This is a genomic window from Mesorhizobium sp. BR1-1-2, assembly GCF_020165435.1.
Classification (GTDB): Bacteria; Pseudomonadota; Alphaproteobacteria; order Rhizobiales; family Rhizobiaceae; genus Mesorhizobium.
Map to the genome: position 1 here is coordinate 1 of NZ_JAIUID010000006.1, position 115,343 is coordinate 115,343.

A 115,343-nucleotide genomic window follows, 5' to 3' on the forward strand; every position below is an offset into this window, starting at 1 on the left:
ATCGCCCAGAAATCGGTCCAGCCGAGCGCCGCCGAGCGCCAGATCAGCCCCGACAGCGGAATGAGGATGATGAGGGTCAGGTAGGCAAGCGAGAAGCCGAGCGTCAATCCGAAACCCGGAATGACGCTCGGCTGTCGAAACCGCCAACCCGCCCGAGCGGGTGCTGTGATCATATCGTCCTGAATATCGACTGCTTACTGGGGCTTGTAGATCTGGTCGAATATACCACCATCACCGAAATGGTAAGGCTGTGCTTTCTTCCAGCCGCCGAATTGTGGGTCGTCGATGGTGACCAGCTTGATCGGCGGTAGCTTGGCCAGGTCCTCTGCCGGCACCAGATCGGGCTTGGCCGGACGATAGTGGTTCTTGGCGATGATCGTCTGCGCTTCCTTGGAATAGAGCCAGCCCAGATAGGCTTCGGCGACCTTGCGCGTGCCCTTGGCATCGACATTGGCGTCGACCACCGCAACCGGCGGTTCGGCCAGGATCGAGGTCGGGGGATAGACGATATCGAAATTTTCGGCACCGAACTCGTCGAGCGCCAGATAGGCCTCGTTTTCCCAGGCAATCAGCACGTCGCCCAGGCCCTTTTGCGCGAAGGTCACCGTCGAGCCGCGCGCACCGGTATCGAGCACCGGGGCGTTGGCATAGAGCTTGCCGACGAACTCCTTCGTCTTGGCCTCGTCGCCGCCGTCATTGGCGTTGGCATAAGCCCAGGCGGCAAGATAATTCCAGCGCGCGCCGCCTGATGTCTTCGGGTTGGGCGTAATCACCTGGACGCCGTCCTTGACGAGGTCGTTCCAGTCGCGGATGCCCTTGGGGTTTCCCTTGCGGACGAGGAAGATGATGGTCGAGGTGTAGGGCGCCGAATTGTTCTCGAATTTCGTGCGCCAGTCCGGATTGATCTTCTTCGACTTGGAAACGATGGCATTGATGTCGCCTTCGAGCGCCAACGTCACCACGTCGGCGTCGAGGCCGTCGATCACGGCGCGGGCCTGGGCGCCCGATCCACCGTGCGACTGCTGTATGGTGACCGTTTCCCCTGTCTCGGCTTTCCAGTGAGCGGCGAAGGCCTCGTCATAGGCCTTGTAGAGCTCGCGTGTCGGATCGTACGACACGTTGAGAATGGTGGTATCGGCGAACGCGAAACCGAGTGTGCCGAACTGGACGGACGTGGCGACCAGTGCGCCGAGCAGTCTCCTGAAACGAGGTTTGGTCATTTCTGCCTCCGTTGAACCCACGTCAAATCTACCGAATTGGTAGAATTTAGATGCATTAAATGTTGCCTTTTTTGTCGTTTTGGAGAAAATATTGGCCATGATTTTGTGATGCGGAGAAACTTTTTCCTCAAACGTCCCCTTGGCGAATCCCATCGATCTATCTAGGAACAAGCGGTGCCGAAGCAAGGCTGTGTCATTCGGTCGGCACGCTATCCGGCAGGGACCGGGAAATCGAAGCGCTGCTTGGCGAAGGGCTCGTGATTCAGCGTGAGGTGCCGCCATTCGCGTGCATAGTTCTTGACTCCGGCCGAGTGCATCGCGCCGAGCAGCAGCCTGCGGTACAGGAAAATTGTCCGTTCCGGCGTAACGGATATCCTGGCGGATCGAGGGGGCCGGCAAGGCGGACGAAGTCGGCGGGCAGGGCGTCGGCGCGGGCTGGGAGGAGATTGCGGGTAAAGGAACCTAGCGTCGCGAGTATTGTCGCCGCTACCGGTGAAGGTCGGCGCGAGGCGCTGTACCTCAGGCGAAGAAGCGCAATCCCCTGAATCGCTTGCGCAATCTTATTCAACAAACACCTTCACACTTGCCGCGCGTCCCGCCGCATCGATCACGGTCAAGGTCGAGTAGCCGGTGCCGTCCGGTTGCCAGGTCGCGGTACGCCGGCGGTCGATGCCGGTCAGCGGCTTGCCGTTGGCCAGCCAGCGGAACGGCGCGCGCCCACCTTGCAGCTTCAGTACCAGCGGCGAGGCGTCGGCCGAGTCGGTGGCGAGATCGACGCGGGCGCCGTCGGGCGGAAAGATGATGGTCGGCGCGGGCTCTGTGGGGGTCGAGGCCTGAACCAGGCCGTCGGACCCGGCGCCGAAGCGGGCAAGCGTCACCGGCAGGTCGTTGCGTCGAGGAGTGAAGGCGCCGGGGGGCTTGCCCGGCAGCGGCACGGTGGCGAGACCCGAGCGGACAAAGCCCTCGAACAGAATTGGGGCTGCCGACACATAGCCGGACAGGCCAGGCACCGCGCCGGCATCGGGACGGCCGACCCAGACGCCCAGCACGTAGCGGCCGTCGAAGCCGACCGACCAGGCGTCTCGGTAGCCGTAGGAGGTGCCGGTCTTGTACGCGATGCCGCGCTGCAACGCACCCTCGGGCGGCTTGACGCCCGACAGGATGTCGATGATCTGCCAGTTCGCCTGGTCATCGAGGATGGTCGTGGTGGTGCGCTCGGCATCGGCCGGCTCGGTGCCATCATGCAGCGTGTGCGTCTTGCCGCCATTGGCGAGCCCTGTATAGAGCTGGACGAGATCGCGCAGCGTAATTCCAACGCCGCCAAGGCCGATGGCCAGGCCCGGCGCCTCGTTAACCGGCAGGATCGGTTTTACCCCAGCCTGGCGGAAGCGGGCCGTCAGCCGCGCGGGCCCGACCGCGTCGAGAACACGGATCGCCGGCACGTTGAGCGATAGTTGCAGCGCCTGCCGGATGCTGACGTCGCCCTGGTAGCCCATGTCGAAATTCTTCGGCCGGTAGCCGCCGAAATCGGCCGGGCTGTCCTCGATCAGTGTTTCCTGCGCCACCAGTCCCTGTTCGAAGGCAAGGCCGTAGATGAACGGCTTCAGCGTCGAGCCGGGCGAACGCACGACCTTTGTCATGTCGATCCAGCCGGAGCGGCTGGCGTCGAAGAAATTGGCCGAGCCGACTTCGCCCAGAATGTCGCCGGTGCGGGAATCGGCCAGCACCATGGCGACGGAGAGACGCGGCCCAAGCTTGGTGGCGGCGTCGCGCGCTACCTGTTCCAGTCCTTCCTGGACGCTCTTGCGGATCGTCAGCTTGAGCGGCTGGCCGGGAACGGCCTTGGGCAGCATCGCATAGGCGGCGTGCGCGGCGAGCGCCGGCAATTTATGGCGCAGGCCAGACACATCGTCGAGCGCGGCGCGCGCGGCCTCGCGTTCGCCGAGCAGGCCAGCCGAGGCCATGCGGGTCAGCACGCGGTCGCGGGCGGCGTGCGCGATCGCGAGATTGCGGTCGGGCCGGCGCTTCTCCGGCAGTTGCGGCAGGGCGACCAGAAGCGCGGCTTCCGAGACGGTGAGCCGGTTCGGCTCCTTGCCGAAATAGGCGAGCGAAGCGGCGCGTACGCCTTCGAGATTGCCGCCATAGGGCGCCAGCGTCAGATAGCGTTCGAGGATCTCGCGCTTGGACAGCCGCCGCTCGATCTGGATGGCGCGCAGCATCTGCTTGAGCTTGGAGCCGAGGCTGCGGCTCTCGCGCGGCTCGATCAGGCGGGCAAGCTGCATCGATAGCGTCGAGCCGCCGGAAACGATGTGGCCACTGGCGGCGAATTGGCCGGCGGCGCGGGCAAGCGCCAGCACATCGACGCCCTCATGGTCCCAGAAGCGCTTGTCTTCATAGGTGACCAACATGTCGACGAACTGCTTGTCGACCTGATCGAGGCGGGTCCCGAGCCGCCAATAACCGTCAGGCGTGGCGAAGGCGCGCAAAAGCTGGCCGTCACGATCCTGGACTTCGGTGGAGACGGTAAGCTTTTCCGGAAGCGGAGGCGGAAAGGCGCGGTCGAGCTGCCACAGGGTGGCGGCTGAAAGAGCGATAACGGCCACCAAGGAGGTTCCAGCGATGGCTGCCCGGCGCAGCAGTGTTGTTGAGAGCATGGCGCTGCCCTCATCCGCCTGCCGGCACCTTCTCCCCGTATAGTGACGGGGAGAAGAGGGCGGTCGCGATCGTCGGCACCTTTTCCGCAACGTTGGACATTGGCGAAAGCGTCGATGCAATCCTCTTTCTCCCCGTCACTATACGGGGAGAAATGCCCGGCAGGGTAATAAGGGGCAGCGCAAACCTCACGTTCATGTCCGTCAAGGCGCCTACGGCGCCTTGACCTCCATCACGCCGATGGCGGTGCGGGCCGAATATTGCGGCCGGTACATGTCCTCCACCGTTGCGGCCGGATGGGCGTAGGTGCCCGGCGTCACGGCTCGTACGACATAGGCGAGCGTCAGATTGTGGTCGTGGTCGCCGTCGCTGGGGTTGAAGGCGGCGACGAAACGGTCGTCGCGGAATTCCAGATGCGCGGCGTCGGTCTGCGCCAGCCAGGAGAAGTTCGACAATTGGGCGCTGGAGACCAGGCCGGGATTGTCGATCTCGAAGCCGGCCGGCAAAAGGTCGGTGATCAAAAGGCGCGAAGGCCAGTTGTTCTGTTCGTTGACCTTGAGCACGACGACATAGCGTTCGTTCTGGGTTGCCTCCGTCACATTGGCTTCGGTGCCGTCGAGCTTGTAATAGGTGCGCTCGATGATGAAGCCGTCACCCCCGGCCGGCAAGGGCTGCACCGGCGACGCAACGGTGGTGACGACGGCCTGCAGCGGGGTCTTGCCGGTGTTGGCGATGGTGAGCGGGCTGTCGGTCAGATCGCTGCCGTCGATCCTGTCGGAATAGCCGCCGGAATGCGGCGCGCCATTGATGGTGAGCGTGATCGAGTCATTGCCCTCCTTCAGCGCCCGGGCCGCCAGCAGCATCCAGGATTCATCCTGGGTGCTGGTCCAGCGGACCTCGGCGCGTTCCCTGGTCACCAGCTTGACCAGCTCCGGTATGATCGAAGGCACCGGCTTCGAGTCCGCCGCAAGCGCCAGCATTGCCGCCCCGTCGCGCAGCGCCGAGCCGTAGTCGGACCGATAATAGTCATAGGCGGTGCTCGACTTGGCGAGCTGCAGCGCAGTCTTGAACGTCGCTTCCGAACGTTGCGTGTCGCCATACAGTGCCAGGCTCGCCGCCAGCTGGGCAACGGCCATCGGGCTGGTGAAGGCCTCGATCTGGGTGTCCGCGTAATAGCGCAGATCGCCGATCGAGGCCTTCTTGTTGCGGGCGAGCACGTAGAGCGCGTAGGCGATCTCGCTGCCGCGGTCCTGTACGCTCTGGTCGTAACCGAGCGAGTTCTGCAGATTGCCCAGCGCCTGGTTCATGGCGAGCGCCGGCACATCGTATTTCTGCTCGCGCGCCCTGGTCAGGAAGTCGGTGACATAGGCGTCGAGCCATAGATCGCCGGAGCCCGGGCCCCACAGGCCGAAGCTGCCGGCCGAAGCCTGGTAGCTCAGCACCTTGTAGATCGCGTCCTGGATGCGGCCATGCAGCTCGGGATCGCTCTCCATACCGATGCCCGAGGCCATTTCGTTGACATAGAGCAGAGGCATCGCCCGGCTGGTGGTTTGCTCGGCGCAGCCATAGGGGTAGCGGTCGAGCGTCATCAGAAGCGAAGGCACATCGAAGGCCGCCGCCTGCGAAACGCCGACACTGACCGAAGCGCCGTCGAGCAGGCTTGCCGCCAAAAGCTCCTTGTCGACGCGCAGCGCGCCGCCATCGCCCTTGAGGTCGACCACCATGCGGGTGGTGACCGGCAGTTGTGCCGGACGGACCGGCACGTAGAGCGTCTGCTCGACCTTGGTGCCATCGGCGTGCGCCAGCTTGATGGTGAGCGAGGCATTGCCTGCCGTCTGGGCGATCAGCGGCACGGTCAGGGTCTGGCGCTTGCCCTGCGCCAGCGTCAGTTTCTGGGGCAGGGGCTTGTCGCCCGTCGAGAGACCACCCGTCGTGTCGATCGACAGCGCATAGTCGCCGGCCGGGCCGTCGGTGTCTGCGATGTCGAGCCGCATGACGGCGGCGTCGCCGGGCGCCAGGAAGCGCGGCAGGCCGGCGGTGATCACCACGGGATCGCGCACGATCACGTCCGACTGGGCGTGACCGACCGCTTCCTTGGTCCAGGCGACGGCCATGACGCGAACCGTGCCGTTGAACTGCGGAATATCGAAGTCGACGCGTGCCTTGCCGTCGGCATCGAGCTGCACCAGGCCGGAGAAGAAGGCGACCAGCTTTTCGGTCGGCGGGCTGCCCTGCGCCTGCATGTTGGCGCCGTCGCCGCCGGTCCTGAGCTTGCCCATGGTGCCGAGCGAACCGTCGATCAGGCGGCCATAGAGATCACGGATTTCCATGCCCAGCATGCGCTGGCCGAAGAACCAGTTGTCCGGGTCCGGCGCCTTGTAGTTGGTCAGGTTGAGGATGCCGACATCGACGGCGGCGACAGTGACATAGGCATTGCTGCCCGGCTCCACGCCGGCGACAGCGACCGGGATCGACAGCTGCTGGCGCGGCATGGTCTTGTCCGGCGGGGTGAGTGTGACGGCGAGCTTCTTCGATCCCGGGTCGACCTTCAGCCATTTCACGCCGATGGCGCGGGCCGGCATGCGGCTTTCCTGCGCGTCGCCAGGCCGGAACAGGGTTGCCGTGACATAGGCGCCGGCGCCCCAGTCGTCGCCGACCGGGATGTCGACCGTGCTGCCGCCAGCCGGCACCGACGCGGTGACGGTCTTCAACAGCTTGTCGGAACCGATGTTGACCAGAAGTTCGCCGGCAAAGTGCGGCGAGACTTTGAGCCTGGCCACTTCGCCGGCGGCATAATTGTCCTTGTCGAGGGCGATCTCCAGACCATCAGGCGTTTCGGTGGTGGTGGAGGAGACATACCAGCCGCCATCGAACTCATAGCTGGTCGCGGGTCCTTCCGGATCCGCCGTCTCGACCTCGAGCCGGTAGCGGCCCCAGTCGACCGGGATCGACACTGTCGCCTCGCCGTCGGCGCTAAGGTCGACCTGGCCATTGGCGATCGATTTGGTGAAGGTGACCGGTTCGTAATTCCATGAGTTGTTGGAGCGGTACCACTGGTAATTGCGCTCAATCTTGACCAGCGACCATTGCGCGCCTTTCAGCGCCTCGCGCTTGCCATCGGGGTCGACGGCGATCAGGCTGAACTTCGCCGTGCCGCCTTGCGGCACTTCATCATCGGCGAAGTCCGGCCGGATGCCGATCATGTGGCCTTGCGGGCGGATGCCGATATTGAGCGAGCGCTCGATGGCGCGGCCGCCGGTCTCACGCATGCGAACCGTAACCTTGGCGTCGATGAGTTTCGTGGTCGACGGCAGTTGCTCGACGGAGACCGGGAAGGTCGCCTTGCCATCCTCGCCGACCACCGGAAGATCGGTGAACGGGGTGACGGTCGGTTCCGACGACTGCTCGTCGGCAAGGCCGAAGGAATAGCCGTTGAAGCGGTCCCAGTTACGTGCGGTCGACAGGGTCAGTTCGCCTTCGAGCGCGAGGCCGGCAGCCGGTGCGCCATAGAGAAAGCGGCCGTCCACGGTGATGTTGGCGGTTTGGCCCAGCGCGATCTCCTGCTTGTCGGCTTTCATGTCGAATTCGATGCGGTCCGGCACGAAATCCTCGACCAGGAACATCTGGCTGGCGACCGCCGGCTGTTTGGGATCGGTGTAGATCGATACCGACCAGGTGCCGCGCATGGCGTTCGGCTGGAGCGGCAGATCGACGGCGTGCCCGCCGGCCGACGCACCGTCGCTGACGATGCGGCGATCCTCGACGCCGTCGGGGCGCGAGAAGATGAAGGTCAGCGGCAGGTTCTCAACCGCCTTGGCGGCGCTGTCACGGGCAAGAGCCGCGACATGCACTTCCTCGCCGGCGCGGTAGATGCCGCGCTCGGTCCAGGCATAGACATCGAGCGCGCCCGGCGCTGCGCGTCCGGTGACGCCGCGGTCGGACAGGTCGAAGCCGGCGCGGGCCATGTCGAGGAAGACGAAATCATCGTCGCCCTGCCTGGCCATCAGCACGGCGGGCACCATGCCGCCGTCGCCGCGCGTCAGGCCGGGATTGAACACGGCGTGGCCCTCGGCATCCGAGGTCGCGGTGCCGAGAATCTCGTTGTTGCGGGCAACCAGCGTCAGTTCGGCGCCCGCTATCGGCTTGGCGCTGCCCAGCGAACGGGCAAAGACATTGAGCCCGTCCTGGCCGGTATAGGTCGATAGGCCGATGTCGGAAACGACGAACCATTGCGTGGCCATCGCGTTGTAGTCGTCGCTCTTGTCGCTGACGGCCTGGGCAGTCAGCACATAGACGCCGGGCTTGCGCCGCGGCAGCGCCTCGTCGACCGGGAAGGAGGTGGTGATCTCTTTGTTCAGGTCGTTGGCGATGTCGAGCTGGCCTTCCCAGACCGGCTCGCCCATCTGCTCGGAAATGTTTGAGATGTCGTAGCTGTCGAGCTGATGTAGGAACTGATAGCCGGACAGAAGCTGGGCCAGGGAGCGGTCGCCGATGCGGTAGAGCTTCATCTCGGCGGCGTTCATGTTGACGGTAACGACGGGGATGCCGCGGCGCGCGCCGGCCGGCAGCACGAAGCTGTCGCCGGTGAAGCGGGCCGAAGGCGCACGGTCCTGCACATAGATCGACAGCACGACGGGCGCGGCGGTCACTTCGCCGATGGCGGCCGGCAGGCCGGCACGGAAGGTCACGTCATAATGCTGGCCGTGTTCCAACCCTTCGACGCAAATCTGCTTGTCCTTGGCTTCAACGCCTTTGGGCGGCTGGTTGTCGACGGTGACGAATTGTGCGTAATCGACGCCGGTCTTGACCAGTTCCTCGGAGAATTGGGCGCAGATGCGCGGCGCGCTGGTGTCGGCATCGACGGTGTGGTCGATGACGCGGAAACCCTTGCGAGCCTTGAGATCGGAATAGTCGGCCTGGACCGCCGGCGAGGGCACCAGGGCAAGACTGGCCTCAAAAGCCTGAAGCGCGGGGCGATAGAGGTCGCGCTTGTCGAGGCCGGAGCCGATGAGCGCCAGCGCCTCCGCGCGCGTCCTGGCTGTACGCAACAGCTTGTAGGCATTGAAGGCGGCCGACGTGCCGTTTGCCGGCAAGGTGGAGGCCTCGGACGTGTTGGCCGCCGGCTGCACGGCAAGCGTTTCGCGCGCCAGGTTGAGCCAGAGCTGGCCATCGTCGGGCATGACCGAGACCGCGGCCTCGTATTTCTGCATGGCGGTGCGATGATCGCCGGTGAGCACCGCCTGCTCGGCCGCCGTGGTCAGCGCCGCCATGCCCTCGGTCGGCCTGTCATAGGCCGGGCCAAGCAGCCTGTTGCGGTATTGCTGGGCCTGGTCGGCCATCCAGTTGGGGAAGAAGGCGAGTTCCGGCGGCGCGCCGATGTCGGGGGCGCCGTCGATATTGACGACCTTGCCCGCGACCGCGCCATTGAAGGGCTTCAACTGGTTATAATCGGATTTGAGGAAGCACCATTTGGCCTTGGTGTTGTAGGTGAAGGCGCGGCAGGCAGGATCGCCCAGGCAAGTGGTCTTGCATTGATCGAGCGTAACATTCTGGTCCGACCGGAGATCGAAACCGAAATAGTCGGAATTGTCGGTCGTTGCGACTCGCCGTGCTTCAGCCGCTTGCGCGACGACACCCGAGGCTAAGACATTGGCCCAGGCGAAGAAGAGAAGGATCAGGAAAGACAGACCACGAGCCGCGCGCATTGCCATAACACCCTCCAGACAGTGCAGACGTCCGGGCATGTTCAAGCTTCAGTCAGGCTTGTCAACATGAGGACGCGGCAGGGTTCCGCCTGCCAACGGTTTCCTTTCCGGCAAACAGCCGGTAGTACCTCCATAGGACAGGGGATCACGCATTCTTGCGGCAACGCAAAAGGTGTGAATTCCAAGCCCGTCCTATTTCAGACAATTGGATTGTGGCCCCTTTACGAGCGCTTCAGAACTTCATTCCAATTTTAGTTTTGTAAAGTAGGTTGTTGTAATGCCGGCGTATGAAAGGCAGATGTCAGGGGGTACCGCGCAAGGGCGCGTGCTTTCGCGCGCGCTGCTTCTGGCCGTGATCTGCTGCTCGCTGATCGCCGGGGTGGGACCGGCGGCCGCCTTCGAAATCTTCGGCATCAAGCTGTGGGGCTCATCGAGCGATGAGGATGCCGACATCGTCGATCCGATGCGCTATGCCGTGACCATCTCCGCGCCCGACGCCGACAAGGACCTGTTAAAAAAGCTCGAAAACGCCTCGGCGCTGAAGAGCGACGAAGACCATCCCGTCTCCGGTTCGCTCGGTCTGATGGCCAAGGCGCGCAGCGATCGAGAACAGCTTGTGGCGGCGCTCTACGCCGATGCCCGCTACGAAGGCGTCGTCACCATCACCATCGAAGGCAAGCCGCTGGACGAATTGCCGCCGGACGCCGAATTCAAGGGTCCGCAGCCCATTCCCGTGGTCGTCAACATCGCCGCGGGTCCCAAATTCACTCTCGGCGATATCCGGCTGGAGGGTGACGCCGCTGGACTGATGAGCGCCGACTTCGGCCTGATATCAGGCGGCGACGCCGGGTCTGGCGCGGTGCTCAAGGCCGAGGCGCTGATCGTGCGCACGCTGAAGGAGCAGGGCAGGCCGCTGGCCGAGGTGACCAGCAGGCAGATCGTCGCCGACCATGCCACCTCGACCCTCGACGTGACGCTGACGGTCGCTGCCGGGCCAGTCGCCGGCTATGGCGCGACCACGGTGGAAGGCACCGAGAAGGTCGACCGCGACTTCACCGAATACATGACCGGGCTGAAACGGGGCCGGCAGTACTCGCCGCAGGAGATCGACGATGCGCGCGACAGGCTGCTGGCGCTCGAGGTCTTCAACAGCGTGACTTTCAAGGAGGCCGACAAGCTCGATGCCGAGGGCAACATTCCGAACGGCGTCCAGGTCAGCGAGCGCAAGCCGCGTTTTTTCGGGCTGGGCGGCACCTTCTCGAATACGGAAGGGCTGGGGCTGGAGGGATATTGGGGCCATCGCAACCTGTTCGGCCGGGCCGAGAAGCTGCGCATCGACGGCGCCATCAGCGGTATCGGCAGCAATGACCTGTCCGAATTGAACTACAATGCCGGCATCATGTTCGAGAAACCCGGCGTGATCGGCCCGGCATCTAAATTCTTTGCCGGCGTCAAGACCGTGCTCGAACATCCCGACGCCTATGACCATTTCTCGGTCAAGGGCAACACCGGCCTGTCCTATGAACTGACCAAGAAGCAGACCGTATCGGCCGAGGTGGCGCTCGACTATTCACGCATCCACGATTCCTTTGGCAAACATAAATACCTGATCGCCAGCATCCCGCTGCAATATGTCTACGACGACAGGGATGTCAGGCTGAACCCGACCAAGGGCTTCAGGTTGTTGGCCTATGCCGAGCCGAGCTACGACATATTGAGCGGTGCCGCCTTCCTCAAGCTGAAGGGCGAGGGATCGGCCTATCAGTCGCTGGATACCGCTTCGAAATACGTACTGGCCGAACGTGTCGCCCTCGGCTCGATCGTCGGTACCAGCCTGCAGAACGTGCCTGCCGACCGGCGTTTCTATTCCGGCGGCGGCGGCTCGGTGCGCGGCTATGCTTATCAGGGCATCGGCCCGAAGGATTTCACCGGCCAGCCGATCGGCGGTCTTTCCTTCTTCGAGACCTCGGTCGAGATGCGCATCGCCATCACCGACACGATCGGTATCGTGCCGTTCGTCGACGCCGGCACGGTATCGACCAGGTCGTTCCCCGATTTTTCCGACGTCAAGGTGGGCGCCGGCGTCGGCTTGCGCTATGTGACGCCATTCGGGCCGCTGCGTATCGACGCCGCCGTGCCGCTCAACCGCGACCCAGGCGACCCTCATTTCGGCATCTATGCCGGCATTGGCCAAGCGTTTTGAACATGAAGACGGTCTGGCGCATCCTTCGTATTTTTCTCTACACGCTGCTGATCGTGGTAGCAGGCGCCATCGGCGCGCTTTTCGTGCTGACCAAGACCGAGCGTGGACGCGACAATCTCGCCGGCATCATTTCGCGCTTGGCCTCGAGCGACGAGCGTAAGGTCACCGTCAGTGGCATCGACGGTATCTGGTCGGGCGCGCTCAGTGTCGACCATGTCGTGCTGGAGGACCGCGAGGGCGCCTGGCTGGTGGCACGCAAGGTGGCCATCGACTGGTCGCCGCTGGCACTGTTGTCCAAAAACTTCAGCGCCGACCGCATCGCAGCGGAGCGCATCGAACTTGCGCGTCTGCCGGTGGCCGGCACGCAGCAGCCGGCGCAAGGCGGCGCGACGACGCTGCCGGTTTCCATTGATATCAAGCAGATCGACTTGCCGGAGGTCGCGCTCGGCCAGCAACTGGCCGGCAGCGGCATCGCCGAACTCGCCGCCAAGGCCTCGGTGAAGGCCGACGCCGCACCGCTGTCGATCGAGACGGTGCTCAACATTACCCGCCATGACGGAAAACAGGGCAACGTCGACGCGCAGATCCATTTCGCGCCAGCGGACAACAAGCTCGACCTCAACCTCAAGGCGTCGGAACCGGCCGGCGGCATCATCGCCAATCTGCTCAACCTGCCGGACACGCCGCCGGTCGACATCGTCGTCTCGGGCACCGGGCCGCTGGCCAACTGGAGTGGCGTCGGCACCTTTCTTGTCGATCACCGGATCGTCACACAGCTCACCGGCCGCCATCAGCTCACCGACAAAGGTAACTATCTCGAAGCCAAGGGCGACGGCGATTTCGCCCGCTTCCTGCCGGAGAACCTGAAACCATTGTTTGCCGGAAAGACCAGCTTCGATATGGCGGGCACCGCCACGCCAGCGGGCGGGATCAGCGTCGACCGGGCCAACATCGATAGCGATGCCATGCACGGCACCGCGACCGGTATCGTCGATCCCGCCGGAGCCAGCGACCTTTCGGTCGAACTCGCCGCTAAGGGACCACCCGTGGTGGTTAGCGTCGGCAGCAAGGCGCAGCCGATCACGCTGGCGATCAAGAATGCCACCGCCCGGGCGTTCGGCGACGGCAAGGCGCCGATCGTCGACATCGGCGCCTCCTTCGTTTCGATCGTCGCCGGCGGCACGCGGCTGGACGACCTGGCGGCGCAGATACACTCCGACGGTTTCGACATCCAGAACCGCACTGGTCCGGTTACCGTCAAGCTTGGGGCCGGCGGCCTGAAAACCGACGTCGCGACGCTGGCGCCGCTGGTCACCGGCAAGGTCGATGTCGGTCTGGCCGGTTCCCTCAGCAAGGACGCCATTGTCATCGATCAGGGCACGCTCCGGTCCGATGCGCTCAATGCCTCGCTGACGGCGACCGTGGCGCTCGCCGACCTGTCGATGCAGCTCAAGATGAATGCCGATGCCGTGGCGACCGCCTTCCCGCAGCAGATCGCCTCGGTGCTCGGCGGGCGGGTGAAGTTCTCGGCCACAGCATCGCGCGATCCGCAGGGCTCGTTCGCCGCCAACTCGATCGAACTCACGTCCGGTTCGCTTAGCGCCAGCGGTACCGCCAGCATGCAAGGCACCGACATACTGGCCGATATCAAAGGCAGGCTGGGTGACGTTTCGGTGCTGTCGCCGACGGTCGGCGTCCCGGTCGAGGGCGGTGTCGATTTCGCCCTGTCGGCAAGCGGCGCCATGACCGCGCCGGATTTCACCGTCTCCGCCGACAGCGATAGCCTTACGGCCTCGGGCCGCACGGTGAAGGCGATCAAGCTGACCGCGAGCGGCAAGGCCGACATTACTAACCCTTCCGCCAATGTCTCGCTGACCGGCGCCGTCAACGACCAGCCGCTCGACATCAAGGCGGCGCTGGTGACGAGCGAAGGCAAGCGCTCGATCAACGGCTTTTCGGTCTCTCTGGGCGACAACAAGGTGTCGGGCGATCTGGCGCTGGATGACAAGTTCATGCCGCTGGGCACGCTCATTCTTGCTGCGCCTGCCATCGATCAGCTTGCGGCGCTGGCCGGCCAGGCGGTGACCGGCGACATCAACGGCACCATTCGCTTTGCCAAGAGTGGCGACGCGCCCTCGGTCGCCATCGACGCCACGAGCACGTCGATCGCCCGCGGCGAGGTGACGGCGAGCACGATCGCCGTCAATGCGTTGATTGCCAACTATCTCAAGGCGCCGGCGATTTCAGGCTCGATCAAGGCCGATGCTGTGACGTCGGGGACCACCCAAGTCGGCGGCATCGTCGTCGATCTGAAGCGCGACGGAGACTGGACGAATTTTGCCGGTGCCGCCACCGTATCGGGTATTCCAGCGAAGGCGTCGGGGCGGGTGAAGATCGCCGATGGCGTCACCAGCGTCGAGATCGCCTCGGGCGAGGCGACGGTTCGCGGCATCAAGGCGGCGATTGCCGAGCCGTCGACGCTCAGCATCGCCGACGGCACCACCAGCATCGAAAAATTGGCGCTCGATGTCGGCGGCGGCTTGGTGGCGCTGTCCGGCACCGCCGGCCAGACGCTCGATCTCGCGGCAAAGGTCTCCGCCTTGCCGGCTGCCCTTGCCGACGCCTTTTCGCCCGGCCTCGATGCCGCTGGAACGCTTGATGGCAGTGCCGAGATAACAGGCTCGCCGTCCGCTCCGGACGTCCGGTTCAACGTGCAACTGGCTGGCGCCGAAACCAGCCAGACGCGCCAGGCCGGGCTCGGGCAGCTCGCAGTCGACGCGGCCGGCAGCTACACCATGGCCGGCGGCGTCGTCCTCGACCACGCGACGCTCTCCGGTGACAAGGTTTCCGGTCAAGCCGCCGGCACGATCAATCCGAACGGCGCCAGCGATTTCGCCCTCGACCTCGTCTCGTCCGGTCCAAGTCTGCCGCTCACGGTCGGAAGCGCCGAGAGTCCTGTCAAGATCGAGGTCCGGTCGCTGTCGGCAAAGGTGGCGGGCGAGAGCACGCGGGCCCGATTGGATATGTCCGCGATCCTGCCCTCGATCGCCACGAGACCGGCGAAGGTGGACGGGCTGAGCCTGGCATTGCACTCGGATGCGTTCGATCTGAAGAACCGCACCGGGCCGGTTTCGGGCACGGTTTCGGTGGATAGGGTAGGGCTCGACAATCCCACCATCGCGCCGCTGATCGCCGGCAAGGTCACGGCCGCGCTCAGCGGGCGCCTGTCAGCCGACGCTGTCGCCATCGACAGCGGCTCGCTCCGAAGCGATGCGCTGAACAGCCAGGTTGCCGGCCTGGTGTCGCTGCGAGACGGCGCCATCGACCTCAAGCTGAGGGCGGATGCACCATCGTCGGCCCTGCCCGCCGCTGTGCGCGGCATGCTCGGCGAACGGGCGCAACTGAGCGCCACGCTGAAGCGCGAGCCTAACGGCAATATCGCCATAGGCGGATTGACACTGGCCTCCGGCGCGCTGACCGCACAGGGGCAGGCGAGCCTTGCGGACAACAAGGTGGCCGCCGACATCAAGGGAGCGCTGGGCGACGTTTCGCTGCTATCGAAGGATGCCAAAGGCGCTATCGCCTTTGCGCTGAATGCGCAGGGGCCGGCGACCGCGCCGGATCTGTCGCTGACCGTCGACAGCGACAAGCTTTCTGTGGCGTCGCGCGAAATCACCGGGCTCAGACTTACCGCCAGCGGCAAGGCCGACGCGGCCAAGCCGGCGGCCAATGTGCAGCTGACAGGCAATGTCGCGGGCCAACCCCTGCAAGGCAGTGCGGTGCTGGCGACTGCGGACGGCAAGAGCGCCATCAATGGCCTGCTTTTGTCGCTGGGCCAAAACAGGATTTCCGGCGATCTGGCGCTGGACGACAAGTTCGTGCCCGAAGGCACCGTCTCGCTCGACCTGCCCGATATCGGGCCGCTTGCCGCACTGGCGCTGGAAAAAGCGGAAGGCGACGTGCGCGGCACGATTGCGTTCTCGAAGAACGGCGCCGCGCCGCAAGTCGCCATCAAGGCGAGGACCGCCTCGGTTACGCGCGGCGACCTTCAGGCGAAGGCCGTGTCCATCGACGCATTGATCGCCAATTACCTCGCCGCGCCAGTCATCTCCGGGAAAATCCATGCCGACACCGTCACATCGGGCGGCACGGTGATCCGCGGCATCGACGTCGACCTGAAGCGTGACGGCGACTGGACCGGCTTTTCCGGCGGCGCGACGGTGAAAGGAATTCCGGCAAAGGCCGCGGGCCGCGTGAAAGCCGCCAACGGCACGACGACCATAGAGCTTGCTTCCGGCGAGGCGACCGTCCAGGGCATAAAGGCCGCCATCGCGCAGGCTTCGACCGTCACCATTGCCAATGGCACGACGACGCTGGACAAGCTGGTGCTCAACCTGGGTGGCGGCACGGCGACGGTGACCGGCAAGATCGGGCAGGCGCTAGACATCAACGCGGCGCTGGCGCGGGTGCCGATCTCGCTTGCCAACAGTTTCTCGCCGGGCCTCGATGCCGCCGGTTCGCTTTCGGGCACGGTGAAGGTCACCGGGGCGCCAGCCAGCCCCAGTGCGGCGTTCAACCTCGACGCGACCGGTGTGCAGACTTCGCAGACCCGCGGCGCGGGTGTCGGCGCAGTGAGTGTTTCTTCCTCGGGCACCTTTGCCGGCAACAAGCTGACCTTCAACGCCAATGTCAGCGATGGAGCCGGTCTTGGTCTCAAGGGGGGCGGCACGGTGACGACATCGGGCACGCCGGCGCTCGCGCTCGACTTCAATGGCGCCGTGCCGTTCGGCATCCTCAGTCAGAAGCTCGCTGCGCAAGGCCTGTCGCTGACTGGGACCGCCAATGTCAATGTGCAGGTGCGCGGCCCCGCGACATCGCCCGTCATCGGCGGCAGCATCAGCACGTCGGGCGCCCGCCTGCTCGACGCGCGTTCCGGGCTTGCCGTCAACGACATCGCAGCCGAAATCTCGATCGGCAATGGTGTCGCCAGGATCAACCGGCTGACCGGGACGCTGTCGACGCGCGGCAGCCTGTCGGCCAGCGGCACGGTCGGCATCGATCCGGCGCGGGGGTTCCCGGCCGACCTGTCGATCAAACTCACCGACGGCCGCTACACCGATGGGCGGGTGGTCACCGCCAATCTTGGCGGCGACCTGACGATCAAAGGACCGCTGACGTCGGCGCCGGTGATTGCCGGCACCATCAACCTCGCCAAGACCGTCATCACCGTTCCGGACAAATTGCCGGGGTCGCTCTCGGCTCTCGACGTCAAGCACAAGAACGCGCCCGGCGCGGTGAGGGCGCAGGACAAGGCATTGCGCCCGGCCACGACCAGCGGCAAGAGCGGCGGCAGTGGGCTGGCGCTCGACGTCACCATCAACGCGCCGAACCAGATCTTCATCCAGGGCAGGGGCGTGGACGCCGAACTCGGCGGCTCGCTCAGGCTGACCGGTCCGGCCTCCTCGCCGCAAGCGGTCGGCACTTTCACGCTGCAGCGCGGGCGGCTGTCGATCCTCGGCAAGCGGCTGACCTTTACCGAGGGCACGGTCGGCTTTTCCGGCTCGCTGGTGCCTTATCTCAACCTGACGGCGACAACGACGACGAGCAGCGCCACCGTCACCATCGTGGTGTCGGGCGAAGCGACCAATCCGAAATTCACCTTCACCTCGGTGCCGGCGCTGCCCGAGGACGAAGTGCTGGCGCAGCTGATCTTCGGGCGCTCCATGTCGAACCTGTCGCCGCTGCAGATCGCGCAACTGGCCGAAGCCGCCGGACAGTTGGCCGGCGTCGGCGGCTCGACGTCGCTGCTCGAAAACCTGCGCAGCGCGATCGGCGTCGACGATCTCGATGTCACCACCGACGAGAAGGGCGGCACGGCGGTTTCTGCCGGCAAGTACCTCAACGACCGCACCTATGTAACCATCCAGAAGGGCGACAAGCCGGGCTCGGGCAAGGCCATGATCGACCTCAATGTCGGGCGCGGCGTCAAACTGCGCGGCGAGGCAACGGACGCCGGCGAAGCCAAGGGCGGCATCTTCTACGAGAAGGAATATTGAAGCAGGGACATGGGCTGGCCCTCATCCCGGCGAGGGCTGGCACTGTCGCAAACCGCGCCAATGTCTCAGTTTAATTCCCCTGAAGAGATTTAGGGGAAATCCGTCGCGCACTAGCAATTTTGCGCCAAGACTGTCGCTATCACGCGAACCGCTCCCCCTCCAAAGTTGCACATTCGTCGATATGTTCCCAATCCATGCCGTCTTTGACATCATGGCCTGGATGCGGAATGTTAATCGGCGGAAAGCCAACAATGGGAGTTAGTCATGACAATCTACAAGAGTAATGGCGACAGCGTTCCGGAGCACATCCTGGCCATGGCCGAAGAAGCCAAGTCGGGTAAGGTCGATCGCCGCGAATTCCTCGCGCTTGCCAGCGTCTTCGGCGCTTCGACGGCCATGGCCTATGGCCTGCTGGGGCTCGCCGCCCCGACGCCGGCCAAGGCCGAGGAGGTGCAGGGAAAGAAAGGCGGCGTGCTCAAGGTGGCAATGTCGGTCAAGGATCCCAAGGATCCGCGCACGGCCGACTGGTCGGAAATCTCCAACGCCGAGCGGCAGGCGCTCGAGCCGCTGGTGAAATACACCCACCAGTACACATTCGCGCCCTATCTCCTGGAAAGCTGGGACATCAATGACGATGCCACCGAGTACACGCTGCATGTGCGGCCGGGCGTCGAGTGGAACAATGGCGACAAGTTCACCGCCGACGACGTGATCTACAATTTCACCCGCTGGGCCGACAAGGCCGCGGAAGGCAATTCCATGCCGGGCCGCCTCGGCAGCCTCGTCGACGACAGCACAAAGAAATTGCGCGAGGGGTCGGTCATCAAGGTCGACGACATGACCGTCAAGCTGAAGCTCACCAAACCCGATATCGCCATCATCCCCAACCTGACCGACTATCCGGCATTGGTGGTGCACAAGAGCTTCGACGAGAAGGGCGCCAACTTCAAGAACTGCCCGATCGGTACGGGTCCGTTCGAGCTCGTCTCCTATGACGTCGGCCAGAAGGTCGTCTACAAGCGCCGCGAGACCGGCAAGTGGTGGCAGGGCGAAGCCTTCCTCGATGGCGTCGAGTTCATCGATTACGGCACCGATCCGGCCGCAACGGTCTCGGCTTTCGAATCGGGCGAAGTCCAGACCAACCATGAGACGACCGCCGACTACGTCAAGATCATCGCAGACGTCGGCGCGCCACCTTCCGAGGTCGTGACCGCCGCCACCGTGGTGTCGCGCTTCAACGTCAACGCCAAGCCTTATGGCGACCAGAAAGTGCGTCAGGCGATGTGCCTGGCCGTGGACAATTCGGTGGTGCTGCAGCTCGGCTACGGCAATGCCGGCACGCCAGCCGAGAACCACCATGTCGCGCCGATCCATCCCGAATATGTCGAGCTGCCCAAGATCAAGCGCGACATCGCCAAGGCCAAGCAGATGCTGACGGAAGCCGGCGTGATCGATTTCGAACACGAGCTGATCAGCAACGACGAGGACTACCACAAGAACACCACGGACGCGATCGCGGCCCAGCTGCGCGAGGCCGGCATCAAGGTGAAGCGCACCGTGCTGCCGAGCTCGACCTTCTGGAACGACTGGACGAAATATCCGTTCTCGGAAACCAACTGGAACATGCGTCCGCTTGGCATCCAGGTCATCGCCATCGCCTACCGCTCGGGTGAAGCCTGGAACGAGACGGCCTACGCCAATCCGGACTTCGACAAGAAGGTCAACGAGGCGCTCGGGATCGCCGACGCGGAGAAGCGCAAGGTGGTGATGAAGGATATCGAGCAGATGCTGCAGGATTCCGGCATCATCATCCAGCCTTACTGGCGCAAGCTCTACATCAACATCAAGCCGGAGGTGAAGAACCACTCGATGCACCCCACCTACGAGCACGACTTCGGCAAGGTCTGGCTCGATCAGGCGTGACCCACAGCCTGCCGGGAGCGGAGGCGCCAGCGTCTTTCGCTCCCGCGGCATCGCCGCCGTTGCATTGGATGCAGCGGCGGCATGACGTCACAAGGTTTTTGATACAGGGTTGAACCTATCTGACCCCAACCCGGCCGGCAGGGGGGTACAATGTTCTCATTCATCGCCAGACGCATCGGCACGATACTGCTCACGATGCTGTGCCTGACGCTGGTCGTCTTCTTCCTCGTCAATCTGGAACCCAACCTGAAGAAGCTGGCGATCAGCCAGACCGAGATGCACACCTCGGCCGAACAGCTGGAAAGCTGGCTGGTCAATCATGGCTACCGGCAGAACTTCTTCGTGCGCTACGGCCAGTGGCTGGGCGTGCTGCCCAAGCAGCCGGTAACCGATCCGGCAACCGGCAAACCGGCGCAGCGCTTCTCCTTCTGCAACGATCCGGCCGAGCCGAAGTTCTCCGGCGTGCTCCAGGGTGATTTCGGCTGCTCGACCAAATTCAAGACCACGGTTGGCGCCAAGCTGTTCCCTGCGCTCGGCGCCACGGGCATCCTGATGTTCTGCGTGCTGGCGGTGATGGTGCCGGTCTCTCTGCTGATCGGCATCCTGGCCGGCATGCGCGAGGGGTCGCGCACCGACCGGGTGCTGTCTGTCGCCTCGATCGCCTCGACGGCGACGCCCGAATATGTGTCGGGCGTCATCTTCACCGTCATCTTCGCTTCCTGGCTTGGCTGGCTGAACGGATCCGCCGCATCGGCAAGCCAGGGCATTACCTTCTACAACTTCACGCTGCCGGTGATCACGCTCGCCATCTACGGCATCGGCTACATCGCGCGCATGACGCGTGCCTCGATGGTCGAGGTGATGACGCAGCAATATATCCGCACCGCCCGGCTGAAGGGGCTCTCCTTCAAAAGCGTGGTGGTCAAGCACGCGCTGCGCAACGCTCTGATCGCGCCCTTTACCGTGATCATGCTGCAGTTTCCCTGGCTGCTCACCGGCGTCGTCATCGTCGAGGTGATGTTCCGCTATCAGGGCTTCGGCTACACGCTGGTCGAGGCCGCCGGCAACAACGACATCGATCTTTTGCTCGGCTGCTCGCTTGTCTCGGTGTTCATCGTCCTGATCACGCAGCTCATTTCCGATGTCGGCTACGCGTTCCTCAATCCGCGCATTCGGGTCCAGTAGGGGAGACGGCGCATGCAAGCCCAATATATCGGCGCCTCCACCGTCGTCCTCGAAGTGCTCTGGCGCTTCTGGCCGGTCTGGCTCGCGCTTTTCATCGTCATGGGCGCGAGCTTCCTCTACAAGAAGAAGCTGGCTCTCTACGGCCAACTGTTCGACAGCGGCGTCGGCATAGCCGGCGTCGCCATCTGCCTGTTCTGGCTGTTCACGGCGATCTTCGCCTCGACCATCTCGCCTTTCGATCCGCTCGGCCAGATTCCCATCATGAAGGATACGCTGCCCGGAGCCATCGAACCGCAATCGGGCCTCGCCTATCTGTTCGGTGGCGACAAGCTCGCCCGCGACGTCTTTTCACGCATGGTCTATGGCAGCCAGATCGTACTGATCATCGCGCCGGCGGCGACCGGCTTCGCGCTCATGGTCGGCATCACGCTCGGCCTGCCGGCCGGCTATTATGGCGGCAAGATCGATACCGTGCTGTCGTTCCTGGCCAATCTCGTGCTGGCCTTCCCGGTCATCCTGCTGTTCTATCTCCTGGTGACGCCGGGCATCATGGACACGCCGATCCCCTACGCGCTGGCCGGCGTGTTCTTCCTGTTCCCGATCATCTTCTTCTGCGTGCTGTTCTGGACGCGGTACAAGAACCGACCCGACCGGATCTACATCCTGCTCGGCCTGACGCTGGTTGTCGGCGGCTGGATCTATGCCGGCCTGGTGTTCGATGCCGATCCGCTGAAGATCGTGCACATCGACCCCAACCAGCTCAACATCTTCGTGGCGGTGGTGTTCGCCTCGAGCCCGGGCGTGTTCCGCATCGTGCGTGGCCTGACCATGGACATCAAGACGCGCGACTATGTGGCGGCGGCGCAGACGCGCGGTGAATCGCCCTGGTACATCATGCTGTGGGAGATCCTGCCCAATGCGCGCGGACCGCTGATCGTCGATGCCTGCCTGCGCATCGGCTACACCACCATCCTGCTCGGCACGCTGGGCTATTTCGGCTTGGGGCTGGCGCCGGAAAGTCCCGACTGGGGCACCGCGATCAAGGATGCCAGCCGGCTGCTGCGCTCCTTCATCCATCCCGCACTGCCGCCGACGATCGCGCTGATGTCGTTCGTGCTGGGGCTGAACCTGCTCGCCGATTCCCTGCGCGAGCAATCGATGAAGGATTGATGTCGGGGTCCTCGACCCTACTTGCCCGGAAGAACCAAGGATTGGAGCGACCCATGAACGAGGCAGTTCGAAATCCGGCCAGGCCGAACAATGGGCCGATCATCGAGATCGAGAACCTGTCGATCTCCTTCTTCACCCGCAAGGGCGAGATACCGGCCGTGATGGATTTTTCCTGCACGGTCATGCCCGGCGAAGCGATGGGCATTGTCGGCGAATCCGGTTGCGGCAAGTCGACCGTGTCGCTCGGCATCATGCGCGACCTCTCCAACATCGGCAAGATCGTCGGCGGCAAGATCAAGTTCCAGGGCAAGGACATGGGCGAGCTCTCCGAGGAGGAGCTGCGCAGCATCCGCGGCAACAAGATCGCCATGATCTACCAAGAGCCGATGGCGAGCCTGAACCCGGCGATGAAGATCGGCCAGCAGTTGATGGAAGTGCCGCTGATCCACGACAAGGTGTCGAAGGAAGAGGCCTATAAACGTGCGCTCGAAATGGTGCGCTCGGTGAAGCTTCCCGATCCGGAACGCATGATGCGCTCCTATCCGCATCAGCTTTCTGGCGGCCAGCAGCAGCGTATCGTCATCGCCATGGCGCTGCTGTCGAAGCCGGCGCTGCTTCTCCTCGACGAGCCGACGACCGCGCTCGACGTGACGGTGGAGGCGGGCATCGTCGAACTGGTGAAGGGGCTGGGCGAGAAGTTCGGCACCTCGATGATCTTCGTGTCGCACAACCTTGGCCTGATCCTGGAGACCTGCGACCGCATCACGGTGATGTATTCGGGCGAGGCCGTCGAGACCGGCAAGATCAAGGACGTGTTCGACCGGATGCGTCATCCCTATACGCAGGGCCTTTTCCGCTCGATTCCGCTGCCGGGCGCCGACAAGAACTCGCGGCCGCTGATCTCGATCCCCGGTCAGCTGCCCCTGCCGCATGAGCGACCGAAGGGCTGTAATTTCGGCCCGCGCTGCCACCATTTCGTCGAGGGCGTCTGCAACGCCGCCGAAATCCCGATGATCGAAGTCGCGGGACATGAAGGTCATTTCTCGCGCTGCGTGCGCTTCAACGAAATCGATTGGGACGCCCTGCCGCCCGGCGCAAAGAAGGTCAATGAGAAGGTCGTGCCTGGCGCACCGGTGCTCAAAATCGAGGATCTGAGGAAATACTACAAGGTTGGCGGCAGCGAAGTGTTCGGCTCGAGCGAGGGTCGCGTCGTCAAGGCCAACGAGACGATTTCGTTCACTGCGCGCGAATCCGAAACCGTCGCCATTGTTGGCGAATCCGGCTGCGGAAAATCGACGCTGGCGAAAGTGCTGCTCGGGCTCGAGACGGCGAGCTCCGGCAGGGTCACGCTCGCCAACAAGGAGATCCAGTCGACCGGCATCGAGAGCCGCAGCGTCGACACGGTGTCGTCGATCCAGATGGTTTTCCAGAACCCGTTCGATACGCTCAACCCCAGCCATTCGGTCGGCTCGCAGATCATCCGCACGCTGGAGAAATTCAACGTCGGCAAGACCGTCGCCGACCGGCGCAAGCGCATGCTGGAACTGCTCGACCTGGTGAAGCTGCCGCGCGCCTTCGAAAGCCGCAAGCCGCGCCAGCTTTCGGGCGGCCAGAAGCAGCGCATCGGCGTGGCGCGCGCCTTTGCCGGCGATGCCAAGGTGGTGGTGGCCGACGAACCGGTCTCGGCGCTCGACGTGTCGGTCCAGGCGGCGGTGACTGAGCTGCTGATGGACATCCAGCGCAAGAACAAGACGACGATGCTGTTCATCAGCCACGATCTGTCGGTCGTGCGTTATATCGCCGACCGGGTGGTCGTCATGTATCTGGGCTATATCGTCGAGCAAGGCACGACCGACCAGATCTTCGCGCCGCCCTATCATCCCTATACTGAGGCACTGCTGTCAGCGATCCCGATCGCCGACACCAGCGTGGTCAAGAAGCATATCGTTCTGGAGGGCGACATACCCTCGGCGATGAACCCGCCGACAGGCTGTCCATTCCAGACGCGCTGCGGCTACAAGAGATTGGTGCCGGATAATCTCTGCGAAACCAAGGTGCCGCCGGTCAAGAACCTGGGCGACGGGCACATGAGCCTTTGCTGGCTCTCGGACGACGTGCTGGCGACGATGGAGCCGGTGATCAAGTTCGACAAGCAGCATGCCGACCGTGAGGGCGTGCCGGACGACGCGCCGCATGGTGTCGGTCCGGGCTTTGCCGGTGCGCCTCCGAAGCGGCCGCATGGTAAGACGACCAGCACGGAAGCCGATGCGGTGGGGCAGGCCGCAGAGGAAACCGAAGCCGTCTCAAAGGCCCGTCGTCATGAGGTCCGCGACGAGGTTTCGGAGACTGGTCGTCCGGCGACGGATGCCAACGCAACCTCCGCGCCGTTCACGCCAAGAACGCTTGGTGACGGCCGGCAGGCCGAGAGTGCATACGTTGCACCGCTTGCCCCGCCGGCTCGGCTGGCCGACGCAAGTGCCACCGACAAGAACCGTCCGACCGGCATCGCCAGGCCGATCAAACCCGACAATCTCAAGCTGATTTCGGGCGTCGGCCCGAAAACAGAAGGCATCCTCAACGACCTCGGCATCTTCACCTACGCCCAGGTCGCCGCGTGGAAAAAAGCCGAGCGCCAATGGGTCGACGACTATCTTAGATTCAAAGGCCGCATCGAGCGCGAGGACTGGGTCAAGCAGGCGAAGGCGCTCGCCAAGGGCGGCGAGGCGGAATACATCAGGGTGTTCGGCAGGAAGCCGCGCTGACCCACCGGCGCGCCTCTCAGCTGCCGCACTGCCTCAGCTGTTGGGCATAGTCGCGGGCCATCTTGTCGGTCGCCCGGGCATAGCCCTGGACGCCGGCGTCGCCACGGTTGCCACGGCCATAGGCGGTCCAGCCGAGATAGTAGGCGAGGTAGAGATTGTAGGTGTCGTTGCGGGCGACGCCGTAAGTATCCGCTGTCTTGGAATGGTACCAGCCGACGAAATCGACGGCGTCGGCGAATTTGGTCCGGCGCGCCGCCCAGTTGCCGGTTTCGCTCTGATATTGCGACCATGTACCGTCCAGCGCCTGCGAGAAGCCGGTGGCCGACGAAACGTGCTTCCACGGGATGAACCCGAGCAGTTTGGTGCGCGGCGGCCGGGCGTTGCTCTTGAAACCGGATTCCTTGCGCACCGTCGCCATCAGAACGGGAACGGGCACGCCGTATTTCTGCTCGGCGCGTTCGGCGGCCGACTGCCAATTGTCGAACCAGCCGTCATTCTGGTCGAAGACGGCGCAGACATTGTTGATGTGGCTGGGGGCGGTCGCGCAGGCCGAAAGTGCCAGCAGCATACCAACCGCTACAATTTTACTAAAACTCGACCTACGCATCGGCAGAGCAATAGGCTCAAATCATAAAGGGAATCTTGCCGCGCCCGTTAACGCGTCGCCGACGCGGGCGGTTCGGAAAGTGCCATATTGATTGTCCGACATATCTTGTCGCTTTTTATAAATCAATGTTTCGAAAACGCCGCCTCGGTTAAAATCACGTCCGCAAACGACGTATTTCTGACAGCTGGCGCGGTTTGCCGAGGCTTTGATGCCCGATATGAACGAACCAAGACGCAAGCGCGGCGCCGAGCGCACCAGCAACCGGGGGCCAGGGCCCATCCCGCAGTTGCCGGCGAGGCGGGTGACCAATCCCTATCCTCCGATGGCCTTGCTGTCGTCCGAGCAGATCGAGGCCATCCATCAGGCGTCGATGCATATATTGGAGAATTTCGGCATCGAGGTGATGAGCCTACGGGCGCTGTCGCTGTTCGAGCAGGCCGGTGCCAGCGTGGACCACGCGTCGGCGAACGTCCGCATCGACCGCGGCATGGTCGACGAGGCGCTGAAGACGACGCGGTCCAACTATGCCCTTACACCGCGCAATCCGGCCAACGTCGTTCATCTCGGCGGCAACACCATCAATTTCACGCTCGTTGCCGGTCCGCCCAATGTGCACGACATGGAGCGCGGCCGCCGCGCCGGCAATTTGCGCGATTATGCGGATCTGACCCGGCTGGCACAGCATTTCAACTGCGTGCACATGCTCGGCAACCAGGTCTGCGCTCCAGTCGAATTGCCGGCCAATTCGCGCCATCTCGACACCTATTTCACCAATCTCACGCTGACCGACAAAAGCTTCCATGTCTCAGCGATCGGCCGGGGCAGGGCGCTGGACGGCATCGAGATGATGGCGATCGCGCGCGGGCTGACGCTGGATCAGTTGCGCGAGGATCCCGCCATCGCCACCATCATCTCGGTGAACTCGCCGCGGCGTTTCGACGAGATGATGGCCGAGGGGCTGATGACGATGGCCGAATTCGGCCAGTCGGTGGCGGTGACGCCGTTCACGCTGATGGGCGCGATGAGCCCGGTGACGCTGGCGGGTGCTTTGGCGCAGCAGAATGCGGAGGCACTGTTCGGCGTCGTGCTGACGCAGCTTGTGCGTCCGGGCGCGCCGGTCATGTATGGCGCCTTCACCTCCAATGTCGACATGAAGTCGGGCGCGCCGGCCTTCGGCACGCCTGAAAATACCAAGGCCAACATCGCGTCGGGGCAACTGGCCCGGCGTTATGGGCTGCCCTATCGGACAACGCCGGGCTCAGCGTCGAACGCCGCCGATGCGCAAGGCGCTTATGAGACGCTGATGGCGCTGTGGGGCGCGGTGCTCGGCCATGGCAACCTCGTCTATCACGCAGCCGGCTGGCAGGAGGGCGGGCTGACTGCGTCGTTCGAGAAATTCATCATCGACGTCGAAATGATCCAGCACATGATGGAGTTTTTGCGCCCGATCGTGGTCGATGAGGCCGAGCTTGCCGTCGAGGCGCTGGGCGCGGTGCCGACCGGCGGCCATTTCTTCGGCGAGCCGCACACGCTGGAACGTTATGCGACGGCCTTCTATCAGCCGATGCTTTCGAACTGGCAGAATTTTGAAGCCTGGCAGGAAGCCGGCGGCCTCGACGCAACCGCGCGCGCCACGCGGTTGTGGAAGAAGGCGCTCGAAGACTATGTCGAGCCTCCGATGGACATCGCCGTGCGCGAAGCGCTGGAGGCCTATGTGGCCAGGCGCAAGGAAGCGATTGGGGCGGGCGAGCCGTGATGCGCCACGAACGTCCGCTTTGAATCATCTAACCCATCCAACTCACTGATATCAGAGAAGAAATCATGAAATCGCATGCAAAGGTCGTGGTCATTGGCGGCGGGGTCGTCGGGTGTTCCGTGTTGTTCCATCTCGCCCGCCATGGCTGGACCGACGTCGTGCTTCTGGAGCGCGACGAGCTGACTTCAGGCTCGACGTGGCACGCGGCCGGTGGCATGCACACGATCAATGGCGATCCCAACGTCGCCAAGCTGCAGAAATACACGATCAACCTCTATAAGGAGATCGAGGAGCTTTCCGGCCAGGCGACCGGCGTGCATCTGACCGGCGGCGTGCTGCTGGCGGCGACCGAGGCGCGGCTCGACTGGCTGCGTGGCGTCGTCGCCAAGGGTCGCTATCTCGGCATCGATCTCGAAGAAATCTCACCGAAAGAAGCGGCCGAACTCATGCCGCTGCTCGACCCCAAGCAGTTCGTCGGCGCTGTCCGCAACAAGGAGGACGGCCATCTCGATCCCTCCGGCGTCACCCATGCCTATGCCAAGGCTGCGCGTAAGCTGGGTGCCGAGGTCGAGCGCTTCACCAAGGTCGAGGACGTCGTGCGGCGTCCCGACGGGCTGTGGCGCGTCATCACCAATAAGGGCGAGGTCGTGGCCGAGCATGTCGTCAACGCCGGTGGCCTTTGGGCGCGAGAGGTCGGCCGCATGGTCGGGCTCGAACTGCCGGTGCTGGCCATGGAGCACATGTACCTGATCACCGAGGATATGCCGGAAGTCGCCGCCTGGAACGCCAAGACCGGCACCGAGATCATCCACGCCGTCGATTTCGACGGCGAGCTCTATCTGCGCCAGGAGCGCGGCGGCATGCTGATGGGTACCTATGAGAAGGCCAACAAGGCATGGTCCGAGCACCAGACGCCGTGGAATTTCGGCCACGAACTGCTGGAGCCGGACATCGACCGCATCGCACCGTCACTGGAAGTCGGCTTCCGGCATTTCCCGGCCTTTCAGAACACCGGCATCAAGCAGATCATCAACGGACCCTTCACCTTCGCGCCTGACGGCAACCCGCTGGTCGGGCCGGTGCGCGGTTTGCCGGGCTTCTGGGTGGCCTGTGGCGTCATGGCCGGTTTCAGCCAGGGCGGCGGCGTTGGGCTCGCGCTGTCCAACTGGATGATCGAGGGCGATCCCGGCGCCGACATCTGGGCCATGGACGTTGCGCGCTATGGCGACTGGGCGACGATGGCCTACACCAACGCCAAGGTGCGCGAGAACTATTCCAGACGCTTTTCGATCCGCTTCCCCAATGAGGAATTGCCCGCCGGGCGGCCGCTGAAGACGACGCCGGTCTACGACCTGCTGTCGGCCAAGGGCGCGCAATGGGGCGTGTCCTATGGGCTGGAAGTGCCGCTCTGGTATGCGCCCGAAGGCGTCAGGGACGAGTTCTCGTGGCGCCGCTCGAGCGATTTCGCCCATGTCGGCAGGGAGGTTGCAAACGTTCGCGGGGGCGTCGGCCTCGCCGAGATTTCGAACTTCGCCAAATATGGCGTGACAGGCGAGGGTGCTGCCGCATGGCTCGACCGGCTGCTTGCCTGCAAGCTACCGAGGCCAGGCCGCATGACGCTGGCGCCTATGCTGAAGGAGGACGGCAAGCTCATCGGCGATTTCACGCTGGCCAATCTCGGCCCTCTTGATCGAGATGGGGAAGAGTGGTTCATCGCCGGTTCCGGCATTGCCGAGCAGTACCATATGCGCTGGTTCGAAAAGCATCTGCCCGCGGATGGTTCTGTCCGCATCGAGGCATCGGGCGCGAAGCTCACCGGCCTTGCCCTCGCCGGGCCGAAGGCGCGGGACGTGCTGGCCAAGGTCACGCGGACGGACGTCTCGAACGCCGCCTTTCCCTTCATGGCCATTGGCAAGATGGATATCGGCATGGCGCCCTGCCTGGTTGGCCGCGTCAGCTACACAGGTGATCTCGGCTATGAAATCTGGGTTGCGCCGGAATATCAGCGCGCGGCGTTCCAGGCGCTGATGGCGGCGGGCGAGGAGTTCGGCATTGGCCTGTTCGGCTCCCGTGCGTTGAACGCACTGCGGCTGGAAAAGAACTATGGTTCGTGGGGGCGCGAATACCGGCCGATCTACGGACCGCTGGAGGCAGGGCTCGATCGCTTTGTCGCCTATGGCAAGGAAGCCGATTTCATTGGCAAGACCCGGGCGTTGGCAGAGCGCAAGCAGGGCGGCAGGCTCAGGCTGCGGGCCTTCATCGTCGAGGCTGCCGACGCCGATGTCATCGGCGATGAGCCGATCTGGTTCGGCGGCACGGTGCGTGGCTGGGTGACGTCAGGCGGCTATGCGCATCATTCCAGGGAATCGGTCGCCATGGGCTACGTGCCGAAGGAGATCGCCGAGGAGAGCGAAGGCTTCGAGATCGAAATCCTCGGCAAGCGCCATGCCGCACGCATGCAGCCGGTACCGCTGTTCGACGCCAATTTGGAGCGGATGCGGGCGTGAACAATCCGCATCCGGCCCGCATCAGGCAGCGCGGCGATTGTCGAGCGCAAAGGCGCCAGGGCCGGCGAAGAACAGATAGAGGAAGATAAAGCAGAACGAGATCGCCAAATCGCCGCCATTGTTGACGGGGAAGAAGCCGCGCGGCATGTGCGCCATGAAATAGGCGATCGCCATCTCGCCCGCCAGAAGGAAGGCGACTGGGCGGGTGAACAGCCCCAGCGCCAGCAGGATGCCGCCGGCGAACTCGAGAATGCCGGCTGTCAGCGTCAACCCGCTGAGGGCGTGGGGTTCGGCGCTTGCCGGGAAATTGAATAGCTTTTGGCTGCCATGCTCGATGAACTGCAGCGCGGTCATGATGCGCAGAACGCCGAGCGCCTGTGGCTGGTATCGGGCCAAGCCTTCGAAAAGCGCCATCTGAAACTCCGTTTTCACCCCCAGGGTCCGGCCTAAATTATCGTCCTGAGATGGACCATTCACTTCCCGCTACCCAACATCAACAATCGGTGATGCGAGATGTTCCGCAACGCGTCGATATTTTCCTCCTAGGGTTGCATTATTATCTCTATGGTTGTATCGATTTGTAGATAGTCGAAATCGTTTGGGGTCTCTCGCCATGAAAAAAGTCGTCGTCAGCTTTTTCGCAATCCTTGCCGGCACCAGCTTCGCAATGGCCGAGGACGCCGGCTGCGAGGCGTTCAAATGGCCGGTAACGCGCGAGCAGGCGCTGTTCGCCGCGCCTCCTTCTGCTGCGTCAGGGGCGACGCTGGCGATCGGCGCTGCCGCCGATCTGGTCTTGGTGCCGGCCGAGACAGCGGAATTCGCCCTCCCGCCCGAACGTGCCCCGGCGCCTGGCACGTTCGGCGCTGTCGCCAGCATGGTTGTGCCGCCGGAAGGGGGCATCCAGATAAGCCTGTCGGGCGAAGCCTGGATCGATGTCATTCAGGACGGCCATACCGTGAAATTGGCCGGCTACAGCGGGGTCAAGACCTGTCCGGACATTCGCAAGAGCGTTCGGTTCAAGCTTGCGCCCGGCCCGGCCACCGTCCAGTTCAGCGGTGCAAAAAAGGCAGGCCTGAAAGTCGCGGTGCTGACGCCGGAATAGCTCGGCGCCAAGCGGGGACACGGCCTTCAATCTTACGATCAAAGGCCGTCCTCCTGTGCGACGTTGAGCCCCTTACCGTCCGGGCGCCATCAAAGCGAAATGGGCGCCTTGCGGATCCTGGCATTGCACGATCCAGCTGCCGCCGGGGACCTCCATCGGGCCCATCAGGATCTTGCCGCCATTGTCGGTCACTCGTTTTGCCGCCGCGTCGATGGCGGTTACGTTGAAATAGAACTGCCAGACCGGCACCGGGATCTGTTCGGGTTTGTTCATGATGCCGCCACCGGATTCGGGGCCGGCCGCGAAGGTTTGATAGGTTCCCATCGGCCCCATGTCGAAGTCGCCGGCATTGGTCCATCCGAACTGGCTGGAATAGAAGTCGAACGCGGCCTTCCAGTCGGTTGTGTAAAGCTCGTGCCAGCCGATATGGCCCGGCGTGCTGGCCGGCACGACCGGCTGGTCGGGCCCGTTCGGCTGCAGGAACATGAAGGTCGCGCCTTGCGGATCGGCGACGACGGCGAAGCGGCCGACGCCTGGAATGTCGTCGGGCTGGCGATGAACGGCGCCGCCGGCTTTCTGCAGCGACGCCGTGGCAGCATCGACATCCCTGGTGTGGATATAGCCAAGCCAGGCGGGAGGCATGCCCATCTTGGCGGCATCCTCAGGCATCGTCATCAGCCCGCCGACGCCACGCTCGCCGACATTCATGACGATGTAGCGCGGCATGCCGGGAGCCTTGTCGAAGGGTTGCGCCGTCCAGCCGACCACCTTGGTATAGAACGCCTCGGCGGCGTCGAGGTCGGATGTCATCAATTCGTACCAGAAAAAGGGCATTGGGGATTTCGGCATCGTCGGTCTCCTCACCTTTTGCGTCGATCGTCCTTCGATCCATCATAGGACGATCTTCGAGACGGAAATCCGACAGCGGAGGAAAAATTTGCGTGTCCCAGGCGCGCCGTGGCCGCGCCGGCCGCCTTGCGGAAAGCCTTTCCTCGAAGGTTCGATATTCGCGCATCACGGGCTTAAAACATGAACTGAAATATCATGTTTTATTCGAGCCTTTTCAGCGACTTATGTCGAAAATTGACCAATTGATAAAAAAATAAAACGTGCTAGCCTTTCCTAAAAGGAAAACAAGGGGAACTGACGATGGCAGAAGGCCAGTTCAGGGAAGGCATTGCAGGCGGCCGGCTGCCTGCCGATCAGTATGCGGACAATTTTTCCGACCTGCATCCGCCGCTCGATCACCACGAGGCGCTGGTCGAATCCGATCGCTGCTATTTCTGCTACGACGCGCCGTGCATGAACGCATGCCCGACCTCGATCGACATTCCGCTGTTCATCCGCCAGATCTCCACGGGCAATCCGATCGGCTCGGCCAAGACCATTTTCGACCAGAACATTCTGGGCGGCATGTGCGCCCGCGTCTGCCCGACAGAGACGCTGTGCGAGGAGGTCTGCGTGCGCGAGGTGGCGGAAGGCAAGCCGGTGCAGATCGGCCGGCTGCAGCGCTATGCCACCGATATCGCGATGAGCGAGAACAGGCAATTTTATCCACGTGCCGTGCCGACTGGCAAGGCGATCGCCGTGGTGGGCGCCGGGCCGGCCGGCCTTGCCGCCGCCCATCGGCTCGCCCGCCATGGCCACGACGTCACAATCCTGGAAGCGCGCGCGAAGGCGGGCGGGCTCAATGAATATGGCATCGCCGCTTATAAGAGCGTCGACAATTTCGCCCAGGCCGAGGTCGACTATGTCACCTCGATTGGCGGCATCGATATCCAGAACGGCAAGGTGCTCGGCCGCGACTATCAGCTTTCCGACCTGATCCGCAATTATGACGCGGTGTTCCTGGGCACGGGGCTTGGCGGCGTCAATGCGCTGCGCTCCGATGGCGAGGATGCGGACGGTGTTGTCAATGCGGTGGAGTTCATCTCCGAGCTGCGACAGGCCAGCGATCTGGCCAGCCTGCCGGTCGGCCGCCGCGTCGTCGTCATCGGCGGCGGCATGACGGCGATCGATGCCGCGGTGCAGTCGAAGCTGCTTGGCGCCGAAGAGGTGACGATCTGCTACCGGCGCGGCCAGGAACATATGAATGCTTCCGAATTCGAGCAGGATCTGGCGGCCGCCAACGGCGTCGTCATCCGGCACTGGCTACAGCCGAAGCGGGTGATTGCCGAAGGCGGCAAGGTCAATGCCATCGAGCTCGAATATACCGCCATGAACGGCGACAGGCTTGCCGGCACCGGCGAGACGCTGACCCTCGTTGCCGACCAGGTATTCAAGGCAATCGGCCAGAGTTTCGTCCCCGCTGCGCTCAACGGCAGCGGTGCTGCGATCGAGCTCGAGGCCGGGCGCATCAAGGTCGATGCGGAAGGGCGCACTTCGCTGGCCAAGGTCTGGGCCGGCGGCGACTGCATATTCGGTGGCGATGACCTGACCGTCTCGGCCGTGGCGCAAGGGCGTGACGCGGCGGAATCCATCCACCGGGCACTGACCTCGAACGGGAGGGCATGAGCATGGCAGATATCAGGAACAATTTCGTCGGCATCAAATCGCCCAATCCGTTCTGGCTGGCCTCGGCGCCGCCGACCGACAAGGCCTACAATGTCGTGCGCGCCTTCAAGGCCGGTTGGGGCGGTGTCGTCTGGAAGACGCTGGGCGAAGAGGGCCCGCCGGTGGTCAACGTCAACGGCCCGCGCTACGGTGCGATCTGGGGCGCAGACCGCCGTCTGCTCGGCCTCAACAACATCGAGCTGATCACCGATCGCGACTTGCAGACCAATCTGCGCGAGATGAAGCAGGTCAAGATGGAGTGGCCCGACCGGGCGCTGATCGCCTCGATCATGGTGCCTTGCGTCGAGGAAAGCTGGAAGGCGATTCTGCCGCTTGTCGAGGAGACCGGCGCCGACGGCATCGAGCTCAATTTCGGCTGCCCGCACGGCATGTCGGAGCGCGGCATGGGCGCCGCCGTCGGCCAGGTGCCGGAATATATCGAAATGGTTGTGCGCTGGTGCAAGCAGTACACGCGCATGCCCGTCATCACCAAGCTGACGCCCAACATCACCGATATCCGCAAGCCGGCGCGGGCGGCGCATGCCGGCGGCACCGACGCAGTGTCGCTGATCAACACCATCAACTCGATCACCGGTGTCGATCTCGACAATTTCGCGCCGATGCCGACCATCGACGGCAAGGGCTCGCATGGCGGCTATTGCGGCCCCGCGGTGAAGCCGATCGCCATGAACATGGTGGCCGAGATCGCGCGCGACCCCGAAACGCAAGGGCTGCCGATCTCCGGCATTGGCGGCATCACCACCTGGCGCGACGCCGCCGAGTTCATGGCCCTCGGCGCGGGGAACGTGCAGGTGTGCACGGCGGCGATGACCTACGGTTTCAAGATCGTCCAGGAGATGATCGCCGGTCTCGAAAACTGGATGGACGAGAAGGGCCATCGCTCGCTCGACGAGATCATCGGCCGTGCCACGCCCAATGTTACGGACTGGCAGTATCTCAACCTCAACTATGTCGCCAAGGCGCATATCGACCAGGATGCCTGTATCAAATGCGGCCGCTGCCACATCGCCTGCGAGGACACCTCGCACCAGGCGATCACCAGCGTGGTCGCCGGGGTCAGGCATTTCGAGGTGATCGAGGCCGAATGCGTCGGCTGCAATCTGTGCGTCAATGTCTGCCCGGTCGACAACTGCATCACCATGGAGCCGCTGGCCGCCGGGGTGATGGACCAGCGCACCGGCATGCCTGTGTCGCCGGTCTATGCCAACTGGACCACGCACCCGAACAACCCGATGGCCAAGGTGGCGGCGGAGTAGAGCGGAACAATCGAGGAAAAAGCGGCGTCTTCGAGCGCCGTTTTTGTTTTCCTATTGCAGACAATAAATATCCAGGATATAAATTATCCATGTATAGGAGATTGGCACCATGAAATTGGGCGAGGGCGTCGAAGCGGCCATCCACTGCGCGGCGACGCTGGCGGGCGTCGATGGCGACAGCACCATGCCAGGTGCGGCCCTCGCGGAGGCGTTCGGCCTGTCGCCGAGCTATCTCCTGAAGCATCTGAACATGCTGACGGCGGCGCGCATCCTGGAGTCGGTTCCCGGGCCGGCGGGCGGCTACCGGTTGGCGAAGTCGGCCGAACGCATCACGCTGCTGGACATCGTGCTGGCGGTCGAAGGGCGCGAGCCGGCTTTCCGCTGCGGCGAAATCCGCCAGCGCGGCCCGACGAAACTCGATGCGTCGGCCTATGTCAGGCCGTGCGGCATCAATGCTGCGATGCTGAAGGCGGAGCGCGCCTATCGCGCGGCGCTAGCCGAGGTCAGGCTGTCCGACATCGTGGCGGACTTCATGAAAGGCGCCGATCCGCGATCGGTCGCGGCAAGCTGCGCTTTCACCGAGCGCCACCAGCGGCAGCAGAAATCCCGTTCAACCTAGCAAGCATGAAAGGAAAGATGATGAGACAGAGGCTCCAGTTCTTCGCCAAGGCGCCCGAGATCATGAAAGCGGTGTCGGCGCTCAACAAGGCGGTCGACGAATGCGAGCTTGAGGAAAGCCTGCTGCACCTGATCAAGCTCAGGGCCTCACAGATCAATGGCTGCTCCTTCTGCGTCGAGATGCACAGCCGCGAGGCGAGGCGCGACGGCGAGACCGAACAGCGGCTTTATCTGGTTTCGGCCTGGAAGGAATCGCCGCTGTTTTCGGAGCGCGAGCGCGCCGCTTTGGCCTGGACCGAGGCCGTGACGCTGATCGCCAACAATGGTGTTTCGGACGAGCTCTATGCCCGCACGCTGGAGCATTTCTCGGAAGAGGAGTTGGTCAAGCTCTCCGTGGCGCTGGGCATGATCAACACCTGGAACCGGCTTTGCATTCCGTTCCACGCCATTCATCCGATGCCTGCCGCCAAGGCCGCCTGATTGCTCGATCACGATCGGAGCGCCGCCGAGGGAGGCGGCGCTCCCATTATTTCAAAGGGAGAGCGTTTGATGCTTGCCGATTTGACCGCCGCCTTGTTGGTTCTCGGCCGGCTGTTGCTTGGCGGCGGGTTTGTCTTCGCCGGCCTGCGCAACATTCAGAACGCGGGCTTCTTGACCGGGCTGATGGCGGCGCGAGGCGTGCCGCAGGCGCGGCTGGCGCTTTGGGCCGGCATCGTCCTGCAGATCGTCGCCGGCATGCTGGTGATGGTAGGCTTCTGGACCGCGATTGCCTGTATGGCGCTGGTGCTGTTCCTGATCGTCGCCACGCCGATGTTCCACAATTTCTGGGACCATCAAGGACAGGAGCGTGCATCGCGTATCAATGGTTTTGTTGGCAATATCGCGCTGAGCGGCGGCTTCCTGACACTGATCGCCCAGTCGCTTTGACGGTTGCAGCTAGGCCGCGAACCGCAAACCACCATCGCAGGTCAGCACCTGGCCGGTCATGAAGCCGTTGGAGACGAGGAAGGCTATGGCCGAGGCGACGTCCTCGGCGCGGCCGATGCGGCCGACCGGTGTCTTGCCGGCATATTCCGCGAAGACCGCTTGTCGCTGCTCGTCCGGCAAAAAGTCCCACCAAGGCGTGTCGATGACGCCGGGCGCCACGACGTTGACGCGCAGCGGCTTCAGCTCGACAGCCAGGATCGGCGCCACCGTCAGGAGCATGCCATTGACGGCGCCGATGCCGGCGACGCCCGGCGTGGCGAGTTGGGCGGACACCGCCGAGATGAAGGTGACCGATCCTGATTTGTCCAGCGTCGGCAAGGCCGCCTGCAAGCAGGATAATTGCGGCCGCACCTTTTCGTCGACGCCACCACCGATGTCGGCGAGGTCGAGTGTCTGGAACGGGCCGAGGCCCTTGCCGCCGCTGGCCGCCAGAACGAGGTGATCGAACGGGCCGAGACGCTCGAAGAACTGGTGCACTTCATTCGGCTTTGACGCATCGAACGTCGCCTTGTCGGCGGCGCCGCCAAGGCTTTTCCAGGCGTCGATGAGTTTGTCCTGATTGCGCCCTGTGATCGTCACCTTCATGCCCGGGCCGAGCAGTTTTCGCGCCGTCGCCAAGCCGATGCCGGACGAGCCGCCGATGATGACTGTGTGTTCGATCTTCTCGGTCATGAGTGCTGGTCCTTCGATGTCGCCTGCCCGACAAGGTCGAGGCTCAGGCTTCGCAGTTGCTGTCTTGCCGTGGTGTCGTAAGCCTGGGCGTCGGCGCGGGATTCGCGAAGGCCGTCGAAATAGAGGCCGCTGCGCCCTTCGAGGTCAGGCGAGGTGGCGAGATTGACGATTGCCTCGGCGCCGGTCTCGACCGAGCTCCACGGTGTCACGCCGGCCTGGCGGACCATGGTGGTGTTCATGTAGCTCGCCGGGTGCAGGGCGTTGACGGTAATCCCGCTGCCCTTGAGCTGCTCGGCGAGATCGACGGTGAAGAGGATCTGCGCCAGCTTGCTCTGGCAGTAGGCGCGCACGCCGCTGTAGCCGCGGGTCAGCATGACGTCGCTAAAGTCGATGGCCTGCTGGCCCGCCGAGGCGACGTTGACGATACGCGCCGGCGCGCTGGCCTTCAGCAGCGGCAGAAGTTCCGATGTCAGCAGGAAACCGGCAAGATAGTTGACGGCGAAGCGCAGTTCGTAGCCGTCGGCGCTGACCTGCCTTTTGGCGTTTTGGCCCGCCGTGCCGACACCGGCATTGTTGATGAGGATGTCGAGCCGAGCGATTTTTTCATGCACGGCCTCGGCGAGCCGGCGCACCTCGGCCAGCGAGGCGAGGTCGGCTGCGAAGAACTCGGCCTTGCCGCCGGCCGCCTCGATGTCCGCGACCGCCGCCTTGCCGCGCGCTGCGTCGCGTCCGTGCACCAGCACCCGGGCGCCACCTGCGCCCAGCCGTTGCGCGACGACCCGGCCGACACCGTCGGTCGAACCGGTGATCAGGATTGTCTTGTCTTTCAGGTCCATGTTTGAGCCTCCATTCGTCGCTCTCGACAGAAGATGGGGCAGCGGGTGCGCGCCAAACAGTTCAAACTTTATCCTGGTATCGGTACTGCTATAATAAGATCATGGATGCTCCTTCTCATTCCGCTGAAGACAGCCGCCGGCGCGAGCTCGGCGCCTTCCTGCGCTCGCGCCGCGAGAGGCTTTCGCCACAGGCCGCCGGCATTGCCTGCGGCGCGCGGCGGCGCACGCCGGGCCTGCGGCGCGAGGAGGTGGCGCTGATTGCCGGCGTCGGCACCACCTGGTACACCTGGCTGGAACAGGGCAGGGAAGTCAGACCCTCCGTAGAGGTGCTGGCGGCGCTCTGCGAGGCACTGCGCCTCGACGCTGTCGAGAAGCGGCATTTGTTCATCCTCGCTGGCCGCCAGCAGCCGGAGCATCGTATGGCGACGCCCGAAAAGGTCGACGGGCCGTTGCTGCACATGTTGGAGAGCCTCGTCCTGCAGCCTGCCTATGTCGTCGGCCGGCGTTGGGACGTGCTCGCCTGGAACCCGGCAGCCGCCGCGGTGTTCGGCGATTATGGCTTGCTGGAAGGGGACGCCCGCAACATCGTCCACATGGTGTTTACCAGCCCGCACCATCGCCGCCTGCTCGTCGACTGGGAAGAGCTTGCTCGCGTGGTGCTCGCGTCGTTTCGCGCCGAAAGCGCCAAATATGTCGGCGATCCCGATTTCGACCGGTTGATCGCGCTGATGATGCGCTCGAGTCCCGAGTTCCGCGATTGGTGGCCCCGCCGCGACGTGGCGCGAAAGCTGACCGGTCTGAAGCACGTCCGCCACCCGACGGCCGGCGCGATGGCCTTCGAGCATATGAGCCTGTCGATCGACGATGGATCCGACATGCGGCTGGTCGTCTACACGCCGCTGGCCGAGCAGAACTCGATCGCCAAGCTCCAGAGCTTGCTTGATAGGCTGCCGGCCGAGCGGCGCAGCGCCTGAGCCTTCAGGGCAGGGTCAGGCCTTCGGCTTCAACCCGTCGAGGAACAATTGCTCCAGGAACCTCGCTGCGTCCTCGAAGCGGCCGTCGCCGCCACGGTTCGGGCCGAGCACGGCGCGGACCTGGACGTCGAAATCGGCATAGTGCTGGGTCGTCGCCCAGATCGAGAAGATCAGGTGCCAAGGATCCGTCCTGGCGATCTTGCCGGCGCGCATCCAGCCCTTGATGACGGTCGCCTTCTCGTCGACCAGCGTCTTCAGTTCGCCGGTCAGCAACGGCATGATGCGCGGTGCGCCCTGCAGGATCTCGTTGGCGAACAGCCGGCTCTCTCGCGGAAAATCGCGCGCCATTTCAAGCTTGCGCCTGATGTAGCTCCTGAGCTCGGTCAGGGGATCGCCGATGTCGTCGAGTTCCCTGAGCGGCGCCAGCCATGTGTCGAGCAGGCGCTGCATCAGCGTCTCGTGTATCTCTTCCTTGCGGCGAAAGTAATAGAGCAGGTTGGGCTTCGACATCCCCGCAGCTTCGGCGATCTGGTCGATGGTCGAGCCACGGAAGCCGTTGGTGGAGAACACCTCGAGCGCGGCTTCGAGAATGAGTTCGCGCTTCTCCTGCTGGATGCGGGTGCGGCGAGGGGCTCCCGTGCTGGTGTTCACCGTTGCGCGCCCTCGTGTTGAAAGCGGTCTGGCCCAATTCTCTGGACCAGTTTTTCCCCGGCCTGTGGAACGCACTTCAGGAGCCGCATTTCCGCTAGTAATCCCTTGACCGCCGACAAGGCGGTGCTAACGTTTGTCCAATCGGTCAAAAATTTGCGTAGCACGAAAGCGCGGCAAAGACCAAGCGTTGGACGTACCGAAACAGGTTACAAGGGGAAGTCTTGGTCATGTCCAACCGGCTGAAAGTCACGCCGAACGATCTCAGTGCATTCTGGATGCCGTTCACGGCAAACCGGCAGTTCAAGCAGGCGCCACGCATGTTCGTGTCCGCCAAGGACATGCACTACACGACCAGCGATGGCCGCAAGGTGCTGGACGGCACCGCCGGCCTCTGGTGCGTCAATGCCGGCCATTGCCGGCCCAAGATCACCGAGGCGATCCAGCAGCAGGCCGCCGAGCTCGACTACGCTCCGGCCTTCCAGATGGGCCACCCGATCGTGTTCGAACTGGCCAACCGCCTGGTCGACGTCGCGCCGAAGGGCATGGATCACGTGTTCTTCACCAATTCCGGTTCGGAATCGGTCGAGACCGCGTTGAAGATGGCGATCGCCTATCACCGGGTGAAGGGCGAGGGCTCGCGCACCCGTCTGATCGGACGCGAGCGCGGCTATCACGGCGTCAATTTCGGCGGCATTTCGGTCGGCGGCATCGTCACCAACCGCAAGATGTTCGGCACGCTGCTCGGCGGCGTCGACCACATGCCTCACACCCACCTGCCGGAGAAGAACGCCTTCTCCAAGGGCGTGCCGGAACATGGCGCGGAACTCGCCAACGAGCTGGAGCGCATCGTTGCGCTCCATGACGCCTCGACCATAGCGGCCGTCATCGTCGAGCCGGTCGCTGGCTCCACCGGCGTCATCCTGCCGCCCAAGGGCTACTTGCAGAAGCTGCGCGAAATCTGCACCAAGCACGGCATCCTGTTGATCTTCGACGAGGTCATCACCGGCTTCGGCCGTCTTGGCGCGCCGTTCGCGGCCGATTATTTCGGCGTCACGCCTGATATCATGACCACCGCCAAGGGCGTCTCCAACGGCGTCATCCCGATGGGCGCGGTGTTCGTGAAGAAGGAAATCCACGACGCCTTCATGACCGGCCCCGAGCACATGATCGAGTTCTTCCACGGTTACACCTATTCGGGCAATCCGATCGCCTGCGCCGCGGCGCTCGGCACGCTCGACACCTACAAGGAAGAGGGCCTGCTCACACGCGGCGAGGAACTGGCGCCCTATTGGGAAGACGCACTGCATTCGCTGAAGGGCGAGCCGCATGTCATCGACATCAGGAACATCGGCCTGATCGGTGCGATCGAGCTGGCGCCGATCGCCGGCAGCCCGACCAAGCGGGCCTTCTCGGCCTTCGTCAAGGCATTCGAGCGGGGCGCGCTGATCCGCACGACCGGCGACATCATCGCGCTGTCGCCGCCGCTGATCATCACCAAGGGCCAGATCAACGAACTGATCGATCATGTGCGTGAGGTACTGAGGTCGATCGACTAGGCTTGCCTTTATCTGGGCGGGTGGCGATGGGAACCGCCACCTGCCCGGACTATGAAATGGAAGGACTTTGAATGGCCGCACCCGGCGAGAATCTGCGAATCAATTCAGACCGTTTGTGGGATTCCATCATGGAGATGGCGAAGATCGGTCCCGGCGTTGCCGGCGGCAACAATCGCCAGACCGTGACCGACGAGGACGGCGAGGGCCGGCATCTGTTCAAGCGCTGGTGCGACGCGGCCGGGCTCGAAATGGGCGTCGACGAGATGGGCACCATGTTTGCCCGCCGCGAAGGCGCCGACCCCAGCCTGCCGCCGGTCTATGTCGGCAGCCATCTCGACACGCAGCCGACCGGCGGCAAATATGACGGGGTGCTCGGCGTGCTCGGCGGCTTGGAAGTGGTGCGCTCGCTCAACGATCTCGGCATCAAGACCAAACATCCGATCGTCGTCACCAACTGGACCAACGAGGAGGGTGCGCGTTTCGCCCCGGCGATGATGGCGTCCGGCGTGTTCGCCGGTGTGCTCGACCAGGCCGATGTCTACGAGCACACGGACAAGAACGGCAAGAAATTCGGCGAGGAGCTTGAGCGGATCGGCTGGAAGGGCACGGAAAAAGTCGGCGATCGCAAGATCCACGCCTTCTTCGAACTTCATATCGAACAGGGGCCGATCCTCGAGGACGAGGGCATCGACATCGGTGTCGTCACCCATGGCCAGGGGCTGAAATGGCTGCAGGTGACGCTGACCGGCAAGGAGGCGCATACCGGCTCGACGCCGATGCCCAAGCGCCGCAATGCCGGGCTCGGCATGGCGCGCGTGATCGAACTGGTGCACGAGATTGCCATGGATTACCAGCCGGACGCCGTCGGCGCGGTCGGCCACATGGAAGTCTATCCGAACTCACGCAACATCATCGCCGGGCGAACCGTGTTCACCATCGACATCCGCTCGCCGGAGAAGGAAGTGCTCGACGCCATGGATGGGCGCATCCGCGAAGGCATCGACACGATATGCGATGCACTGGACATTCAGTACAAGATCGAGCAGGTCGGCCATTTCGATCCGGTCACCTTCGACAAGGGCTGCGTCAAGGCGATCCGTGATGCCGCCGACCGGCTCGGCTACACGCACCGCAACATCGTCTCGGGAGCGGGCCACGACGCCTGCTGGATCAACCGCGTCGCGCCCACCGCCATGGTGATGTGCCCTTGCGTCGACGGTCTCAGCCACAACGAGGCCGAGGAGATCTCCAAGGAATGGGCGACGGCAGGAGCCGACGTGCTGTTCCATGCCGTGGTGGAGACGGCGGTCATCGTGGAGTAAGCTGGAAAGCTGGATTTCCAAACGCTGCTCGCTAGAAGCGCGAAGGAACAAGGGAACAAGAAAAATGACCAAAGTCATCAGGAACGGCACCATCGTCACCGCCGACCGCACATGGAAGGCCGACGTGCTGATGCAGCACGGCAAGATCGTCGCCATCGGCTCCGACCTGCATGGCGACCATGAGTTCGACGCCACCGGCTGTTATGTCATGCCAGGTGGTATCGATCCGCATACTCATCTCGAAATGCCGTTCATGGGCACCTATTCGGCCGACGATTTCGAGTCCGGCACGCGCGCCGCCCTTGCCGGCGGCACGACGATGGTGGTCGATTTCTGCCTTCCGTCGCCGCAGCAGTCGCTGCTCGAGGCCTTGCAGATGTGGGACAACAAGACCTCGAAGGCGTCTTGCGACTATTCCTTCCACATGGCGATCACCTGGTGGGGCAAGCAGGTGTTCGACGAGATGGCCACCGTCGTCGACAAGGGCATCACCTCGTTCAAGCATTTCATGGCCTACAAGGGCGCGCTGATGGTGGACGACGACGAGATGTACGCGTCGTTCCAGCGCTGCGCCGAGCTCGGCGCGCTGCCGCTGGTGCATGCCGAGAATGGCGACGTGGTTGCGGCGCTCTCGCAGAAGCTGCTTGCCGCCGGCAACAATGGCCCGGAGGGGCACGCCTATTCGCGCCCGCCGGAAGTGGAAGGCGAGGCGACCAACCGCGCCATCATGATCGCCGACATGGCCGGCGTGCCGCTCTATGTCGTGCATGTTTCCTGCGAGCAGGCGCACGAGGCCATCCGCCGGGCGCGTCAGAAAGGCATGCGGGTGTTCGGCGAGCCACTGATCCAGCACCTGACGCTGGACGAGAGCGAGTATTTCGACAAGGACTGGGACCATGCGGCGCGCCGCGTGATGAGCCCGCCCTTCCGCAACAAATCACACCAGGATTCGCTGTGGGCCGGCCTGCAGGCGGGATCGTTGCAGGTGGTGGCGACCGACCACTGCGCCTTCACCACGGACCAGAAGCGCTTCGGCGTCGGCGACTTCACGAAGATCCCGAACGGCACGGGCGGCCTCGAGGATCGCATGCCGGTGCTGTGGACCAGGGGCGTCAACACCGGGCGGCTGACGATGAACGAATTCGTCGCCGTAACCTCGACCAACATCGCCAAGATCCTCAACATGTACCCGAAAAAGGGCGCCATCGTCGAAGGCGCGGATGCCGACATCATCGTGTGGGATCCCAAACGCAAGAAGACGATTTCTTCGAAGAAGCAGCAGTCGGTCATCGACTACAATGTCTTCGAAGGCGTCGAAGTGACCGGCCTGCCGCGCTTCGTCTTCTCGCGTGGCGAATTGTCGATCGAAGAGGCCGAGGTGAAGGCCAAGCCTGGCCATGGCCAGTTCGTCGGCCGTGAGCCGAATGCGGCGGTCAATCGGGCACTGTCGACCTGGAAGGAGATCACCGCGCCGCGCAAGGTGGAGCGGACAGGCATTCCAGCGACCGGGGTTTGAGCATGCGCGCCTTTCTGTTGGTCGCCGCGTCGGTCGTTGCGGCGGCGGCCGGCCATGCGTCTGCGGCCGGCATCGACCTCACCAAGCCCTATGGCAACAAGTCCGGCTGCATCAACAGCAACGGCCAGCAGGTCTATGCGGAGGACATGCTGCTTTTGACCGACAAGGAGTTCATCACGGTCGCCAGCGCCTGCACCTTTATCGGCAAGCAGGCGCAGGCCGACGGCTCGCTGGTGCTGAAGGCGCAATGCCAGGCGGAAGGCGAAGAAGGGCAGTCGCCAATCCAGTTCACCGTCAAGCGCAGCGCCAGGAATGCCAAGAAGCTGGTGATCGCCGACGAAGACGGCGCGCTCTACGGAGAAGTCTCCCGGTGCCGATGACGCCGAAACCCTTCCCGCCAGCGTCAGGCGACCAATGCATCCAGTTCAGGCAACAGGACAACGCTTTCCTGTTCGTTGGGATCGGTGCGGGCGATGACGGCCGAAGAGGGCGCGTTGCTCAGATTAGCGGGCAGATGCGGCACTCCGGCCGGAATGTAGAAGAGGTCGCCGGCTTTGGCGACGATGAGGTTCTCGAGCCGGTCGCCGTACCAGGTATGGACCTCGCCGGAGAGCACGTAGATCGCCGTTTCATGGTTCTCATGCAGATGCGCCTTGGCGCGGGCGCCGGGCGGCATGGTGAGCACATGCATGCAGATGCCGGATGAGCCGACCGACTCGGTGGCGATCCCGGCGAAATAGGTCAATCCCTGCTTGCCTTCATAAGAGCTTTCAGGGCGGATAAGATGGCAAGTGGGTTTAGGCGACATCGGGGAAACTCCGGGCGTCGAACAAGTGGAACAAGACCAATGGGACTGGGCGAGTGGAAAACAACATCGCGATAAAAGCAATCGGAATTGGGCCGGCGCCGCAGGGGCAGGAACAGGCAGGCCGCGGCCGATGACGGGGATTTCGCCAGCCGTCGTCGCGGCAAGCAAGCTTGGCCTGACCTTCCAGACCAATGACGGGCCGGTACAGGCGCTGTCCAATGTCGATCTGACCATCGGCAAGGGTGAGTTCGTTTCCTTCATCGGGCCGTCGGGCTGCGGCAAGACGACCTTGCTGCGGGTCATCGCCGATCTTGAGAAGCCGACCTCGGGGACCATTTCGGTCAACGGCATGACAGCAGAACAGGCGCGCGAGAAACGCGCCTACGGCTACGTCTTCCAGGCCGCCGCCCTGTTTCCCTGGCGCACCATCGAGCGCAACGTCGCGCTGCCGCTGGAGATCATGGGTCTGTCCGGGGCGGAGCAGGGAGAGCGGATCAGGCGCACGCTCGACCTCGTCAACCTTTCCGGCTTCGAGAAGAAGTACCCCTGGCAGCTTTCCGGCGGCATGCAGCAGCGCGCCTCGATCGCTCGCGCGCTCGCCTTCGATGCCGATCTTCTGTTGATGGACGAGCCTTTCGGCGCGCTGGACGAGATCGTGCGCGATCACCTCAACGAGCAGTTGCTGGAATTGTGGGCGCGCACCAACAAGACCATCTGCTTCGTCACCCATTCCATTCCGGAAGCCGTGTATCTGTCGACGCGCATCGTGGTTATGTCGCCGCGACCGGGCCGCGTCAGCGACGTCATCGAGTCGACGCTGCCGAAGGAGCGGCCGCTCGACATCCGCGAGACGCCGGAGTTCCTGGCGATCGCCGCGAGGGTGCGCGATGGCTTGAGGGCAGGGCACAGCTATGATGATTGAGGGGGACGGGTTTCCTCCTCTCCCCAACGGGGAGAGGGTGGCCGGAACGAAGCTGAGGTCGGGTGAGGGGGCGGCGCCGACGGATCCGACCAAGAGAAAGGTCGGTGCAACCGCTCGCGCCCGGCAGCTCCGATTCGACGAAACCGAGGCTGAATACCGGCTTTGGGGCGAGTTGAGAGGGCGCCACCTCAATGGCTACAAATTTGTTCGGCAAATGCCGCCCGGCCCTTTCTTCGCTGACTTTGTTTGTCGCAAGGAATGGCTGATTGTCGAACTTGATGGCAGCCAACATGCGGATTCACAAACCGACCCCGCAAGGACAGCTTGGTTGAACAGACAGGGCTATTCGGGTCTCCGGTTCTGGAACCATGAGGTTTTGGCCGAGCGCCGAGCGGTCCTTGATACGATCTTGGCTTGCCTCGACGGAAAGATTTCCACCCCCTCACCCGACCTCCGCTTCGCTCCGGCCACCCTCTCGCCGTTGGGGAGAGTAGGGCGCCCAACTGGCGAGGCCCGCTAGATGGACACTTTCCGTTCCAAGCTCATCCCGGTCACCTCGATCCTCGCAGGCGTGGTCGTGCTCTGGTACGTCTTCGCCGTCATCCTCAACACGCCGTTCCAGCGCGATCTCGACAGCCGTGCCGATGAAACGCCCGGCATGACAGAATTCATCGGCAAGACGCTCTCGCAGCCGAAGCCGACGCTGCCGGCGCCGCACCAGGTGGCGGTGAACTTCTTCGAGAACACCTTTTTGCGCAGCGTCACCTCCAGCCGCAGCCTGGTCTACAACGCCTGGGTGACGTTGTCCTCGACGCTGCTCGGCTTTGCCTTCGGCACGGCGCTCGGCATCATCATCGCGGTGGGCATCGTACATGTGGCGACGCTCGACCGCAGCCTGATGCCGTGGATCATCGCCTCGCAGACCATCCCGATCCTGGCGGTGGCGCCGATGATCATCGTCGTGCTGGCGGCGATCGGCATTACCGGACTGATCCCGAAGGCGATGATTTCGACCTATCTGTCGTTCTTCCCGGTGACGGTGGGCATGGTCAAGGGGCTGCGCTCGCCCGAGATCATGCATCTCGACCTGATGCACACCTATAATGCCAGCCGTGCGCAGACCTTCTGGAAATTGCGCGTGCCGAGCTCGGTGCCGTTCCTGTTCACCTCGATGAAGGTGGCGGTGGCGGCCAGTCTGGTCGGCGCCATTGTCGGCGAACTGCCGACGGGTGCTGTCGCCGGCATCGGCGCCAAGCTGCTCGCCGGCGCCTATTACAGCCAGTCCATCGATATCTGGTCGGCGCTGGTCGCCGGCTCGATCGTGGCCGCGCTGCTGGTCATGGTGGTTGGCATTGCCGGGCGCCTCGTCGACCGCGCCATGGGCGGGAGGCCGGCATGAACCGGCTGAAACCTTCCTGGCAGGCGGTGCTGGCCATTGTGCTGTGCGTGGCGGGGCTTGCGCTTGGCGCGATCGCCGCGCCAAAGGTGGATCCGCTGGCGCAGCCCGCAGGGACGTTGATGTATCCCTATGCAGCGACGGGCTGGCTGATCTTCGGCGTGCTTCTTCTCTCGGCCTTGATCTCGATGGCCAGAATACCGTCCATCGTCGAAGCTGTTGTGCTTTTCGTCGGCGCCCATCTCGCTGCCTGGCTGCTTATCTCGGGCATCGCCGGTTTCGAAGGCACCGCACTGGCGCCTTACTTCTTGCTGCTCACCGCCGCCTGGCTGCTTGGCTGGCGCTGTGTGGCGGTGCTGTCAGGGCTTCGCCTGATGGCGAGCTCGGTCCGGAACGCGCTGCGCCTGATCATCCCTGCCATCTTCGGCGCCTGGATCCTGATCATCTGGGAAGCGGTGACGCGTGGCGCCGGCATCCCTTTCATCCTGCTGCCGCCGCCGAGCGCCATCGCCGCGCGCATAGCCGCCTCGCTGCCGATCCTTGGCGCCGATGTCCGGCAGACCATCTTCAAGGCGGTGATCTTCGGCTATGTCGTCGGCAGCGGGGCCGGCTTCGTCACGGCCATTCTCGCCGACCGGGTGCCGTTCCTGAGGCGCGGCCTGCTGCCCATCGGCAATATGGTCTCGGCGCTGCCGATCATCGGCGTGGCGCCGATCATGGTGATGTGGTTCGGCTTCGACTGGCAGTCCAAGGCGGCTGTCGTCATCATCATGACCTTCTTCCCGATGCTGGTGAACACCGTCGCCGGTCTGGCCGCGTCCGGCCATATGGAGCGCGACCTGATGCGCACCTATGCGTCCGGCTACTGGCCGACGCTTATCAAGCTCAGGCTGCCGGCCGCCGCTCCCTTCATCTTCAACGCGCTGAAGATCAACTCGACGCTGGCGCTGATCGGCGCCATCGTCGCCGAATTCTTCGGCACGCCTGTCGTCGGCATGGGCTTCCGCATCTCGACCGAAGTCGGGCGGATGAACATCGACATGGTCTGGGCCGAAATCGCAGTTGCAGCCCTTGCGGGTTCGGTCTTTTATGGCGTGGTCGCTCTTGTCGAAAGAGCCGTCACGTTTTGGCATCCCTCTGTCCGTGGTGGATAGGGGCGGTGGGTTTGGGCATTAACTCCAGAGGGAAAAAAATGAAAAGACTGATTATTCCTGTACTGGCCGGCGCGATGTCGCTGGCCGCGTTCCAGGCAATGGCTGCCGACAAGGTGACGTTGCAGCTGAAATGGGTCACGCAGGCCCAGTTTGCCGGCTATTACGTCGCCAAGGCGAAGGGCTTCTATGAGGCCGAGGGTCTCGACGTCGACATCAAGCCGGGCGGTCCCGACATTGCGCCCGAGCAGGTGATCGCCGGCGGCGGCGCCGATGTTATCGTCGACTGGATGGGCGGCGCGCTGGCAGCCCGCGAAAAGGGCGTGCCGCTGGTCAACATCGCCCAGCCGTTCAAGAAGGCCGGCATGGAACTGGTCTGCCCGAAGGACGGCCCGATCAAGACCGAAGCCGACTTCAAGGGCCACACGCTCGGCGTCTGGTTCTTCGGCAACGAATATCCGTTCTACGCCTGGATGAACAAGCTTGGCCTCAAGACCGATGGCGGCCCGGACGGCGTCACCGTTCTCAAGCAGAGCTTTGACGTGCAGCCGCTGATCCAGAAGCAGGCGGACTGCATTTCGGTCATGACCTACAATGAATACTGGCAGCTGATCGACGCCGGCTACAAGCCGGAGCAGCTCACCGTGTTCAACTACTCGGCGATGGGCAACGACCTGCTCGAGGACGGGCTTTATGCCTCGGAGGACAAGCTCAAGGATCCGGCCTTCGAGGACAAGATGGTGCGTTTCGTGCGCGCCTCGATGAAGGGTTGGAAATATGCCGTCGATCACAACGACGAAGCGGCCGAGATCGTCATGGACGGCGGCGGCCAGGACGAGAACCACCAGAAGCGGATGATGAGCGAAGTCGCCAAGCTGATCGACAATGCCGACGGCAAGCTCGATCCGGCGACCTACGAGCGTACCGCGAAGGCGCTGCTCGACCAGAAGATCATCACCAAGGAGCCGAAAGGCGCCTATACCACCGCGATCACCGACAAGGCGATCAAGTAAGCCTCGAACTGGCCTCGTGACGGGGCTCGATGGCTGATGTTGGAGGGGCGGGTGACCGCCCCTTTTTCATGTGGCCAAATCACAAAAGCGTGTGCCTGGATACATTGCGGCGGCCGAGCGTTGCGTCGAAGGCATGCGCGTGCGGGGAGCCACGACGGATGCGACAGTCAATCGGAGGTTCTTCATGCGTACACAGACCGTCTTGCCGAGGCTTTCGGCGGTGGCCATTTCGACCGCTTTCCTGTTCGCATCGCCAGCCATGGCCGACATGGTGAAGTTCAAGGCGACGCTCGATGGCAGCCAGCAGAGCCCGCCCGTCACCACCAAGGGCAAGGGAACCGCCACATTCACCTTCGACACCGCCAAGAAGAAACTCAGTTGGAACGTCAAATATTCCGGCCTCAGCGGGCCGGCGACGGCCGCGCATATTCATGGCCCGGCGGCGATGGGGGAAAATGCGGACCCCGTAATCCCGTTCAAAAAACTCAAGAGCCCGATCAAGGGGTCGGCGACATTGACGGATACGCAGGTGACCGATCTGGAGGCCGGCAAATATTACGTCAACATCCACACCGCCGCCCATAAGGATGGCGAGATCCGCGGTCAGATCGAAAAGGCGGCGGCGTCGATGTAACGCGCCGTCGCTCAGGGGGCGCCCGTATTAGCTTGAAGGCTTTGCGGGCAGCGCCCCCTCTGTCCTGCCGGACACCGACCTTCAGACCTTGTCTCTTATCTGCGTCATCGTGCGGGTCGGCGTGATTGCCTCCGGATCGAGCCTGATCTCGATGATCGCCGGCTTGCCGCTAGCGCGGGCGCGCTCGAAGGCAGGGGCGAAGTCGGCGGTCCTCTCCACCGTTTCGCCATGGCCGCCATAGGCACGCGCCAGGGCGGCGAAGTCCGGATTCTTGAGGTCGGTGGCGACCACCCGCCCGGGGTATTCACGCTCCTGGTGCATGCGGATGGTGCCGTAGATGCCATTGTTGACAACGATGACGATGATCGGCAACCCGTACTGCACGGAGGTCGCGAATTCCTGCCCGTTCATCAGAAAGCAGCCGTCGCCGGCGAAGGCGACCACGGTGCGATCCGGGAACAGCGCCTTGGCTGCGACAGCGGCAGGCGTCCCATAGCCCATCGAGCCTGAAGTAGGCGCGCCCTGTGTGGCAAAGCGGCGGAAGCGATGGAAGCGGTGCACCCACGTGGCGTAGTTGCCGGCGCCGTTGGTCAGGATCGCGTCGTCGGGGAGCACCGTTTCGAGATAGGTCATGATCGGCCCCATCTGGACGGCGCCCGGACCGCTTTCCGGCGGCGTCGACCAGTCGAGATAAGCGGCGTGCAGCTTTGCCGTATCCGCCGCCCAGCCCGGCGATGCCGGTCCCTTCCGTTTGGCGAAGGCGCGCACGAAGGCGGCGGGCGAGGCGTTGATCGCAAGCGTTGGGCGGTAGACGCGGCCGAGTTCGCCGGCATCGGCATGGACATGAACCAGCATCTGGTCGGGGTAGGGGCTTTTCAGGAGCGTATAGTCCGAGGACGGCATCTCGCCCATGCGGCCGCCGATCAGCAGCACCAGATCGGCCTGCTTGATCGCTGTCGCCAGCTTCGGGTTGATGCCGATGCCGACATCGCCGGCATAGTTCGGGTGCAGATGATCGAACAACATCTGGCGGCGGAAGGAGCATCCGACCGGCAGCGACCACGCCTCGGCGATGCGGGTGATTTCCTGAACAGCCTGGAAATCCCAACGTGTGCCGCCCAGGATCGCGATCGGCCGTTTGGCGGCATTGAGCAGCGCCTCGAGCCGGTCGAGTTCGGCTTCGGCGGGGCTGGTCTCGACCGGGGTGTAGGCGAGCGCAGCCGGTGCGTCGACGACACTGGTCAGCATGTCTTCCGGCAGCGAGATGACGACAGGGCCTGGGCGGCCGGAGGTCGCCATGGCAAAGGCGCGGGTGACGAATTCGGGAATGCGCGAGGCATCGTCGATCTCCACCACCCATTTGGCGATGTCGCCAAAGAACCTGACATAGTCCACTTCCTGGAAGGCCTCGCGCTGCTTGGCGTGGCTGGCGACCTGGCCGATGAACAGGATCACGGGAATCGAATCCTGCATGGCGATGTGGATGCCGGCGGACGCATTGGTGGCGCCGGGGCCGCGGGTGACGAAGCAGATGCCGGGTTTGCCGGTGAGGCGGCCTTGGCAGTCGGCCATCATGGCGGCGCCGCCTTCCTGGCGACAGACGATACTGCGGATCGATGAATCGTGCAGCGCGTCGAGCACCGCGAGATAGGATTCGCCTGGCACGCAGAAGATACGGTCGGTGCCGTTGGCCTCGAGCGCGTCGACGATCAATTGTCCGCCGGTTTTCATTTTGCTCTCTCCAGTTCGGCAAGGATTTCGTCAGTGTGTTCGCCCAGGCGGGGCGAGGGGCGCTCATAGACGAGCGGTGTTTCGGACATGATCATCGGTGCGCGAACCGAGGGCAGAAGATTGCCATGGCCGTCGTCGAGGTCGAGCCGCATGCCGCGCGCGATCGCCTGCGGGTCGGCGAACATCTGTCCGATCGTGTTGATCGGGCTCGCCGGCACGCTAGCCGCTTCGAGCTTGGCCAGCAGAGGGTCGCGATCCCTGGTCTTCAGCGCCTCGACGATCCGCTCGCGCAGCTTCACCCGGTTGGCGACGCGGGCCGGATTGGTGCCGAAATCGGGATTGCCGGGCAATTCGTCCAGCCCGACCACCGCGCAGAACCTGGCGAACTGGCCGTCATTGCCGACCGCCAGGATGATGTGGCCGTCCCGGACCGGCAGCACCTCGTAGGGCGCAATGTTCATATGCGCGTTGCCCATCTGCACCGGCGACTTGCCGGAAACGAGATAGTTGAGGTTCTGGTTGCCGAGCGCCGAGATCTGGGTGTCGAACAATGCCATGTCGATGTGCTGGCCTTCGCCAGTTTTTTCGGCGTGGCGAAGGGCCGCCTGGATGGCGATGACGGAATAGAGGCCGGTGAAGATGTCGGAGATGGCGACGCCGGCCTTTTGCGGCTCGCGTCCGGCCTCGCCGGTGATCGACATCATGCCGGCCATGCCCTGGATGATGAAATCGTAGCCGGCGCGCGGTGCGTAAGGACCGTCCTGGCCGAAGCCGGTGATCGAGCAATAAACGAGGCGCGGATTGATCTTGCGCAGGCTGTCATGGTCGAGCCCGTATTTCTTCAAGCCGCCAAGCTTGAAGTTCTCGATCAGCACGTCAGAAGTTGCCACCAGCCGGCGCACGGTTTCGGCGCCCTCCGGCGTGGAAAAATCGATGGCGATGGAGCGCTTGCCGCGATTGCAGGAATGATAATAGGCGGCCGACAGGTTTTCGCCATCCTTGCCCATGACGAAGGGCGGACCCCATTTGCGGGTGTCGTCGCCGCCATCGGGGCTTTCGACCTTGATGACGTCGGCGCCGAGATCGGCAAGCAACTGCCCGGCCCAGGGCCCGGCAAGGATGCGGGCGAGTTCGACGACGCGGACGCCTTTCAGCGGGGGCTCAGCCATAGATCACCAGAATTGGTCGGAACCGAAGCCTCTATCAACAGAGATTGCCGCTGTCACGGTTCTTGCAATGGGCCAACGTTTCACCGCTTCAGGACCGTCTCTGCCCATGCCGCGAAATCGTCCATGACGATGTCGCGATTCACCTCGTTCAGGCTTTCGTGGCGGGTCTCGCTGTAAACCTTTGAAACGAGATTCGAAAAGCCCATTTTGCGCATGCGTTGGGCAAGATGGGTGATCGCCTTGCCATGGTCCGACGCAGGGTCTTTTTCGCCCCCCACGACGCTGACGGGAAGATCGCGCCGAACGCCGGCAAAAGCTGCGTCCCTGCCGCCACGGAGCGCCATCTGGACGACATCGCGCCACATCGACACCGAGGCGTCCCAGCCGCATAGCGGGTCGGCGATGTATTTCGCCACCTCCGCCTCGTCGCGTGACAGCCAGTCGAACAAGGTCCGGTGGTTGGGCACCGCCTTGCCCCAGGCCTGGAAGGTGAGTTTCGGCAGCAGACGCGATGGGACATCCGAGCCGAGCCGCATCCTTTCCCAGGCAAGGATGCCGAGTGCCACCTGCCCGAGCAGGCCAGCTGAAAAATTGCCGTTCCAGATGGCGGCGGCATGAATGCGGTTCGAATGCGCCTGGAGGAAGTTCAGCGCCACGGAGGCGCCCATCGAATGGCCGAACAGGATGACGGGCAGGCCCGGCTGCTCCCTGGCGATGAGATCATGAATGGCGCCGACATCGGCTATGACCTTGGCGGGGCCGTCCTCATGCGCGAACCTGCCCAGCGGTGCGTCGGGCGCGTTGGTCGCGCCATGGCCGCGATGGTCGTGGACATAGACATGGAAGCCGCGCGCGCCCAGAAAATCGGCAAATCGGCCATAGCGCGCCGCATGTTCCGCCAGCCCGTGATTGATCTGGATGACGGCGCGCGGATGGCCGTCGGCCCGCCGGACCAGAAGATTGAGGTCGGCGCCGGTCGGCGAACGGACCATGCGCTGCTGGCTGAATGACATTCAGTGATTTCCACCCTGGCCCGCCTCGGTGGCGCCAGCCTTGTTTGCGCCGGGGCCGGTTCAGCGTCAATCCGCCATTCGGGATTTCTCGCGATGATGTTTCTTGCGTTTGGCCGGTGGAATATCGCAATTCTGACATGGAGACAGCTTCAGTCTGTCGGCCACCTTTTTCACCCAGGGATTCTCCATGCGCATTGCTGTTGTTTTCGGATTGGCCATTTCGGCGGCATCATTGACGGGCGCGGCCCATGCCGACGTCAGGATGAGCGGCACCTTTGTTGCCGATGCCTCATGTCCGGCAACGCAAGCCATCAAGAACGGCAAGAATCCCGGCAATGTCTCAACCGATGCCGGCCAGAGCTATCAACTTCTGGCGGGCAACAAGGATGCGCCGACGCATTATCTCATCCTGGTACCGGGCGCGGATCCGGATCGGCGCTGGGTGAAGGTCAGTTGCGGACATCTCTCCGGCAGCAGCGCAGCAACGCTGCCGGCGACCCCCGGCGGGCAGGGCAAGCCGGCGGCGTCGGGAAAACCCGAATATGTCTTCGCGCTGAGCTGGCAGCCGGCTTTTTGCGAGACCAAGTCCAGCAAGAGCGAATGCAAGGCGCAAAACCCGAACGAATTCGATGCCAGCAACTTCACCTTGCACGGCCTGTGGCCGCAGCCGAACGGGAATTTCTATTGCCAGGTACCGGCCAGCGACAAGGCCAATGACAATCCTGCGCACTGGAAGGATCTTCCGCCTGTCAATTTGGACGCCGGCACGCGCACGGAACTCGACAAGGTGATGCCGGGCACAGCTTCGCAGTTGGAGCGGCATGAATGGATCAAGCACGGCACCTGCTACGGCAAGAACCAGCAGGAGTACTTTTCCGACGCGCTCAGCCTGATGCGTGAGGTGAACGGCTCGGCTGTGCGCGACCTCTTCGCCAAGAACATCGGCGGCAAGCTGACGGCGGATCAGATCCGCGGCGCCTTCGACCGGGCTTTCGGCGCCGGCGCCGGCGATCGTGTGCGCGTTTCCTGCGTCATCGATCCGTCGAGCGGGCGGCGGCTGATCGGAGAGTTGACGCTCGGCCTCGCCGGTCCGATCGGCCCGAACAGCTCGCTCAAGGACCTGCTGCTGGCCTCGGTGCCGACCAACAAGGCCGGTTGCCCGACCGGAACCGTCGACGCGATCGGGTTCCAGTAGGTCCTGAGCTCATTCCAGCCGGGAGGCAGGCCGGGGCAACGCCAATGCCCGTTGTTAGTGCGGCCTGTGATCGGTTCGATGCGGCGAAAGCGATTGCCGTTCGGCCCCGCATCGCCTACATAGCGGCCAACCTCCATTCAAATCGACGAACAAGTCAGTTTTTCAGGGAAAGCGCGCGTGGCACGCCAGTTCATCTATCACATGTCCGGCCTGTCGAAGGCCTACGGCACCAAGAAGGTGCTCGATAACGTTCATCTGTCCTTCTACCCGGACGCCAAGATCGGCATTCTCGGCCCTAACGGTTCGGGTAAGTCGACCATCCTGCGCATCATGGCCGGGCTCGACAAGGAGTTCCAGGGCGAGGCGTGGCTGGCCGAGGGCGCGACCGTGGGCTACCTGGCGCAGGAGCCGCAGCTCGACAACAGCAAGACCGTGCGTGAAAACGTCATGGACGGCGTCGGCAGGAAGACCGCCATCATCGAGCGCTACAACGAATTGATGATGAACTATTCCGACGAGACGGCGGACGAGTCGGCCAAGCTCCAGGACGAGATGGATCGGCTCAATCTTTGGGACCTTGAGCAGCAGGTCGAGATGGCGATGGACGCGCTGCAGTGCCCGCCGGCCGATTCCGAGGTGACCAATCTGTCGGGCGGCGAGCGCCGCCGCGTGGCGCTGTGCCGGCTGCTCCTGGAACAGCCCGATCTGCTTTTGCTCGACGAGCCGACCAACCATCTCGACGCCGAGACCACGGCGTGGCTGGAAAAGCACCTGCGCGATTATCCGGGCTCGGTGCTGATCATCACCCACGACCGCTACTTCCTCGACAACGTCACGGGATGGATCCTCGAGCTCGATCGCGGCCGTGGCATCCCTTACGAGGGCAACTACACCAAATATCTCGACGCCAAGGCCAAGCGCCTGATCCAGGAAGGCCGTGAGGACGACGCCCGCCAGAAGTCGATCTGGCGCGAGCGTGAGTGGATCCAGTCCTCGCCCAAGGCGCGCCAGACCAAGTCCAAGGCCCGTATCAAGGCCTATGAGGAACTGGTCGAGCAGTCGCAGAACCGCAAGCCCACCGACACGCAGATCGTCATTCCGTCGGGCGAGCGCCTCGGCAATGTTGTGATCGAGGTCGAAGGGCTCACCAAGGGCTTCGGCGACGAGCTTTTGATCGAGGACCTGTCGTTCAGGCTGCCGCCGGGCGGCATTGTCGGCGTCATCGGCCCGAACGGCGCCGGCAAGACGACGCTGTTCAAGACCTTCACCGGCCAGGAGAAGCCGGACGCCGGATCGATCCGCATCGGCGAGACGGTCAAGCTCGGCTATGTCGACCAGAGCCGCGACGCGCTGGATCCGAACAAGACGGTGTGGGAAGAGATCTCCGGCGGCGCCGAAGTGATCAAGCTCGGCAAGCACGAGGTCAACAGCCGCGCCTATTGCTCGTCCTTCAACTTCCGTGGCGGCGATCAGCAGCAGAAGGTTGGCAATCTTTCGGGCGGCCAGCGCAACCGCGTCCATCTGGCCAAGATGCTCAAAGGCGGCGGCAATGTGCTTTTGCTCGACGAACCGACCAACGATCTCGATACCGAGACGCTAAGCGCGCTCGAAGATGCGCTGGAAGCCTATGCGGGCTGCGCGGTCATCATCAGCCACGACCGCATGTTCCTCGACCGGATGGCGACTCATATGCTCGCCTTCGAGGGCGACGCGCATGTCGAATGGTTCGAAGGCAATTTCGAGGAATATGAGAAGGACAAGCTTCGCCGCCTGGGTGCGGAAGCGGCGGCCCCCCACCGCATGACGCATAAGAGGCTGACGCGGTAAGGTTTGAAGGCGGCGGATTTCTCAAGACGATATGAGGAGCTTAGATGGCTGATTGGTCCGCCGCCCAATATCTGAAATTCGAGGACGAGCGCACGCGGCCGGCGCGGGACCTGGTCGCTCAGGTTCCGGTGGATTTTCCGCGCCGTGTCGTCGATATCGGCTGCGGGCCGAGCAATTCGACCGAATTGCTGGTCGAGCGCTGGCCGGATGCCGAGGTCAGCGGCTTCGACACCTCGCCCGATATGATCGAGAAGGCGAGGGCGCGCTTGCCCAATGTCACTTTCGATCTGGCGGACGCGGCCGCATGGCAGCCCGAGAAGCCGGTCGACGTCATCTTCGCCAATGCCGTGTTCCAGTGGCTGCCGGAACATCCTGATGTCTTCCGACGGCTGATGGGGCTTCTGGCGCCTGGCGGCGCGCTCGCCGTCCAGATGCCCGACAATATGGGCGAGGATTCGCACCGCCTGATGCGTGAGACGGCCGCCGAAATGCCGTTCGCAGCCAAGATGAAGGGCGCGGCGCGCGCGCCGCTGCCGCCGGTATCGTTCTACTATGATCTGTTGTCGCCGCTGTCGGACCGGCTCGACATCTGGCACACGGTCTACAATCATCCGCTGGCCGATGCCGAAGCGATCGTGGAATGGGTGAAGTCGACGGGGCTGAAACCTTTTGTCGATCCGCTGGGTGCGGATGAGCGCAAGATGTTCCTCGACAGCTACACGGCCAAGATCGCCAGGGCCTATCCCAGGACGGCCAATGGCAAGGTGCTGTTGCGTTTTCCCCGCATTTTCATCGTCGCCAAGCGGGCTTGAAGATGGCCTGGTACGGTTCGTGCGCGGCCGCGACGACGGCGCATGCTGGAACAGCCCGCAGACGAACACCAAACTGTGCGCATGGTGAGGGGCGCGGGAACCGGTTTAAGCTGGCATAAACCGGCTCAATGCGACAAGGGTTGCGCCGGGCCTCCCTTGCGCCCACATCAAAGCCCCTGAACGCCTGCGGATGGGACGGACTGAACATGCATCGCGTCATCATCAGCGGCATCGGCGTCGAAATCCCCGAACCCGAGATCAGCAATGAGGAACTGGTCGCCAGCTTCAACAGATGGGTCGACACGGAGAACGCGCGCCGGTCGGGGACGGACCAGCCGCTGCTGCAGAAATCGGACAGCGATTTCATCGTCCACGCCTCGGGCGTGCGCAGCCGTCATGTGATCGAGCGCGAAGGCATACTCGACCCGACCCGCATGGCGCCGCGCATTCCCGCACGGCCGGACGATGCGCTGTCGCTGGAGGCCGAGTTCGGCATCGCTTCGGCCCGCAAGGCCCTCGATCATGCCGGGTTGCTGCCCTCCGATATCGACCTGGTGATCTGCTCGGCCTCGCACCACCAGCGGCCCTATCCGGCGATCGCCATCGAGATGCAGCAGGCCCTGGGCACCAAGGGGGCGGGGTTCGACATGGGGCTCGGCTGCTCCTCCGCCGCGGCGGCACTGCACATGGCGGTCAATCTGGTGCGCGCGGGCGCGCATAAGCGCATCCTGGTGACGACGCCGGAGATCATCACCGGCCATCTCAATTTCCGCGACCGGCAGACGCATTTCATCTTCGGCGACGCCTCGGTGTCGATGGTGGTCGAGGGGCTGGCACTCGGCGAGAAACGGCCGGGACGTTTCGAGGTGCTCGACACGCGTATCTGGACGCAGATGTCGAACAACATCCGCACCAATCTCGGCTATCACACCCGCACCGCACAGGACGATCCCTACAGGATCGATCTGGAGGGCAACCTCATCAAGCAGGTCGGCAACAAGGTGTTCAAGGAAGTCACCGTCGCCGGGCACAAATTCATCGTCGAGTTCCTGGCCGAGCACGGCCTGACGCCGCAGGCGGTGCGACGCTTCTGGCTGCACCAGGCCAATGCGCGCATGAACGCCATGATCCTGAAACTATCATTCGGCCACGAGGTCGATCATGACCGCGCGCCCATGGTGCTGGAGCGTCTCGGCAACACGGCCGGCGCCGGCGCCATCGTCGCGTTGTCGGAGAACCATGCCGACATGAAGGCGGGCGATTTCGGGCTGATCTGCGCTTTCGGCGCGGGGTATTCGATCGGCGGCGCGCTGCTGCGAATGCTGTAGGACGGGCGCTTGCCGCTTCAGGCCGGCGGGAAGGGAACCAGCATCGGCACGCGGCGCGCGTAATCGTCATAGGCGGGCAAGCTCGCCGCGCAGGAAACTTTCCTCCAGCCTCGCCTTGATGACGATCCCGGCAAGCAGCAGGGCCGCACCCGCGACGCCCCATACCGTGCCCTTGACGGCCATGGTGGCGAAGATCGAAAGCAGCAGGCCCGTATAGATCGGATGACGGACAAGCGCGTAAGGACCGGTGTCGATGATGCGATGATCGGCCTTGGCGGTTACCGTGCTGGACCATAGCCGGCCGAGATGCAGGCGGGCCCACCAAGCAAAGGCGATGCCGATGGCGATCAGGGCGACGCAAATCCAGGCCTGGGGGAGCGTCGGTGTCCAGAGCCGAAGCCGACCCACATAGCCGTGCGCCGGAACGAACAGCAGGACGGTACCGGCGAGCCAGAGAACCCGATATCGCGCCTCCGCCCTGAAATCCGCCCGCTTGCGCACGGGATCGGCCCATGAAGCGGCAAGGATCCACGATACCAGCCAGAACAACCAGAGCGCAGCAACGGCGTGTCCCACCTGCATGACCCGAACCTCCTCCCGATCTGGCGCCCTCGACTATGCCGGCGGCGCGGCGGCAATGCGGCGCGCTGTGGGCGGCAACTGCGTTTCCGGTAAGAAAGTCGTGATCGGCATCAAACGGCGTGATCGGATCATCAGCGCTTTCGACTGGACCGCATTGCGGAGGGCCTCTAGACCAGACCGATGCAGGAAACCAACCCAAGGCTTTTTCCGGCGGACCTGCCGGTCGACATCGTGCCGGGCCGCAAGCTGGCGGCAAGGGCGGCGGCGCTCTATGCCGCTCCGTTCGACCATTTCGAAACCAAGGCGGTCGAGAAATTGCAGCTGGGCTTCGACGGCATAGCCGGCGATTTTCATGCCGGGATAGCGCGACGCTCCGGCGGGCGCGAACCGTGGTATCCGCGCGGCACCGAGATGCGCAACGAGAGGCAGTTGTCGCTGGTGGCGGCGGACGAACTCGCGCTGGTCGCCGAACGCATGGGCCTAGAGGAGATCAAGCCCGAGTGGATCGGCGCCAATTTGCTGATCGAAGGGGTGCCGCATCTTTCGATGTTGCCATCCGGCTCGCTGCTGTTCTTCCAGGGCGGCGTGACGATCAAGATCGATGCCCAGAACAAGCCATGCCGCGTCGCCGGGCAGTCGATCGCCGAGCATGTCCGGGCGGGGGACCGCGACGCCACCGCGCTGCTCTTTCCGAAAGTGGCCAAGCGGCTGCGGGGCCTTGTAGGCTGGGTCGAGAAGCCCGGCATCGTCAGGTCCGGCGAGGAAATCTCCGTGCGTGTGCCGGAGCAGTGGATTTATCGCGTCTGACGAGGTAGCCACGCCGCTCGAAACGGCGTGGCTGAGCGACCCGCACTAGCCCTTAGGCCTTGCGGTTCTTGTTGGCGCCTTGCGCCATGACCGAAACATGGTCCCACTTTTCCCAGGTGGCGATGCGGTTGGCGTATTCCTGCTTGATCATCGGCAGCCCGCCGTCGCCGAAGAACACTCTGAGAGGCGGCTCGGCCGCGTCGACGATGGCCAGCATCGCCGGTCCGGTGGCCTCGGGATCGCCGGCCACGGCGCGGCTGCGGCGCTCCGCCATGGCAGCGCGGACGGGCGCATAGGCGTCCAGCGCTTTGGAGACCTTGGCCGACGGACCGGCCCAGTCGGTGGAGAAGCCGCCGGGCTCGACCAGCGTGACATGCATGCCGAACTCCGCGACCTCGAGGCTCAACGACTGGCTGAAGGCTTCCAGCGCCCATTTCGAGGCGTGGTAGAGGCCAAGCGAGGCGAAGGCATTGACGCCGCCGATCGACGAGATCTGGATGATGTGGCCGGAGCGCTGCGCCCGCATGATCGGCAAGGCGGCCTGGGTGACCCACAGTGCGCCGAACACATTGGTTTCGATCTGGTCGCGGGCTTCCTGCTCGCTGACTTCCTCGATGGCGCCGAAATGGCCATAGCCGGCATTGTTGACGACGATGTCGAGCCGGCCAAACCGCTTGTGCGCCTCGGCGATTGCGGCACCGACGGCTTTCTTGTCGGTGACATCGAGCTTTATCGCGGCGATGTTGTCGCCATACTTCACGGCGAGATCGGCGAGCGTGCCGGCATCGCGGGCGGTTGCCGCGACGCGGTCGCCGCGGGCGAGCGCGGCCTCGGCCCAGACGCGGCCAAAACCCTTCGACGATCCGGTGATGAACCAAACCTTGTTTGTCATGATGAAGTCCTTGCCCGTATGGGCCGTGATTTTTCAGGGGTAAGCGGAGGCTTCTCCGCTTTTTGCCATATACGGTGCGTCCCGCGACTTTCCAGGGGCGGTGGCGGAATTATTTGGACGGGAGCGGCGACCGGTCAGGGGTAGCGTACAGCGCTCGACCAGGCCGGATCCTCATGCTTGTTCCAATAGAGCGCCATCAGTCGGCGGGTGATCGCGCCTGGCCTCCCGTCCGCGACCAGGCTGCCGTCGATCATCGTGACCGGCATGATGCCGCCGGCGGTCGATGTGATGAAGACCTCGTCGGCCTCGCGCAATGCCGCGACGCTGACATCGGCCGGAGCGGCGTCGAGGTTTTCCTGCGCACAGAGATCGAAGACGGTGCGGCGGGTTATGCCTGGCAGGACGCCGATCGCCGGCGTCGAGAGCTTGCCGTCCTTGACGCAGAAGACGTTGAAGCCCGGGCCTTCGGCGACATTGCCGTTGAAGTCGAGAATGAGCGCTGTCTCGGCGCCGCGGTCATAGGCGTCGTAAAGGCCGCGCACCAGATCGAGCCAGTGGTAGTTCTTGATCGCCGGGTCGATCGAGGCCGGCGGAATGCGCACCTTGTCGCTGATGGCGACCCGCAGTCCGCGCTGCAACTGCTCGGCATTGGCGACCGAGCCGAACGGCACGGCAAATGCCATGAAGCGATTGATCGACTGCCGCGGATCGCGGCTGAAAGTAGGGGAAGCGCCGCGCGTGCACAGCATTTCGACATAGGCGGCGCGGTGTCCCGACAGTGCCACGCAATCGTGCAGGATCCCGGTCACGCCGTCGCGGTCGAACGGGATCGTCATGCGCAATTTCTCCAGTCCTCCGAAGAAGCGGTCGAGATGCAGGTCAAGCCTGAAGAAGCGGCCGTTCCAGACATGCACGGTGTCGTAAGTGGCATCGGAATGCAGGAACCCCCAGTCCAGCACGGAGATCTTAGCCTGCGACATCGGCAGGTACTGGCCGTCGAGGAAGGCGATGCCGTCGGGATAGGCATGAGGATCGACGTGGCGGTCGCTCACCACAGGCAGCGGCCGTGTATCCTGTGCGGTCTGGCTCATCGGCACCTCCTTGTGTCACAGGCTATCGGTGTCAGGCAGCGGGCATAGAGCCAGTCATTCGGCGTCGTTCGTCCTCGAAGTGAAGCTGGCCAGCCCATGCAACCGAGCGCCGTGCCGGACGGCAACCGCTTCAATCATCCTCGTCGTCGGCGTCGAGCAGGCGGGTGGCGCGCCAGCGGGTAAGCACGACATTGGTCTGCTCGATGACGAAGAAGCGCGCCGAGTCGCGGTCATAGCCTTCGGCGAGCAGCTTTTCGTAGTCGGTATGGGCGTGACGGATATGGGCAATCGTCGCCAGCCACACGGCAATGGTCGGCGGCAAGGTCTTCATGTGAACGGAACCGGCATCGGCTCGGATCTTCTCCATGTCGGCATAGGGCGCCAGCGGCAGAAGCGCGGTCAGCGCCTTGGCGAGGGCGCGTCGACGGCCGGTCGGCGCCTTCATCGTTCGTCGCGCCCTTCGATGGTCGCCTCGGCAAAGGCATCGGTCGATGCGAAGTAGGGTTTTATATCGACCACCGGGGTGCCATCGAGCACGTCGATGGCGTCGATCTCGATGCGCCCGGTGGCGATGTCGAGCGCAATCAGTTTCGCCACATGCAGGCCGATCGGGTTTGGCCGGGCAGGGGAGCGCAGGGCGAATACGCCTTTTGCTTCAGCCGCATGGCGCGGTTTCTGAACGATCAGAGTCCGCGGCGCGTGGTGCAGCCACGACAGGATGACGAGGTGGCTGGCGCGCTCCAGCCCTTGCAGGCCGGCCCGGTAGGCCGGGTCGATCGTCAGTGCTGCCGGCTGCCCGGTCTCGCGCGCCGCGCGCATGTTCTTGGGGCAGGTTTCGCGCGTCGTCCATGGCGAGGCGATGCGGCCGATGAAGATGACGCCGCCATCGGCCGGCATCAGCGCCGGATCTATCTCCAGCCTCTGCTCGCCCTCCCGCGCCTCGAACATCTCACGCCGTCCAGTCATTTTATCCATCTTTTCGTTGGCGCATGTCGTTACCCACCGGGAAATCATGCATGCGGCATTTTCTTGTCCGGAAGCGACATAGCGCTTGCAAGGCTTCGAAAATCGACATAAACATATGTTTATATCTTTTTCAAAGAGAATACGCTGATGCATGTCTCGCTCGACACCATGGTGGACACATTGAAGGCGGCGGCCGAATCGAGCCGCCTGCGCATACTGGCGCTGCTGTCGCGCGGCGATCTCACCGTCTCCGATCTTACCGAGATTCTCGGCCAGTCGCAGCCACGCGTGTCGCGGCACCTGAAGCTGCTCCTGGAGGCCGGGCTGATCGGCCGTTACCAGGAGGGATCGTGGGCCTTCTTCCGGCTGTCTGACACGGATTCGGCGCGCGACTTCGTGCTGCGGCTGGTCGCCGGCATTCGCGGCGCCGATCCGCAGGTCGAGCGCGATCTCGAGCGGCTGGCCTCGGTCAAGCGCAAGCGGCAGGACCGCGCGGCGGAGTATTTTTCGCAGAATGCGGCAAGCTGGGACCACATCCGCTCCCTGCACGTGCCGGACCGTGCGGTCGAGGCCGCCCTCATTAAACTCGTCGGCAAGCGGCCATTCCAATCGATGCTCGATCTCGGCACCGGTACGGGGCGCCTCCTGGAAATCTTCTCGCCACTCTACCGGCGCGGCATCGGCATTGACATGTCGCGCGAGATGCTGACCGTCGCGCGCGCCAATCTGGACAAGGCCGGCGTCTCCAATGCTCAGGTGCGGCAGGGCGACATCTTCTCGCCGCCGGTCGAGCGCGACGCCTTCGATCTCGTCACCATCCATCAGGTGCTGCACTATCTCGACGATCCCGCCCGCGCCGTCCATGAGGCGGCGCGGCTGCTGCGCCCTTCCGGACGGCTGGTGATCGTCGATTTCGCGCCGCATGCCCTGGAATTCCTGCGCGACGAGCACGCGCATATGCGCCTCGGCTTTTCCGACCGGCAGATCGGCGAGTGGTTCTCCGAAGCGGGCCTCGATCTCGAAGATGCCCAGGAGTTCGAGCCGAGCGGCGGCACCGAGGCCAAGCTCACGGTCAAGCTCTGGCTTGGCCGCGACCGGCGCCTGCTGATCGCCGATCCTGCCAATGACAGCCAGCAGACCAAAGTGAGTTCGATAGGGGAAATCGCCTGATGAACCAGTTCCGCTTTTCCCGCCGCCCCGACATTGGCGACAAGGTCAGGGTTTCCTTCGAATTCTTCCCGCCAAAGTCGGACGAGATGGAAGCGAGGCTGTGGGACACAGTCACCCGACTGGAACCGCTGAAGCCGAAATTCGTCTCGGTGACCTACGGTGCCGGCGGTTCGACTCGGGAGCGCACGGCACGCACCGTAGGCCGTATCCTGAAGGAGACCAGCCTGACGCCGGCAGCGCACATGACCTGCGTCGACGCTCCACGCCCTGAGGTCGACGCGGTGATCCAGGAATTCGCCGACATGGGCGTGAAGCGGTTCGTCGCCCTGCGCGGCGATCCGGCCGCGGGCGTCGGCACCGCCTACCGTCCGCACCCGGACGGCTATGCCAATGGCGCCGAGCTGGTCGGTGCGCTGAAGAGCGTGGGCGATTTCGACATCTCGGTCTCGGCCTATCCGGAAAAGCATCCGGAAAGCCCCGACTTCGCCACCGACATCGACATGCTGAAGCGCAAGGTCGACAATGGCGCGACGCGGGCGATCACCCAATTCTTCTTCGACAACGATCTCTACGAGCGCTATGTCGAGCGCGCGCGTCGAGCCGGCATCTACATTCCGATCGTGCCGGGCATCCTGCCGGTGCACAATTTCACCCAGGTCGCCAATTTCTCGGCACGTTGCGGCGCGCTGGTGCCGGCATGGCTGGCCGAACGTTTCGACGGCCTGCAGAACGATCCGCAGACGCATGCGTTGGTCGCGTCGGCGGTGGCGGCCGAGCAGGTGCTGGATCTGGTCGAGCGGGGCGTGGGCGATTTCCACTTCTATACGATGAACCGGGCCGACCTCGTCTTTGCCGTCTGCCACATGATCGGCATCCGCTCGCATGAGGCGGAAGTGGCTGGCTCCGCAGCCGCCTGAACCGGGCTTGAGATGCAGAAAGGCCGGGTAAAAACCCGGCCTTTCAAATTGGTTGATTATTGGGTGCTGGTCTTCCCCGTTTTTGGCGGGTTCAGGGAAGAACGCCTATAATGAGGGCGCCGATGAATGCAAACGCAGCACAGATCATCAATGCGTTGATTGGCCTCGTAAGTCCCATGACATAGCCTCCTCTTAAAGAGCTATGGCCGGAGTCTAGGGTCATTTGTGCCACAGGCAAGCGGAAAATGTGCTGCATTGCGACGCGATTGTGGAGTTTGCGACCTCATTTTCGCCGTTAGGCGTTGAAACTTCTAGGCAAAACCAGATACGAACCTGTGAATAAATTATGGCGGCTTCGTGTCGTTGGCATGTCATGGCAGCGCTACCCTGCGGATGAACAGCCGCCCGTCTATGGTAATCAGGCCAAGACCGATCAGCACCATGCCGCCGATTTCGAACAATTCCAGCCGCTCGCCAAGGAACAGGAAACCGAGCAGCATGGCACTCACCGGCACGATCAGCGTCACCAGTGAGGCGTTGGTGGCGCCGGCCGAGGCGACGAGGTTGAAATAGAGGATATAGGCGAAGGCGGTGGACAGCAGCGCCAGCGCCAGCACCGCCGCCCAGACCGGCGCCGAGGCCGAGAGCAGGCCGGCGGGACCATGCGCAAGCAGCACGACCGGGATCATGATGATGGTCGAGGCGGTCAGCTGCCCGGTGGCGATGACCGGCGAGGGCACGCCCTTGAAGGGGCGAGCGACTATCAGTGCGACGCCGTAGGACAACGATGCTCCGATCAGCGCGAATTTGGCCCAGACCGGGCCGCCGAGGCCGGCAACGAGGCCGGGGCCAATCATCACAGCCGTGCCGGCGACGCCAAGCGCAATGCCGGCCAGCTTGTTCCAGGAAAGCTTCTCGTCCGATGTCAGGGCGTTGGCGAGGATCAGCGTCCAGAACGGCGTGGTCGCATTGAGCACCGAGGCGACGCCGGCGCCAAGCTCAGTCTGGCCGGCGAAGATCAGCGAGAAAGGCACGACGTTGTTGGTGAAGGCCAGCAGGAAGAACAGTCCTGCATGAGGAAGGGCAAGGCGGAAGGACGGGCCGCGCAGGAACAGATAGAGCTGCAAAGCGAGTGCCGCGATGGCGACGCGAAACAGCACCAGCACCAGCGGGTGAAGCTCCGCCACGGCAACGCGGGCGAAGAAAAAGGAGCCGCCCCAGATCGCGCCGAGCAGCAGAAGCTGCGACCAGTCCTTGAGCACCATCGGTCCGCGCGGTGCTGATGTCGCCGCTATTGCCATGTGATGCGTTCTCCCGGACGGCCGAATGCAGGCAGCCAGACAGAAGCCATATCGGCTTCGCAGGCAAGAACCACCCGAAACCTGCCGAGGGGCTGTCCCCTGACAAAGCCTAGCGCCCCGCCGTCAGGCGCACGAGACACAGAATTGTTTTCATTGGCCGCTAGCTTGGATTAATTGTGCGCAGGCTAGGTCAAGGATTCGTCCATGCAGCGATTCGAGAATGCCCGCGAGGCGGCACTGGCGCTTCGCCCGGACGATCCGGTCTACTGCTTCCGCCCGCAGGTGCTGAAGGCCGATGCCTTGCAGTTCATGGGCATGTTCCCCGGCAAAACGGCCTATGCGGTCAAGACCAATGGCGAGCAGATCGTGCTGAAGACGCTGGTCGAGGCCGGCGTCTCCGCTTTCGACGTGGCCTCGCCCGGCGAGTTCGCCGCCGTGCGCGCGGTCTCGGCCGATGCCGAGATGCTCTACATGCATCCTGTGAAGGCGCAGTCGGACATCAAGCTGGCGTTGGAGACATACGGCATCCGCGTGATTGCGCTCGACCACGAGGACGAGATCACCAAGCTGACGCGGGTGGTCAGGGCGCTCGACATCGACCCGGGCGCCGTCAGCGTGTTCGTGCGGGTGCAGACCAAAGGCCATGCGGCCTACGAGCTGTCGAAGAAGTTCGGCGCCGGGCCGGCCTACGCGGTCGAGCTCGCCGAGCGGCTGAACCGCACCGGCTACAAGGTCGGGCTATGCTTCCATGTCGGCAGCCAGATCGAGGACCCCGACACCTACGAAAGGGCATTGGCCTCGGCCGACTGGGTGCGCAACCGGCTGACCTTCGACCTGGCCGGCCTCGATGTCGGCGGCGGTTTTCCGGCCGAATACGGGCATGATCCCAATCGCAAGCAGGTCGCGATGCCGTCGCTCGGCCAGATCATGTCGCGGCTTTCTGGAGACCTCAAGGAATACCAGTTCGACCAGATGCCGCTGGTTGCCGAGCCGGGGCGGGTGATCGTGGCGCGCTGCCTGTCGCTGATCGTGCGGGTGCTGTTGCGCAAGGGCAAGCGGCTCTACATCAATGACGGCATCTGGGCGTCGCTGTCGGATTCATGGACCGGCAAGATCACGCTGCCGGCACGCTTCATTCCCGATCCGGCGATCCGCACGCGCAATGGCGATGAGAAGACCATCGTGCCGTTCAAAGTCTGCGGCGCGACCTGCGATTCCGTCGACATATTGTCGCGGCCGTTCTGGCTGCCGGAAACCGTCGACACCGGCGACTGGATCGAGATCGGCCATATCGGCGCCTATTCGCTGTCGCTGAGAACCCGCTTCAACGGCTTCTATCCCGACACTTTCGTCGAGGTGGCGACGCCGTTCGACGAAGGCGACGCGCCGGTGGGGTTTGCGAGTCTGGAGACGATGGCGGATTAAGTAGTGAGTAGTGAGTAGTGAGTAGTGAAATGGGTTCGTCACTGTTCCCTACTCACAGCTTCGTTCCCTTTCACAGCTTCGCTAGAAGCTCCGGCGTCGGCCAGCCGTCCACGGGCAATCCCAGCCGCGTCTGCTCCTTGCGGATCGCTTCGCGGGTGTTGGTGCCCAGGATCCCGTCGACCGTGCCAACGTCGTAGCCCTTGGCTTCCAGCTTGGTCTGCAAAGCCTTCATCTGCTCGTTGTTGAGCCCCGGTTCGGGATCGCGCGGGTCGATCGGTGGCGCACCGGCCAGCCGCGCGGCAAGATTGGCCGCGGTCAGCGCGTAGGTGAAGGACTGGTTCCATTCGAGATAGACGTCGAAATTGTCGTAAGTGAGGAAGGCCGGTCCCTTGCGGCCCATGGGCAACGCCAGCCCGGCCTTCAGGCCCTTGTCGACCAGCGGCGAGCCGTCGGGATTGGTGACACCCCACTGCGCCCACTGCGTCAGCGGCAATTTGTTGGTGCGCCCGGTCTGGTCCCATGGCATCTCGTCGGGCACGCGCACTTCCTGGATCCAGGGCTCGTCGCGCTTCCAGCCGCGCGACAGCACCTTGTTGGCCGTGGTCATGATCACATCCGGCACACTGCCCCGCAGGTCGATCTTGCCGTCGCCGTCGCCGTCGACGCCACGGGCGAGATAGTCGGAAGGCAGGATCTGCGTCTGGCCGATCTCGCCAGCCCAGGCACCGTTAACGTCGGCCGGCAGCACACCATGATCGATCAGTTCCAGTAGCGGCACCAGTTGCTGCCGGAACAACTGCGGGCGACGACAATCATGGGAAAGCGTCACCAGCGCGCTCAGCGTATGAAAATCGCCCTGCACGGCACCGAAATCGGTCTCCAGCGCCCAGAAGGCGGTGATGACCGGCGCCTGGACGCCGAACTGCTGGTCGGCGCGGGCGAAGATATCGGCGTATTTCTTCATGTTCGCCGCGCCCTGCTTCAGCCGGTAGGCCGAGATCATCCGGTTGGAGAACTCGATGAAGGTCTGGGTGAAGACGCCTTGGGCGCGGTCGCGCGCCAGCGCCCTCTCGTCGAAGCTGGCATCCTCGAGCGCCTCGAGACCGACAGCGCCGACACCCGCCGCCCTGGCTTCCGCAGCCACGCCCTGCTTCCAGGTTTCGAAGTCGCCGCCGCATTCCTGCGCAATCGCCGGCAAGGCCGTGGCGCACAGGAACAGCGCCGCGAGGGCTTGGGAACGCAGTCGCATCGACTTCCTTTCGACATTCATGATTCCGAGCGGCCTGGCGTGTCCATCTGGATGCGCGCCGCCCCGGAATACCGGCGGTTGCACTCTTGCCCGCCGGCCGTGTCGAAAGCAGGCGGCAGGCCCGGTGTCAACGGGTGTTCTGCCGCAGCCCTTTTCCCAGGCGGCTTGGCTGCCGTCGACACGGTGTCAACGGGTGTTCTGCCGCAGCCCTTTTCCCAGGCGGCTTGGCTGCCGTTGACACGGTGTCAGCGGGTGTTCTGCCTCAACCATTTGTTCCAGGCGGCCTGGCTGCCGTTGAAGACGTTTATATCGGACTTGCCGGTCATGCCGGGAACGATGCCGGTTCCAGTGTACTGCCAGAAGGTGAAGGGGTGGCTGCCATATTTCTGGCGCGGGTGGCCGGCGACGGAGCGTAGCCAGTAGGGATAGCCGCGGAAGGTCGACAGCTCGTTGTCTTCAAAGAAGTCCACCGACGTATAGATGATCGGCTTCTTGCCGTAGTGCCGCTCGACGATTTCGAGGAAGGTGGTCATCTCCGCGCGCACGGTGGCCGCGTCCGGCCGCAGTCGGCAGGTTGGCGATTTCGGGTTCCACTCCATGTCCAGCACCGGCGGCATGGCCGAACGGTCGACGGGGACATTCCGGATGAACCAGCGCGCCTGTACCGCCGCCGGAGTGCAGAAATAGAAGAAATGATAGGCGGCACGAGGAATGCCGGCGGCTTTGGTGCGCGCCCAATGCTCGTTGAAATAATCATCGAAACGGTCGCCGCCCTCCGTCGCCTTGATGAAAGCGAAGGAAATGCCGCTGGCCTTGGCGGTCGGCCAGTCGACCGAGGTCTGGTATTTCGAGACATCGGTGCCGTGAACGGCGTAATTCCACGGCGCGCCGCTGTCCCATTCGTGCGGCTTGGAATCGGCGAAGCGGGGCGCGCGCGCCGCAACCGTGGGGGCGCTGGATGGCGACAGTGGCGACAGATCCTCCACAGTCGAGCAGGCGCCCAGCAGCGTCAGCATGAAAAGGACCGCGAGACGGCGCATCACAACTCCCGAGCCGGTTTCAGCCGGTCGCTGATGGGTCTGTAACTGATGGCCGGCGCTTGGTCTGGCCCCCGCCGGACGACAGCCCCACTCCATCGCCCGGTATCTTCAAAGCGCGCATTTTTCGGCGCGCTTCAACTATTTGTCTTCGTGCCGTGATCCCAAAACGCGGCGCGCTTTGGGCGACATGCACCTGTGATCGCCGATCATGGTTGATATCTGGTTGACGGCGCTCGACAACAGCCATGATTTTGCGGAAGCAATGGCGGCAAATCGATGACATGGATCGAGCCTTCATTCGGGGGATGGGAAAGATGCGGATCATTGCCAAGATCGTCAAATGGCTGCTCGGCCTGGTGGTGCTGGCGGTCGTGGCGCTGTCTGGGTGGCTCTATTTCGCGCCGCCCGAACTGATCCGGGTCGGCTCGGGCTATTCGGCAAAGATCGTCTGCTCCAACGTTTTCATCGCCGGACGCGACGCCAACGAGGTGCTTGCCGTCGACGTGCAGGCGCCTGGTCATCCCCTGCTCAAGCTGATGCGGGTCTCGGTCGACAAGAACCGGGGCACAGTCTCCGCCGGCCTGCTTGGCTTCCTCGGCAAGAGCATCGCGGTTTCCCGCGACGGGCTGGGCTGCGCCTCGGTTCCCGATGGCGATGTCGGCAAGGCGCGGCGCACGGCGATCCATGTCGAACCCTCGGCGGTAGGACAGGACGCGCCGTGGCCGGAAGGCGAGCGGGTCGAAGCCTCGCAGAACCCGGAGGTGGCGAAGATCGTCGATGATGCCGCCATGACAGGCGCCGGCATGCGCGCCGTGGTGGTGGTCAAGAACGGCCGCGTCGTGGCGGAACGCTATGGCGATGGTTTTTCCGCCCGGACGCCGTTGCTCGGCTGGTCGATGACCAAGACGGTCAATGCCGCCATAGTCGGCACGCTTGTCAAGGACGGCAAGATGGCGATGACCAACCAGGGCCTTTTCGCGCCCTGGAAGGCCGATGGCCGCGCCGCGATCAGCCTTGCCGACATGATGGCGATGTCGAGCGGGCTGGAATTCAACGAGGACTATGGCGACGTCGCCGATGTGACACGCATGCTCTATCTCGAACCCGACATGGCGGGTTTTGCCGAAGCCAAGCCGCTCACCGGCGAAGTGGGCAAGGTGTTCTCCTATTCGAGCGGAACGGCGGTGATGCTGTCGCGGCTCTGGCAGGATGCGATCGGCGACAAGGCCAAGGCATTGACGTGGCCGCGCACCGCGCTGTTCGAGCCGCTGGGCATGCACAGCGCGGTGCTCGAGACCGACGAGCAGGGCACGTTCGTCGGCTCATCCTATCTCTACGCCACCGCCCATGACTGGGCCCGCTTCGGCCAGTTCCTGCTGCAGGGCGGGGTCTGGAACGGCAACCAGATATTGCCGCCCGGTTTCGTCGACTGGATGCGCGAGCCGGCGTCGGCTTCGAAAGTCTACGGCAAAGGGCAGGTGTGGATCGAGGCGCCGGGCGACGAGGAAAACCCCGGTGCCGGCGTGGCGGCCGGCCTGCCCAAGGACACCTACTGGATGGAAGGTCATGACGGGCAGACCGTCGCCATCACTCCTTCCGAGCAACTGGTGGTGGTGCGGCTCGGCCTGACGCCGGCCAAGCTCGGCTATCGCCCGCAGACGATGGTGGGGGCGCTGGTGAAGGCGCTGCGCTAGCCGGTCAGCTGCTCGGCCGGACCACCGCCAGCCAGGCGTAGCCGCGATAAAGTGTGCGGAAACGGAAGGTTGCGCCGGTTTTTCGCGATTCCGATTCCAGTACCTCGCGCAACATTTCACGCGGCGCGACGTGGAATTTTCTGAGCCAGCCGCGAAGCAGGGTCCGGAACCAGTCCGGCAGGCCTTCCTGCTGGCCGAAGTCGACGATGTGCAGGGAACCACCCGGAGCGAGCGTTGTCAGCGCGGCGGAGACCGTCTTTTCCCAGTCGGGGATCATCGACAGTGAATAGGACACGAAGACACGGTCGAAGCTGTCGCGGCCAAACAGTGCCTTTACGTCGAAGTCCGTGGCGTCGCCCCTTGCCAGCATGACGCGATCGGACATGCCTTCGCGGGCAATCGCGGTGCCGGCGGTCTCCAGCATCTCCGCCGAGATGTCGAGGCCGAAGAAGCGCGCGCCGGGATAGCTGCGGGCGGCGAGGATGATGTTGCGCCCGGTGCCGCAGCCGAGTTCCAGCACCGTGCCACCCGGGGGGACGTCCAGCCCTGATATCAGCCGGTCGCGGCCAAGCAGATAGTATTTGCGGGTCAGGTCGTAGATGTGGCGCTGCCAGCGGTAGACGCCGTCCATCAGTTCGGCGTGGCTGGCAGGCAGCTCGGTCGTGCTCATCAGGCGCGCTTCGCGTAGAGATGAAAGCCGCCATAGATTGCCGAGCGGTCGCGGCCCGAGAATTCGCGCGAGGCGTCGCTCTCGTAGCTCCATTGGTCGAGCAGGGAAGCGGAGACACGGCCCGGAAGCAGACTTGGCTCGGCCGCGGTGCGGAAGACGACGCGAGCGCCGGCGGAGGCGGTGCGGGTGATTTCCGACCACAGCGCATTGAGCTGGTCGTTTGTCATCCAGTCCTGCGCGTCGAGCAGGACGAAACGGTCGACCGCTCCGGCGTCCTTGCCTGCCAGAAATTCGATCAGATTGGCATGGTGGATGGCCACGCGATCGACGTTGCCGCGGATGGTCTCGTAGTTCTGCTTTTCAAGATAGGCGGGCAGGGCGGCTTCGCCGGGTCCAGGGTAGCGCCGGGCAAAGGCCTGCCAGGCGAAATAGTTGTTTTTCAATGGAAAATCGCATGCGAGCTTCTCCAGCCGGGCTTTCAGCACGCTGGCCATGGTGCCGTCGCCGGAGGTGATCAGGGAATCGTACTGCGCCGGTGGGATGCCGAGGCCAAACAGCGAGGCTTTGCGCGAGGTCGCCCATTTCAAAAGTTTCTTGTCAAACACCGGCGCCAGCTCCTCTTTGAAGAAGCGGCGCTGCTCGCCGATGTTCCTGGCTTCCATTATGCCGGCAGGGTCGACGCCGAAGAATTTCGCCGTGCGGTGGCCCATGGCGATGAACAGGCCAAGCAGGCCGGTCTGGTAGAAATTGCGGTCGAAGACCGCGATGCGCCTGATGCCGCGCCAGTTGCGGCGCTCCCAGTAGTGGCGGCTGACCGGGTCGAGGTGCGGCGCGATGAAGCGGTCGTAAGCCTGCGAATTGTGGCTGGTGCCGGCGGCGCCGAAGAAGCGGAACAGGTCGCCCTGCGATGGCAGGTGGCGCACGGCCTCCAGCTTCATGCGGTTCAAGGCGATGTGAGCGGCGTTAAGATCGACGGCGTCGATCCTGCCCGGCGATCGGGTGAGATAGGCCAGGATATTGCAACCGCCGGAGGCAATGGTGACGACGCGGTGGCCTTCGCCAAGCTGCATTGCGTCCATGTCGACATCGGGATCTTCCCAGATCTGCGGGTAGACCAGGCCAGAAAACAGGAAGGCGAACAGCCGTTCGGAAATTCCGGCCTTCGACAGGGGACGGTTCTGGTAGACCGCTTTTCCAACTTCCTTGCCGCGGCGAAAGATCAGATCTGCGGAAACGTCCGTCATGGCAAGGTGATTCCCCATTTGCTTTGCCGCAAGCGGGTAACGCCCGGCGATGACAGGTGGATGACAGCGATCCGCACAGGGGAGCGCAAAGCTGTTTCACCCTTGGGCGCCCCAAGGGAGGATGCGAGCGATGTTACATGCGGAAACGCATCGTTACGAAACCCATGGCTGAGTGATGCATTTCCTTCTCGACCGTTCACTGCAACGTGAGCGTGTGTTGAAGGAGAGATATCATGAAAAAACTCATTCTTGCGTCGGTGTCCGCCCTTGCGCTGCTCGGCGTCGCTGCATGCAGCGACAGCGGCACGGGGACGGATAACACCACCACCCAGAGCACCAATCCGCCGGCCGAGCAGCCGATGAAACCCGCGGCGCCAGCGGATAATTCGACCAAGCCTGCCGAGCCGGCTCCGGCAACGCCCGCTCCTGCGCCCGCGCAGTAGTCCATTAGTACCTGTGTTCTGGTGAGGGCCGGCGTCTTGCCGGCCCTTCGCCCAGGCGGGTAGCGGTTCCCGCACGAGATCGATTGTCGTCGAGGTATGATGCCGGCGTTATTGGCTTGATAGCGGGGACCGGTTGGCTCTAAGAAGCGGCCATGTCGATTTGGGACCGCCTCGGCGACTTTATCACGCGGATTTCGTCTTCAGCCTCGTCGGGCGTCGCCGACGTGGTCGAGGCCGTGCGGACGGTTTTTTCCGGCGATGCGGATCTGCGCCGCCGCGTTGCCTTCTCCGTGGCGATGATTGCGCTCTCGGCCAAGATGGCCAAGGCCGACGGGGTCGTCACCCAGGACGAGATACGCGCCTTCCAGGAAATATTCGAGGTGCCGCCAAAGGAGACGCGCAATGTGGCGCGGCTCTACGATATGGCCAAACGTGACGTTGCCGGCTTCGAGACTTATGCCGAGCGCATGGCGCAGCTTTGCGGCTCCGGCCATTCGAACTGCATGATGCTGGAGGATATACTCGACGGCCTGTTCCACATCGCCAAGGCCGACGGGCTGATCCATGAGCGTGAAGGCCAGTTCCTGCATCGCATCGCCGAAATCTTCCGCATAGACGAGGTGCACTACGAGGCGATCCTTGCCAGGCACGTCGATCTTGGCGCCGCCGACCCCTATGTCGTGCTCGGCATCGAGCGCGGCAAGCCGTTCGAGGAGGTCAGGAAACGCTACCGCAAGCTGGTTTCCGACAATCATCCCGACCGGCTGATCGCGCGCGGCCTGCCGCAGGAATTCATCAAGATCGCGACGACGAGGCTCGCGGCGATCAACACCGCCTATGAGATGATCGAGCGGGGCCTGCGGCACGCATGAGCGGCTTCCTGCCCGACGAGCCGAGCGCGGAGGTCAGGGTATCGCCGAATTTCGGGCCACGGCGCGAGACGCTGAAGCCCGACATGATCGTGCTGCACTATACCGGCATGCCGACAGGCGCCGGGGCCGAGGCGTGGCTATGCGATCCCGCCAGCGAGGTCTCCTCGCATTATCTGGTGCATGAGAATGGACATATCGTGCAGATGGTCCGGGAAAGCGACCGAGCCTGGCACGCTGGGAAGAGTTCGTGGTTCGGACGCACCGACATCAACTCCTGTTCCGTCGGCATCGAGATCGTCAACCCGGGGCATTCATTGGGTTATCCCGGTTTTCCCAAGCGACAGATCGATGCGGTGATCGGCTTGTGTGCCGGAATAGCCAGCCGGCATGCGATTGCTCCCCAGCGGGTGCTGGCGCACTCCGATGTGGCGCCGGGGCGCAAGATCGACCCTGGCGAGAAGTTTCCCTGGCGGGCCCTGTTCGAGGCCGGCGTCGGCCACTTCGTGGCGGCAGCACCGATCAGGCGCGGCGCCTTGCTGAAGGCCGGCGACGCCGGCGCCGATGTCGAGGCGCTGCAATCGATGCTGGCGCTTTACGGCTATGGAGTCGAAATATCGGGTGTTTTCGACCAGCAGACGCAGGTCGTGGTCCAGGCTTTCCAGCGTCACTTTCGGCCACGTCGAATCGATGGAGCGGCGGACGGATCGACGATGCGCACGCTTCAACGGCTGCTCGCTTCCCATCCAACTTGACCTTGGGTCAGGATGCCGTCCAAGTAATGCTTTTCCGACATTAAGTTACAATCTGTCACTTAAAGTGACTTGCTTCGCCTTCATTGCGCGCAATTCGGGCCGCAAAGGGCGATCCGTACAGTTTGTCGGATGTCTAACCCCCCGGATGATCCGACATTAATCAAGCAATGCCGCGCGGAGATCTTCGCGCGTTCAGACAGAACAGGATCACATGCAGAAATTGACCGTTGTAACGGCAGCTCTTGCTGCCGGCGTAATGACTTTTGCCTTCGGGGCGGCAAGCGCCGCGCCGCTGAGCCCACGGGCCGACCAGGGGCTCGTCGCAGCGACCGCCAAGGGCAAGGCCATTTCGGCCAAAAGCAGCAAGGATGTGAAGGCGGCGAAGCGGTCTTCCGCGAAAGTGGAGAAGGCGAGCTGGACCAAGGCCAAGAAGCCGAGCACGAGACAGAAGACCAGGCGAGGCCGCAAGACCGTCGATAAAACGACGACGGCATCGATCGGGATCAAGGAAGCAGTGGCCTCGACGGCAGCGGTGGCCAGTGGCGATCAGTATTCGGCCATCGTGGCGCGTTACGCCGCAAGCTATGGCGTGCCGGCGTCCCTCGCTCACGCTGTGATCAAGATCGAGAGCAACTACCGGCCCAACCTCGTCGGCAGCGCCGGCGAAATCGGCTTGATGCAGATCAAGCCGGCGACGGCGCGGATGATGGGTTATAGCGGCTCGGCCAATGGGCTCTTCAATCCGGACACCAACATCAAATACGGCATGAAGTATCTTGCCATGGCGCGGGATCTCGGCGGCGGCACGACCTGCGGCACGATCCTGAAATACAATGCCGGCCACGGCGCCACCCGGATGAACCCGGTCTCAGCCGCCTATTGCAGCAAGGTCAAGGTGCAACTGGCGGCTGTCGGGTCGCCGGCGTGACAAGAACCGGTCGTAACCGGCTTTTTTGGTTGCGTTTTGTGGCGTGAACCCCTTTATACGCCTGGCCAGCTGGCCGGGCGGCCGCACCAGCAAAAGCCGAAAGGCCGCGGGTGAGGAAAGTCCGGGCTCCATGGAGACACGGTGCCGGCTAATGGCCGGCGGGGGCGACCCCAGGGAAAGTGCCACAGAAAGCAAACCGCCACGACTTGGCTTTGCCGGGTCGGGGCAAGGGTGAAAGGGTGGAGTAAGAGCCCACCGCGCGACTGGCAACAGGAGCGGCACGGTAAACCCCACCGGGAGCAAGACCGAATAGGGGCGGTGCGAGGGGAAACCCTCGAGGGCTGTTTCCGGCTCACCGTCCGGGTAGGTTGCGTGAGGCGCATGGCAATATGCGCCCAAGATGAATGGCCGCCACGTTCTCGCGCCGCAAGGGGCGAGGGCCATACAGAACCCGGCTTACAGGCCAGCTGGCAATTTTTCTCCGAAAGAAGCCTTTGCGATCAGCAGGTTGCGTCCTCGGGCGCGCCTGTTGATTCAACGGCTTTTTGTTGCCTGCCAATCCGCATCCACGGTCGCGGGGACTTTCTTGAATTCGGTACGATTAATCGTACCATGCTTCAGCAAGTGGATGAGGAGCTGGTCATGGGACAGGTCGACGAACGCAGCATCACCCTCTCGCCGGAACTTGCAGCGGCGGTCGACGATGTGGTCGCCGCTGGTGAATATGCTTCGGCTAGCGAGGTGATCCGTGATGCGCTCCGGCAATGGAAGGATCGGCGCGATCTGCTCGGCTATACCCTCGAGGAGCTGCGCAGGCTGGTGCAGGAAGGCATTGACAGCGGGCCGGCGTTGGACGGACCGCCAATCGTGGATCGACTGCGGGCCAAATATCTGAAAATGGCTGGTTCCAAAGGCTTTCACGAGTGAAATACCGCCTGCTTCCCAAAGCAGTGGTCGACCTCGAGAATATCGGTGAAGGCGGTGGGATCTGCTGATTTTGCACCCCCTCTCGGGCGCGCCGCGCGACGACATCGCACCCGGTACCCGACATCTGATCGTCGGCAATTATCTCACCTTGTACCGTGTAGAGGACGATGCGATCGAAATCCTTCGCGTGCTGCACGGCCATCGCAACTTCGAAACCGACGACCTAACCGATTTGTCAGTCGCCGATCCTGTCTAGCGACGCCTCGATCGCCGCCCAAAGCTCTTCAACTGGTTCGCAGCCTACCGAAAGGCGTACGAAGCCGGCGGACACCGCGTCGCCTCTCTTCGACCTTCGCTCCGCAGAGGTGTGGACGCCGCCGAAGGACGTCGCGGCCTGCATCAGTTCGCAGTTGTTGATGAATTCCTCGGCCTTCTGTTCCGAAGCGAGTTCGAAGGAAACAAGAAAGCCGAAGCGTTCCATCTGGGCGCGGGCAAGGTTGTGCGAAGGATCGCCTTCCAGGCCGGGATAGCGCAGGCCCGTGATCGCCCGGTGACCTTGCAGGCGCCGCGCGATCACTTCCGCCGAGGAGCACATGCGGTCAAAGCGCACATCGAGCGTTTCGAGGCCGCGATGCACAAGCCACGCTTCGAACGGCCCTGGAATGCCGCCGGACGTTTCGCGCCAATCCGTCACCGCGGCGATGATGTCGGCGTTGCGGCACGCGACATGGCCGAACAGCACGTCGGAGTGGCCGTTGGGCGCCTTGGTGTCGGCGGCGACGACGATATCGGCGCCATGGTCGAGCGGGCGCTGGCCGAAGGGCGTCATGGTGGTGTTATCGACGACAAGCAGTGCGCCCGCTTTGTGCGCGGCCGCGGCCACCGCCGCGATATCGCATATGTCCAGCCCCGGATTAGCGGGCGTCTCTACGAACGCCAGACGATAGCCTTCGAAACCGCCATCGAGGAAGGTCGAGGTTGGCCTCACATCGTAGGCGATGCCGAGTGGTTTCAGGAAGCGTTCGGCCAGTGCCCTTGTCGTGTGATAGCCATCCGAAGGCAGAAGAATGCGGTCGCCGGTCTTGAGGACAGCGAAAAATGCCGCCGAAATCGCCGCCATTCCGGAAGGAAAGGCGACGCAAGGCGCATCTTCCAGATGCGCCAGCATATGCTCTACCGCATCCCAGGTCGGATTGCTGAAACGACCATACTGGTTGAAGCCCGTGGCGTCGCCCGGCGCGTGAAAAATGGCGGCCATGGTGAGTGGCAGCGGGATGGAATCGCCGACGGCAAGTGCGTTGCGACGGAGGTGGGCAAGAGCCGCGGCGCGCGACCGTGCTGTTTCAGACATCGACATTCCAACCCTCTTGGTGACCCTGGACGTGTGGTGAGACGCTATGCCCGGCAACAGCTCGCGACAAGGCGCGTCCGGTTGGGCCAGGCGGCTCTAAACGCTTCGTTAGGCTTAATGATCCATAAAGACGAGACGTGTTTTCAAAGCCGCTTCTATCGGTCGCGACTGCATGTTGTGAAGCCTATTCCCGTTGACGCCCATAGTGCCCCATGATATCCCATACCGATACCAAAGCCTTCGTTCCGTGTCAGGGTGAAGCGTACGCCAACCGGGCAGTCGCGGCGGCTGCGCGTTTGCTGGTTTTCGCCCCTGTCACGGAGGCGGGTTCAGGGCAGGGAACGCGTAGCGGTGGCGCGTGCAACACGACGAAGAGGGGTGCGGCGGCGCAAGCTGCTGTGACGTGGGATGGACCGGTTTCTTTCGAACACGGTGAGCAGGATCGATGCGAAGGGGCGGGTGTCCGTTCCTGCGCATTTTCGCGCCGTCGTTCAGAAACGCGGCTATTCGGATCTCTACGCGCTGCGCTGCCTGGATCTGCCGGCTATGGATGTTGGCGGGCCCGATCTGCTCGACCGCTACGAGCAGCGCATCGCGCTCGAGGATCCGTTCCAGCAGACGGCGGACGACATGTCGTTCTTCTGCCATGGCGACGGAACATTCCTGAAGCTGGACCAGGATGGCCGCATCACGATCAGCGATTTCATCCGCGAGCATGCCGGCCTTTCGGCCGAAGTAGCCTTTGTCGGGCGGGGCAATTTTTTTCAGATCTGGGAGCCGGGACGGCTTGCGGCCTATGGAGCGCAAGCGCGGGCCCGGCTTTTGCAGCTTCGGCAGGGGACGAAGCCTGGGGAGCGACCGGAATGACGGTGGGCCACGGCGATGATATCAACGCCGTTGGCGGACCGGCCCGCCACATTCCGGTCCTCCTTGCCGAAGTGTTGCAGGCGCTCTCGCCGGCGGAAAGGGACGTCATCGTCGACGGCACGTTCGGCGCTGGCGGCTACACCAGGGCCATCCTGGCGGCCGGCGCGTCCGTGGTTGCCATCGACCGCGATCCGGATGCCATAGCGGCCGGTCGCGATCTCGAAGCCCAATCGGGCGGCCGCCTGAGACTGGTGCAGGCGCCGTTCTCGACGCTGGACCAGCAAGTCGAAAGTGCCGACGGCGTCGTGCTCGACATCGGCGTTTCCTCGATGCAGCTCGACCAGGCGGAGCGCGGGTTTTCGTTCCGCACCGATGGGCCTCTCGACATGCGCATGGCGCAGGCGGGCCTCAGCGCCGCAGATGTCGTCAACAACTTCAAGCCGGGCGATCTTGCCCGCATCTTCGGCTTCCTCGGGGAGGAGCGCCACGCCGGGCGCATCGCGCGCATGATCGAAGCGCGTCGCGAAAAGCGTCCATTCGAGCGCACGCTGGAGCTTGCCGACGCCATTGAGACGCATATCGGCCGGGCGCCGAAGGACAAGATCCATCCTGCCACCCGCGTCTTTCAGGCGCTGCGCATCTTCGTCAATGACGAACTCGGCGAGTTGGCCAAGGCGCTGTTCGCCGCCGAGCGGGCGCTGAAGCCGGGCGGACGGCTTGCGGTGGTGACATTCCATTCGCTGGAGGACCGCATCGTCAAGCGCTTCATCGCCGATCGCTCCGACGCCGCGAGCGGCTCGCGCCACATGCCGGAGGCACGGGCACGCAGCGCCACCTTCAGCAAGTCCGGCGGCGGCGTGACACCGGGTGATGCCGAGACTGCGGCCAACCCGCGCGCCCGCTCGGCAAGACTGCGCGCCGCCATCCGCACCGATGCGCCGGTGCGTGCTGGCGATTTTTCGATTTTCGGCCTTCCAAAACTTCCCGGCCCAAAACTTCCTGGCATCGAGCGGCCGGGGGAGAGGTAGCACGTGTTTCGTTCCAGCGACATCGTCCTCATCGCCGTCATGGTCTCGGCGGCGGCCCTGACCTACAAAACCAAGCGCGAGGCCGAGGACCAATTGGCAGCCGTGCAGAAGATTCATGCTGAGATACGCTACGAGGAGGACACGATCGACCTGCTCAAGGCCGACTGGAGCCTGCTCACCCAGCCATCGCGGCTACAGAAGCTCGCCGAACTCTACAAGTCGCAGCTTGAACTGGAGCCGGTCAGCGCGCACCAGATCGTCGGCCTCGGCGACCTGCCGGCCAAAGCCCTCGACATCCAGGACATCCTGAACGGGCGCCAAGGCGGCATGGCAGACAATTCCGGCCACACCCCCTCGGACGGCAAGGATCCCATCGTGACCGGAGGCATCGCCCAATGATCGGCAAACTGCTGAAACGTCGCCCCAGGGCCAGCGAGGACGGTTCGATCGTGGTCGATGGCGCCCGCAAGGCGACCGGAGGCAAGGGCAGGGCGCGCATCGTCATGACGATGGCGGTGTTCTTCGGTATCTTCTCGATCATTTCCGGGCGGCTGGTCTATCTCGGCTTCCAGACCCCCGACATGTCAGGCGGCCCGCAGAGCCGGGTGACGGCCTCGCGGCCCGACATTGTCGACCGCAACGGCGAGGTGCTGGCGACGGACATCAAGACGGCATCGCTGTTTGCAGAGCCGCGCCGCATCGTCGACGCCGACGAGGCGATCGAAAAGCTGTCGACGGTGCTGCCGGAGATCGATTACGAGCAGACCTACCATAAGCTGAAAAGCGGCGCCGGCTTCGTCTGGCTGCAGCGGCAGCTGACGCCCAAGCAGCAGGCCGACATCATGCAGCTCGGCATTCCCGGTTTCGGCTTCCGCACCGAGAAGCGCCGTTTCTATCCGAGCGGGGAAACCTCATCTTACATTGTCGGCCTGACCAATATCGACAATCAAGGCATCTCCGGCATGGAGAAATATATCGATGAGCAGGGCCTGAGCGACCTGCAGGCGTCGGGCCTGGCGGTGGCCAAGGATCTCAAGCCGGTGAAGCTCTCGATTGATCTGCGCGTCCAGCATGTGGTGCGCGACGAGATTGCCGCGGGCCTGGAGCGCTATCGGGCCATGGGCGCGGGCGCCGTCGTGCTCAACGTCAAGACCGGCGAAGTGGTGGCCATGGCCTCGGTGCCGGATTTTGATCCGAACAATCCCTACAATGCACAGGACAAGGACCGGCTGAACCGGATGTCGGCGGGACTCTATGAGATGGGCTCGACCTTCAAGAGCTTCACATCAGCCATGGCGCTCGATTCCGGCAAGGCGACGATGGCGAGCCGCTTCGACGCTTCGCATCCAATCCGGGTCGGCCATCAGGCCATTCACGATTTCCACGGCAAGAACCGTGTGCTGTCGTTGCCGGAGGTGTTCCTCTATTCGTCCAACATCGGGTCGGCCAGGGAGGCCGAACTGGTCGGCATCGAGGCGCACCGCGAATTCCTGCATCGTCTTGGCATCTTGGACAAGATGCAGACGGAGCTGCCGGAAGTCGCCCGTCCGACTGAGCCGAAGGTGTGGAAACAGGTCAACTCGTTCACCATCGCCTTCGGTCATGGCGTGTCGACGACGCCGTTGCAGGCGGCTGTGGGCTGCGCGGCGCTGATCAATGGCGGATATCTGATGGAGCCGACATTCCTGGTCCGCAGCCAGCAGGACGCGATGGCGGCGGCCAAGAAAGTGGTAGCCGACAAAACGGTCGAGGGCATGCGCTATCTCTATATGCTCAACGCCGAGAAGGGCTCGGCCAGAAATGCCAGGGTTCCCGGCTATCGCGTTGGCGGCAAGACCGGAACAGCCGAGAAGGTCATCAATGGCCGCTACTCGAAGGAGTTGAATTTCAATACGTTCGTCGCCGCATTCCCGATGGACGATCCGCAATATCTCGTGTTTACGATTGCCGATGCTCCGCACCCGGAAAAGCCGGGCATGACGGACGTCGCAGCCGCGAATGCCGGGGTCATGGCCGGCAATATCATCAGGCGTTCCGCGGCCATGCTTGGCGTGAAGCCAGATTTCAGCCATGAAAATGGTGCAACGCTGGTTTCCTATCAATGATTCTCAGGGCGCGCCGGCAACTGCGCGCTATTTTGTTGCGGTGAACGGAACTCGATGAAGCTCAAAAATCTAACCGGTATCCTGCCAGTCGAAGGAACAGCTTCCGCCGATCTGGAGGTTACCGGCATCTCGTCGGATTCCCGCCAGGTAAAACCCGGTGTCGTCTTTTTCGCGCTCGCTGGAAGCAAGGCGGATGGCACCGCCTATGCCGCGGATGCCGCCGCACGAGGGGCTGCCGCGATCGTCGCGGGCAAGGACAACGCCCTTGGCGGACTGCCGGTTCCCGTGTTGGCCGTCGATGACCCGCGCCTGGCGCTGGCCCTGAGCGCGGCCCGTTATTTCGGCAAACAGCCGCAGACGATGGTGGCGGTCACCGGCACCAGCGGCAAGACCTCGGTCGCCGCTTTCGTCAGGCAGATCTGGGAGCAGGCCGGCTTTGCGGCGGCCTCGATCGGCACCACCGGCGTGGTGGCGCCGGGCCGCAACGATTATGGCTCGCTGACGACGCCAGATCCGGTCGCCTTGCATCAGCTGTTGCGTGAACTGGCGGACGCCGGCGTCACCCATGCCTCCATGGAGGCCTCCAGCCATGGTCTCGACCAGCGCCGTCTCGACGGTGTCAGGCTGGCCGCCGGCGGCTTCACCAATCTCGGCCGCGACCACATGGACTACCATCCAACGGTCGAGGACTATCACCGAGCCAAGCTGCGTCTGTTCGACGCGCTGCTGCCGAAGGGCGCGCCGGCCGTGATCTTCGCCGACGATCCGTGGTCGGCGCCAACCATCCAGGCGGCGAAGGCCGCAAGGCTCGACGTGCTGACGGTCGGCCGCCATGGCGATTTCCTGACGCTGAAGCGGGTCGAGCATGAGCGCCACCGCCAGCGTGCCGAGGTCGAGGCCGACGGGATGCTCTACGAGATCGACCTGCCGCTGGCCGGCGATTTCCAGATAGCCAACGCGCTGGTTTCGGCCGGTCTTGCCATCTCCACGGGAACGCCAGTCGCCAAGGCCTTGAAGGCATTGGAGAAACTCAAGGGCGCGCCGGGCCGACTCGACCTTGTCGGGACCACTGCAAATGGTGCGCCGGTCTATGTCGATTATGCGCATAAGCCTGACGCGCTGGAAAACGTGCTTGCCTCGGTACGCCCGTTCACCACCGGCCGGATCATCGTCGTGTTCGGCTGCGGCGGCGACCGTGATCGCGGCAAACGGCCGATCATGGGCGAGATCGCGACGCGGCTCGCCGACGTCGTCATCGTCACCGACGACAATCCGCGCTCGGAAGTGCCGGAGACGATCCGGGCCGCGATTCTTGCCGCCGCTCCCGGCGCGATCGAGATCGGTGACCGGCGCGCGGCGATCCACGAGGCCGTCGCCATGTTGCATGCCGGGGACACGCTGATCGTGGCCGGCAAGGGCCATGAGGAAGGCCAGACGATCGGCACCGAGACCCTGCATTTCTCCGACCACGAGGAAGTCCGTGCCGCGCTGCTGGAGCGTGCCGCATGAATTTGCTGTGGACATCCGAGGCGCTGGTCGCCGCGATGGACGGACGACCGATCGGGCCGATGCCGGACGGCATATCGGGCATTTCGATCGACAGCCGCAGCCTTCAGCCGGGCGACGCCTTCTTCGCCATCAAGGGCGAGGCGATGGACGGCCATGATTTCGCGACCGCCGCCATCAAAGCCGGAGCCGGCGTGCTGGTCGTGGCCGAAGGCAAGCTGCCGTCGCTTGGCCGGCTGACGGCACCGATGATCGTCGTCGAGGACGTGCTGGTGGCGCTGGAAAAGCTCGGTGTCGCATCGCGCGACCGTTCCCATGCCAAGACCATCGCGGTGACCGGTTCGGCGGGCAAGACGACCACCAAGGAAGCGCTGCGCCACGTGCTGTCGGCGGTCGGCAAGGTGCATGCCTCGGCGCAGTCGTTCAACAACCATTGGGGCGTGCCGCTCACCTTGGCGCGCATGCCGGCCGATTGCGACTATGCCGTGTTCGAGATCGGCATGAACCATCCCGACGAGATCAGGCCGCTGGTCAAGATGGTAAGGCCGCATGTCGCCATCGTCACCATGATCGCGGCGGCACATCTCGGCTTCTTCCGCAATCTGGACGAGATCGCCAAGGCGAAGGCCGAGATTTTCGAAGGGCTGGAACCCGGCGGCGCGGCGATCCTCAACCGCGACGACGCGCGTTTCAAGCTTCTCGACAAGATGGCGCACGCCGCCGGCGTCGAGCATGTCTATGGGTTCGGCGAGAACGCGCGCTCAACCTTCAGACTGGTCAAATGCGAGATCCATGCCGATCATTCCGACATTGCCGCCAGGATCGGCGGTCACGAGGTGACGGCTCGCATCGGCGCGCCCGGCCGCCACATGGTGCAGAACATTCTGGCGGTCCTCGGCGCGGCCCGTCTGGTCGGCGCCGATCTCGACAAAGTTGCCCTGGCGCTGGCCGATCTCTCGGCCGAGCGCGGCCGCGGCAAACGCCATGTGCTGCGCCATCCCGGTGGCTCGACTTCGAGTCATCCCGGTGGACCGATCACGCTGATCGACGAAAGCTACAACGCCAACCCGGCCTCGATGGCGGCCGCCATGGCGCTGCTCAATGCGACGCCGGTGACGGGCGAAGGTCGCCGCATCGCTGTGCTCGGCGATATGCTGGAGCTCGGCGAGCATTCGGCCAAGCTGCATGCTGCACTTGCCGGTCTCATCGTCGGCACCGGCACGCAGACCGTTTTTCTCGGCGGTCCGGAGATGCGGGCGCTGGCGGAAGCTCTGCCGGGCGAGATCAGGACGGAATACCGCGCCAACGTCGAGGAATTGAAGCCGGTGCTGTTTGCCGCACTGAAGCCAGGCGACGTGGTGATGATCAAATCGTCGAAGGGCATCGGCTTTGCAAAGCTGGTCGATGCGTTGCTGGGCAAGTTCCCGGCTGAAACGACAATCGGCAAACAGACCTAAGGTCAAGTCGGGGACGAAAAGCGCATGTTCACACTGCTCGTCGATTTCGCGGACAAGATCTCGGTCTTCAATGTCTTCCGCTACATCACCTTCCGCACCGGCGGGGCGCTGATCACCTCGGCGCTGATCGTCTTCATCTTCGGGCCGACCATCATCAATTCGCTCAGGCTGCGCCAGGGCAAGGGCCAACCGATCCGCGCCGACGGGCCGCAGACGCATTTCAAGAAGGCCGGCACGCCGACCATGGGCGGACTGATGATCCTGTCCGGCATCATCGGCTCATCGCTTTTGTGGGCCAATCTGTCGAGCATCTATGTCTGGGTGGTGCTGCTGGTGACGCTGGGCTTCGGCTCGATCGGCTTCTACGACGATTATCTGAAGGTGACGAAACAGTCGCATCTCGGCTTTTCCGGCAAGGCGCGGCTGGCACTCGAATTCGTCATCGCCGGCATCGCCGCCTGGGCGATCATGCATAACGGCCAGGCGCCGTTCTCTTCGTCGCTGACATTCCCCTTCGCCAAGGAATTCCTGATCAATCTCGGCTGGTTCTTCGTTCCGTTCTCCTGCTTCGTCATCGTGGGAGCGGGCAATGCGGTGAACCTCACCGACGGCCTGGATGGCCTGGCGATCGTGCCGATCATGATCGCGGCGGCGTCCTTCGGCGTCATTGCCTATCTCTCCGGCAATGCCGTGTTCGCCGAATATCTGCAGATCCATTTCGTGCCCGGTACCGGCGAACTGGCCGTGGTGCTTGGCGCGGTCATCGGCGCCGGCCTCGGCTTTCTCTGGTTCAACGCGCCGCCGGCAGCGATCTTCATGGGCGACACCGGTTCGCTGGCCATGGGCGGGCTGATCGGCACCGTTGCGGTCGCCACCAAGCACGAGATCGTGCTGGTCATCGTCGGCGGGCTGTTCGTGGTCGAGATCCTGTCCGTCATCATCCAGGTCGGCTACTTCAAGATGACCGGCAAGCGTGTGTTCCTGATGGCGCCGATCCACCATCACTTCGAAAAACTCGGCTGGACCGAAAGCCAGGTGGTGATCCGCTTCTGGATCATCGCCGTCATCCTGGCGCTGGTTGGCCTTTCCACCCTCAAGCTCAGATAGGCCTCCCGTGATTCCCGCCGCATCTTTCGCAGGCAAGCGTGTTTCGCTCTTCGGGCTCGGCGGCTCGGGGATCGCGACCGCGCGCGCGCTGATCGAGGGCGGGGCCGAGGTGCTGGCCTGGGACGACAATCCCGACAGTGTCGCCAAGGCGGCGGCCGACGGGATTTCAACCGGCGACCTGCGCGCAGCCGACTGGGCTCGATTTTCCGCTTTCGTGCTGTCGCCCGGCGTGCCCTTGACGCATCCCAAACCGCACTGGACGGTCGAACTGGCGCGCGGTTCGGGTGTCGAGATCATCGGCGACGTCGAGCTTTTCTGCCGCGAGCGAATGCTGGGCGCGCCGACGGCGCCGTTCATCGCCATCACCGGCACCAATGGCAAGTCGACGACGACCGCGCTCACGGCCCATATCCTCAAGGCTTCCGGGCGCGATACGCAGATGGGCGGCAATATCGGCCGCGCCGTGATGACGCTCGATCCGCCGCAACCCGACCGTCACTATGTCGTCGAATGCTCGTCCTACCAGATCGACCTCGCGCCCTCGATCGACCCGACCGCCGGCATCCTGCTCAATTTGACGCCGGACCACCTCGACCGTCACGGCACCATGCAGCATTACGCTTCGATCAAGGAGCGGCTGGTTGCCGGCAGCGAGACCGCGATCATCGGCATCGACGATTCCTGGTGCGCGCAGATCGCCGAACGGCTGGAGCGGGCTGGGCGGCACGTCATCCGCATTTCCAAGCGGCTGCCGCTGACCGACGGCTATTTCGCCGACGGCACCGATCTGATGGAAGCCGTGCATGGCCGCTACAGTCGGGTCGCCTTCCTCGAAGGCATCGGCTCACTGCGTGGGCAGCACAATGCGCAAAACGCGCTTGCCGCGGTCGCCGCCTGCCTCAAGGTCGGGCTCGACCTCGGCGAGATACAGTCCGGGCTGGAAAGCTTTCCGGGACTGGCGCATCGCATGGAGCAGGTCGGCCGCAAGGGTCACGTGCTGTTCGTCAACGATTCCAAGGCGACCAACGCCGATGCGGCGGCCCCCGCGCTGTCGAGCTTCAGCCGCATCTACTGGATCGCCGGCGGCCTGCCCAAGGAAGGCGGCATCGAGCCGCTGCGCGGCTTCTTCCCGCGTATCGCCAAGGCCTATCTGATCGGCGAGGCAGCGCCGGCCTTTTCGGCGACGCTGGGCGAGGCGGTGCCGTATGAGATATCGGGCACGCTTGCCGCGGCGGTCGCGCATGCGGCGCACGATGCGGCCCAGGACGATGGCGGCGAGGCGGTGGTGCTGTTGTCGCCAGCCTGCGCCAGTTTCGACCAGTTCAAGAATTTCGAGGTCCGCGGCGAAGCCTTCAGGCAAGCTGCGAATGCTATCGAGGGCGTCAAACCCATCGGAGGGGCACGATAATGCAGAGCCGTCTCGACAAAAGCCCGGTTGCGACCTGGTGGTGGACCATCGATCGCTGGTTCCTGGCGGCGTTCCTGTCGCTGATGGGGCTGGGCATAGTCTTGTCCTTCGCCGCAAGTCCCGCGGTCGCCGAACGCATCGGCCTCGACAGTTTTCACTTCGCTACCAGGCAGATCATCTTCACCGTACCGGCGCTCGGCGTGATGCTGGCGGTGTCCTTTCTCGATTCCAGAGAGATCCGGCGCATGGCGCTGATCATGCTATGCCTGATGCTGGTGCTGATGGTGGCGGTGCTCTACATCGGCGTCGAGGTGAAAGGCGCGCGGCGCTGGGTGTCGCTTGCCGGCCTGTCGATCCAGCCCTCGGAGTTTTTGAAACCCGCCTTCGTCATCATGTGCGCCTGGCTGTTCGCCGAACACAAGCGCCAGCCCGACATTCCGGGCAATCTCTTTGCCATGCTGCTCTTGGTGCTGGTCGTATCGCTGCTGGTGGCGCAGCCGGACCTCGGCCAGACCATGCTGACGACCGGCACCTGGGGCATCATGTTCTTTATGGCGGGGCTGCCATGGCTATGGATCGTCGTGCTGGGTGCCGCCGGCGTCGGCGGCGTCTTTGCCGCCTATACGGTGTTTCCGCACGTCGCTCTGCGTATCGACAAGTTCCTCACCGGCGAAGGCGACACGTTCCAGGTCGATATGGGTCGCGACGCGTTGATCAATGGCGGCTGGTTCGGCGTCGGGCCGGGCGAGGGCACCGTCAAACGGGTCATCCCCGACAGCCATGCCGATTTCGTCTTTTCGGTCGCGGGCGAGGAATTCGGACTGATCATGTGTTTCTTCATCATGTCCATCTTCGCCTTCATCGTGCTGCGCGGCCTCAACACGGCGCTGAAGGAGCATGACGATTTCACCCGCTATGCGGTCGGCGGCCTCGTCACCGTGTTCGGCCTGCAGGCAGTCATCAACATGTGCGTCAACCTGCAACTCGTGCCGGCCAAGGGCATGACGCTGCCGTTCATCTCCTATGGCGGCTCTTCGCAGATTGCCATCGCCATCTCGATGGGAATGGTGCTGGCGCTGACGCGCAAACGGCCGGAAAAGCGCAAGCAGGTTGGCTTTACCTTGCCGCAGCGCGCCATGCCGGCGGAGTGACATGGCCAGAGGCGTCATCCTTCTCGCGGCGGGCGGAACCGGCGGACATCTGTTTCCGGCGGAAGCGCTGGCGCATGAGTTGAACGCGCGTGGCTGGACGGTGCATCTGGCGACCGACGACCGCGCCGAGCGCTTTGCCGGCCACTTCCCGGCTGCCGCCGTCCATCCGATCCGGTCCGCGACGCTAGGTTCGAAAAATCCTGTCGCCCTGCTTGGCGCCTTCTGGAAAATCTGGCGCGGCGTGCGCCAGGCATCCGCCGTCATCGGCAGGATCAAGCCCGATGCCGTGGTCGGCTTTGGCGGCTACCCGACCTTGCCGCCGCTCTACGCCGCGACGCGGCGCAAGGTGCCGACGCTGATCCACGAGCAGAACGCTGTGATGGGACGCGCCAACCGGGCGCTGGCCAGCCGCGTCGATGCGATTGCCGGCGGCTTCCTGCCGCAGGACGACAGCCCGGTCGGCGCCAAAACGGTGACGACAGGCAATCCGGTTCGCCCACAGGTGCTCGAAGCCGCAAAGACCGCCTACGTTGCCTCGGCCGGGGATGATCCCTTCCGCCTGCTGGTATTCGGCGGCAGCCAAGGCGCGCAGTTCTTCTCCGATGCGGTCCCGGCGGCCGTCGCTTTGCTCCCCGAGGCACTCCGCAAGCGGCTGGTGATCACGCAGCAGGCGCGGGCCGATGATGTCGGGCGGGTGAAGGCGGCCTATGCAGCGCTCGGCGTCGGTGTCGAGGTCTCGCCCTTCTTCAGCGACATGGCGGCGCGCATAGCGGCCGCACAGTTGGTGATGTCGCGCTCCGGTGCCTCGACCGTGTCGGAAATCGCCGTCATCGGCCGACCGGCGCTGCTGGTGCCTTATCCCTATGCGCTAGATCACGACCAGGCCGCGAACGCAGCCGCTCTTGCGGCCGCCGGCGGTGGCGAGGTGGAGCCGCAATCCTCGCTTTCGCCCGAGCGCATCGCGGCGTTGATCGGCGCCCTGATGGACGATCCCGAACGGCTCACGGCAATGGCTGCCGCGGCGAAGTCGGTCGGCAAACCGGACGCCGCGCGGTTGCTCGCCGATCTCACAGAGGCTATTGCGTCCCGCAAAACCGTTTCGGATTTCAGGAAGGGAACGCCCGCATGAAGATGCCGCAGACCATAGGCCTCGTGCATTTCATCGGCATTGGCGGCATCGGCATGAGCGGCATCGCCGAAGTGCTGCACAATCTCGGCTACAAGGTGCAGGGGTCCGATCAGGCCGACAGCGCCAATGTGCAGCGGCTGCGCGACAAGGGGATCGAGTGCTTTGTCGGCCACAAGGAAGAAAACCTCGGCGATGCCGAAGTGGTGGTCGTCTCGACGGCTATCAAGAAATCCAACCCCGAACTGAAGGCGGCGAGGGAGAGATTGCTGCCGATCGTGCGCCGCGCCGAAATGCTGGCCGAACTGATGCGCTTCCGCCAGGCAGTGGCGATCGGCGGCACGCACGGCAAGACGACGACGACCTCGATGGTGGCGACGCTGCTCGAAGCCGGCGGGCTCGATCCGACCGTCATCAATGGCGGCATCATCAACGCCTATGGCACCAATGCGCGCATGGGGGACGGCGAGTGGATGGTGGTCGAAGCCGACGAGAGCGACGGGACCTTCCTCAAGCTGCCGGCCGATATCGCCGTCGTCACCAATATCGATCCCGAACATCTCGATCACTACGGCAGTTTCGACAAGGTGCGCGAAGCCTTCCGCCAGTTCGTCGAGAACGTGCCGTTCTACGGCTTTGGCGTCATGTGCACCGACCACCCGGAGGTGCAGGCGCTGGTCGGCCGCATCGAGGACCGCCGCGTCATCACCTATGGCGAGAACGCGCAGGCCGACGTGCGCTTCGCCAACCACCGCATGGCCGGCGCGACCTCGGAATTCGACGTGGTGATCCGCGACCGCAAGGGGCGCGGCCAGACGACGATATCGGATCTGCGCCTGCCGATGCCCGGCCGCCACAACGTTTCCAACGCGACGGCGGCAATCGCGGTGGCGCATGAGCTCGGCCTGTCGGCCGAGGCGATCAAGAAAGGCCTGTCGTCCTTCGCCGGCGTCAAGCGCCGCTTCACCCACACCGGCTCCTGGAATGGCGTCGAAGTGTTCGACGATTACGGCCACCATCCGGTCGAGATCGCGGCGGTGCTGAAAGCCGCGCGCAGCGCCACCAAGGGCCGCGTCATCGCCATTGCCCAGCCGCACCGCTTTACCCGGCTGCATGATCTGTTCAACGAATTCTCCGCCTGCTTCAACGACGCCGACACGGTGATGGTGGCGCCGGTCTACGCCGCCGGCGAAGAGCCGATCGAGGGCGTGACTTCGGACGCGCTGGTGTCGCGCATCCGCGCCGGCGGCCATCGCGACGCGCGCTACATCGAGGGTCCGGAGGCAATAGCGCCTGTTATCCGTGATCTGGCCAGGCCTGGCGACTTCGTCGTCTTCCTCGGCGCCGGCAACATCACGCAATGGGCCTATGCGCTGCCCAAGGAACTGGCCGTGTCATGATGCAGGGCCAGGCGCTGATCGACAGACTTGGCGGCCGGCTTGCCGGCCTGCGCGGCCGCATCACGCCGAATGCCGAGATGGACAAGATCACCTGGTTCCGCGCCGGAGGACTGGCCGAGGCGCTCTTTCAGCCAGCGGACGAGGCGGATCTCGCTGCTTTCCTGAAAGCGGTTCCCGAAGAGATACCGCTCACCATAGTCGGCGTCGGCTCGAACTTGCTTGTGCGCGATGGCGGTATTCCAGGCTTCGTCATAAGGCTGTCGGCCAAGGGGTTCGGTGAAACCGAAATTGTTTCGCCGACATCGATCAAGGCTGGCGCGGCCACGCCCGACAAGCGCATCGCGGCGGCGGCGCTGGAAGCCGGCATCGGCGGCTTCCATTTCTACCACGGCATACCGGGCGCCATCGGCGGGGCGCTGAGGATGAACGCCGGCGCCAATGGCGTCGAGACGCGCGAGCGCGTCGTCGAGGTGCGTGCGCTCGACCGCAAGGGCAACGTCCAGACGCTGAGCAATGCCGATATGGGCTATGCCTACCGGCATTCGTCGGCACCGTCCGGGCTGATCTTCACCTCGGCGATTTTCGAGGGATTTGCCGAAGACAAGGCCGTGATCAAGGCCGCGATGGACGCGGTGCAGAACCATCGCGAGACGGTGCAGCCGATCCGGGAGAAGACCGGTGGCTCGACATTCAAGAATCCTGAAGGCACCTCAGCCTGGAAAGAGATCGACAAGGCAGGGTGCCGCGGCCTGCTGATCGGCGGCGCGCAGATGTCGCCCATGCACTGCAATTTCATGATCAACACGGGGACGGCGACCGGCTACGAACTCGAATATCTCGGCGAAACGGTGCGCGCCCGGGTGCTCGAACATTCCGGCATCCGACTGCAGTGGGAGATCAAGCGCATCGGGGACTTCCGCCCCGGACACGCCGTGCAGGAGTTTCTTGGACAGCTGCTCTAGCCGCGGTTGAAGTTCATGTGACGCATGAACTTCAACCGGTCCGGAACGACCGCGCGACCGTTGCTCCAAAGACTCAACAGCACGGTTTTCGCATCCATTTTCTCAGAAAGTGAATCTCTCGGAATCATAAGCACTTGCCAGTGAATCAACTCTCTGATTCTCTGCTCCAAAGCGTTTCCTGATTTGAGTCGTTCGACGCGTTTCCCGCGTTTTCCGTCTGGGGGGCAACCTGCCGGGAGACTCGGACTCAATGTTGCGGAAATCTTGGTTTTTGATCCGCCGTGAGAGGGGATGACGGGGAATGAAAAACAAGCATGTGGCCGTCCTGCTGGGTGGTTTCTCGTCCGAGCGGCCCGTGTCCCTGTCTTCGGGAAAGGCCTGCGCCGATGCGCTTGAGACGGAAGGCTATCAAGTCACGCGCGTCGATGTCGGGCGCGACGTCGGCTCCGTGCTTGCCGATCTCAGGCCTGATGTCGCCTTCAATGCGCTGCATGGTCCTTTTGGCGAGGATGGCACCATTCAGGGCATTCTCGAATATCTCGGCATTCCCTACACCCATTCCGGCGTGCTCGCCTCGGCGCTTGCGATGAACAAGGAGCAGTCGAAGAAAGTCGTGAAATTGGCCGGCGTCCCCGTCGCCGAATCGAAGATCGCCAATCGCTTCGCCATTCAGAACAGCCATCCGATGAAGCCGCCTTATGTGGTGAAGCCGGTCAATGAGGGGTCGAGCTTCGGCGTCGTGATCGTGCATGAGGGGCAGTCGCATCCGCCGCAGGTCATCGGCTCGTCCGAGTGGAAATATGGCGATACCGTCATGGTCGAGCGCTACATCCATGGGCGCGAGCTGACCTGTGCCGTCATGGGCGACGTGGCGCTTGGCGTCTGCGAGATTATCCCGACGGGCCATTCGTTCTATGACTACGATTCAAAATATGTCGCGGGGGGATCAAAACACGAATGCCCCGCAAAAGTTTCACCGAATATTTACCAAAAAGTACAGACACTGGCGCTCAAGGCTCACCAAGCTGTCGGCTGTCGGGGCGTTTCCCGGTCGGACTTCCGTTATGACGATCGTCACTCCGAAAATGGCGAGGTTGTATGGCTCGAGGTCAATACCCAGCCGGGCATGACGCCGACGTCTCTGGTGCCTGAAATCGCCGCCCAGGCAGGGCATTCGTTCGGCGATCTGTTGAGTTGGATGGTGGAGGACGCTTCGTGTCTGCGTTGAAGTGGGGGCAGGGCAAGGGGAAGGGCGCGGCCGGGCCGGCGCTGTTCAGCCTGCCATTGTCATCAGGCCATTTCGTGCTGCCGCGCGTGCTTCGCCGCCCGGTGCGCATCCTGGCGCGCCTGGGCGAAGGCGAGTTCCAGGCGCCGCGCTTCTCCGCCGCGCTCATGTCGGCCGTGCTCATTTTTTCGAGCGGCGCCTATGGCGCCTATCTCGGCGGTCACGCCGACGGCATCGTCCAGAGCATCACCGCCCGCACCGGCTTCGCCGTCGACCAGGTCAAGGTTGTCGGCAATCGCCAGACGTCGGAGATCGATATACTCGACAGGCTCGAACTCGATGGCTGGACGTCGCTGATCGGCTTCGATGCCGAGGCGGCGCGGGAACGCATCGCCACTTTGCCCTGGATCGAGGTCGCCGCGGTGCGCAAGGTCTATCCGCACACATTGGAGGTGCGCGTCGAGGAGCGTCAGGCGTTCGCGCTTTGGCAGCAGGGCAGCGCTCTCTCCGTCATCGAAAAAGACGGTGCCGTTATCGCGCCGTTCTCGGGTGGCAAGCAGGTGCTGCTGCCATTGCTGATCGGAGCCGGCGCGCCGGCCAAGGCACCGGAATTCCTGGCGAAGATCGAAAAATACCCGGATCTCGCGACCCGCATCAGGGGCTATGTCCGTGTTGGCGATCGGCGCTGGGACCTGAAGCTGGACAATGGCATCACCGTCAAGCTCCCCGAGGATGGCGAGGATCAGGCACTCGCCGAGCTCGTCGGCATGGATCATGACAAGGGGCTGTTGTCGCGCGACATCGCCGCCGTCGACATGCGGCTGTCCGACCGGCTGGTCGTGCAACTGACGCCGGAGGCGGCGACCCAGCGCGAAGCCGCGCTCAACGAAAAACCAAAGGCGCTGAAGCGCAAGCCGGAGACGAAGATATGAGCTGGCTTGGCGGTTCAGGCGATGCCTCGTCGCGCCGCTCCGGCACCTTGACGGTGCTGGATGTCGGTTCGAACAAGGTCTGTTGCATGGTGGCGAAGCTGAAGCCATGCGATGACGGCAAGCTGCTGCGCGGACGCTCGCACCGCATCCAGGTGATCGGCATCGGACACCAGAAGTCGCAGGGCGTCAAATCGGGCGTCGTCATCGATCTCGATCGTGCCGAACATGCCATTCGCCTCTCCGTCGACGCCGCCGAGCGCATGGCGGGGCTGACGGTCGATTCGCTGATCGTGAACATGACTGCCGGCCGGCTGAAGAGCGAAGCCTTCTCGGCTACCATAAACCTCGGCGGCCATGAGGCCGACGAGGCCGACATCAAGCGGGTGCTCGGTGCCGGCGCCAAGCAGGCGCTGAAGACCGAGCGCGAGGTGGTCCATTCGCTCCCCGTCGGCTTCTCGCTCGACGCTGAGCGCGGCGTGCGCGATCCGCGCGGCATGGTCGGCGACACGCTTGGCGTCGACATGCATGTGCTGACCGGCGACGCCGCTCCGATGCGCAATCTGGAGCTCTCCATCAACCGCTCGCATCTTTCGGTCGAGCGCATGGTGGCGACGCCCTATGCCAGCGGGCTGGCGGCATTGGTCGACGACGAACTGGAACTGGGCGCCGCCTGCATCGATATGGGCGGCGGCACGACGACGATCTCGGTGTTTTCGGAAGGCAAGTTCGTCCATGGCGACGCCATCGCCATCGGCGGCAACCACGTCACGCTGGACATGGCCAAGGGACTGTCGACCTCGCTCGATGCCGCCGAGCGGCTCAAAGTGATGCACGGTTCGGCGTTGCCCGGCAGCGCCGATGACCGCGACCTGGTCTCGATCCAGCCGATCGGCGACGAGGGCGAAGTGCCGCTCCAGATTCCGCGCTCCGTCATGACGCGCATCGTGCGCGCCCGCATCGACGAGACGCTCGAGCTTTTGCGCGACCGGCTGAACAAGTCCGGCTACGGCAATGCGGTGGGCAAGCGTGTGGTGCTGACCGGCGGCGCCAGCCAGCTTGCCGGCCTGCCGGAAGCGGCGCGCCGCATCCTGGGACGCAATGTGCGCATCGGCCGCCCGCTTGGCGTGGCGGGCCTGCCCGAAGCGGCGAAGGGGCCGGCCTTCTCGGCGGCCGTCGGCTTGTTGATCTACCCGCAGATGGCGAGCTTCGAGAGCCATCCGGCGAAAGGAATTTCCGGTCTCAGGATGACCGGAACGGGCGGAAAACTGCATCGCATGAGTCAGTGGTTGAGAGACAGTTTCTAATTGACGGGGACAGCCCCATAAGTGGCCGCGGCGGCGAAGCGGCAGGAAAGGCAAAGGACGGAGACAATGACCATCAATCTGCAAAAGCCGGACATCACCGAGCTTAAGCCACGCATCACCGTGTTCGGCGTCGGCGGCGGCGGCGGCAACGCCGTCAACAACATGATCACCGCCGGTCTGCGCGGCGTCGAGTTCGTTGTCGCCAACACCGACGCGCAGGCGCTGACCATGTCGAAAGCCGACCGGCTGATCCAGCTCGGCGCGCATGTCACCGAGGGGCTCGGCGCCGGATCGCAGCCGGAAGTCGGCCGCGCGGCGGCGGAAGAATGCATCGACGAGATCATCGATCACCTGTCCAACACCCATATGTGCTTCGTCACCGCGGGCATGGGCGGCGGTACGGGCACGGGAGCGGCGCCGGTCGTGGCGCGCGCCGCCCGCGAGAAAGGCATCCTCACTGTCGGCGTCGTCACCAAGCCGTTCCATTTCGAAGGCCAGCGCCGCATGAAAACGGCGGATTTCGGCATCGAGGAGCTGCAGAAATGCGTCGACACGCTGATCGTCATCCCCAACCAGAACCTGTTCCGGCTGGCCAATGACAAGACCACCTTCGCCGACGCGTTCGCCATGGCCGACCAGGTGCTCTATTCGGGTGTAGCCTGCATCACCGACCTGATGGTCAAGGAAGGCCTGATCAATCTCGACTTCGCGGACGTTCGTTCGGTGATGCGCGAGATGGGCAAGGCGATGATGGGCACCGGCGAGGCATCGGGCGAGGGCCGCGCGATGGCGGCCGCGGAAGCCGCGATCGCCAACCCGCTGCTCGACGAGACCTCGATGAAGGGCGCCAAGGGCCTGCTGATCTCGATCACTGGCGGCCGCGACCTGACGCTGTTCGAAGTCGACGAAGCGGCGACCCGCATCCGCGAGGAAGTCGACCAGGACGCCAACATCATCCTGGGCGCCACTTTCGACGAGGAGCTCGAAGGCGTCATCCGCGTCTCGGTTGTCGCCACCGGCATCGACAAGTCGGCGGCCGAAATCGCTGCCGCGCCGATCTCGATCCGCACCGCGCCGCAGAAGCCGGCCGCCCGCCCGGCCGTTGCCGCGGTGGAAAGCCGCCCCGCGCCGGTCCAGCAGGCCGCGTACGAGCCGCGCACCGCCGATCCTGTCGCGGAAGCGATCCAGATGGCCGAAGCAAACGCCGCGGCGATGGCGCAAGCCCGTCCGGCACCGGTTGCCCATGCGGATGATTTCCGTCCGCAGAGCAAGATCTTCCAGGCTCCGCCGGCGCAGCCCCAGCCGATCGTGCAGCCCGTGGTCCAGCAGATGCAGCCGGCGCCCCAGCCGCGCGAGATCCTGCGTGAAGTCCAGCAGCCGGTCGCGATGGCCCCCCAGCGCATGCCGCGCGTCGAGGACTTTCCGCCTGTCGTGAAAGCCGAGGTCGACGCCAAGAGCCGACCCGCCGACCATGAGAACAGCGGACCAATGGGGCTCCTGAAGCGTCTGACCAATGGCCTGACGCGCCGTGAGGAAGAGCCGGCACGCCTGCAACCGGCGCAGCCGCGCGAGCCCAAGCTGCGTCAGGCCGCGCCGGAAGTGCGCCGTCTGGCAAGCCAGGACGCGCAGCTCTACGCGCCGCGTCGCGGCCAGCTCGACGACCAGGGCCGCTTGACGCCGCAGGCCAGGGCGACTCAGGACGACGACCAGCTGGAGATTCCGGCGTTCCTGCGCCGCCAGGCCAACTGAGCGGTTAACGGGCTGTAACAATTGTTAACAGGCAAGCAAGCAATTGCTTGCCTGTTAACGTTTAAAGGAATGCAAATTCAAGCACTTAAGATGTCATCCATACGTCGGTTGCGGTTACAAAGGGTAAGAAACCGTGATTTGGACTATCCCTGTCGGGACATTATCTTCGCTGCCTACCGTCGTCGGTTTGCCGGGATTTCGGGGGAAGTGACCTGGCCTGCCGATTTTTTTACAAGAGAGCCGCGCCCTCGGGCTGGAGAAGCGGACCTAGGCATTTCGGGCTTATGGGGATTGTCTTGCACGACTATCAGACGACAGTGAAGACGCGCGCGTCGCTTACGGGCACCGGCGTTCACAGCGGCAAGGAAGTTTCCATCAGCTTTCTACCAGCGGATGCCGACACCGGCATCGTTTTCCAGCTTTTCAATGAGAACGGGCAAGGCCGCGAGTTCCGCGCCCTGTTTTCCGAGATCGGCGCAACCGACCTGTGCACCATGCTCGGTGATCCCTCTGGCGAGCACATCGCCACGGTCGAGCACATCATGGCGGCGCTGTTCGGGCTCGGCATCGACAACGTCATCATCGAGATCGACGGCCATGAGGTCCCTATCCTCGACGGCAGCGCCATGGCGTTCGTCGAGGCCATAGACCAGGCCGGCATCGAAACGCTGTCGGTCAAGCGGCGCTACATCCGGATCGTCAAGCCGGTCCGCATCGAGAACGGTGCCTCCTGGGCTGAGTTCAGGCCCTATGATGGTACCCGCTTCGAGGTCGAGATCGATTTCGAGAGCCCGGCGATCGGCCGGCAGCTGTTCGCGTCCGACATCAATGCGGACATTTTCCGCCGCGACATCGCGCGCGCCCGCACCTTCGGCTTCATGAAGGACGTCGAGCGGCTGTGGGCGGCGGGCTATGCGCTGGGATCCTCGCTTGAGAATTCGCTGGTGATCGGTGACGACAACCGCGTCATCAACATGGGCGGCTTGCGCTATCCCAACGAATTCGTACGACACAAGACGCTGGATGCCATGGGCGACCTGGCGCTGGCCGGGGCCCGCTTCATCGGCTGCTTCCGCTCCTATCGTGGCGGCCATAGGCTGAATGCGGCCGCCTTGCGGCGCGTGCTGTCGGACCGTACCGCATTCGAGGTCGTCGAAACGACTCGCCGCGAGCGCGGCCGTGCGGCCGAGATGAGCACCGTCAACGCGCCTCTCTATGCGCCCTGGATGATCTGAGTCGCCGCCACTTTCCGGATACCATCGCAGCTCGCTGGTGTTGCATGAATGCATCATTTGCCGGCGAAATCGCAGGGATGCTCCGGGGCGGCCCGGCCGCCACAAAAATGTTCGATTGCCTAGACATAGCGTTGCCGGGCAAGGCGGTTATGGTTTATGGCTGCTGCCGTCGATAGTGCATGTCGCCTGGGAGTGGGGACCAGTTTTGGGGAAACGATATGCAACAGGCACTGAAATAACGCCGAAAGGGCGCAATCCAATCATGTTCTTCAAGCGAGTTGGTCAATTGAAAGCGCCGCAGCGGTCCGTTTTCCTGGCGCTTTCGGTGGTTGTTCCATCGCTCTTCCTGTCTGCTTGCATGTCCTCGGAAAAAGATATCGACCTGTCGACCTATGTCGATCAGACCGAGCCGGCGGACGTTCTTTACAACCAAGGCCTCGCCAATTTGAATGCCGGACGTCTCGACGAGGCGAGCAAGAAGTTCGACGCGGTCGACCGCCAGCATCCTTATTCGGAGTGGGCCCGCAAATCGATGGTGATGGGCGCCTTCGCCGACTATCGCAAGGGCAGCTACGACGAAGCGATCTCGTCAGCCAAGCGTTATCTGACGCTGTATCCGTCAACGGATGACGCGGCTTATGCGCAGTACATTATCGGCCTTAGCTACTACCGCCAGATCAAGGACGTGACGCAGGATCAGAAGGAAGCGCGCCAGACCGTGCAGACGATGCAGGATCTCGTCACGCGCTGGCCTGATTCAGAATATGTCGATGACGCCAAGGAAAAGATCCGCTTCGCCAACGACCAGCTCGCCGGCAAGGAGATGCAGATCGGCCGCTATTATCTCGAACGCCGCGAATACATCGCCGCGGTCAAGCGCTTCCGCAATGTGGTCGAGAACTATTCCAACACCCGCCATGTCGAGGAGGCGCTGGCGCGCCTGACCGAGAGCTATTATGCGATGGGCCTGACTTCGGAGGCGCAGACCGCCGCCGCCGTTCTCGGCACCAATTATCCCGACAGCCCATGGTACAAGGATTCCTACAAGCTCCTGCAGAGCAACGGGCTTGCGCCGCGCGAGAATGCCGGGTCGTGGATATCCAAGGCCGGGAAATTGATCACCGGCGCCTGATGCAGGCGTAACCATGCTTTCCAGGCTATCGATCCGCGATATCGTCCTGATCGAGAAGCTGGATATCGACTTCCAGCCCGGTCTCTCGGTGCTGACGGGCGAGACCGGCGCCGGAAAATCCATCCTGCTCGACGCCCTGTCCTTGGCACTTGGGGCTCGCGGTGACGCTTCCCTGGTGCGCCACGGCGCGGCACAGGGCCAGGTGATTGCCGTGTTCGACGTGCCGCGCAACCATCCGGTGCGCGCGCTGCTTGCCGAGAATGCGATCGAGGACGACGGCGACATCATCCTGCGCCGCTTGCAGACGGCGGACGGCCGCACCCGCGTCTTCGTCAACGACCAGCCGTCCAGCGTGACGCTGATGCGCGACGTCGGCCGCGCGCTGGTCGAGATCCACGGCCAGCATGACGAACGCGCCCTTGTCGATCCCGGCGCCCATCGCGACGTGCTCGACGCTTTCGGCGGCCATCTCGGCGCCGTCCGGTCGACGGGCGAGGCCTGGCGGCATTGGCGCGCCTGCGAGCAGGAGCTCTCGCGCCATCGCGCCAAGGTGGCGGCGGCGGCACGCGAAGCGGACTACCTGCGCGCAGCGGTCACCGAGCTGACCAAGCTCGATCCGCAGCCGGGTGAGGAAACTGAGCTTGCCGACTTGCGCGCCCACATGATGCGGGCCGAGAAGATCGCCTCCGAAATCCACGACGCGCAGGACGTGCTTTCGGGTCCATCCTCGCCCTTGCCGCAACTGGCCAGCCTGCTCAGGCGGTTGCAGCGCAAGGCCGGCGAGGCCCCCGGGCTGCTCGATGAAGTGGTCAAGTCGCTGGACGAGGCGATGCTGTCGCTCGACGCGGCGCAGTCGGGCGTCGAGGCGGCCTTGCGCGCCACGGAATATGATCCGCAGCGGCTGGAAAAGGCGGAAGAGCGGTTGTTTTCGCTGCGCGCGGCATCGCGCAAGCACAGCGTTGCCGTCGATGATTTGGCGCAATTGCGCGACACGATGGTTGCCGATCTTGCCGATCTCGACGCCGGCGAGGAGCGCCTGCACGGGCTGGAAAAGCAGGCGGCCGCCGCGCGCGAGGCCTATGATATCGCCGCCGCGCAGCTGTCCTCGCTTCGCCATGCGGCGGCGGTCGGCCTGACCAAGGCGGTGATGGCCGAACTGCCGGCGCTGAAGCTCGAACGCGCTGCCTTCATCGTCGAGATGAAGAGCGAGGCCGAGAGCCGCATGGAAGAGGGCATCGACCAGATCGAGTTCTGGGTGCGCACCAATCCCGGCACGCGACCCGGGCCGATGATGAAGGTTGCTTCCGGCGGCGAGCTTTCGCGCTTCCTGCTGGCGCTGAAGGTGGCGCTGGCCGACCGGGGCTCGGCGCCGACGCTGGTCTTCGATGAAATCGACACGGGTGTGGGCGGCGCCGTGGCGGATGCCATCGGCCAGCGGCTGGCAAGATTGTCGAAGCGCGTGCAGGTGCTCTCTGTCACGCATGCGCCGCAGGTGGCGGCGCGTGCGGCGACGCATTTCCTGATCTCCAAATCCGGCAGTACCGACAAGGTCGCGACCGGCATCGCCGAAATGGACCGGGCGGCGCGCCAGGAAGAGATCGCTCGCATGCTGGCCGGGGCCACCATCACCGACGAGGCGCGCGCTGCGGCCGAGAGGTTGCTGCGGGAGAACACGGCGGCTGCCTGAAAGCTCGGTTTTCGCGAAGGCGAGTCAGGATATGGCTGCATCCTGCTGTTCAGGAATGATTTTTTCGCAGGCCGGCTCCCTCCTGCCAAATCCTGATTTATAGTGGCGCCCAACCAAAGCGCGCCGCGCCTTGGTTATTGTTTTGCGCATGTCGTTGCCCCAAAATCGCACCATATTTTGGGCGGCGTGCATTGGTCAGGGAAGCCGTGCGATGTCTGAAAGACCCGTCGATTCACTCAGTGAGAGCGAAGCCGAAGCGGAGCTGAAGCGCCTGGCGCAGGAGATCGCGGAGCATGACCGCCGCTACCATACCGAGGACGCGCCTGTTATCACCGACGCGGCCTATGATGCGCTGACCCGGCGCAACCTTGCCATCGAGCAGCGCTTTCCCGCCCTGGTGCGCGAGGATTCGCCATCGCGCAGGGTGGGTGCCGCGCCGGCGGAGGGCTTTGCCAAGGTGCGCCATGCGGTGCCCATGCTCAGCCTCGCCAAGGCTTATACCGACGAGGACGTCGCCGATTTCATCGAACGCGGCCGGCGCTTCTTCGACCGCGACAAGGATCTCGACATCGCCTTCACGGCCGAACCCAAGATCGACGGCCTGTCGGCGTCGCTGCGTTACGAGAACGGCGTGTTCGTGCAGGGCGCAACGCGCGGCGATGGCGCTGTCGGCGAAGACATCACCGCCAATCTCAGGACCATCGCCGATATACCCGGCAGGCTGAAAGGCTCGGGCTGGCCCGAAACCATCGAGATTCGCGGCGAGGTCTATATGACCTATGCCGAATTCGAGGCGCTGAAGGCACGCTCGGCGGCCGCCGGCGGCCAGGACTATGTCAATCCGCGCAACACGGCGGCCGGCTCGCTGCGCCAGAAGGATCCCTCCGTCACCGCCAGCCGCAACCTCAAATTCTTTGCCTATGCCTGGGGCTACACGACAGCCGATCCCGCTCCGACACAATACGATTCGGTGCAGAAATTCGCGGAATGGGGCTTCAAAGTCAGCCCGCTGATGGTGCGGGCAAAGTCGGTCGACGAGCTGATCGCGCATTATCACCGCATCGAGGAGCAGCGCTCCTCGTTGGGTTACGACATCGACGGTGTCGTCTATAAGGTCGACCAGCTGGAGTTGCAGCGCCGGTGGGGCTTCGTAACCGGCGAACCGCGCTGGGCCATCGCGCACAAATTTCCGGCCGAACAGGCGATGACGACCGTGCAGAAGATCGACATCCAGGTCGGGCGCACCGGCACGCTGGCGCCTGTCGCGCGGCTTGCACCGGTGACCGTCGGCGGCGTCGTGGTCGAGAACGTCACGCTGCACAATGAGGACTACATCAAGGGTTTCGACAGCAACGGCCAGCCGATCCGCGACGGCATCGACGTGCGCATCGGCGACACTGTGGTGATCCAACGGGCAGGGGATGTCATTCCGCAGATCGTCAGCGTCGTCGTCGACAAGCGCCCTCCCGATGCCGTGCCTTACGAATTCCCACATACTTGCCCGATCTGCGGCTCGCCGGCGACGCGCGAGATCAACGAGAAGACCGGCAAGGAGGATTCCCGCAGGCGTTGCACGGGCGAACTGATCTGCCCCGCGCAAGCCGTGGAAGGGCTGCGCCACTTCGTGTCGCGCGGGGCCATGGACATAGAGGGCCTGGGCGCGGAAAACATCGACCTGTTCTTCAATGCGGGCCTGGTCAAGACGGCCGCCGACATCTTCACGCTCAGGGACCGGCGTCCTGCGGTCACCAAGGCGCTGGCCGAGCGGCGCGAGGAGCAGGCGAGGCAGCGCGAGGCGGCGTCCGGCAAGACGCGCAAGAATGTGCGCGGCGTCGAGGACCGCAACTATGAAGGGTTGGACAAGCTGTTCGCCGCCATCGATGCGCGCCGCGAACCGGAGCTCGACCGCTTCATCTTTGCGCTTGGGATCCGCCATATCGGCGAAACGACGGCGGCCGTGCTTGCCCGGACGTTTTCGACAATCGAGGAACTGATCCGCGTAGGCAAGGAGACCGCGGCGGCTGACGATCCGCATAGTGTCTTCCCGTCGATCAACGGCATCGGCGATACGGTGATCAACGCGCTTGCCGATTTCTTCGGCAATGAGCGCAATGACGACGTGCTTGACGCGTTGCTCAAGCAGGTCAGGCCGAAGCCGTATGTCGTTACCGTCTCGGCCGACAGCGTGGTCGCGGGCAAGACCGTCGTGTTCACGGGCTCGCTAGAAAAGATGACGCGTTCCGAAGCCAAGGCGATGGCCGAACGGCTGGGCGCCAAGGTGGCGGGCTCGGTTTCGGCCAAGACCGATCTGGTGGTGGCGGGGCCCGGCGCCGGCTCGAAACTCAAGCTTGCCAGTGAACTCGGCATCGAGGTCATAGACGAGGACGCGTGGCTGCAGCGGATCGGCAAGGCGTGATGTCAAGCGAATTCAAGGGGTTCGGCCAGAAGGCTATTCCGTTTCTGAAGGCGCTTGATTTCCACCAGAGCCGCGAGTGGTTCATAGAGAATCGCGACCTATTCGAACAGGAATTGCGCGATCCGCTGGGCGATCTGGTGGAGACGCTCACACGCCGTTTCGGCGAGGCCGGGCTCGGCCTCAAGGGCGACCGCAAGAAATCACTGTTCCGGATCAACCGGGACGTGCGTTTCGCAAAGGACAAGCGGCCTTACAACCGGCATCTGTCGGCGATCCTGTCGCCCGACGGCACCAAGATGGAGCAGGGCGTGTTCTATGTCCATGTCGGGCTGGAACGCTGCTTCGCCGACATTGCCTGGTGGCAGCCCGCCCCGGAACTGTTGCTCGCCATGCGCAAGGCGATCGCAGCAAAGCCGGACAGGTTCCGCGCCCTGGTGGCCGCCTTGAAGAAGAATGGCCTAGAGTTCGAGACGGAAGGCCGCATGAAGCGCACGCCGCGCGGCTTCGAGCATGTCGGCGATTCCGATCTGGCCGAGGCGATCCGCAACCGCCATTTCTATGTGCAGCATGTCATCGATCCGGCGGGGATCCACACCGCGGCGCTGGTCGACGAGCTGGTCGATTTCACCATGCGCGCCAAGCCGCTGCTCGACTGGGGCAGGGCGATAGAGGGCAAGATCGCGCAGGGCTAAGATTGGTCCCGGCGATCATTTCCGCTGATCGTTGGGCTCAACCGAATTCGTGTGACAAGGCGGGCCACGCTACCTAGATCAGGCCATTCTCCTGGGAGTTATCGATGGTGTCGGACGCAATCTCCGAGCACGGCGCAAAGAGCGATTTCTGGCAAGGCGTGCGGCTTTCCATGCCGGTCGTTGTGGCGTCGGCGCCGTTCGCGGTGCTGTTCGGGGCGCTGGCCGTCGACAATGGCTTTTCGGTGTTCGAAGCCTTCCTGATGAGCGCGCTGATATTCGGCGGTGCCAGCCAGATGGTCGGCATCGAGCTGTTCGGCCAGCATGTCGCGCCGTGGCTGATCGTGCTGTCGATCTTCGCCGTCAATTTTCGCCATGTGCTCTATTCCGCCGGTATTGGCCGGCGCATAGCGCACTGGCCCGGGGTCAGCCAAGCGCTCGGCTTCTTCATTCTCACCGATCCGCAATTCGCCGTCGCCGAGGCGAGGGCGCAGTCCGGCGAGACGGTCGGCTTCGCCTGGTATCTCGGGCTCGGCCTGCCGGTCTATGTATTCTGGGTGATCGAAAGCGCGCTCGGCGCGGTGTTCGGCAAGCTTATCCCCGACACGCATGCGCTGGGCATCGATTTCCTGCTGCCGATCTATTTCCTTGGCCTGGTGATGGGCTTCCGCAAGCGGCCGTTGTGGCTGCCGGTGGTCGTCGCCAGCGCTTGCGCCTCCATCATCGCCTACAAGACAATAGGTTCGCCCTGGCACGTCTCGATCGGCGCCATCGCCGGCGTGCTGCTGGCCGTCATCCTGCCGCCGCACCACTCAGGCGTGAAGACACGGCCATGAGCACGACATTCTGGATCATCATCGCCGGCGCGATCGCCACTTATCTCACCCGCGTCGGTGGGCATCTGGTCATCTCGCGCTTCGACAACATCCATCCGCGCGTCGAGGCCGGCCTCAATGCGGTGCCGGCGGCGGTGCTGACGACGCTGGTGGCGCCCGAGCTGTTGAATGCCGGCCCGGCGGAATGGGCGGCATTGGTCGTTACCGCCGCGGTTTCGCTGCGCGGCGGGCTGATGGCGATGTTTTTGGCGGGGGCTGCGATGCTGATCCTGGCGCGGCAGTTCGTGGGGTAGAGTTCGAGGCGCCAACGTTCGAAGTTAGATCAAACCTTCGCGTCGTGCGGCAGCGGCGCGGTTGCCTTCTCCAGCCAGGCCAGCGTCTCGCCGTCGAGCATCGGGCCTATCTCGGCCAGCACGCGGGCGTGGTAGGTGTCGAGCCAATGCAGCTCGTCGCGGGTCAACAGATCCGAGCGCACCAGCCTGACGTCGATCGGCGCCAGGGTCAGCGTCTCGAAACCGTGCATGGCGATGTCGCCGCCGTCGATCTGGGCGGCCGGCGTCACCAGGATGAGGTTCTCGATGCGGATGCCGTAGGAACCTTCCTTGTAGTAGCCCGGCTCGTTGGACAGCATCATGCCTTCGAGCAGCTTTTCAGTGCCGGTGCGGGCGATGCGTTGCGGGCCCTCGTGCACGGCCAGATACGAGCCGACGCCATGGCCGGTGCCGTGCGCGAAGTCGCAGCCATGCTTCCACAGCGCCATGCGGGCGACGGCGTCGATTTCCGAGCCGCGCGTGCCGGCGGGGAAACGCAGCGTGGAAATGCCGATCATGCCTTTCAGCACCAGCGTGAAACGTTCGCGCATTTCCTCGGTCGGCTGGCCGATCGGCACGGTGCGGGTGATGTCGGTGGTGCCGTCCTGATATTGGGCGCCCGAATCGAGCAGGAACAGCTCGCCGGCCTGGAGCTTGCGGCTGGTGGCGCGCGAGACGCGGTAATGCATGATGGCGCCGTTCGGGCCGGCGCCCGAAATGGTGTCGAAGGAGACGTCGCGCAGCGGCATTTGCGTTTCTTCGCCGGTCTGCCGGCGCGTCTCTTCCAGCCGGGTGACGACCGCGATCTCGTCGAGCGAGCCGGGCTTCTGACGATCGAGCCAGCACAGAAGCTTGGCCACGGCCGCGCCGTCGCGGCGATGCGCGGCGCGCGAGCCGTTGATCTCGGCCTGGTTCTTGGTGGCGCGCGGGATGCGAGCCGGGTCGGGGGCGGCAATCACCTCGCCGCCATTGTCCTCGACCAGCATGCGCAGTTTGTCGGCGGCCAGCACAGGATCCAGCGCGATCTTGGCGCCGCTTTTGGCCAGCGCCACGACCGCCGCCTCGAATTCACCGGGCTCATGGGGCTCGGCGAGCTGAGTGAGATACGCCGCAACCTGGCGCGAGAATTTTCGGCTGTCCATGAATAGCTGGTGCGATCCGTCGGCGGCGAGGATGGCGAAGCCGAGCGCCAGCGGCGTGTGCGGCACGTCGCCGCCACGGATGTTGAAGGCCCAGGCGATCGAGGAGGGGTCGGTCAGTACCGCATGGGTGGCGCCCTCCTTGCCGATCGCCGCCGCCAGCCGCGCCAGCTTGTCCTTGGCGAGCTCGCCGGCAAAGCCGATGGGATGGAGTTCGACGGGAGCGACCGGTGCATCCGGCTGATCCTTCCAGATGATGTCGATCGGGTTCGTCGCGAGCGGCACCAGTACGGCGCCGGTCTTGTCGGCCGAGGCCTGCAGCGCCTTGATCTCGCCGATCGTGTGCAGCCAGGGATCGAAGCCGAGCCGCGCGCCCTTGCCAACGTTATCCTTGAGCCAATTTGCAGGCGGATTGTCGACCAGGCTCTCGATTGAGAAGATACCGAGATCAACCTCGCCGCGCACCTGCAGCGTATAGCGTCCGTCGACGAAGATGAAGGCGCGGTCGCGCAGGATGATGGCAACGCCGGCGGAGCCGCTGAAGCCGGTCAGCCATTTCAGCCGCGCCGAACGGTCGGCGACATATTCGCCCTGATGCTCGTCGGCGCGGGGAACGACAAATCCATCCAGGCCGTTTTCCGCCAGCCATTGGCGCAGCAGCGCCACGCGCGGTCTGCCGACGGCCGGATCGCCAGCGGAATCAAAGGTCTGGAACATGGTGGCGTCTCCCTCGGATAGTGCACGACCGTAGCGCATGGAGCTGGAAACCGGAATCGATTTCAGCAGGGCCAGACGGGGCTGCGTCACCGTTTGAGATGGATCGTCACCCAGCCTTCGCGATGCAGCGTTCTGACATGGCGAAAACTCTGGCCGACATAGGCGGAGATCACCGCGTCGCGCTGCCGGGCGAGGATGCCTGACAGTACCAGCGAGCCGCCGAGGCTGATGTGTCGCGCCATTTCCGGCGCAAGCCGCATCAGCGGCCGCGCCAATATGTTGGCGATGATCAGGTCGAAAGGCGCACGCCTGGCAAAGATCGGATGGTGGAATCCGGGCGCGGTCACCGTCTCCACCAGCGCCTTGACGTGGTTGAGCCGCGCATTGGCGGCGGCAACGCTTACTGCTACGGGATCGATGTCGGTCGCCAGCACGGGAATATGGAAGAGCTTGGCCACGGCGATGGCCAGCACCGCGCTGCCGGTGCCGAGGTCGAGCGCGTTGCGCGGCCGCTCGCGCCGCGTCACCTTTTCCAGCATTTCCAGGCATCCGGCGGTGGTGCCGTGGTGGCCGGTGCCGAAGGCCAGCCCCGCTTCGATCTCGATGGCAAGCTCGCCACTATGGCGTTTGCGGCGATCATGCGCGCCATGCACGAAGAAACGGCCGGCACGCACCGGTTTCAGCCCTTCCAGCGAGCGCGCCACCCAGTCGATATCGGGCAAGGTCTCGCGCTCGACCGGCCTGGACAGGGCCAGCCCTGCCAGAATGTCCTTCACCCGCGCCTCGACCGCATCGACATCGCCGTCGGCATAGAGAGAGACTTCATGAATGTCCGCGTCCTCATCGACCTCCAGCACCGCGATCGGCAAGCCTTCGTCCTCGAAGGCGGCATCGAGGGCGGCGAAAATTCTGGTGGATTCAATCTTGCCGGCGGTGAAATGGAGCCGCGTCTGGGTCATGGACTTCGCATCAGCCCTTGGCCGCGAGGCGTTTGAGCTTTTCCACGGCGGTGTCGGCGCTTTCTCCATAGGCGATCGTGCCGGCGAAATCGCCCTTGCCGTTGAGCAGCAGCACCGAGGCGGTATGGTCCATCGTGTAGTCGCCGTCGCCGGTGTCGACCTTCTTCCAATAGATGCCGAAGGACTTCGCCATGGCGTGGACCTTGTCCGGGTCGCCCGATATGCCGGTGATGCGGTCAGAGAAATTGCTGACATAGGCGTTCATGACCGCGGGGGTGTCGCGCTCCGGATCGACCGAGACGAAATAGGCATGCAGGTTCTTGCCGTCGTCGCCGAGTGTCTTAAGCCAACCGGACAGTTCGAATAGCGTGGTCGGGCAGACCTCTGGGCAATGGGTGAAGCCGAAGAAGACGACGCTGGGGTGGCCCCGGAAGGCGGCCTCGGTGATCGGCGCGCCTTTCTGGTCGACCAGCGTAAAGGCGGCACCGAAAGGCTCGCCGCCATAGTGGCCGCGATACCAGTCGAAGGTCAGCCAACCTATGCCGGCCGCCATCAGGACGAGAATGCCGACCAGTATTGAGCGCATCATCAGTAGGATTCCGTCTTGTAATTTCATCGGCATGCCGGCCATGGCCAGGCAGGCCTTGGTCCGGCGAACAGTCTTAGCGGTTCGACCGGGTACACGCAAAGGTGCCGCGTTGACGCAACCGGCTGTGATCTATGACGGCGTTTTGATCGCGGCCGACGGCTTGCAATGCAATGTCCTTCGCCCCACCTGAGACCGGCAAACTCGAACCCCGGAGGCTATCTTGCAACGACTGATTGGGCGAAATCTGATCGGCGGCGCCTTGGCCGCGTGCCTTGTCCTTGGCGCCGGTGCCGCAGTCGCCGATGAAGTCGGCAAGGTCGGCGTCGACTGGCTCGGCAACGACATCATCGTCGAAGCGATCAAGGACCCGAAGGTGGACGGCGTCACCTGCCACGTGTCCTATTTCGACCGCGGCATCATCGACCGTCTGCACAAGGGCAACTGGTTCGAGGATCCTTCCGATTCCTCGATTTCGTGCCGCCAGACCGGTCCGATCACCATCGGCGACATCGACATGAGCGAAGGCGGCGAGGAAGTGTTCAAGCAAGGTATTAGCCTGATCTGGAAGAAGCAGGTGGTGAACCGCATCTACGACAAGGCCAACGAGACTCTGATCTACCTCTCGCATTCGCGCCAGGTGCAGAACGGCTCGGCCAAAATGTCGATCACCACCGTGCCGCTCTACGGCCAGAACGTGGTGTGGACCAAGGGCAAACCGAAATAGATGGATCCGGTTCTTTCGTGCAATTGACCTGACCGACAATTGCTGCCGACTTGCGGGAGTTATTGCCCTGACGTAAAGCCGCCAGTATGGACCCTTCCGAAAATCTCGTGCTGAAAGACCCTGAGCCGCGTATCCATCCGACGGCGGAGCTGAAAGCATGCAAGCTCGGCCGCTACGCCTCGATCGGCGAGCGGGTGGTGCTGCGCGAAGTGAGCGTCGGCGATTTTTCTTATTTCGAGCGGCACGCCGAGGCGATCTACACGAGCATCGGCAAATTCTGCTCGGTCGCCGCCAACAGCCGCATCAATGCGCTGGACCATCCGATCGAGCGGCTGACCCAGCACAAGGTCAGCTACCGGCCCAACGAATATTTCCGCTGGCTGGGCGTCGATGCCGCATTCCGCGAACGGCGCCAGGCGAAGGCCGTGAGTATCGGCCATGACGTGTGGATCGGCCACGGGGCCGTGATCATGCCCGGCCTCACCATCGGCAATGGCGTCGTCATCGGCGCCAACGCCGTCGTCACGCATGACGTGCCGCCCTATACGATCGTCGCCGGAGTGCCGGCCAAGCCGCTTCGGCCGCGCTTCGCAGCCGATATCGCGGCGCGGATCGAGGCTCTCGCCTGGTGGAACTGGCCGGTCGAAAAGCTCGCCAGCGCCGTTCCCGACATGCAGGCCATGACCATCGAGACCTTCCTGGACCGCTGGGAAAATCACGCCGCGTGAGTTCGCGCCGGCGCGGCTGAAGAGCACGCGCATTTGCGCCAAAGGCGCGCTTCAGGGAACCACTGCGCGAGCGCTCCGGACTGAACCCCTTCCGTCATGCGGGGGTGGCGCAACGGAAGGGGCTGGAGGTAAACCGCTGTGAAGCGGAAGGAACAGGCCTGTTTGCCTGCACCGTTACTATGACACCAAACTGATAAAGTGTGTTGTCCTTCCGATTCTCCTCATGCGTGCATTCGATTGCGGCGGTTGTATTTCTTTCCGATGGGAACCCGACATGGCCGCCGGTTGTTCCTTCCGGCGTACCGCACGGCGCGGCGCTGTTTGAGGGATCCCATGATCGAGAAGCTTTTCACCAAAATCGCCAACCGGGTAGCCCACCTTGCGGGGCTGTCGCCGACATTCGCACTCTGCTGCCTGATCGTCATCATCTGGGCAGTAAGCGGCCCACTCTTCGCCTTCTCGGACACTTGGCAACTGGTGATCAACACCGGGACGACGATCATCACCTTCCTGATGGTGTTTCTCATCCAAAACACCCAGAATCGAGACGGCGCGGCAATCCAGGCCAAACTCGACGAGTTGATCCGGGTCAGCGAAGCCAAGAACACCTTCATCGGTATCGAGCATCTGACCGAAGCCGAGGTCCAGGAGATCCGTGCCAAATGCGAGCGGGCAGCGAAGCGGCACGACGAGAAAATCGCGGCCATAGCTGCCAAGAAAGCCGTGGCGTCAAAGCGCAAACCGAAAAAGCAGGTGGCTCGAAGCACCGGCTGAAACCGGTTAACCCCCAAGAGTTCCGTCGTTGCTCGAATGCGACCTGATCCGAACACCGGCTCTCATTTTTTCGGACATGCTCATTGCTTCATGAATGCCGCGAAAGCGTCCTTGTGGTCGGGGTGCCAGCGCGACAGAGCAGGACGGTTTTCGATGATATCGCCGATCGCCCAGGCCATGCGTTTCTCATCCAGCGGGCGCGTCACCTCGTTGTCAGGGCACAGGATATAGAAGTCGCGCTTTGTCAGGGATTCCAGCATGAAATCAATGACCTGTTCGCCGGTCCAGGCGCCGGCCGGCTTCTCGGTCGCGCCCTCGGTCAGGCCGGTATAGGTGAAGCCGGGAATGAGCAGATGCGCCGACAGATGGGCGCTCGGTTCGTTGCGCAGGGCATGCGCCAGTCCCTCGGTGAAGGTCTTTACGCCCGCCTTGGAGACGTTGTAGGCAAGGTTTCCAGGCGGCGTGGTGATGCCTTGCTTGGAGCCGGTGTTGACGATCAGGCCCGGCTGGCGGGCCCCCAGCATGCGGGGCACGAAGGCTTCGACACCATGCACGACGCCCCAGAAATTGATGTCCAGCAGCTGCTTCCAAGCGTCGCGGTTCTCCCACGGCTTGCCCGGGTTGTTGCCGATACCAGCATTGTTCATCAGCAGCGACACATTGCCGAAGGCGCCAAAGGCTCTTTCGGCGAGACGATCCACGTCTTGTGCCTTCGAAACGTCGGCAGCGACGGCCAGCACGGCATCGTCGCCGGCGATGGCGGACACAATACGGGCCGCATCCTCAAGACGCGGGCCGGCGACATCGGCAAGCACGATCTTCATGCCCAGGAGAGCCAGCCGCTTCGCGGCCGCAAGACCAATGCCGCTGGCGGCACCGGTAATGACGGCGGCATTGCCCGAACCAAGCGCGGGCAGGGCGGTCTGGATCTCGATGTCGGTCAGCATGGGCGGCGGATTCCTTCTTGCGACGGCGCCGAACTTAGCGCCGGGGCGGGCTGGCGCAAGCCCCCATCCGACTGCCTGCTTTTTCGACAGGCATTGGGGCCGGGTTGACCGGTCCGGCCGAGACTGCGCATGGTGCCCGCAAAAGGAGATTTCCCGATTGACGGACTGGATCGAAATCCTGAAGCAGCAGACCGCCACCGGCGATCAGATGAGCCGCGAAGTGCCGCAGATGCTGGCTAATCCGGAGATCAGCGAAGCACAGGTGAAGACGCTGTTTTCGGCTTTGGAAAAACAGGCGGATTTCGTCGAGAAGCTGCGCATGGCGCTAGAAAAGTTCGGCCATGATTTTGCGGTCATCAAGGCGGCGGAACGGCTGGAAGAGCGCTACGCCGATCTTGCCGCGTCGGTGGCCGAGAAGCTGAAAGCGATGCGCGAATAGATCCCTATTTTTCGATCACGCGTGCGAAACGCCTGTCCGGCACCAGCCAGACAAGGGCAACCAGCACATAGATCGCAACGCCGATCCACTGGCTGATGAAGGTCAGCGGGATGGCGCAGAGATAGGCGACAAGCGAGATCTTGCCCTTGCGGTCGTTGCCGATCGCCTTGGCAAAGGCCGTATCGTTTCCGTGCAGCCTGTGGAGCGTCACGACGAGAATGGTGAAGGCAATGGCGCACAGCGCGAGATCGGTGCCGTAGACGGCGACCGGTACCGGCGCGAAATGGTTTTCGCCCATGAAGGCGGTCGTCACCGGCATCAGCGACAGCCAGAACAGGAGATTGAGGTTCGCCCACAACACGCGGCCGTCGACCCGCTGCACGGTGTGGAACATATTGTGCAGATTGTTCCAGTAGATGCCGACATTGATGAAAGACAGCACGTAGCTGAAGAAGATCGGCCATAGCGGCAGCAAGGTCGAGAGATCCTCGCCATGCGGCACCTTCAGTTCAAGCACCATGATGGTGATGATGATGGCCACGACACCGTCGGTGAATGCCTCGACCCTGCCTTTGCCCATGAGTTGCGCCTTTTGCCCGGAGCCGATTGTCGAAAGACGGTAAACCGTTAGCTGATGTTGCCGGGCCGATAAACGCCATTCGATAAATTTCTCAACTATCTCGGGGAAACTCCCCTGTCGGGATCGCACAAGGTGTCTCCTGCAAGTCGGGGATTGCACACGACAGGATGTCGTGACGGATCGGAACCATTGGTTCCGATCCGAGCCCGTTCAGCCGGCCGGTTCCGGTCCACGCAACATCCACCATGCTGTCAGGAGCCTGCCGGCCGGCCGGAACGTTGGGGATAAGGGCGCGTTAAGGTCGCGATCCCTGAAACGACGAAGAGGTTTGGCCATGGCCTTTCGTGACTTGGCGCATACGCGCAACGAAGCAGGCGGCGAGGCTCTCGCAATCCCGGTGGTCGCCACAATGATCGCCGTTCTGTTCGCCGGCAGCACCGTGCTGACGCCGCTCTACATTATCTACAAGCAGCAATTCGGCTTTTCACAGATCACGCTGACGCTGGTCTACGCGGTCTATGTCGTCGGCAATCTCGGCGCCCTGCTGATGTTGGGCGGCGCGTCGGATGTCATTGGGCGCCGGCCTGCCGCTCTCGCAGCCATGGCCGTCGCCGTCGCCAGCGCGCTTGTCTTTCTGTTCGCCAACAATGTCGTTTCGCTCGATGTGGCGCGCATTCTGAGCGGGCTTGGCATCGGCGTCGGCGCGGGGACCGGAACGGCATGGATCGCCGAGCTTCTGCCCGACGCGGACAAGGCGCGCGCCAGCGTCATCGCCACCAGCACCAATTTCCTCGGCCTGGGTTTCGGCGCACTCGTCTCGGGACTGTTGGCGCAGTATGAACCGTGGCCCTTGCGCCTGGTCTTCATTGTCTATCTGGCGGTGCTTGTCATCGTCTCCATCCTGGTCTGGCGTACACGCGAAACGGTGGCGGAGCCTGGCGGACTCGGGCAGATTTCCATGCGGCCGCACTTTGCCGTGCCGGA

Annotated in this window: 96 protein-coding genes, 1 other RNA gene and 2 pseudogenes (1 of these 99 running past the window's edge); 69 read left to right on the forward strand and 30 right to left on the reverse strand. The window is 63.7% G+C overall.

The genetic code is table 11. From position 1 onward, the window contains the following. The 4 genes and pseudogenes from LB551_RS15365 to LB551_RS15380 all read right to left on the reverse strand — a co-directional run. A pseudogene (locus LB551_RS15365) lies at positions 1–173 on the reverse strand (molybdate ABC transporter permease subunit); the annotation flags it as partial. 21 nt (positions 174–194) lie between these two features. Then, on the reverse strand, positions 195–1,220 hold the full coding sequence (locus LB551_RS15370) for a sulfate ABC transporter substrate-binding protein (RefSeq protein WP_224659728.1): 1,026 nt from the start codon (positions 1,218–1,220) through the stop codon (positions 195–197). A gap of 560 nt (positions 1,221–1,780) precedes the next feature. Continuing rightward, the gene (gene pbpC / locus LB551_RS15375) at positions 1,781–3,874 is read right to left on the reverse strand and encodes a penicillin-binding protein 1C (protein WP_224659729.1); all 2,094 of its coding nucleotides are present in this window, start codon (positions 3,872–3,874) and stop codon (positions 1,781–1,783) included. Positions 3,875–4,084: 210 nt separating this feature from the next. Further along, on the reverse strand, positions 4,085–9,583 hold the full coding sequence (locus LB551_RS15380) for an alpha-2-macroglobulin family protein (protein WP_224659730.1): 5,499 nt from the start codon (positions 9,581–9,583) through the stop codon (positions 4,085–4,087). A gap of 271 nt (positions 9,584–9,854) precedes the next feature. Here LB551_RS15380 and LB551_RS15385 point away from each other — a divergent pair, with 271 nt between their 5' ends. From LB551_RS15385 to LB551_RS15410, 6 genes and pseudogenes are all read left to right on the forward strand, one after another. Continuing rightward, positions 9,855–11,780 (forward strand): autotransporter assembly complex protein TamA, encoded by a 1,926-nt coding sequence (locus tag LB551_RS15385; protein WP_224659731.1) that lies wholly within the window; start codon positions 9,855–9,857, stop codon positions 11,778–11,780. Positions 11,781–11,782: 2 nt separating this feature from the next. Further along, positions 11,783–17,836, forward strand: coding sequence for a translocation/assembly module TamB domain-containing protein (locus LB551_RS15390; RefSeq protein ID WP_224659732.1), 6,054 nt, complete (start codon positions 11,783–11,785; stop codon positions 17,834–17,836). 264 nt (positions 17,837–18,100) lie between these two features. Beyond that, the gene (locus tag LB551_RS15395) at positions 18,101–19,759 is read left to right on the forward strand and encodes an ABC transporter substrate-binding protein (protein WP_224659733.1); all 1,659 of its coding nucleotides are present in this window, start codon (positions 18,101–18,103) and stop codon (positions 19,757–19,759) included. 150 nt (positions 19,760–19,909) lie between these two features. Further along, positions 19,910–20,944, forward strand: coding sequence for an ABC transporter permease (locus tag LB551_RS15400; protein WP_140553017.1), 1,035 nt, complete (start codon positions 19,910–19,912; stop codon positions 20,942–20,944). A gap of 12 nt (positions 20,945–20,956) precedes the next feature. Then, positions 20,957–22,114 carry an ABC transporter permease gene (locus LB551_RS15405; RefSeq protein WP_140553019.1) on the forward strand — a complete coding sequence of 386 codons (1,158 nt, stop codon included), beginning with the start codon at positions 20,957–20,959 and terminating at the stop codon, positions 22,112–22,114. Between the two features lie 53 nt (positions 22,115–22,167). Further along, a pseudogene (locus tag LB551_RS15410) lies at positions 22,168–24,465 on the forward strand (dipeptide ABC transporter ATP-binding protein); the annotation flags it as partial. A 427-nt stretch (positions 24,466–24,892) separates the two neighbouring features. Here the strand turns inward: LB551_RS15410 and LB551_RS15415 are convergent. Then, the gene (locus tag LB551_RS15415) at positions 24,893–25,483 is read right to left on the reverse strand and encodes a transglycosylase SLT domain-containing protein (protein WP_140553022.1); all 591 of its coding nucleotides are present in this window, start codon (positions 25,481–25,483) and stop codon (positions 24,893–24,895) included. Between the two features lie 217 nt (positions 25,484–25,700). On the opposite strand from LB551_RS15415, the gene LB551_RS15420 reads away from it, so the two are divergent. Next, positions 25,701–27,239 carry a trimethylamine methyltransferase family protein gene (locus LB551_RS15420; RefSeq protein ID WP_224659734.1) on the forward strand — a complete coding sequence of 513 codons (1,539 nt, stop codon included), beginning with the start codon at positions 25,701–25,703 and terminating at the stop codon, positions 27,237–27,239. Positions 27,240–27,304: 65 nt separating this feature from the next. Beyond that, positions 27,305–29,746 carry an FAD-dependent oxidoreductase gene (locus LB551_RS15425; protein ID WP_224659735.1) on the forward strand — a complete coding sequence of 814 codons (2,442 nt, stop codon included), beginning with the start codon at positions 27,305–27,307 and terminating at the stop codon, positions 29,744–29,746. Between the two features lie 21 nt (positions 29,747–29,767). On the opposite strand, the gene LB551_RS15430 is transcribed toward LB551_RS15425, so the two are convergent. Beyond that, a complete protein-coding gene (locus LB551_RS15430) occupies positions 29,768–30,160 on the reverse strand; it encodes a DoxX family protein (protein ID WP_140516674.1) in 393 nt (130 codons plus the stop codon). A gap of 199 nt (positions 30,161–30,359) precedes the next feature. On the opposite strand from LB551_RS15430, the gene LB551_RS15435 reads away from it, so the two are divergent. Then, positions 30,360–30,848 (forward strand): hypothetical protein, encoded by a 489-nt coding sequence (locus LB551_RS15435; RefSeq protein WP_224659736.1) that lies wholly within the window; start codon positions 30,360–30,362, stop codon positions 30,846–30,848. A gap of 72 nt (positions 30,849–30,920) precedes the next feature. Here LB551_RS15435 and LB551_RS15440 read toward each other — a convergent pair whose 3' ends face one another. Further along, entirely contained in the window at positions 30,921–31,697 is a 777-nt protein-coding gene (locus LB551_RS15440; RefSeq protein WP_224659737.1) for a VOC family protein, read from the reverse strand. 300 nt (positions 31,698–31,997) lie between these two features. Between LB551_RS15440 and LB551_RS15445 the strand changes: the two genes are divergently transcribed. From LB551_RS15445 to LB551_RS15465, 5 genes are all read left to right on the forward strand, one after another. Beyond that, the gene (locus tag LB551_RS15445; RefSeq protein WP_224659738.1) at positions 31,998–33,362 is read left to right on the forward strand and encodes an NAD(P)-dependent oxidoreductase; all 1,365 of its coding nucleotides are present in this window, start codon (positions 31,998–32,000) and stop codon (positions 33,360–33,362) included. Positions 33,363–33,364: 2 nt separating this feature from the next. After that, positions 33,365–34,678: an NAD-dependent dihydropyrimidine dehydrogenase subunit PreA gene (gene preA / locus LB551_RS15450; RefSeq protein WP_224627106.1), complete on the forward strand. Its 1,314-nt coding sequence runs from the start codon at positions 33,365–33,367 to the stop codon at positions 34,676–34,678. 109 nt (positions 34,679–34,787) lie between these two features. Continuing rightward, complete coding sequence (locus LB551_RS15455) at positions 34,788–35,297, forward strand: RrF2 family transcriptional regulator (RefSeq protein WP_224659739.1); 510 nt, start codon at positions 34,788–34,790, stop codon at positions 35,295–35,297. Positions 35,298–35,317: 20 nt separating this feature from the next. Continuing rightward, a complete protein-coding gene (locus LB551_RS15460) occupies positions 35,318–35,776 on the forward strand; it encodes a carboxymuconolactone decarboxylase family protein (protein ID WP_224659740.1) in 459 nt (152 codons plus the stop codon). A 69-nt stretch (positions 35,777–35,845) separates the two neighbouring features. Beyond that, a complete protein-coding gene (locus LB551_RS15465) occupies positions 35,846–36,223 on the forward strand; it encodes a DoxX family protein (protein WP_224659741.1) in 378 nt (125 codons plus the stop codon). Positions 36,224–36,232: 9 nt separating this feature from the next. On the opposite strand, the gene LB551_RS15470 is transcribed toward LB551_RS15465, so the two are convergent. Together LB551_RS15470 and LB551_RS15475 are read right to left on the reverse strand one after the other, a co-directional pair. Continuing rightward, complete coding sequence (locus tag LB551_RS15470; protein ID WP_140553036.1) at positions 36,233–36,955, reverse strand: SDR family oxidoreductase; 723 nt, start codon at positions 36,953–36,955, stop codon at positions 36,233–36,235. Continuing rightward, positions 36,952–37,791, reverse strand: coding sequence for an SDR family NAD(P)-dependent oxidoreductase (locus LB551_RS15475; protein ID WP_224659742.1), 840 nt, complete (start codon positions 37,789–37,791; stop codon positions 36,952–36,954). Before LB551_RS15475 ends, LB551_RS15470 begins: the two co-directional genes overlap by 4 nt. Before the next feature lie 101 nt (positions 37,792–37,892). Between LB551_RS15475 and LB551_RS15480 the strand changes: the two genes are divergently transcribed. Next, complete coding sequence (locus tag LB551_RS15480) at positions 37,893–38,765, forward strand: helix-turn-helix transcriptional regulator (RefSeq protein ID WP_224659743.1); 873 nt, start codon at positions 37,893–37,895, stop codon at positions 38,763–38,765. Between the two features lie 15 nt (positions 38,766–38,780). Here LB551_RS15480 and LB551_RS15485 read toward each other — a convergent pair whose 3' ends face one another. Further along, a complete protein-coding gene (locus LB551_RS15485) occupies positions 38,781–39,416 on the reverse strand; it encodes a TetR family transcriptional regulator C-terminal domain-containing protein (protein ID WP_224659744.1) in 636 nt (211 codons plus the stop codon). Positions 39,417–39,643: 227 nt separating this feature from the next. Between LB551_RS15485 and LB551_RS15490 the strand changes: the two genes are divergently transcribed. From LB551_RS15490 to LB551_RS15505, 4 genes are all read left to right on the forward strand, one after another. Beyond that, complete coding sequence (locus LB551_RS15490; protein ID WP_140521238.1) at positions 39,644–40,972, forward strand: aspartate aminotransferase family protein; 1,329 nt, start codon at positions 39,644–39,646, stop codon at positions 40,970–40,972. Positions 40,973–41,043: 71 nt separating this feature from the next. After that, entirely contained in the window at positions 41,044–42,294 is a 1,251-nt protein-coding gene (locus tag LB551_RS15495; RefSeq protein WP_224659745.1) for a Zn-dependent hydrolase, read from the forward strand. A gap of 64 nt (positions 42,295–42,358) precedes the next feature. Continuing rightward, positions 42,359–43,810: a dihydropyrimidinase gene (gene hydA / locus LB551_RS15500; RefSeq protein ID WP_224659746.1), complete on the forward strand. Its 1,452-nt coding sequence runs from the start codon at positions 42,359–42,361 to the stop codon at positions 43,808–43,810. A gap of 2 nt (positions 43,811–43,812) precedes the next feature. After that, the gene (locus LB551_RS15505; RefSeq protein ID WP_224659747.1) at positions 43,813–44,190 is read left to right on the forward strand and encodes a hypothetical protein; all 378 of its coding nucleotides are present in this window, start codon (positions 43,813–43,815) and stop codon (positions 44,188–44,190) included. Between the two features lie 23 nt (positions 44,191–44,213). On the opposite strand, the gene LB551_RS15510 is transcribed toward LB551_RS15505, so the two are convergent. Beyond that, positions 44,214–44,618, reverse strand: a complete 405-nt coding sequence (locus tag LB551_RS15510; RefSeq protein WP_224659748.1) for a cupin domain-containing protein — start codon at positions 44,616–44,618, stop codon at positions 44,214–44,216. 130 nt (positions 44,619–44,748) lie between these two features. On the opposite strand from LB551_RS15510, the gene LB551_RS15515 reads away from it, so the two are divergent. The 6 genes from LB551_RS15515 to LB551_RS15540 all read left to right on the forward strand — a co-directional run bounded on the left by LB551_RS15515 (position 44,749) and on the right by LB551_RS15540 (position 49,734). Then, positions 44,749–45,540 (forward strand): ABC transporter ATP-binding protein, encoded by a 792-nt coding sequence (locus tag LB551_RS15515; protein WP_140553047.1) that lies wholly within the window; start codon positions 44,749–44,751, stop codon positions 45,538–45,540. Continuing rightward, positions 45,533–46,060, forward strand: a complete 528-nt coding sequence (locus LB551_RS15520; RefSeq protein ID WP_224659999.1) for an endonuclease domain-containing protein — start codon at positions 45,533–45,535, stop codon at positions 46,058–46,060. Before LB551_RS15515 ends, LB551_RS15520 begins: the two co-directional genes overlap by 8 nt. Next, positions 46,061–46,939 (forward strand): ABC transporter permease, encoded by an 879-nt coding sequence (locus LB551_RS15525; protein WP_224659749.1) that lies wholly within the window; start codon positions 46,061–46,063, stop codon positions 46,937–46,939. It abuts the gene before it with no gap. Then, on the forward strand, positions 46,936–48,090 hold the full coding sequence (locus LB551_RS15530; RefSeq protein ID WP_224659750.1) for an ABC transporter permease: 1,155 nt from the start codon (positions 46,936–46,938) through the stop codon (positions 48,088–48,090). Before LB551_RS15525 ends, LB551_RS15530 begins: the two co-directional genes overlap by 4 nt. A gap of 38 nt (positions 48,091–48,128) precedes the next feature. Continuing rightward, positions 48,129–49,100: an ABC transporter substrate-binding protein gene (locus LB551_RS15535; RefSeq protein WP_224627155.1), complete on the forward strand. Its 972-nt coding sequence runs from the start codon at positions 48,129–48,131 to the stop codon at positions 49,098–49,100. Between the two features lie 184 nt (positions 49,101–49,284). Beyond that, a complete protein-coding gene (locus LB551_RS15540) occupies positions 49,285–49,734 on the forward strand; it encodes a CHRD domain-containing protein (RefSeq protein ID WP_224659751.1) in 450 nt (149 codons plus the stop codon). Positions 49,735–49,815: 81 nt separating this feature from the next. Here the strand turns inward: LB551_RS15540 and LB551_RS15545 are convergent, their stop codons facing one another. The 3 genes from LB551_RS15545 to LB551_RS15555 all read right to left on the reverse strand — a co-directional run bounded on the left by LB551_RS15545 (position 49,816) and on the right by LB551_RS15555 (position 53,647). After that, positions 49,816–51,465 carry a thiamine pyrophosphate-binding protein gene (locus tag LB551_RS15545; RefSeq protein ID WP_224659752.1) on the reverse strand — a complete coding sequence of 550 codons (1,650 nt, stop codon included), beginning with the start codon at positions 51,463–51,465 and terminating at the stop codon, positions 49,816–49,818. Continuing rightward, entirely contained in the window at positions 51,462–52,634 is a 1,173-nt protein-coding gene (locus tag LB551_RS15550; RefSeq protein WP_224659753.1) for a CaiB/BaiF CoA transferase family protein, read from the reverse strand. The genes LB551_RS15545 and LB551_RS15550 overlap by 4 nt, the downstream gene beginning before the upstream one ends. Positions 52,635–52,714: 80 nt before the next feature. Next, positions 52,715–53,647, reverse strand: coding sequence for an alpha/beta fold hydrolase (locus LB551_RS15555; RefSeq protein WP_224659754.1), 933 nt, complete (start codon positions 53,645–53,647; stop codon positions 52,715–52,717). 187 nt (positions 53,648–53,834) lie between these two features. On the opposite strand from LB551_RS15555, the gene LB551_RS15560 reads away from it, so the two are divergent. The 4 genes from LB551_RS15560 (at position 53,835) to LB551_RS15575 (ending at position 58,809) form a co-directional block, all read left to right on the forward strand. Next, on the forward strand, positions 53,835–54,842 hold the full coding sequence (locus LB551_RS15560) for a ribonuclease T2 family protein (RefSeq protein ID WP_224659755.1): 1,008 nt from the start codon (positions 53,835–53,837) through the stop codon (positions 54,840–54,842). A gap of 177 nt (positions 54,843–55,019) precedes the next feature. Continuing rightward, on the forward strand, positions 55,020–56,669 hold the full coding sequence (gene ettA / locus LB551_RS15565) for an energy-dependent translational throttle protein EttA (RefSeq protein ID WP_140495150.1): 1,650 nt from the start codon (positions 55,020–55,022) through the stop codon (positions 56,667–56,669). A 44-nt stretch (positions 56,670–56,713) separates the two neighbouring features. After that, the gene (gene tam / locus LB551_RS15570) at positions 56,714–57,481 is read left to right on the forward strand and encodes a trans-aconitate 2-methyltransferase (protein WP_224659756.1); all 768 of its coding nucleotides are present in this window, start codon (positions 56,714–56,716) and stop codon (positions 57,479–57,481) included. Positions 57,482–57,687: 206 nt separating this feature from the next. Then, positions 57,688–58,809: a beta-ketoacyl-ACP synthase III gene (locus LB551_RS15575; protein WP_224659757.1), complete on the forward strand. Its 1,122-nt coding sequence runs from the start codon at positions 57,688–57,690 to the stop codon at positions 58,807–58,809. 66 nt (positions 58,810–58,875) lie between these two features. Here the strand turns inward: LB551_RS15575 and LB551_RS15580 are convergent, their stop codons facing one another. After that, the gene (locus LB551_RS15580) at positions 58,876–59,391 is read right to left on the reverse strand and encodes a methyltransferase family protein (RefSeq protein WP_224659758.1); all 516 of its coding nucleotides are present in this window, start codon (positions 59,389–59,391) and stop codon (positions 58,876–58,878) included. 180 nt (positions 59,392–59,571) lie between these two features. Here LB551_RS15580 and LB551_RS15585 point away from each other — a divergent pair, with 180 nt between their 5' ends. Then, positions 59,572–60,198 (forward strand): MOSC domain-containing protein, encoded by a 627-nt coding sequence (locus tag LB551_RS15585; protein WP_224659759.1) that lies wholly within the window; start codon positions 59,572–59,574, stop codon positions 60,196–60,198. A 52-nt stretch (positions 60,199–60,250) separates the two neighbouring features. Here LB551_RS15585 and LB551_RS15590 read toward each other — a convergent pair whose 3' ends face one another. The 4 genes from LB551_RS15590 to tsaA all read right to left on the reverse strand — a co-directional run bounded on the left by LB551_RS15590 (position 60,251) and on the right by tsaA (position 63,147). Beyond that, entirely contained in the window at positions 60,251–61,090 is an 840-nt protein-coding gene (locus tag LB551_RS15590) for an SDR family oxidoreductase (protein ID WP_224659760.1), read from the reverse strand. A 134-nt stretch (positions 61,091–61,224) separates the two neighbouring features. Further along, positions 61,225–62,181 carry a D-amino acid aminotransferase gene (locus tag LB551_RS15595; RefSeq protein ID WP_224659761.1) on the reverse strand — a complete coding sequence of 319 codons (957 nt, stop codon included), beginning with the start codon at positions 62,179–62,181 and terminating at the stop codon, positions 61,225–61,227. Between the two features lie 130 nt (positions 62,182–62,311). Further along, on the reverse strand, positions 62,312–62,626 hold the full coding sequence (locus tag LB551_RS15600; RefSeq protein ID WP_140644196.1) for a DUF2293 domain-containing protein: 315 nt from the start codon (positions 62,624–62,626) through the stop codon (positions 62,312–62,314). After that, positions 62,623–63,147, reverse strand: a complete 525-nt coding sequence (gene tsaA / locus LB551_RS15605; protein ID WP_224659762.1) for a tRNA (N6-threonylcarbamoyladenosine(37)-N6)-methyltransferase TrmO — start codon at positions 63,145–63,147, stop codon at positions 62,623–62,625. Before tsaA ends, LB551_RS15600 begins: the two co-directional genes overlap by 4 nt. Positions 63,148–63,294: 147 nt before the next feature. Here tsaA and LB551_RS15610 point away from each other — a divergent pair, with 147 nt between their 5' ends. Together LB551_RS15610 and metF are read left to right on the forward strand one after the other, a co-directional pair. Then, on the forward strand, positions 63,295–64,317 hold the full coding sequence (locus LB551_RS15610; RefSeq protein WP_224659763.1) for an ArsR/SmtB family transcription factor: 1,023 nt from the start codon (positions 63,295–63,297) through the stop codon (positions 64,315–64,317). Next, positions 64,317–65,234, forward strand: a complete 918-nt coding sequence (gene metF / locus LB551_RS15615; RefSeq protein ID WP_224659764.1) for a methylenetetrahydrofolate reductase [NAD(P)H] — start codon at positions 64,317–64,319, stop codon at positions 65,232–65,234. The genes LB551_RS15610 and metF overlap by 1 nt, the downstream gene beginning before the upstream one ends. 371 nt (positions 65,235–65,605) lie before the next feature. On the opposite strand, the gene LB551_RS15620 is transcribed toward metF, so the two are convergent. Then, a complete protein-coding gene (locus tag LB551_RS15620) occupies positions 65,606–66,535 on the reverse strand; it encodes a DMT family transporter (protein ID WP_224659765.1) in 930 nt (309 codons plus the stop codon). A gap of 204 nt (positions 66,536–66,739) precedes the next feature. Between LB551_RS15620 and LB551_RS15625 the strand changes: the two genes are divergently transcribed. Next, positions 66,740–67,960, forward strand: a complete 1,221-nt coding sequence (locus tag LB551_RS15625) for an alanine racemase (protein WP_224659766.1) — start codon at positions 66,740–66,742, stop codon at positions 67,958–67,960. A 70-nt stretch (positions 67,961–68,030) separates the two neighbouring features. Here LB551_RS15625 and LB551_RS15630 read toward each other — a convergent pair whose 3' ends face one another. Then, positions 68,031–69,209, reverse strand: a complete 1,179-nt coding sequence (locus LB551_RS15630) for a lytic murein transglycosylase (RefSeq protein WP_224659767.1) — start codon at positions 69,207–69,209, stop codon at positions 68,031–68,033. Between the two features lie 245 nt (positions 69,210–69,454). Beyond that, entirely contained in the window at positions 69,455–70,249 is a 795-nt protein-coding gene (locus tag LB551_RS15635; protein ID WP_224659768.1) for a GH25 family lysozyme, read from the reverse strand. A 314-nt stretch (positions 70,250–70,563) separates the two neighbouring features. Between LB551_RS15635 and LB551_RS15640 the strand changes: the two genes are divergently transcribed. After that, positions 70,564–71,943, forward strand: coding sequence for a serine hydrolase domain-containing protein (locus LB551_RS15640; RefSeq protein ID WP_224659769.1), 1,380 nt, complete (start codon positions 70,564–70,566; stop codon positions 71,941–71,943). 4 nt (positions 71,944–71,947) lie between these two features. Here LB551_RS15640 and LB551_RS15645 read toward each other — a convergent pair whose 3' ends face one another. Continuing rightward, a complete protein-coding gene (locus LB551_RS15645; protein ID WP_224659770.1) occupies positions 71,948–72,613 on the reverse strand; it encodes a class I SAM-dependent methyltransferase in 666 nt (221 codons plus the stop codon). Further along, the gene (locus LB551_RS15650; RefSeq protein ID WP_224659771.1) at positions 72,613–73,857 is read right to left on the reverse strand and encodes a DUF3419 family protein; all 1,245 of its coding nucleotides are present in this window, start codon (positions 73,855–73,857) and stop codon (positions 72,613–72,615) included. Before LB551_RS15650 ends, LB551_RS15645 begins: the two co-directional genes overlap by 1 nt. A gap of 233 nt (positions 73,858–74,090) precedes the next feature. Here LB551_RS15650 and LB551_RS15655 point away from each other — a divergent pair, with 233 nt between their 5' ends. The 7 genes from LB551_RS15655 (at position 74,091) to LB551_RS15685 (ending at position 78,035) form a co-directional block, all read left to right on the forward strand. Continuing rightward, positions 74,091–74,300, forward strand: coding sequence for a hypothetical protein (locus tag LB551_RS15655; protein WP_140495184.1), 210 nt, complete (start codon positions 74,091–74,093; stop codon positions 74,298–74,300). Positions 74,301–74,452: 152 nt separating this feature from the next. Continuing rightward, positions 74,453–75,172: a J domain-containing protein gene (locus LB551_RS15660; RefSeq protein WP_224659772.1), complete on the forward strand. Its 720-nt coding sequence runs from the start codon at positions 74,453–74,455 to the stop codon at positions 75,170–75,172. Continuing rightward, positions 75,169–75,924 carry an N-acetylmuramoyl-L-alanine amidase gene (locus LB551_RS15665; protein ID WP_224659773.1) on the forward strand — a complete coding sequence of 252 codons (756 nt, stop codon included), beginning with the start codon at positions 75,169–75,171 and terminating at the stop codon, positions 75,922–75,924. The genes LB551_RS15660 and LB551_RS15665 overlap by 4 nt, the downstream gene beginning before the upstream one ends. Positions 75,925–76,135: 211 nt before the next feature. Continuing rightward, positions 76,136–76,852 carry a lytic transglycosylase domain-containing protein gene (locus LB551_RS15670; RefSeq protein WP_224659774.1) on the forward strand — a complete coding sequence of 239 codons (717 nt, stop codon included), beginning with the start codon at positions 76,136–76,138 and terminating at the stop codon, positions 76,850–76,852. A 65-nt stretch (positions 76,853–76,917) separates the two neighbouring features. Then, positions 76,918–77,327, forward strand: an RNA gene (gene rnpB / locus LB551_RS15675) — RNase P RNA component class A. Between the two features lie 167 nt (positions 77,328–77,494). Then, on the forward strand, positions 77,495–77,779 hold the full coding sequence (locus tag LB551_RS15680) for a type II toxin-antitoxin system ParD family antitoxin (RefSeq protein ID WP_140553092.1): 285 nt from the start codon (positions 77,495–77,497) through the stop codon (positions 77,777–77,779). A 70-nt stretch (positions 77,780–77,849) separates the two neighbouring features. Further along, a complete protein-coding gene (locus tag LB551_RS15685) occupies positions 77,850–78,035 on the forward strand; it encodes a type II toxin-antitoxin system RelE/ParE family toxin (protein WP_224659775.1) in 186 nt (61 codons plus the stop codon). Here LB551_RS15685 and LB551_RS15690 read toward each other — a convergent pair. After that, positions 78,015–79,130: a cystathionine gamma-lyase gene (locus tag LB551_RS15690; protein ID WP_140553096.1), complete on the reverse strand. Its 1,116-nt coding sequence runs from the start codon at positions 79,128–79,130 to the stop codon at positions 78,015–78,017. The two genes, LB551_RS15685 and LB551_RS15690, sit on opposite strands and share 21 nt — an antisense overlap. 408 nt (positions 79,131–79,538) lie before the next feature. On the opposite strand from LB551_RS15690, the gene mraZ reads away from it, so the two are divergent. The 23 genes from mraZ to LB551_RS15805 all read left to right on the forward strand — a co-directional run bounded on the left by mraZ (position 79,539) and on the right by LB551_RS15805 (position 106,745). Then, positions 79,539–79,997, forward strand: coding sequence for a division/cell wall cluster transcriptional repressor MraZ (mraZ, locus tag LB551_RS15695; protein WP_140495198.1), 459 nt, complete (start codon positions 79,539–79,541; stop codon positions 79,995–79,997). Beyond that, complete coding sequence (rsmH, locus tag LB551_RS15700) at positions 79,994–81,025, forward strand: 16S rRNA (cytosine(1402)-N(4))-methyltransferase RsmH (protein ID WP_224659776.1); 1,032 nt, start codon at positions 79,994–79,996, stop codon at positions 81,023–81,025. The genes mraZ and rsmH overlap by 4 nt, the downstream gene beginning before the upstream one ends. 3 nt (positions 81,026–81,028) lie before the next feature. Beyond that, positions 81,029–81,424: a hypothetical protein gene (locus LB551_RS15705; RefSeq protein ID WP_140553099.1), complete on the forward strand. Its 396-nt coding sequence runs from the start codon at positions 81,029–81,031 to the stop codon at positions 81,422–81,424. Continuing rightward, positions 81,421–83,130: a peptidoglycan D,D-transpeptidase FtsI family protein gene (locus LB551_RS15710; RefSeq protein ID WP_224659777.1), complete on the forward strand. Its 1,710-nt coding sequence runs from the start codon at positions 81,421–81,423 to the stop codon at positions 83,128–83,130. The genes LB551_RS15705 and LB551_RS15710 overlap by 4 nt, the downstream gene beginning before the upstream one ends. A 54-nt stretch (positions 83,131–83,184) precedes the next feature. Beyond that, positions 83,185–84,639 carry a UDP-N-acetylmuramoyl-L-alanyl-D-glutamate--2,6-diaminopimelate ligase gene (locus LB551_RS15715; protein WP_224659778.1) on the forward strand — a complete coding sequence of 485 codons (1,455 nt, stop codon included), beginning with the start codon at positions 83,185–83,187 and terminating at the stop codon, positions 84,637–84,639. After that, positions 84,636–86,093, forward strand: a complete 1,458-nt coding sequence (locus LB551_RS15720) for a UDP-N-acetylmuramoylalanyl-D-glutamyl-2,6-diaminopimelate--D-alanyl-D-alanine ligase (protein WP_224659779.1) — start codon at positions 84,636–84,638, stop codon at positions 86,091–86,093. The genes LB551_RS15715 and LB551_RS15720 overlap by 4 nt, the downstream gene beginning before the upstream one ends. A 24-nt stretch (positions 86,094–86,117) precedes the next feature. After that, positions 86,118–87,200 carry a phospho-N-acetylmuramoyl-pentapeptide-transferase gene (gene mraY, locus LB551_RS15725; protein ID WP_140495211.1) on the forward strand — a complete coding sequence of 361 codons (1,083 nt, stop codon included), beginning with the start codon at positions 86,118–86,120 and terminating at the stop codon, positions 87,198–87,200. 7 nt (positions 87,201–87,207) lie between these two features. Continuing rightward, positions 87,208–88,608, forward strand: a complete 1,401-nt coding sequence (gene murD, locus LB551_RS15730; protein WP_224627229.1) for a UDP-N-acetylmuramoyl-L-alanine--D-glutamate ligase — start codon at positions 87,208–87,210, stop codon at positions 88,606–88,608. Next, positions 88,608–89,759: a putative lipid II flippase FtsW gene (gene ftsW, locus LB551_RS15735; protein ID WP_224627231.1), complete on the forward strand. Its 1,152-nt coding sequence runs from the start codon at positions 88,608–88,610 to the stop codon at positions 89,757–89,759. Before murD ends, ftsW begins: the two co-directional genes overlap by 1 nt. Before the next feature lies 1 nt (position 89,760). Continuing rightward, entirely contained in the window at positions 89,761–90,888 is a 1,128-nt protein-coding gene (murG, locus tag LB551_RS15740; RefSeq protein ID WP_224659780.1) for an undecaprenyldiphospho-muramoylpentapeptide beta-N-acetylglucosaminyltransferase, read from the forward strand. Beyond that, positions 90,885–92,285 carry a UDP-N-acetylmuramate--L-alanine ligase gene (murC, locus tag LB551_RS15745; protein WP_224659781.1) on the forward strand — a complete coding sequence of 467 codons (1,401 nt, stop codon included), beginning with the start codon at positions 90,885–90,887 and terminating at the stop codon, positions 92,283–92,285. Before murG ends, murC begins: the two co-directional genes overlap by 4 nt. After that, entirely contained in the window at positions 92,282–93,247 is a 966-nt protein-coding gene (gene murB, locus LB551_RS15750; protein WP_224659782.1) for a UDP-N-acetylmuramate dehydrogenase, read from the forward strand. The genes murC and murB overlap by 4 nt, the downstream gene beginning before the upstream one ends. 301 nt (positions 93,248–93,548) lie before the next feature. Continuing rightward, positions 93,549–94,475, forward strand: a complete 927-nt coding sequence (locus LB551_RS15755) for a D-alanine--D-alanine ligase (protein WP_224659783.1) — start codon at positions 93,549–93,551, stop codon at positions 94,473–94,475. Then, entirely contained in the window at positions 94,463–95,404 is a 942-nt protein-coding gene (locus tag LB551_RS15760) for a cell division protein FtsQ/DivIB (protein WP_224659784.1), read from the forward strand. Before LB551_RS15755 ends, LB551_RS15760 begins: the two co-directional genes overlap by 13 nt. Beyond that, complete coding sequence (gene ftsA / locus LB551_RS15765; RefSeq protein WP_140553117.1) at positions 95,401–96,708, forward strand: cell division protein FtsA; 1,308 nt, start codon at positions 95,401–95,403, stop codon at positions 96,706–96,708. The genes LB551_RS15760 and ftsA overlap by 4 nt, the downstream gene beginning before the upstream one ends. A gap of 66 nt (positions 96,709–96,774) precedes the next feature. Further along, entirely contained in the window at positions 96,775–98,457 is a 1,683-nt protein-coding gene (gene ftsZ / locus LB551_RS15770) for a cell division protein FtsZ (RefSeq protein ID WP_140553119.1), read from the forward strand. 284 nt (positions 98,458–98,741) lie between these two features. After that, positions 98,742–99,692 (forward strand): UDP-3-O-acyl-N-acetylglucosamine deacetylase, encoded by a 951-nt coding sequence (lpxC, locus tag LB551_RS15775; protein ID WP_224627239.1) that lies wholly within the window; start codon positions 98,742–98,744, stop codon positions 99,690–99,692. A 262-nt stretch (positions 99,693–99,954) separates the two neighbouring features. Next, positions 99,955–100,824 (forward strand): outer membrane protein assembly factor BamD, encoded by an 870-nt coding sequence (locus LB551_RS15780; RefSeq protein WP_140553122.1) that lies wholly within the window; start codon positions 99,955–99,957, stop codon positions 100,822–100,824. A 13-nt stretch (positions 100,825–100,837) separates the two neighbouring features. Then, positions 100,838–102,511, forward strand: a complete 1,674-nt coding sequence (gene recN / locus LB551_RS15785) for a DNA repair protein RecN (protein ID WP_224659785.1) — start codon at positions 100,838–100,840, stop codon at positions 102,509–102,511. A 211-nt stretch (positions 102,512–102,722) separates the two neighbouring features. Next, positions 102,723–104,927 (forward strand): NAD-dependent DNA ligase LigA, encoded by a 2,205-nt coding sequence (gene ligA, locus LB551_RS15790; RefSeq protein WP_224659786.1) that lies wholly within the window; start codon positions 102,723–102,725, stop codon positions 104,925–104,927. Then, the gene (locus tag LB551_RS15795; protein WP_224659787.1) at positions 104,927–105,619 is read left to right on the forward strand and encodes a DUF2461 domain-containing protein; all 693 of its coding nucleotides are present in this window, start codon (positions 104,927–104,929) and stop codon (positions 105,617–105,619) included. The genes ligA and LB551_RS15795 overlap by 1 nt, the downstream gene beginning before the upstream one ends. Positions 105,620–105,723: 104 nt before the next feature. Continuing rightward, positions 105,724–106,452, forward strand: coding sequence for an AzlC family ABC transporter permease (locus tag LB551_RS15800; RefSeq protein WP_224659788.1), 729 nt, complete (start codon positions 105,724–105,726; stop codon positions 106,450–106,452). Continuing rightward, entirely contained in the window at positions 106,449–106,745 is a 297-nt protein-coding gene (locus LB551_RS15805; RefSeq protein WP_140553128.1) for an AzlD family protein, read from the forward strand. Before LB551_RS15800 ends, LB551_RS15805 begins: the two co-directional genes overlap by 4 nt. 29 nt (positions 106,746–106,774) lie before the next feature. Here LB551_RS15805 and LB551_RS15810 read toward each other — a convergent pair whose 3' ends face one another. From LB551_RS15810 to LB551_RS15820, 3 genes are all read right to left on the reverse strand, one after another. After that, complete coding sequence (locus tag LB551_RS15810; RefSeq protein ID WP_224659789.1) at positions 106,775–108,619, reverse strand: aminopeptidase P family protein; 1,845 nt, start codon at positions 108,617–108,619, stop codon at positions 106,775–106,777. Positions 108,620–108,705: 86 nt separating this feature from the next. Then, the gene (locus tag LB551_RS15815) at positions 108,706–109,578 is read right to left on the reverse strand and encodes a 50S ribosomal protein L11 methyltransferase (RefSeq protein ID WP_224659790.1); all 873 of its coding nucleotides are present in this window, start codon (positions 109,576–109,578) and stop codon (positions 108,706–108,708) included. A gap of 10 nt (positions 109,579–109,588) precedes the next feature. After that, positions 109,589–110,167 carry an SCO family protein gene (locus tag LB551_RS15820; RefSeq protein ID WP_140495247.1) on the reverse strand — a complete coding sequence of 193 codons (579 nt, stop codon included), beginning with the start codon at positions 110,165–110,167 and terminating at the stop codon, positions 109,589–109,591. A gap of 220 nt (positions 110,168–110,387) precedes the next feature. Between LB551_RS15820 and LB551_RS15825 the strand changes: the two genes are divergently transcribed. The 3 genes from LB551_RS15825 to LB551_RS15835 all read left to right on the forward strand — a co-directional run bounded on the left by LB551_RS15825 (position 110,388) and on the right by LB551_RS15835 (position 112,393). Next, on the forward strand, positions 110,388–110,891 hold the full coding sequence (locus LB551_RS15825) for a CreA family protein (RefSeq protein WP_224627255.1): 504 nt from the start codon (positions 110,388–110,390) through the stop codon (positions 110,889–110,891). 86 nt (positions 110,892–110,977) lie between these two features. Continuing rightward, positions 110,978–111,619 carry a DapH/DapD/GlmU-related protein gene (locus LB551_RS15830; protein WP_224627257.1) on the forward strand — a complete coding sequence of 214 codons (642 nt, stop codon included), beginning with the start codon at positions 110,978–110,980 and terminating at the stop codon, positions 111,617–111,619. 333 nt (positions 111,620–111,952) lie between these two features. Further along, positions 111,953–112,393, forward strand: a complete 441-nt coding sequence (locus LB551_RS15835) for a low affinity iron permease family protein (protein ID WP_181169327.1) — start codon at positions 111,953–111,955, stop codon at positions 112,391–112,393. A gap of 80 nt (positions 112,394–112,473) precedes the next feature. Here LB551_RS15835 and LB551_RS15840 read toward each other — a convergent pair whose 3' ends face one another. Next, the gene (locus LB551_RS15840; protein WP_224659791.1) at positions 112,474–113,340 is read right to left on the reverse strand and encodes an SDR family NAD(P)-dependent oxidoreductase; all 867 of its coding nucleotides are present in this window, start codon (positions 113,338–113,340) and stop codon (positions 112,474–112,476) included. 157 nt (positions 113,341–113,497) lie between these two features. Here LB551_RS15840 and LB551_RS15845 point away from each other — a divergent pair, with 157 nt between their 5' ends. Then, positions 113,498–113,779 carry a hypothetical protein gene (locus LB551_RS15845; RefSeq protein WP_140553137.1) on the forward strand — a complete coding sequence of 94 codons (282 nt, stop codon included), beginning with the start codon at positions 113,498–113,500 and terminating at the stop codon, positions 113,777–113,779. A gap of 4 nt (positions 113,780–113,783) precedes the next feature. Here the strand turns inward: LB551_RS15845 and LB551_RS15850 are convergent, their stop codons facing one another. Continuing rightward, complete coding sequence (locus LB551_RS15850) at positions 113,784–114,359, reverse strand: TMEM175 family protein (RefSeq protein WP_224659792.1); 576 nt, start codon at positions 114,357–114,359, stop codon at positions 113,784–113,786. A 334-nt stretch (positions 114,360–114,693) separates the two neighbouring features. Between LB551_RS15850 and LB551_RS15855 the strand changes: the two genes are divergently transcribed. Further along, positions 114,694–115,343 carry the 5' portion of an MFS transporter gene (locus LB551_RS15855; RefSeq protein ID WP_224627263.1) on the forward strand. It continues 559 nt past the right edge of the window, so 650 of the gene's 1,209 nt are visible here — the first part of the coding sequence; its start codon is at positions 114,694–114,696; the stop codon falls past the right edge of the window.

Bases quoted from the DNA above. Each gene is read 5' to 3' on its own strand.
- LB551_RS15720 (WP_224659779.1), top strand. From the start codon at position 84,636: ATGAATTTGCTGTGGACATCCGAGGCGCTGGTCGCCGCGATGGACGGA.
- LB551_RS15400 (WP_140553017.1), top strand. From the start codon at position 19,910: ATGTTCTCATTCATCGCCAGACGCATCGGCACGATACTGCTCACGATG.
- murG (WP_224659780.1), top strand. From the start codon at position 89,761: ATGGCCAGAGGCGTCATCCTTCTCGCGGCGGGCGGAACCGGCGGACAT.
- LB551_RS15600 (WP_140644196.1), bottom strand. From the start codon at position 62,626: ATGAAGGCGCCGACCGGCCGTCGACGCGCCCTCGCCAAGGCGCTGACC.
- preA (WP_224627106.1), top strand. From the start codon at position 33,365: ATGGCAGATATCAGGAACAATTTCGTCGGCATCAAATCGCCCAATCCG.
- hydA (WP_224659746.1), top strand. From the start codon at position 42,359: ATGACCAAAGTCATCAGGAACGGCACCATCGTCACCGCCGACCGCACA.
- tsaA (WP_224659762.1), bottom strand. From the start codon at position 63,147: ATGACTGGACGGCGTGAGATGTTCGAGGCGCGGGAGGGCGAGCAGAGG.
- LB551_RS15525 (WP_224659749.1), top strand. From the start codon at position 46,061: ATGGACACTTTCCGTTCCAAGCTCATCCCGGTCACCTCGATCCTCGCA.
- LB551_RS15645 (WP_224659770.1), bottom strand. From the start codon at position 72,613: ATGAGCACGACCGAGCTGCCTGCCAGCCACGCCGAACTGATGGACGGC.
- LB551_RS15490 (WP_140521238.1), top strand. From the start codon at position 39,644: ATGTCCAACCGGCTGAAAGTCACGCCGAACGATCTCAGTGCATTCTGG.
- LB551_RS15655 (WP_140495184.1), top strand. From the start codon at position 74,091: ATGAAAAAACTCATTCTTGCGTCGGTGTCCGCCCTTGCGCTGCTCGGC.
- LB551_RS15660 (WP_224659772.1), top strand. From the start codon at position 74,453: ATGTCGATTTGGGACCGCCTCGGCGACTTTATCACGCGGATTTCGTCT.
- LB551_RS15780 (WP_140553122.1), top strand. From the start codon at position 99,955: ATGTTCTTCAAGCGAGTTGGTCAATTGAAAGCGCCGCAGCGGTCCGTT.
- pbpC (WP_224659729.1), bottom strand. From the start codon at position 3,874: ATGCTCTCAACAACACTGCTGCGCCGGGCAGCCATCGCTGGAACCTCC.
- murC (WP_224659781.1), top strand. From the start codon at position 90,885: ATGAAGATGCCGCAGACCATAGGCCTCGTGCATTTCATCGGCATTGGC.
- LB551_RS15505 (WP_224659747.1), top strand. From the start codon at position 43,813: ATGCGCGCCTTTCTGTTGGTCGCCGCGTCGGTCGTTGCGGCGGCGGCC.
- ftsA (WP_140553117.1), top strand. From the start codon at position 95,401: ATGAGCTGGCTTGGCGGTTCAGGCGATGCCTCGTCGCGCCGCTCCGGC.
- LB551_RS15665 (WP_224659773.1), top strand. From the start codon at position 75,169: ATGAGCGGCTTCCTGCCCGACGAGCCGAGCGCGGAGGTCAGGGTATCG.
- LB551_RS15460 (WP_224659740.1), top strand. From the start codon at position 35,318: ATGAGACAGAGGCTCCAGTTCTTCGCCAAGGCGCCCGAGATCATGAAA.
- LB551_RS15620 (WP_224659765.1), bottom strand. From the start codon at position 66,535: ATGGCAATAGCGGCGACATCAGCACCGCGCGGACCGATGGTGCTCAAG.
- LB551_RS15420 (WP_224659734.1), top strand. From the start codon at position 25,701: ATGAACGAACCAAGACGCAAGCGCGGCGCCGAGCGCACCAGCAACCGG.
- rsmH (WP_224659776.1), top strand. From the start codon at position 79,994: ATGACGGTGGGCCACGGCGATGATATCAACGCCGTTGGCGGACCGGCC.
- LB551_RS15520 (WP_224659999.1), top strand. From the start codon at position 45,533: ATGATTGAGGGGGACGGGTTTCCTCCTCTCCCCAACGGGGAGAGGGTG.
- LB551_RS15550 (WP_224659753.1), bottom strand. From the start codon at position 52,634: ATGGCTGAGCCCCCGCTGAAAGGCGTCCGCGTCGTCGAACTCGCCCGC.
- LB551_RS15815 (WP_224659790.1), bottom strand. From the start codon at position 109,578: ATGACCCAGACGCGGCTCCATTTCACCGCCGGCAAGATTGAATCCACC.
- LB551_RS15595 (WP_224659761.1), bottom strand. From the start codon at position 62,181: ATGAGCCAGACCGCACAGGATACACGGCCGCTGCCTGTGGTGAGCGAC.
- LB551_RS15495 (WP_224659745.1), top strand. From the start codon at position 41,044: ATGGCCGCACCCGGCGAGAATCTGCGAATCAATTCAGACCGTTTGTGG.
- LB551_RS15650 (WP_224659771.1), bottom strand. From the start codon at position 73,857: ATGACGGACGTTTCCGCAGATCTGATCTTTCGCCGCGGCAAGGAAGTT.
- LB551_RS15575 (WP_224659757.1), top strand. From the start codon at position 57,688: ATGCATCGCGTCATCATCAGCGGCATCGGCGTCGAAATCCCCGAACCC.
- LB551_RS15455 (WP_224659739.1), top strand. From the start codon at position 34,788: ATGAAATTGGGCGAGGGCGTCGAAGCGGCCATCCACTGCGCGGCGACG.
- murB (WP_224659782.1), top strand. From the start codon at position 92,282: ATGATGCAGGGCCAGGCGCTGATCGACAGACTTGGCGGCCGGCTTGCC.
- LB551_RS15430 (WP_140516674.1), bottom strand. From the start codon at position 30,160: ATGGCGCTTTTCGAAGGCTTGGCCCGATACCAGCCACAGGCGCTCGGC.
- LB551_RS15445 (WP_224659738.1), top strand. From the start codon at position 31,998: ATGGCAGAAGGCCAGTTCAGGGAAGGCATTGCAGGCGGCCGGCTGCCT.
- LB551_RS15810 (WP_224659789.1), bottom strand. From the start codon at position 108,619: ATGTTCCAGACCTTTGATTCCGCTGGCGATCCGGCCGTCGGCAGACCG.
- LB551_RS15590 (WP_224659760.1), bottom strand. From the start codon at position 61,090: ATGACAAACAAGGTTTGGTTCATCACCGGATCGTCGAAGGGTTTTGGC.
- LB551_RS15480 (WP_224659743.1), top strand. From the start codon at position 37,893: ATGGATGCTCCTTCTCATTCCGCTGAAGACAGCCGCCGGCGCGAGCTC.
- LB551_RS15405 (WP_140553019.1), top strand. From the start codon at position 20,957: ATGCAAGCCCAATATATCGGCGCCTCCACCGTCGTCCTCGAAGTGCTC.
- LB551_RS15805 (WP_140553128.1), top strand. From the start codon at position 106,449: ATGAGCACGACATTCTGGATCATCATCGCCGGCGCGATCGCCACTTAT.
- LB551_RS15415 (WP_140553022.1), bottom strand. From the start codon at position 25,483: ATGCGTAGGTCGAGTTTTAGTAAAATTGTAGCGGTTGGTATGCTGCTG.
- LB551_RS15690 (WP_140553096.1), bottom strand. From the start codon at position 79,130: ATGTCTGAAACAGCACGGTCGCGCGCCGCGGCTCTTGCCCACCTCCGT.
- LB551_RS15540 (WP_224659751.1), top strand. From the start codon at position 49,285: ATGCGTACACAGACCGTCTTGCCGAGGCTTTCGGCGGTGGCCATTTCG.
- recN (WP_224659785.1), top strand. From the start codon at position 100,838: ATGCTTTCCAGGCTATCGATCCGCGATATCGTCCTGATCGAGAAGCTG.
- LB551_RS15535 (WP_224627155.1), top strand. From the start codon at position 48,129: ATGAAAAGACTGATTATTCCTGTACTGGCCGGCGCGATGTCGCTGGCC.
- LB551_RS15610 (WP_224659763.1), top strand. From the start codon at position 63,295: ATGCATGTCTCGCTCGACACCATGGTGGACACATTGAAGGCGGCGGCC.
- LB551_RS15390 (WP_224659732.1), top strand. From the start codon at position 11,783: ATGAAGACGGTCTGGCGCATCCTTCGTATTTTTCTCTACACGCTGCTG.
- LB551_RS15835 (WP_181169327.1), top strand. From the start codon at position 111,953: ATGATCGAGAAGCTTTTCACCAAAATCGCCAACCGGGTAGCCCACCTT.
- LB551_RS15640 (WP_224659769.1), top strand. From the start codon at position 70,564: ATGCGGATCATTGCCAAGATCGTCAAATGGCTGCTCGGCCTGGTGGTG.
- LB551_RS15850 (WP_224659792.1), bottom strand. From the start codon at position 114,359: ATGGGCAAAGGCAGGGTCGAGGCATTCACCGACGGTGTCGTGGCCATC.
- LB551_RS15820 (WP_140495247.1), bottom strand. From the start codon at position 110,167: ATGATGCGCTCAATACTGGTCGGCATTCTCGTCCTGATGGCGGCCGGC.
- LB551_RS15530 (WP_224659750.1), top strand. From the start codon at position 46,936: ATGAACCGGCTGAAACCTTCCTGGCAGGCGGTGCTGGCCATTGTGCTG.
- LB551_RS15840 (WP_224659791.1), bottom strand. From the start codon at position 113,340: ATGCTGACCGACATCGAGATCCAGACCGCCCTGCCCGCGCTTGGTTCG.
- LB551_RS15440 (WP_224659737.1), bottom strand. From the start codon at position 31,697: ATGCCGAAATCCCCAATGCCCTTTTTCTGGTACGAATTGATGACATCC.
- LB551_RS15385 (WP_224659731.1), top strand. From the start codon at position 9,855: ATGCCGGCGTATGAAAGGCAGATGTCAGGGGGTACCGCGCAAGGGCGC.
- ligA (WP_224659786.1), top strand. From the start codon at position 102,723: ATGTCTGAAAGACCCGTCGATTCACTCAGTGAGAGCGAAGCCGAAGCG.
- LB551_RS15755 (WP_224659783.1), top strand. From the start codon at position 93,549: ATGAAAAACAAGCATGTGGCCGTCCTGCTGGGTGGTTTCTCGTCCGAG.
- LB551_RS15710 (WP_224659777.1), top strand. From the start codon at position 81,421: ATGATCGGCAAACTGCTGAAACGTCGCCCCAGGGCCAGCGAGGACGGT.
- LB551_RS15795 (WP_224659787.1), top strand. From the start codon at position 104,927: ATGTCAAGCGAATTCAAGGGGTTCGGCCAGAAGGCTATTCCGTTTCTG.
- LB551_RS15670 (WP_224659774.1), top strand. From the start codon at position 76,136: ATGCAGAAATTGACCGTTGTAACGGCAGCTCTTGCTGCCGGCGTAATG.
- LB551_RS15830 (WP_224627257.1), top strand. From the start codon at position 110,978: ATGGACCCTTCCGAAAATCTCGTGCTGAAAGACCCTGAGCCGCGTATC.
- metF (WP_224659764.1), top strand. From the start codon at position 64,317: ATGAACCAGTTCCGCTTTTCCCGCCGCCCCGACATTGGCGACAAGGTC.
- lpxC (WP_224627239.1), top strand. From the start codon at position 98,742: ATGGGGATTGTCTTGCACGACTATCAGACGACAGTGAAGACGCGCGCG.
- LB551_RS15435 (WP_224659736.1), top strand. From the start codon at position 30,360: ATGAAAAAAGTCGTCGTCAGCTTTTTCGCAATCCTTGCCGGCACCAGC.
- LB551_RS15425 (WP_224659735.1), top strand. From the start codon at position 27,305: ATGAAATCGCATGCAAAGGTCGTGGTCATTGGCGGCGGGGTCGTCGGG.
- LB551_RS15800 (WP_224659788.1), top strand. From the start codon at position 105,724: ATGGTGTCGGACGCAATCTCCGAGCACGGCGCAAAGAGCGATTTCTGG.
- LB551_RS15465 (WP_224659741.1), top strand. From the start codon at position 35,846: ATGCTTGCCGATTTGACCGCCGCCTTGTTGGTTCTCGGCCGGCTGTTG.
- LB551_RS15475 (WP_224659742.1), bottom strand. From the start codon at position 37,791: ATGGACCTGAAAGACAAGACAATCCTGATCACCGGTTCGACCGACGGT.
- tam (WP_224659756.1), top strand. From the start codon at position 56,714: ATGGCTGATTGGTCCGCCGCCCAATATCTGAAATTCGAGGACGAGCGC.
- LB551_RS15715 (WP_224659778.1), top strand. From the start codon at position 83,185: ATGAAGCTCAAAAATCTAACCGGTATCCTGCCAGTCGAAGGAACAGCT.
- LB551_RS15585 (WP_224659759.1), top strand. From the start codon at position 59,572: ATGCAGGAAACCAACCCAAGGCTTTTTCCGGCGGACCTGCCGGTCGAC.
- ftsZ (WP_140553119.1), top strand. From the start codon at position 96,775: ATGACCATCAATCTGCAAAAGCCGGACATCACCGAGCTTAAGCCACGC.
- LB551_RS15560 (WP_224659755.1), top strand. From the start codon at position 53,835: ATGCGCATTGCTGTTGTTTTCGGATTGGCCATTTCGGCGGCATCATTG.
- LB551_RS15625 (WP_224659766.1), top strand. From the start codon at position 66,740: ATGCAGCGATTCGAGAATGCCCGCGAGGCGGCACTGGCGCTTCGCCCG.
- mraZ (WP_140495198.1), top strand. From the start codon at position 79,539: ATGGACCGGTTTCTTTCGAACACGGTGAGCAGGATCGATGCGAAGGGG.
- LB551_RS15395 (WP_224659733.1), top strand. From the start codon at position 18,101: ATGACAATCTACAAGAGTAATGGCGACAGCGTTCCGGAGCACATCCTG.
- LB551_RS15635 (WP_224659768.1), bottom strand. From the start codon at position 70,249: ATGCGCCGTCTCGCGGTCCTTTTCATGCTGACGCTGCTGGGCGCCTGC.
- mraY (WP_140495211.1), top strand. From the start codon at position 86,118: ATGTTCACACTGCTCGTCGATTTCGCGGACAAGATCTCGGTCTTCAAT.
- LB551_RS15555 (WP_224659754.1), bottom strand. From the start codon at position 53,647: ATGTCATTCAGCCAGCAGCGCATGGTCCGTTCGCCGACCGGCGCCGAC.
- LB551_RS15515 (WP_140553047.1), top strand. From the start codon at position 44,749: ATGACGGGGATTTCGCCAGCCGTCGTCGCGGCAAGCAAGCTTGGCCTG.
- LB551_RS15370 (WP_224659728.1), bottom strand. From the start codon at position 1,220: ATGACCAAACCTCGTTTCAGGAGACTGCTCGGCGCACTGGTCGCCACG.
- LB551_RS15680 (WP_140553092.1), top strand. From the start codon at position 77,495: ATGGGACAGGTCGACGAACGCAGCATCACCCTCTCGCCGGAACTTGCA.
- ftsW (WP_224627231.1), top strand. From the start codon at position 88,608: ATGCAGAGCCGTCTCGACAAAAGCCCGGTTGCGACCTGGTGGTGGACC.
- LB551_RS15510 (WP_224659748.1), bottom strand. From the start codon at position 44,618: ATGTCGCCTAAACCCACTTGCCATCTTATCCGCCCTGAAAGCTCTTAT.
- LB551_RS15545 (WP_224659752.1), bottom strand. From the start codon at position 51,465: ATGAAAACCGGCGGACAATTGATCGTCGACGCGCTCGAGGCCAACGGC.
- LB551_RS15470 (WP_140553036.1), bottom strand. From the start codon at position 36,955: ATGACCGAGAAGATCGAACACACAGTCATCATCGGCGGCTCGTCCGGC.
- LB551_RS15380 (WP_224659730.1), bottom strand. From the start codon at position 9,583: ATGGCAATGCGCGCGGCTCGTGGTCTGTCTTTCCTGATCCTTCTCTTC.
- LB551_RS15630 (WP_224659767.1), bottom strand. From the start codon at position 69,209: ATGCGACTGCGTTCCCAAGCCCTCGCGGCGCTGTTCCTGTGCGCCACG.
- LB551_RS15580 (WP_224659758.1), bottom strand. From the start codon at position 59,391: ATGCAGGTGGGACACGCCGTTGCTGCGCTCTGGTTGTTCTGGCTGGTA.